This window comes from Tropicibacter naphthalenivorans (assembly GCF_900176475.1).
Taxonomy (GTDB): Bacteria; Pseudomonadota; Alphaproteobacteria; order Rhodobacterales; family Rhodobacteraceae; genus Tropicibacter; species Tropicibacter naphthalenivorans.
The window spans coordinates 111,152-224,644 of the sequence record NZ_FWXX01000002.1; the positions used below are offsets into that span (position 1 = coordinate 111,152).

Genomic DNA, 113,493 nt, shown 5'->3' on the forward strand with positions numbered 1-113,493 from the left:
TACTCGCCCTCTGGTGCAATCGAGGTGCGCGCGGCGGGGCATGCCTTTTTGGACATGCGCGCGCGGATTGAACGGCACATCGAACAGCGGACCATGATGCTGTCGGGGGTCAGCCACGATCTGCGCACGCCAATCACGCGGTTGCGGCTGGGGCTGTCGCTGCTGGATGACGAAGACCGCGAGCCCTTGGAAAAGGATGTCGAGGAAATGCAGCGGCTGATCGATGCTTTCCTTGATTTCGCGCGAGGAGAAGCCGAAACGGCTGTGGCCGAACCTACCGATCCCGTCGCCCTGGTCCAGGAGATCGTGGGCGATGCGCAGCGCGCGGGCCAAGCGGTCAAGCTGGGTGAGATCACCGGCCAGGCCACCGTAGGCCTGCGCCCGCGCGCCCTGCGCCGGGCCATCGAAAACCTGATCGGCAACGCGGTGCGCTATGGCAATCACGCGGTGGTGTCGGTGACGCTGACGGAACGGTCCTTGCGCATTCGGGTCGAGGATGACGGCCCCGGCATCCCCCCAGAGGATCGCGACAACGCGCTGCGGCCTTTCGTGCGGCTGGACCCGGCGCGCAATCAGGACCGGGGCTCTGGTGTTGGGCTGGGGCTGGCCATTGCCGCCGATATTGCGCGGGCGCATGGCGGCGTGCTGCGCCTTGGGAGCAGTGACAGCCTTGGTGGGCTGCGCGCCGATATCGTCATCGCGCTGTAAAGCTACACGATCCGTTAAAATTCAACTGATAGGTCATGGTTTCGCCCAAGTGTGACCCCGCTTTCGGTCGCGCATCGGGGCGAGTTTCGGGGCAAGGCTGCCGCCGTGCAGCACCCCAACCCAAGCAGGAGCTGACCCATGTCCCTTTCGACCTTTGCCGCCGCCACGATTGGCCTTGCCTCGCTGACCACCACCGACGCCGATACGCCCAAGGCCGAGATGCTGATGGCGCAGGCGGTGCCGTTTGTGTCCACCCAAAGCTACGTTGGCCCCAAGGGGGACTATATGACCACGCCGCAGGGCTGCACCTATCGCAAGACCAAGGCGCCGGGCTATCCCGCGCGCTGGATCCTGGTGCTGAACCCGCATCACATCGGCAAGCCGAACTCGCCGCGCAACTGCAAGGGGATGCTGTAACCGCGCCTCTACGGCGTCACGGCGGTCAGCCCATGTTGGCCGCCACCTCGTCCAGAAAGCGGCTCAGCTTGTGCCGGTCCAAAGGCTTGGGCAGGAATTCCACGCCCAAGGTCTTGCAGTCCTGACGCAGATTGGGCGAGCGATCCGCCGACACGATGGCGCAGGGCAGGGGGCCGAGAAACTCGGTGATGCTTTTGTATAGCGCGATCCCCGTCGGCCCGTCGCCCAGCTGGTAATCCAGCAACAAAGCGTCGGGGCTGATTTGCAGATCGTCCAGCAGCTCAAGCGCCGAAGGCGCGTCCTCGGCCTCGATCACCGACACATCCCAGCTTTCCAGCATGATCGACACGGCGCGCCGCAGTTGCGGGTCGTTTTCCACCAGCAGGGCGATCAAGCCCGCCTGCGCCAGCCCCACTGGGCGCGCCGCGCGCCGGCCCGGTTGCGCCTGACGCTCTGCCTGTCCGGCAATGGTGACGTTGACCATGAAACACGACCCCCGCCCCGGTTCGGACCACAGCCCCATGGGGTGCCCCAGACGGGCGCAGGCCCGTTCCACGATGGCCAGACCCAGACCCAGCCCCTCGTTCCGCGAGGCACGGGTGTCGAGCCGTTTAAATTCCTCGAAAATGGTGTTCTGATCCTCTTCGGCAATGCCCGGGCCGGTGTCCCAGACCTCAATCCGGGCAGAGCCGCCGTTGCGCCGCACCCCGACCAGCACCTTGCCGCGCTCGGTGTAGCGGATCGCATTGGCCAAGAGGTTCTGCACGATGCGCCGCAGGTAGGACGGATCGCTTTCGACCATCAGATCGCTGTCCACGTAGTGCAAGCTTAATCCCTTGCGCAGGGCCAGCACCTCCATCTCGTCCACCAGAGGCCGCAGGATTTCGCGCAACGCCACGGGGCGGATATCGAATTGCACCCCGTCACCGTCCAACTTGGAGATGTCCAGCAAAGCGTCGATGATCTGCTCGGCGCTGCTGAGCGCGCTTTCGGCCTTGTTCAGGACAGAGCGGTCGTTGGCATCGGCGCAGCGGTCCGCCAGCGACGAGACATAGAGTTTCGCCGCCGACAAGGGTTGCAACAGGTCGTGACTGGCAGCGGCGACAAAGCGCGATTTCGACGCATTGGCGCGCTCGGCGGCGTTCAGCGCGTCCTCTAATTCCAAGGTCCGTTCCATCACCCGCTGTTCAAGGATCTCGTTGAGTTCAAACAGCTTTTGCGCCGCCTCGCGTTCGGGCGTCACATCGGTGACCGAAATCACAAAGCCCCGGTCGGGCATCCCGCGGCCAAACACCTGTAGGATCGCGCGATCCCCGCGCTTGATCTCAAAGCTGATCGGCCCGCGATTGTCCGCCTTGGCGGCCCATTGGCGAAAGCCGTCGCGGTCGATGCCACGGGTAAAGACGATCTCTTCGTCCAAGTGATCCACAAGCCCGTTAAAGCTTGCGCCCAGTTGCAGCCGCCGCGCGGGTAGTTCCAGCAAAGACGCCATCTTGCGGTTCCAGCCCACAAGACGGCCATTTTCGTCAAAGATGCACACGCCTTGGTTCAGGTGGTCCAATGTCGCGCGGATCACGCGGGATTGCTTGTCCTTCAGCCGTTCGCGTTCGGCCCGTTCGAGACGGATCAGGTCGGTCACATCGGTCTGCAAAACCACCGTCCCGCCGTTCGCGGTGCGATGCTCGGACACTTGCAGCCAGCGCCCCTGCGCCAGTTGCACGTTGAACATCACGTGCCGGTCCACGTGGCGGCGAATGCGCTGCGCCGCCCAGCTTTCGGCGGTCACATCCGGCGGCAAGGCCAGATAGCGCGAGCGGCTGACCCGGTCGACATAGCCGGTAAAGGGCAGGCCGGGGCGCAGATCGCGCGTGGTGTCGCGAAAATCCCGGCAAAAGCGCGAGTTGCACATGACCAGCAGGTCGCTGGGATCAAACAGGGCAAAGCCTTCGGATACTGTCTCAATCGCATCGGCAAGGTTGCGGCGGGCCGCTTCGGTTTCCTGGTTGGCCTGCCCCAGCTGCGCGTTGGATTCGTGCAGCAAATCCAGCGTCCGCTCCAGCTCCAACGTCCGCTCGCGCACCCGCTTTTCCAGCAGCGCGGCGCGTTCGAATTGCGCATAGGCGGCGTTGGAATGCTCGGGTCCGTATTCGACCCGCTTCATCAGCGCATCGGCGATCTTTTGCAGTTTTTCGTTCTGGCGTTCGAGGCTGTCATTGGGGTTGATCAGCGACAAGGGCTCAGGCTCCGGCATCGGGGGGCGGCGGATAGATGGCCACACCGGTGAAGGTTTGGTTCACATGTAGGCTGCCGATTTGCTCGCCGTATGTCGAGAAGCCGACGACCTTATGGTTACGCAAAATTTCGGAAATCTCGCGGGTCTTTTGCAGTTGCCCGGCCTCGATCCGGCGCAGCAGGCAGTCACAGCCTAAAATATGGTCAGGCGTCACGTCGCGCGCCAAGGCGTCCAGCCCCTGATCCAGGTGGGCCGAGATGTCGGCGCTGTCGGCCAGCGACAGGACCATGCCTTCGTTGATGGCGGAAAAGAACACCAGATCGCCATTCTCGGACACCCGCTGGATGGCGCGCACGTGGTGCGTATCGCCAAGGCGCACAACCACCGGATAGGCGGCAAAGGTGAACGGGTCCAGCTGGTTGGGATCCTTGCCCAAAAGGCGCGCGTATTCCTGCGCGGCAGGTTCGGCGTTGATTTCATGCACGATGCGCGCGTCCGGGTCCGCCGAGGTCACCACCATGCGCGTCTCGGTAGGAATGAGGTTATCAAGGCTAAAGACCTTGACCGGGCAGCGCGAGCGCACCAGCGCCAAGAGCGCCGCATTGCGCCGCAGCGTCCCATTGTGCGACAGCCATGTGGAGTGGAACGCCGTGCCATCCCCCGAAGAGCCGCCGAACAGCGGCATCGGCCCAAGCCCAGAGGCAAGGACCCCGGCCAGATGCTCTTCGCGCAGCGACAGCCCGTCGACCATCACAAAGGCGAATTCCGAGTTCATGTCGGGCGCCGTGCGGTTCAGCATCATTCGGCGCTGGATCACCGTGTCGATCACATCCTGATCGTCCATCTGGTCCAGGTCGTCGATCACATAGGCCGAGACGGCGAAATAGGCGCGCGGAAAGGCGACGGCGATGATCTGCCCTTTTTCGTAGCCGTCGGTGCCCAGTTCCCCGGCGGTGGTGCAGGCAAAGACATCTGCGCCGCGAAACTGCATATGGGCCTCACGGGTGAGGTCTGCGAAATCCGCATCGGGCGAGGCAAACAAGCACACCATCGCAAAAGGACCATCCCCCAACTGCGCGCCCAGCTCTTTGGCCGGGTTCAGCGCTGTCAGCGGGACCTGAGCGGTGCGCAGCGCCGCCTGTCCGGTTTTTTCCTCCCGAGCGGAGCTGTTTGTCGCTCCGATCACTTTTGTTCTTTCCCGTCAGATTGGCCGCCGGGCCGCAGGATAGGCGTGCTATCCGTCGCTTGGCAAGACCTTGGTGAAGCGCGCTTCCTGGGCGACCAGAACCGCTTGGGTCCGGCTGTGCACCCCGAGTTTGCGCATGATGGCGGTGACATGGGCCTTGACCGTCGTCTCGGCGATCGACAGGTCATAGGCGATTTGCTTGTTCAGTTTGCCTTCGCAGATCAGGTGCAGGATGCGGGCCTGCTGGTTGGTCAGGCTGGCCAGACGCGCCAGCGCGTCGTCGGGGCTGTTGTCCTGCCCGCCGGTGGGGTCGATGTAGCCATCGGGGACAAAGCTTTGGCCCGCGCTGACCGCCTCGAAGGCGCGGCGGAACACAGAGCGCTGCGAATGCTTGGGGACAAAGCCATTGGCCCCGGCCTTGAGCGCGTGGGAAATCATCGAGTTGTCGGCCATGGAAGAGGCGATGATGATCTTGGCCTTGGGCGCGGCGTTGCGCAGGCGGACCAAGCCATCCAGCCCGTTCACATCCGGCAGGTTCAGGTCCAGCAGGATCAGGCCGATACTGGTGTCCGAAGACACCACATCCAGCGCCTTTTCCAGCGTGCCGGCGGTGCGGATTTCCTCGAAATCGGCAATGGATTGCAGGGTCAACGTCAGCGCGTCACAAAACAGCGGGTGGTCGTCCACCACAAGGGCCGCGCCAAAGGGCGCATCGGGCAGGGTTTTGGCTGCATCGGTCATCGGATTCCAACTTCACTAGGTTGGGGACCAACGTACAGGCGCTGGCGTCCGAGGTCTGTAGCCGAAAAGTCTTATCCCGGTAAGACAAGTGTTAACCAAACCTAAAGAAAAACGGACGGGAAAGCGCCCCGTCCGTTTCGTTCCTTAGAACCAGCTTTGCACCTCTCGGGCGCCGCTGGAGATGTCTTTGCCCACCCCTTCGATGGTGCCGCAGGCGGCGAGGGTCAGGGTTAGGGCGATCACGGCTGCTCGGATCATGTTGGCCTCTCTTATTTTTCTTCCCACCACCACACGTCGGGCTGCCAGTTGATCCAGTCGCCGTAGATCGGCAGCTGGTCGGGGTAGGTCAGTTCCTTGGCGTGGGCGATGCGGGACTGGTTGAATTGATAGAACGGAATCACGTAGCGCCCGGTGGTCAGGATGCGGTCCAGCGCCTTGGTGGCCGCGACAAAATCCTCGCGGCTTTCGGAATTGAGCAGCGTGTCGATCATCGCGTCCGCAGCGGGGGATTCGATCCCCATCCAGTTGCGCGTGCCCGGTTGGGTGGCGGCATTGCTGCCCCAATAGAGGTTCTGTTCGTTCCCCGGCGACAGCGAGACCCCGCGCCGATAATACGTCATGTCAAAGTCATAGCCGTTGGTGCGCTCTTTGTATTGCGCGGGGTCGATCACCGAAACGGTGGCCGCTATGCCCATGCGCTTGAGCGCCTCGACATACATCGAGGCGATGGTCTCTGCCTCGTTCTGGCCCTGCCGCAGCGCGATCTCAAAGGCAAAGGGCGTGCCGTTCGCATCGGCCATGACGCCGTCCTGCACGGTCCAGCCGGCCTCTTCCATCAGCGCCAGCGCGGCGCGCAGGTTCTTGCGGTTGCGTTCCGAGCCGTCCGAGACGGGCAGGGCATAGCCGTCCAGCGCGCCGGGCAGCAGGCTCTCGGCAAAGGGCTCCAGCAACTCGCGCACGCGCCCCTGCGCCGGTCCGTGATCCATCCCAAGGAAGGAGTTCGAGAAATAAGAGGTGATGCGCGGCTGTTCCGACCCGGTCATCGCCTCGTTGATGAACTCAAAGTTAAAGGCGTGCATCAACGCCTCGCGCACCCGCCAATCGGCGAACTGCGGCTTGCGGGTGTTCATCACAAAGCCGGTGATGCCGGTGGGGCGGCCATGGGGCACCTCGGATTTGACCACATCGCCATTCTGAATGGCGGGGAAATCATACTGGGTCTTCCATTTCTCGGCGTTGAACTCGCGGTGGGAATTCAGCACGCCGCCCTTGAAGGCTTCGAACAGCGCGGTGTCGTCGCCAAAGAACTCCAGCCGGATTTCATCCAGCACATGGGTGCCGCGCCGGAAGGGCACGTCCTTGCCCCAATAGTCCGGATTGCGTTTGAGCGAGACAAAGCGTCCCGCCTCGAAATCGTCGATCACATAAGGGGCGCTGGTGATGGGAATCACGTCGAGCCCCGAAGCGGTAAAGTCTTTGTCGGCCCATTGCGCCTTTTTCAGAATCGGGCGCATCCCGACCAGCAAAGCCAGCTCGCGGTCTTCGGTATTGAAGGTGAATTTAACAGAGCGTTCACCGGTCTGCTCCATCTTGTCGATCTTGGACCAGACGCCGTGATAGCGCGGGTGCCCCTGGGTGCCGAGCGTCTCGTAGGACCACATGACATCCTCGACCGTGACGGGGCTGCCATCCGAGAATCGCGCCTCGGGGCGCAGGGTGAATTCCACCCATTCGCGCTTCGGCCCGACATCAATCGATTCGGCCAGCAATCCGTAAAGAGAAAAGGGTTCGTCATAGTTACGACCCATCAAACTTTCGTAAGCCAGAAACCGCAGCTGCCACGGCGTCGAGCCCTTGAGGATATGCGGATTGAGGCTGTCAAAGCTGCCCACTTCGCCCGTCGCGATCACGCCGCCGGTGGGCGCATCGGGGTTGGCATAGGGCAGAGACACAAAATCCTGTGGTAGCTGGGGGTCGCCATACATAGCTATGCCATGTGACGATTCTGCCTGAGCGATTCCCGCCCCAAAAAGCACCGCCGCAGCGGTCGAGATTCGCAGTATTTTATGGAAAAAATTAACGGTCATATTGGCAACAGTCCCCGCTCGCCCTTGTTTTATTGGGGTTTAGAGTAGCGGTGCTTTTACGCCTTTTCAAACTTTTAGCTTGGACTCGGGCGGCAGATTGCTTATAACAAAGTCACTGCTCGATAGGTTTCTTGCCTGTATGAAACCTGCCTCAATGACTTAACCCCGGCTTCGGCCGGGGTTTTTTTCTGGCCAAAGCCGCCGGGGGCACGCGCCTTGAAGACGGGCGAAGCAGTCAGTAGCATGATCAAACATTAGTGACGCCGGGGGGCGCGCATGACTGTTTATTCCTTTACCGTTTCGGCCTATGCGGCCGAGGCCGTGACGTTAACCTTTGGCCCGGATTTGATCGAGGTTGGCCTGACTGGCGTGGGGTTCCAGCTCTCGGACGACGGCGCGCTGATCGGCGGCCAGATCGCGACCACCCGCTATGCGGTGCCTGTGACCATCAATAGCGCTTTGCAGCTTGTGACCTGCCACGAGGGCGCCTTGGCCACGCCGTTCAAGCTGAACCCTGTCCCCGAGCATTATGACGGCCCGAGCCCCATGCAAAGCGCCACGGGGCTGGCGTTCTATCAGTTTCACGCCGCCTTTGAACAAGCTTGGGCGGGCACGCTGCCGAGCGGGCTGGCGGTTGTGGGCACCGGGGCCGATGACATCACGGCGCGCGCGGTCGCCGATACCTTGGTGGTTGCGGGCGGGACGCGGGTGCTGGCGCGCGATGGCGATGACCGGGTGCTTGTGGCCGATCCCCTTGGCGCGCGGGTCTATGGTAATGGCGGCAACGATACCCTTGGCGGGGGCGCGGGCCGCGATACCTTGGCGGGAAACCGCGGCGACGACCTGATCGAAGGCCGCGCGGGCCGCGACTACCTCTTTGGCGGGACGGGCGACGATTGGGTCGACGGCGGGACGGGCGACGATTTTGTCTATGGGGGCACGGGGGCCGATACGCTGCTGGGCGGTGCGGGCAACGATCGCCTGCTGGGGCACAGCGACGGGGATACCCTGTCGGGCGGTGCCGGCAACGACACGGTGGCGGGGCTGACCGGCAACGACTTTCTCGAAGGGGGCGCGGGCGACGATGTGCTGCTGGGCGGCTTTGGCAACGATATGCTGATGGCGCAGACCGGGCGCGACGTGCTGTGCGGCGGGGCAGGCGCAGATGCCTTTGTGCTGCTGCTGCCCGCCGAAACGCCGAGCGCGGGCCATGCCACAGAGGTGACGGACACCGCTATCGTGATGGATTTCGATCTGGCCGAGGACATCCTGTGGCTCAGCCCCCATCAAAATGCCAGCTACACGGCGGCGGACGCCATGGCGCTGTTTCGCGCCCATGCCTATCAGGACGGCACGCAGGTCATCTATGACGACGGGATTTCGCAGGTTAAAATCCGCGATCTGGATCTGGACGATCTGACGATTGGGCATTTTACCCACGGCGAGGGCTATCACAGCTGGACCGATCCGGCCTAAGCTGTCGCGGCTTGGTTGCAAACTGGGCTTTCCTTTCCCGGGCAAACGATTACCTTTGCTGCAAAGCAGCATCGAAGGAGCGTTGACATGTCGCTGAAAGGAAAGACCGCCGTTGTGACCGGGTCCAATTCGGGAATTGGCCTGGGGATCGCGCATGAGCTGGCCAAGGCCGGGGCCTCGGTTGTGATCAACTCGTTTACCGACCGCGACGAAGACCATGCGCTGGCCAAGGAAATCGCCGACCAGCACGGCGTCGAGGTGCGTTATATCCAGGCGGATATGTCCAAGGCGGACGAGTGCCGGGCGCTGATCGAAAAGGCCGGGGCCTGCGATATCCTGGTGAACAACGCAGGCATTCAGCACGTGGCGCCCATCGACGAGTTCCCGGTTGAGAAATGGGACGCGATCATTGCGATCAATATGTCTTCGGCGTTTCACACCACCGCTGCGGCGCTGCCCTTGATGCGCAAGGCGGGCTGGGGGCGCGTGGTGAACATCGCATCGGCGCATGGGTTGACCGCCTCGCCGTTTAAATCGGCCTATGTGGCGGCCAAGCATGGCGTCGTGGGCATGACCAAGGTTGTGGCGCTGGAGACCGCCAAGGAGCCGATCACCGCCAACGCGATCTGCCCCGGTTATGTGAAAACGCCGCTGGTCGAGGCGCAGATCCCCGATACCGCAGAGAAATACGACATGACCGAAGAAGAGGTGATCGAGAAGGTCATCCTTGAGCGGCAGCCGTCCAAGGAGTTCGCCACCACCGAGCAGCTGGGCGGTGTTGCGGTGTTCCTGTGCTCGGACGCGGCGGCGCAGATCACCGGGACGACGATTTCCGTCGATGGCGGCTGGACCGCACTCTGAGGCTGTTGCCTGAAGGTAAGGCTGGGGGCGCTGCCCCCAGACCCCCGGGATATTTTCAAAGAGAAGAAGAGCAGGGTTTGGCATGGGTGAGATGCGGCGGATCAATTTGGCGCTGCAGGGTGGCGGCGCGCATGGGGCGTTTACCTGGGGCGTCCTGGACCGGCTTTTGGAAGAGGACGATCTGGAGATTGCCGCGATTTCGGGAACCTCTGCGGGGGCGTTGAACGGGGCGGCGTTAAAGGCGGGCATGGTGGCCGGCGGGCGCGAAGGGGCGCGCGAGCGGCTTGATTGGCTGTGGCGCAAGATTGGCGCGCTGGATGATCTGGCCTTGCCCGATTGGATGCACGCGTGGCTCCCTGATCCGGGGCTGGTCAGTCGCGGGGTCGAGTATTCCTTTCCTTACGTGATGGGCGAGGCGATGGGCCGGGTGCTGTCGCCTTATGCCTGGGGGCCGGTGTATCGCAACGCGCTGGAGCCGATCGTTGAGCAGTTGAATTTCGACGACATTTGCGCCGATGCCGGGCCGGAGTTCGTGGTCTGCGCCACGCAGGTGCGCAACGGCAAAATCCGGATTTTCCAAGGCGATCAGATCTGTACGCAGTCAATCCTTGCCTCGGCGTGCTTGCCCACGATGTTCCAAGCGATCGAGCTACAGGACCCGGAAACCGGCACGATGGAAGCGTTTTGGGACGGCGGGTATACCGGGAACCCGGCGTTGTTCCCGTTCTTTGAGCCGCATTTGCCGGACGATGTGGTGATCGTGAACATCAACCCGCTGCACCGCGAGAAGATCCCCACGACGCCGCCTGAAATCCAGAACCGGATCAACGAGATCAGCTTTAACGCCTCGCTCTTGCGCGAGCTGCGGGCGATCAGCTTTGTCCAGCGGTTGCTGGAGAGCGGCGCGCTGACGCCGGGCAGCATGAAGGGCGTGCGGGTGCATATGATCGCCGACGATGCCTTGATGAACGAGCTGTCGGTGGCCACCAAGGTGGTGCCGATCCCGTCGGTGATTGCCCAGCTCAAGGCGGCGGGGCAGCGCGCGGCCGGGGGCTTTCTCAAGCATCACAAGGACGATCTGGGCGTGCGCCAGACCGTCGATCTGCGGGAGATGTTCGAGTGAGTATACGGCGCGATCAGGACGCCTTGCGGAACTCTGCCTCGAGCGCCTCTTTGGCCTTTTCGCCGTTAGGGTAGACCAGACCGGCCGAGATCACCAGCTTGGCGGCGTCTTCGATGGTCATGTCCAGTTCGATCACGTCTTCCTTGGGGAAGAACAGCAAGAAGCCCGACGTCGGGTTCGGCGTGGTCGGCACAAAGACCGATACCATGTCGCCCATGGTCGGGGTCTTGGCCAGCACCTCGCCTTTGGTGTCGGTCGAGATAAAGGCCACGGCCCAGATGCCCCGGCGCGGATATTCCACCAGACACGCCTTTTCAAAGCTGCGCTCGGACTGGGCAAAGACGGTTTCCGCCAGCTGCTTGATGCCCGAATAGATCGAGCGCACCACCGGCGTGCGGTCCACGAGGTTTTCGGCAAAGCCGATCATTGACCGGCCAATCAGCCCCTTTGCGATCCAGCCGACGATCATGGTGAACAGCAAGAACACCACGACGCCCAAGCCGCGCACGTCGATTTCGACCCGGTCCTCGCCGGTCAGGCCCAGCACGCGGTTGAGCAGTTCCGTCGGGTGGTAGGACGACGGCACAAACGGCCAGACAAAGCCGTCGACCCAGCCGATCACCGTCCAAATCAACCAGACGGTCAGGCCCACCGGGGCGATGACGACGATGCCCGTCAGGAACGAGTTGCGCAGTCTGGTAAAAAGGCCGGGGCGCTTGGGCTCTGGTTCAAAAGGGCTGGTCATCGGTGGTCCGTGCAATGTTTCGATGAAAATTAGGCGTTCGGGCACGGCTCTACAATGGGTCGCGCGCGGTTGCGGCTTAATTCCCGCTTGTCGCGCGCAATTCGCGGGCAATTGCCGCAGCCAGACGGGCATTGTTCAGAACCAGCGCGATATTGGCCTCAAGCGAGCGGCCCTCGGTCAGCTCAAAGATCCGTTGCAGCAGGTAGGGCGTGACGCCCTTGCCGGTGATTCCGTGTTTGGCCGCATCGGCGGTGGCCTGCGCGATGATCGGCGCGAGGGTGTCGGCGGGGATTTCATGCTCTGGCGGGATCGGGTTGGCGACCAGCTGACCGCCGGGAATGCCCATGGCGGCGCGCATCTGGTGGGCGGCGGCGATCTGGGCGGCGCTGTCCATGCGCAAAGGCGCGCGCAGGCCCGCATCGCGCGACCAAAAGGCGGGCAGGGCGTCTTGGCCATAGGCGATGACCGGCACGCCGTTGGTTTCCAGAACCTCCAGGGTTTTCGGCAGATCGAGGATCGCCTTGGCCCCGGCGGCGACCACCGTCACGGCGGTTTGCGCTAGCTCGGACAGGTCCGCCGAGATGTCAAAGCTGTCCTCGGCGCCCTTGTGCACGCCGCCGATCCCGCCGGTGGCAAAGACTTCGATCCCCGCAAGGCGCGCGGCGATCATGGTGGCGGCAACGGTGGTCGCGCCGGTCTTGCCCTGCGCGATGCAGGCGGCCATGTCGGCGCGCGACAGCTTGGCCACGTTTTTCGCCTGCGCAAGGTTTTCCAGCTGCTCGTCTGTCAGGCCCGCGCAGAGCTGGCCATCGAGCACCGCCATGGTGGCCGGGACCGCGCCCGCCTCGCGCACGGTCTGTTCCACCAGTCGCGCGGTCTCGAGGTTCTGCGGATAGGGCATCCCGTGGGTGATGATGGTGGATTCCAGCGCCACGATGGGCGTGCCATTGGCCTTGGCTTCGGTCACGGCGGGCGAGAATTGGACGAGCGTCATATGGCGACTTCTCCGGATACATAGGCCGCCGCAGCGGCAAGAGCTTGGGTCAGGGCAGAGGGGCGATCGGCCCCGCGATGTTCGGCGGCGATATGCGCCGCCATAAAGCTGTCGCCCGCGCCGGTCACCCGCGTGACCAGCACCTTGGGCGGGGTTTCGGCGAGCACAGAGCCTTGGATCGCATCGGCGCAGCTGTCGCCGCCGTTGGTCACCAGCGCCCGCGCCGCGCCACGGTCCACCAGACCGGCGGCGGCCTCGGCGGCGCTGGCAAAGGTGGTCTGACACAGCAGGCCCGCCTCTTCGAGGTTGACGTACAGCGTGCCGCGGGTGGCGCGGATAAAGGGCAGCAGGCGGTCGGCCTTGCCCGGCGAGGCGGGGGCGATGCGCAAATCCGCCCGCGCAAAGCACGGCTCAACAGCGATCTGTTGCAGCAGCGCGGTGGTCAGGTTGCCATCCAGCGCGATGATCCCCGCAAAGGGTGCCGCGTCAGAGCCCAGCGTGCCATCCATCAGCGGCGTCAGGATCTTGTCGCCCGCCGCCTCGAGCGAATGGGCGTCAGCGATGGCCGCGATCAGGCCATTGGCCGCCTCGATGGCCATATAGATGTCGGTGGGCAGGTCCGCCGAGCGGTAAATATGATCGGTATTCAGGTGCCGCCGCTGGCATTCGCCGATCAGCTCATGGCCCTCGGGGTCTTGGCCCACGGCGGACAGCAGCGCCGGAAACAGGTCAAACCGCCCCAAGGTCATGGCAATGTTCATCGCCACGCCGCCTGGAATGCGGGTGATGCGGCCGGGCACATCGGCGCCGGGCTTCATATGGCTGGCGGTGCGGCCGATCACGTCCCACAGAACGGAGCCGATGCAAAGGATGTCTGGCGTGCTCATGGCGTCGGTTTTGGACCGCTTGGTCGACTTGTGCAAGCCAAGAGAGTCGCCCAAGCGGCGCGAATGCGTGGGCGTGCGGGCGATATGCGTGCAAACGTTAACAATTGGGCACTACATCTAGTGCCGCCTATATTAACACCTCTTAACGAAATACGGCCTAAAAAGCGGGCAAGCCCCTTGAGTGTGCGCTTTTCACCACAACATCTAGGGTTGAGCCAAGCGTTAACACCAGATGCGGCGGGGGCAGACAAATCCCCAGCCTCTTGTGGATAACTCCCCCTGATTTCTAAGGAAATCCAAGCCCTGTTGGCCCAAGGGCTGGTTAACCATCTGTGGGTGAATCGGGGGGCGCTACTGCGGCTTGTGGCGCGGGTTTGGGTCAACACAAAATATATGATGATCCGGTGAAAAAACCCGTTGACGAGTCCGGCCAATTTTAGCCAATTTATGCCTGCCGGTCGGGGTCGACACTAGATGTTGTGGCTCTACCGCATGGGGACAGACACTCAGGCAAGAGACGGACGGGGCAGCGCCCCACTGCGCAGGCTTTGCGCAGCCGCTGGGGGTGTGTCTTGCATGGCCTTCGGACAAAGGCGCGTTTCGGGGACTTTGAAGCTACGGGGCAGGACAATGAAAATCGAAAGACATTTCACCAAGGCAGGCAAGGACGCCTACGCAGGCGTCGAATTCGTCACCACCAGCTCGGAAATCCGCAACCCTGACGGGACCGTGGTTTTCAGCCTCGAGGCGCTCGAAGTGCCCAAGAAATGGAGCCAGGTCGCCTCGGACGTCATTGCGCAGAAATACTTCCGCAAGGCCGGTGTGCCCACGGAGCTGGTGAAAGTCCCCGAAGAGGACGTGCCGGAATTCCTGTGGCGCTCGGAAGCGGCCAACGACAAGACCCCGCGCACCGGCGAGACCAGCGCCAAGCAGGTGTTTGACCGTCTCGCAGGCGCTTGGGCGTACTGGGGCTGGAAGGGCGGCTATTTCTCGACCGAGGACGACGCCCGCGCCTATTACGACGAGATGCGCTATACGCTGGCGACGCAGATGGGCGCGCCGAACTCGCCCCAGTGGTTCAACACCGGCCTGCATTGGGCCTATGGCATCGACGGCCCGGCGCAGGGGCACTTTTACGTCGACTTCAAGACCGGCAAGCTGACCGCGTCCACGTCCAGCTATGAGCACCCGCAGCCGCACGCCTGTTTCATCCAGTCCGTGTCCGACGATCTGGTGAACGACGGCGGCATCATGGACCTGTGGGTTCGCGAGGCGCGTCTGTTCAAGTATGGCTCTGGCACCGGCACCAACTTTAGCTCGCTGCGCGCCGAGGGCGAAAGCTTGTCGGGCGGTGGCCGGTCCTCTGGTCTGATGGGTTTCCTGAAAATTGGCGACCGGGCGGCTGGCGCCATCAAGTCCGGGGGCACCACCCGCCGCGCCGCCAAGATGGTGATCTGCGACGCCGACCACCCGGATATCGAAGAGTTCATCAACTGGAAGGTCAAAGAAGAGCAAAAGGTCGCCAGCATCGTCGCAGGCTCGAAGATGCACGAAAAGATGCTGAACGGCATTTTCGACGCGATCCGCGCTTTTGATGGGTCCGAGGATGGTGCCTATGATCCCAAGGTGAACGAGGCGCTCAAGGGCGCGATCCGCGCCGCCAAGGGTGTGATGATCCCCGAGACCTACATCAAGCGCGTGCTGGATTACGCCAAGCAGGGCTATGCCAGCATCGAGTTCCCGACCTATGACACTGATTGGGACTCGGAAGCCTACGCAAGCGTCTCTGGACAGAACTCTAACAACTCGATCCGCGTCACCGATGCCTTCCTCAAGGCGGTCAAGGAAGACCAGCCGTGGGAGCTGATCCGCCGCACCGACGGCAAGGTCGCCAAGACCGTTTCCGCCAAGGAGCTGTGGGATCAGGTCGGTCACGCCGCATGGGCCTGCGCCGATCCCGGCATCCAGTTCCACGACACCGTCAACGCGTGGCACACGTGCCCCGAGGATGGCGAGATCCGCGGCTCCAACCCGTGCTCAGAGTATATGTTCCTTGACGACACCGCCTGCAACCTTGCGTCCATGAACCTGCTGACCTTCCTCAAGGCGGGCAAGTTCGACGCCGAGAGCTACATGCACGCCTGCCGACTGTGGACCCTGACGCTGGAAATCAGCGTGACCATGGCGCAGTTCCCGTCCAAGGAAATCGCCCAGCAGTCCTATGACTTCCGCACGCTGGGTCTGGGCTATGCCAACATCGGCGGCCTCTTGATGAACATGGGCTATGGCTATGACAGCGACGAGGGGCGCGCGCTGTGCGGGGCCTTGACCGCAATCATGACCGGTGTGGCCTATGCGACCTCGGCCGAGATGGCCGGTGAGCTGGGTGCCTTTGCCCGCTACGAAAAGAACGCCGAGCATATGCTGCGCGTCATCCGCAACCACCGCAACGCCGCTTATGGCGCGTCCACCGGCTACGAAAAGTTGGCGGTGACCCCGGTGCCGCTGGATCTGGGCAACTGCCCCGACGAGATGCTGGTGGATCTGGCGCAATCGACCTGGGACGAGGCCTTCCGTCTGGGCGAGCGTCACGGCTATCGCAACGCGCAGGTGTCGGTGATCGCGCCGACCGGGACCATCGGTCTGGTCATGGATTGCGACACCACCGGGATCGAGCCGGACTTTGCGCTGGTCAAGTTCAAGAAGCTCGCGGGCGGTGGCTATTTCAAGATCATCAACCGCTCGGTGCCGGCGGCGCTGGACAAGCTGGGCTACGGTAGCGCGCAGATCGAAGAGATCATCAGCTACGCCGTCGGTCACCAGACCCTTGGCAATGCGCCCGGCATCAACCACACCGCGCTGATCGGCCACGGCTTTGGCCCGACCCAGATCGAAAAGATCGAAAGCGCGCTGGCCACCGCCTTTGACATCCGGTTCGTGTTCAACCAGTGGACGCTGGGGGCCGAGTTCTGCACCGATGTCCTTGGTATTCCGCAGGCCAAGCTGAACGACCCGACCTTTGACCTGCTGCGCCACCTTGGCTTCAGCAAGGCCGACGTCGACGCCGCCAATGACCACGTTTGCGGAACCATGACGCTGGAAGGTGCGCCGCACCTCAAGGACGAGCACCTCGGCATCTTTGACTGCGCCAACCCCTGCGGCAAGAAGGGCAAGCGTTACCTGTCGGTCAACAGCCACATCACCATGATGGCCGCCGCGCAGTCGTTCATCTCTGGCGCGATTTCCAAGACCATCAACATGGCCAACGATGCCACCATCGAGGACTGCCAAAAGGCCTATGAGCTGTCCTGGTCGCTCGGGGTCAAGGCGAACGCGTTGTATCGCGATGGGTCCAAGCTGTCCCAGCCCTTGGCCGCCGCGCTGGTCGAGGATGACGACGAGGCCGCCGAGACGCTGGAAAGCGGTTCCCCGCAGGAAAAAGCCACCGTTCTGGCCGAAAAGATCGTCGAGAAGATCGTCATCAAAGAGGTCGAGCGCGCCATGGGCCGCACCAAGATGCCCGAGCGTCGCAAGGGCTATACCCAAAAGGCGATCGTCGGCGGGCACAAGGTCTACCTGCGCACCGGCGAGTACGAAGACGGCTCTCTGGGTGAGATCTTCATCGACATGCACAAGGAAGGCGCGGGCTTCCGCGCGATGATGAACAACTTTGCCATCGCCGTGTCCGTGGGCTTGCAGTACGGCGTGCCGCTGGAAGAGTTCGTTGACGCCTTTACCTTCACCAAGTTCGAACCGGCGGGCATGGTGCAGGGCAACGACAGCATCAAGAATGCGACCTCGATCCTCGATTACATCTTCCGCGAGTTGGCGGTGTCCTACCTCGACCGCACCGATCTGGCGCATGTCAAACCCTCGGGTGCGACCTTTGACGATCTGGGCCGCGGCGAAGAGGAAGGCGTGAGCAACGTCAAGGAACTGTCCGAAAGCGCCGCGTCCAAGTCGTTGGAAGTGCTCAAGCAGATCAGCTCAACCGGCTACCTGCGCAAGCGTCTGCCGCAGGAACTGGTGGTCTTGCAGGGCGGCATCGGCACCATGACCGGGACGGACCCGGTGGCGGTGATGGCCGATACGTCAGCGGTTGCAGCGACGTCCACTGTCGCCGTGGCTGCGGGGACCATGACCATGGACGAACGCACCAAGGCCAAGATGCAGGGCTACGAAGGCGAAGCCTGCGGCGATTGCGGCAACTACACGCTGGTGCGCAACGGCACCTGCATGAAGTGCAACACCTGCGGCGCGACCTCGGGCTGTAGCTAAGAATTACCCCGTGGGGGGGTGAGTTGACCCTTGGCCCAGCCCGTTTCAGGGCCGGGGGGAAGTGATGGGTGGGGGAGCTCTTGGCCCCTGTCCAGTTCTGGGGGCGGTGCGCTGCCCCTGAGCGCGGATAGGGCCGCAGGCAAAAACAAATCTCGGGCGGTTAATATATGAGCCTTATCAGCGAACCTATGGGTCCCCGTTTCGGGGGCCCTTTTTCTTTGCGGCCAAACGCCATTTTGTTCCCGATAAAATGGCAGCACCCCATCACATTAAAGTCAGCAATTTTCTTGAAACTCTAAGCGAAGGGTCGGGTTGGACAGACATAGCAAATGCAACTGCAACCAAAGGAAAATACGATGAACAAGTTTATCCTCGCCGCCGCTGTTTCTGGTCTTGCTCTGCCGGCGTTTGCCGACGCCCATTCCATGGATCCGATGGATGCCGACAAGGATGGCTATGTGACCTATGAAGAGGTCATCGTGACCGATCCCGCCTTTGTCCGCAGCGATTTTGACGCGCTGGACGTGGACAACAGCGGCCACTTGGACTCGGCCGAGATGATCCAAGCCCGCGAGAACGCGCTGTTCCCGCTGTCCGAGAACGAAGGCATCTAATGTCCGTTCCACAAATTCGTGACTGTTAACCAGTGACATTAGGCCAAGGGGGAAACCTCTTGGCCTTTTTCTGTGGTCAGATGGTCAGGTTCCCGGCACCACCGTCAGGCCGAACAAGCGCCACATCTGCATCCCGCCGCGATAGTAATAGATGTTTTCCGCCGGAAAGCCCGCCTCTATCATGCGGCGTGCGGCGGTGGGCGACTGTCCGCACCACGGCCCGTTGCAGAACAGAGCGACCTTTTTCAGCCCCTCAACCGCGCAATCAAACCCGTCAAAATCCACCTCGCAGCCCAGCACATCCAGACGGTCGGCGGCTTCGAGATAAGGGATCGACACTGCGCCGGGGATGGTGCCTTCGGCGAATTGGCTACGGATGCGCCCGTCGGCAACCACGACCTGCGGGTCTTGGAGCAAGTCCAGCAATTCCAGTTCGCCAATCGGGGTCACGCCGGGGGCCGGGATCATCGGCTGGATGCAAAAGCTGGGGCAGGGGCGCGAGGTCAAGGCCCAGTCGCCTTCAAGCCTGTGGGTGGTATCTTGATTGCGCGACACCTCGGCGCTGCCACCGCCGGGCAGCGGAACGGTGACGGACGCAATATCGCGGGTGATATTGACCGCATCCTGCGCCAGCGCCGGGACGGCGGACAGCATCAGGGCGGTGAAAACGACTTTGAACATGAGACTCCTCCTCCGGCGCGTTCTGCGCCTTGGCCCCAGTATAGCGCCGCAAATCGGTTAAGGAATAACTCAACTGCGGGCGATATACCGGTCACGCCGGTGATTGACGGTGATCATCACGTTCACCAGCGCCGCGCCGATCAGCGAATACAGCACCGTCCGCCAGTCGAACAAGAACAGCGCCAGCGCAAAGACGCACAGATCAAAGCTCAGCTGCACATTGCCCGCCTTGATCCCGCGCGTGTCTTGCAGCCACAGCGCGACGATCCCGACGCCGCCCAGCGTTGCGCCGTGCCGAAACAGGATCAGCAAGCCAACCCCGGCGCAGACACCAAAGCCCGCGGCGCTGATCAGCGGATGCGCTGGCGCGATGATCAGAACGCGCGGCAGGATCTCGGTAAAGGCGGACATCAGCGCAACGGCGGCAAAGGTCTTGAGCGTGAAACGCCAACCCATCTGCCGCACCGCCAGCACGTAAAACGGCAGGTTCAGCGTGAAAAACACCGCGCCAAAGGCGAGCCCGGTCGGGTAGGACACCACCAGCGACAGGCCCGCGATCTGCCCGGTGATCAGGTCCGACGCGCGCAGGAACTGCACCGAAAGCGCCATCAACATGCAGCCAAGGACCAACCCAAAGGCATCTTCCCACAGGGTGTGGCGTTCGGCGGGGGGTTCTGACAGCATCAACATAAGGTAGATGTGTCCGGTTTTTGTGGCGCTCGCAAGGGGGCAGTTGGGGCTTGGCGCGGGGAGGGTGCGGGGCTAGTCTGCGGGCATGACGGCTAAGGTGAAAATCTGTGCGCTGACAATGGTCTATCGGGATTATTGGGCGCTGTCGCGGTGGTATGCGCACCATGCCCGGTTCTTGGGCGCCGAGAACCTGTACGTGGTGGCGCATGGGGCCGATCCCAAGATTGCCCAGATTTGTCCCGGCGCGTCGGTGATCACGGTGCCGCGCGAGACGCTCGAAGGGTTCGACCGCGTGCGCGCCGAGATGCTCGATGGGTTCGCGGCGGGGCTGCACAAGGTTTATGACTGGGTGATCCGGCTGGATGCCGATGAGTTGCTCTGCGTGGACCCACTTGTGTTCCCCGATTTGCACGCGGCCTTTGCCGCGCAGGATGTGCCGGTTGTGACCGCGCTTGGCTTTGACGTGGCCGAGATGGCCGGGGATGCGCCGATCAAGGACGGGCCGGTTCTGGCGCAGCGCCGGCAGATCGCCTTTTCCGGCCATTACTCCAAGGCCGTGGCGGCGCGCCGGCCCATTCCCTTTCAGTTGCACGGCGTCCGGGTCGCGCTCAAACGCTTGGAAAGCTTTCCTTTTCACATGCCACGTGGGCTGTTTCTTGCGCATTTGAAATACGCAAACTTGGCTGCGGTAGAAGAGGGCAACCGCGTCCGGATGGACATCGCCTCGGGCGAGGGGACGGGCCTGCCCGGGTTGGGGTGGAAGCATGCCGATGAGGACGCGCTGAAATTCTACGAGACCTTTGGCGGCAAGAAGGTCTTTGACTGGGAACGGTCCGAACAACACGCCTATGACACCCTGTCGGTCAAACCGTCCCGCGTGGAACGGTTCAACCTTGTCAAAGCGCGCGCGCTGAAGCTGGTTCACCGGACGGAATTGCCCGCCCGGTTCGGGGACCAAGGTTAACCGGCCAGCGCTTTGTTGAGGTTCTCGTCGATCTTTTCGAGGAACCCCATGGTGGTTAGCCACCCCTGATCCGGGCCGACCAACAGCGCCAAGTCCTTGGTCATATGGCCCGATTCCACGGTTTCCACGATCACCCGTTCGAGCGTCTCGGCAAAAGCGCGCAGCGCGATGTTGTCGTCCAGCTTGGCGCGGTGTTTCAGCCCGCCGGTCCAGGCGTAGATCGACGCAATCGAGTTGGTCGAGGTCGACTCCCCCGCTTGGTGTTGGCGATAGTGGCGGGTGACGGTGCCATGGGCCGCCTCTGCCTCGACGATCTTGCCATCGGGGGTCATGAGCTGCGAGGCCATCATCCCAAGCGAGCCAAAGCCCTGCGCCACCGTGTCCGACTGCACATCGCCATCGTAGTTCTTGCAGGCCCAGACGAATTTCCCGTTCCATTTCAGGGCACAAGCAACCATGTCGTCGATCAGGCGGTGTTCATACCAGATTCCCGCCGCTTTGAATTTCTCTTCGAATTCCTGCTCGTAGACTTGCTGGAAGAGATCCTTGAAACGCCCATCATAGGCTTTGAGAATGGTGTTCTTGGTGGACAGATAGACCGGCCAGCCGATGTTCAGACCATAGTTAAAGGACGCGCGGGCAAAGTCGATGATCGACTCGTTCAGGTTGTACATGCCCATGAACACCCCGGCAGAAGGCGCGTCATAAACGATTTTCTCAATCTCAGTGCCGTCCTCGCCGACGAATTTCATCGTCAACTGGCCCTTGCCGGGAAAGGTGAAATCGGTGGCTTTGTATTGATCGCCAAAGGCATGGCGGCCAACGACAATCGGATTGGTCCAACCGGGCACAAGGCGCGGCACGTTCTTGCAGATGATGGGCTGGCGGAACACAACGCCGCCCAGAATGTTGCGAATTGTTCCGTTCGGGCTGCGCCACATCTTTTTCAGGCCAAACTCTTCGACGCGCGCCTCGTCGGGCGTAATTGTCGCGCATTTGACGGCCACGCCGACCTCTTTGGTCTTTTCGGCGGCGTCGATGGTGATCTGATCGTCGGTGCGGTCGCGTTCCTGAATGCTGAGATCATAGTACAGCAGGTCGATGTCCAAATAGGGTAAGATCAGCTTTTGCTTGATAAAATCCCACATGATGCGGGTCATTTCATCCCCGTCCATCTCCACCATGGGATTGTCGACTTTGATCTTGGTCATCGGCGCGGCCTCGTTACGTTTGCGGGTACTCTTGGGACTATCTAGCTAAAAAATCGTAAAATAAATAAGATGTATGCAATAGCATACCGAATATCTTCCTAAGATTTGTGACAGTGCCCAAATTTCGGTCGCCGCAAATTAGGGAACGATTAGGGAACGCCTGATATGCCAAGGATATGGAAAAGACTGCCCATCACATCGGCGCTGGGGTGTTGCTGGCCTTGACCCTGGGCCTTGCGATCACCATGAGCGTGATCATCCCGTTCGCCTCCGCTGCCCCGGCGCGGGCGGATGCGTTGGTTTTGGTGGTGGGGCCCCCTTGGAGCGGGGGTGCCGCGGCCTTGGTCGAGCGGACCGGGGGGCGGTTGGTTGGCCCTGTGCAAGCGCCATTTGCAGCGCTTGCACAGTTCGACGGAGTCTTGCCCGACGCGCAATTGCGCGCAATGGGCGCGTGGGCTGTAACCGACGGTCAGCGCATCGCGTTGATTTGCGGGATCGAAGGCATCCCTTAAGCGGGCAGGCGATCTTCGATCCGGTTCATCAGGCGCATCAGGGCCAGAGCGCCAAAGGTCAGCACCAAAACGCTGAGGGCGAGCGGCATGGGCGTGCCATCGAACATCAGCCCAATGGGCGCGGCCAGAACCACTGCCAGCACGGTCGAAATAGCCCCGGTGATCGACGCGGCCATGCCCGCGATATGACCCATGGGCTCCATCGCGATGGCGTTGAGATTGCCCAAGGTCAAACCGGCCTGAAAGAACAAGGACAGCTGCCAGAAAAGGAAAGCGACAAACAAGACGTTCAAAGGCAGGCCAATCGCCAGCAGGCTGACCATCACGGCGCTGATCGCCAATTGCGCGGTCAACATGACAGTGACCAGTTTGCGCATCCCAATCCGCACCACCAGGACAGAGTTGAGGTAGCTCGCCGACATGGCCAGCAAGGCAATCACCGCGAAATAGGTGGGAAAGCTATCCGCCTTGTCAAAGGTGACCTCGTAAATCGGCTGGATGCTGGAGATCGTGGCGAACAACGTGCCGAAGGCAAGGCCTTGGACAAAGATGCACAGGCGCACAACCGGGTGAAGGACAACTTCTTTCATCGCGGCCGTCATTGTGGCGACCCGAAACGGGCGACGGTTGTCGGCGGGCAGGGTCTCTGGCAGGCGCACCCAAAGCCACAGGGCAGACACCGCCGAAAAGAACATAAACGCGTAAAAGATCGTCTCCCAACCGGACAGGTTGATCAACAGCGCTCCGAGCGACGGCGCAATCGCCGGAACCAAGGTGAAGATCATCATCACAAAGGACATGATCCGCGCCATACCGCGTCCCGCATAAAGATCGCGCACGATGGCCAGCGCCACCACACGCGGGGCCGCCGCGCCCACGCCCTGGACAAACCGCGCGCCAAGCAGGGTTTCCAGATCGGGCGCCAGGGTCGCAAGATAGGCCGTGACGATATAGAGCGAGGCTCCGAACAAGACGATCGGCTTGCGCCCGACGGCATCGGACAGCGGCCCGGTAAACAACGTCCCAAGGCCCATCCCCAGCACAAAACTGGTCACCACCAGCTGCGCCTTGTTCGGATCATCCGGCGTGAACTGACCCGCCAACTCGGGCAAAGCGGGCAACATGGCGTCGATGGAAAAGGCGATAGAGGCAAAGAGCATCGCGATCATTGCGATGAATTCGCCCCGGGACGGTTGACTTGTCATAAGGATATCCTGAATTCGTTACGCCAAGGCGTAGCACCGCCCTGCCACAGGCGGAACCCCGCGCGCCTTGCGATTTGCGCTCAGCCGCTGTGCGTTTTTTGCGGAGGGTCGTCCTGGTTCGCGGGCTCTTCTTCCTCGGTGCCGAGGCGCGCGATCAGCCATTCCGTGTGCTCTTCGCGTTTGCGCATGGCAAAGACGCCGAACTGTTGGATGGCCACCGCAAAGACCCCAAGGCCAGCCAGGATGAACACCGTGGTGCCAATTTTGCCCAGCGCGGTCACGGGCACAAGGTTGCCATAGCCCACGGTGGACAGGGTCACGACGGTGAAAAAGTAGGAATCCAGCAGGCTCCAGCCTTCGACGAGGTGAAAGAACACCGTCCCGCTGGCAATGATCAGCACCAGCGTCACGAGCAAGGTGATGATCCGCAGCTTGTTCATCCCAGCGCGCCGCTGCGCAGCTCTTCGATGACCTTGCCCCACAGCTCGGGCGGCTGCGCCCCCGGCACCGCGTGTTGGCCCGCGACGATAAAGGTCGGGACCGAATTAACGCCCATCCCGCGCGCGGCGGCGTCACGCTCGACGATCTCGCGGCGATCTTCCTCGGTGGACAGCAGGCGCAGCACCATGCTGGCGTCCATGCCGTGACTGTCGGCCAAATCGGCGAGCACCTCGGCATCGCCAATATCGCGCCCTTCGACGAAATAGGCCCGGAACAGCGCGCTGACCACAGGGGTTTGCACGCCCTCAATGCCCGCCCAATGGATCAGGCGATGCGCATCGACCGTGTTCGGTGTCTTTGCGATCTTATCCAAGTGCAGCGTCAGCCCCGCTTTTTCCGCGTGCTCGACCACCGGCGCGTAGGCGTCCAGCGCGCCTTTTTGCCCGCCGAACTTATCCTCGAGGTAGGTGCGCCGATCCATCCCGCCTGCGGGCATCGCCGGGTTCAGCATGAACGGCAGCCAACGAATGGTAAACGGGTGGTCCGGGTTCGCCTCGAGCGCGCGGTCAAGGTAGCTCTTGCCGATATAGCACCACGGGCAAATCGGGTCGGAAAAGATATCGAGCTGGATCATCTGGGGCTCCTTTGAGCGTGGTCTAGCAAGGCGGCGCGGAAAAGGCGACCGGCTTTACAGCGGGTCTTGATCCTTGAGCCGCGCGCGCACGATCTTGTTGTTGGCATTGCGCGGCAGGGCGTCGATGCGCACAAACACACGCGGGGTCTTGTAGCGGGCAAGGCGGGTTTCGGCCTCGGCGCGCAGGGCGTCCTCGTCCAGAGGCGTGTCCGAGACATAGAAAGCCGCGATCAGCCGCACGTCCTGTTTGACCTCGATGTCTGTCACGGCCAGCTCGGTGACGCCGGGCAGACCGGCGAGGGCCGCTTCGACCTCCATCGGGGAAACGCGGTAGCCGCCCGCGTTCATCATATCGTCCGAGCGCCCCAGATAGCGGATTTGGTCGTCGTCATCCATGCTGCCTTGGTCGCCGGTCAGGAACCAGTCGCCGAGGAATTTCTCGGCGGTGGCCTCGGGCGCGCCGATATAGCCCAGCATCAGGCCGGGGTCTTGGCGGTGGATGGCGATGGTGCCTTCGGCCCCGCGCGGCACCGGCTGGCCGTCCGCATCGACAATCGCCAAGTGGCGACCGACCTGGGGCCGTCCCAAGGTGCCGGGGCTGGAGGGGCGCGCAGGCGCGTTCGAAATAAAGGTCGAGCATTCCGACATGCCATAGGCCTCGAAGATCTCGGTGCCGGTGGCGGTGCGCCACGCATCGCGAATGCCTTCGGACAGCTTTTCGCCGGCGGCCAAGCCATGGCGCAGGGCGGGCATCGGCAGGATCGGGGATTTCAGCACTTGGCGGTACACCCCCGGCGCGGCGGCAAACAGCGTCACGTCGTTTTGCTTCATCAGCAGGGGCAGTTGCGCGGCGTCGGTGCCATCGGCGGGGATCAGCGCGCTGGCCCCACGGGTCCAAGGGTCCATCAGCCCGGTCCCAAGGGTAAAGGTCCAGTTAAACGCGCCTGCGTGCAGCAAGCGGTCATCCGGCGTCATGGCGTACCAGCCGTCCATCATCATCTGCCGCGCCCAGATCGCGCGATGGGCGTGCCCCACGGCGCGCGGCGTGCCAGAGGTGCCAGAGGTGTAGATGATATAGGCCAGCCGGTCCGGATCGCCCATGGCAAAGTCGGCGGGCGGCAGGGCGTGCCACGCCTCATACGCGCTGGGGCCAAAGACGGGGATGTCCACTTCGGGGCAGGGCACATCCGGCGCGCGCAGGATCGCCTTGGGGGCGAGATGCGCCACCATCTTGGCGACTTCGCCTGCGGTCAGCTGCGAAGAGGTCGGCACTGGCACGATCCCGGCGGCAATCGCGCCGAGGTAAGCAATGGGGAAGTCCACCGTATTGCCCAGCCGCATCAGCACGATGTCCCCCGGCACCAGCCCCGCCTGCAACAGCCCCGTCGCCGTGCCGCGCACCGCCGCGATCAGGCGCGCATAGCTCCAGTCGTCAGAGGTGGTCGGCGTGATCACCGACAGGGCGATTTTCTCAGGGGTTGCAGCGCCTGCCGCCAACACATGAGCGGCCAGATTGAACGGAGCGGGGCAGGGCGCAAAGGCGCCTTTGTCGAATTCAGAAAGCATGACGCAGGGATTAGGCCCACCGCGTGACGCTTGCAAGGCATTCAGCCGCCGCTTATAGCGGTGGTCCATGAGCAAAGACCCCAAATCCCTGATCACCATCGCCCGCGAAAGCGGCGAGAACCACGTGGCCGAACCGCTGGACTTGGGTCAGCGGGTCAGAGACCTGCGCAAGGAACGCAACTGGACGCTGGAACAGGCCGCCAAACAGGCGGGGCTTGCGCGCTCGACGCTCTCGAAAATCGAGAACGGCCAGATGTCGCCCACCTATGACGCGCTCAAAAAGCTCGCCGTGGGGCTGGAGATTTCGGTGCCGCAGCTGTTCACCCAGCCGCAGCAGGAAAAGGTCAACGGGCGCATGGCCGTCACGCGTGTGGACGAGGGGCAAAGCCACGCCACCGCCACCTACGAACACGAGCTGCTCGCCGAGAGCCTTGTGCGCAAGAAGATGCTGCCGTATCGCGCCCGCGTGCGCGCCCGGTCCATGGATGAGTTCGACGGCTGGGTCCGTCACGATGGCGAAGAGTTCCTGTACGTGCTCACCGGTGTCGTGCGGCTTTATACCGAGTTCTACGAGCCCATCGAGATGAAGCGCGGCGACAGCGCCTATTACGACAGCACCATGGGGCACAACGTGGTGTCGGTCTCGCCCGAGGATGCGACGATCCTGTGGGTCACCTCTTTGGCCTGAGTGAGGGGCGCTTGACCTTTCATAGTTAACGGTTTCTTGTCGGCTGGACCGAAACAGGAGCCGACATGCCCGTAGTCTCTGCCGCGCTGGGCGGCACCGTTGCCGCACTGGCCACCACCGCCGGGGCGATCCCGACCCTTGGCGGCAAGAAAATGAGCCGCGCCACCTCTGACCTGATGCTGGGCTTTGCGGCGGGGGTGATGCTGTCGGCGGCCTATTTCTCATTGATCCTGCCGGGGATCGATCTGGCGCAGGAACAATACGGCTCTGTCTGGATCGCGGCGGCCATGGCGGCGGTTGGGGTCGCGCTGGGCGCGGGCTTTGTCGCATTTCTCAACGCGCGCATCCCGCATGAGCATTTCAGCAGCGGGCCCGAGGGCGGCGGCGATCAGGCCAGCCTCGCGCGCATCTGGCTGTTCGTCTTTGCCATCACCATCCACAACCTGCCCGAAGGCCTGTCGATCGGCGTCGCTTTCGGCGTTGACCAGTCCAAGGGTCTGTCGGTCATGACCGGCATTTCGCTGCAAGACATCCCCGAAGGCCTCGCCGTCGCCGTGGCGCTGACCGGCCTTGGCTATTCGCGGTGGAAGGCGCTGCTGGTCACAGGTCTGACTGGCGCGGTAGAGATCGTCGGCGCGGTCATCGGCGCCTTTGCGGTGACGATCAGCGCGGCTTTGCTGCCCTTGGGCCTGACCTTTGCCGCCGGGGCGATGCTGTTCATCATCAGCCACGAAATCGTGCCGGAAACGCACCGCAACGGCCACCAGAACCGCGCGACCTTGGGCTTTATGATCGGCTTGATCCTGATGATGTTCTTGGATGTGACGCTGGGCTAAGCCAAAAACGAAAAAGGCCCCATCCGCGCGGGAAGGGGCCTTTCGTTGTGTCTTTCGCGCGACTTACCGCTCGGGCAGCAGCCCCCGAGGGCTGAACCGCAGCACCAGCAGCAGCACGATCCCCATGGTCAGCAGGCGCATGTGCTGCACCGAGCCTTGGAGGTGATCCTTCAGCGCAGAGCCGTCCGCCATGCCCATGGTAATCACGTTCATCAGGGCTTGGCCCATCGGTTCCACCTGCACCCAGAGGAACCAGATCAGGAACCCGCCCAGCACCGCGCCAAGGTTGTTGCCCGACCCGCCGACGATCACCATCACCCAGATCAGGAACGTATAGCGTAGCGGCTGGTAGCTCGATGGAGTCAGCTGCCCGTCCAGCGTGGTCATCATCGCGCCCGCAATCCCGCAGATCGCAGAGCCAAGGATAAACACTTGGAGATGGCGGAAGGTCACGTCCTTGCCCATGGCGCGCGACGAGACCTCGTTGTCGCGGATCGCGCGCATCATCCGGCCCCAAGGCGAGTTCAGCGCCATCTGCGACAGCACCAAGAGCACGATCAGGACCGCGGTGAACAGCACCGAGTAGCCCAGCTTGACGTACAGGGTCGAGGCCGTCGTCGGGTCGAGGCCAAAGCCAGCCGCGCTTTCGACAAAGCCCGGATCGTTTTGCAGGTCGATCTCGTTCGGAACGGGACGGGGTAGGCCGATGACGTTCTTGACGCCGCGGGTCAGCCAGTCTTCGTTCTTGAGGATCGCGATAATGATCTCGGAAATGCCCAAGGTCGCAATCGCCAGATAGTCGGACCGCAGCCCCAAGGCCGTCTTGCCGATGATCCAGGCCGCGCCCGCCGCCAGCAAGCCGCCCACGGGCCAGGCCAGCAGCACCGGCAAGCCAAGACCGCCGAGATAGCCGCTGACCGCCGGGTTCACCGCCTCGATGGCATCGACGGCGGGGTCACGCACGCCGCGATAGATCACAAAGCCGACGATCAGGATTGCGATCATCAGCCAAGCATTGCGCGCACGCTTGTAGGCCATGACCGAGGCGACAACCGTCGCCGCGCCAATCACCAGCGCCGCATAGGCCCGCAGGCCGCCCGCCGCCCAAGCCTCGGGGACCGGGGCCACAGAGGTCAGCACCACCGCCAGACCGCCAAGCGCCACAAAGCCCATGACGCCCACGTTGAACAGCCCGGCGATGCCCCATTGCAGGTTCACCCCCAGCGCCATGACCGCGCTGACCAGACCCATATTCAGGATCAACAGCGCCGAGTTCCAGCTTTGCACAAGGCCGGTGCCGATGATCAGCACCGCAACCCCGGCAAACATCAAATAGGTTCGCATCGTCTGGCTCATACCGATTTCCCCTTGAACAGGCCGGTGGGTTTGAACAGCAGCACGATCACAAGGATCATAAAGCTGACGGCGAATTTGTAGTCAGTGGCCAGCAGCTGCACGAGACCGCCCGGTTCAAGCGATTCCGGCATCACGTAGCCCAGCACCTTTTTCCACGCGTAGGTGATGCCCACTTCGGAAAAGGCCACGACGAACCCGCCCGCGATGGCCCCCAGCGGCGAGCCAAGCCCGCCCACAATTGCGGCGGCAAAGATCGGCAGCAGCAGCTGGAAATAGGTGAAAGGTTTGTATGTCTTATCCAAACCGTACAGCGTCCCCGCCACCACGATCAGCGCCGAGACGATCAGCCACGTGACCCGCACCACATGTTCGGGGTTGATGCCCGACAGCAGCGCGAGGTCTTCGTTGTCGGAATAGGCGCGCATGGACTTGCCGGTTCGGGTGTTGTTCAGGAACCAGAACAGCAAAGCCACCACGATCACGGCGGTGATGACCGTCAGACCTTGGGTGGTTTTCAGCGTCAAACCTTCGTCGAGGCCGGTCATTTCCTTGAATTCCCGCGCGCGAATAATAAAGCGTTCACCATCGGCAAAGCGCTGTTCGTCCGCGCCAAGGATAAAACGCGTCACGCCGTTATAGATGAACATCACGCCAATCGAGACCATCACAAAGATGATCGGCTTGGCCTTTTGCGCGCGGTAAAAGCGGTAGACCACGCGGTCGGTGCCCAGCACCAGCAGCGCCGTCACCGCGATGCCAAAGGGGATCGCCAGCAGCGCCGTGGGCAGCGGCCCCAGCGAGATGCCCCAGCTTTGGAACAGCCACGTGAACAGGATCACCGACATCGTGCCAAAGGCCATGGTGTCGCCGTGGGCAAAGTTCGAGAACCGCAGGATCCCGTAGATCAGCGTCACACCCAAAGCCCCCAGCGCCAGCTGGCTGCCGTAGGTGATGCCGGGGATCAGCACGAAATTGGCGAGTGTCACCAATGCGTTGAGGAATTCCATCAGAATGCCCCCCATGTTGCCGCTTGTGCGGTCTTGTTGCGTTTCATGTCAGCCCACATATCAGCCCCCAAGGAAAGATTTGCGGACTTCTGGGTCAGCCAGCAGGTCTTTGCCCGTGCCGGAATAGGCGTTGGCGCCTTGGACCAGAACATAGCCTTTGTCGGCGATCTCCAGCGCTTGGCGGGCGTTCTGTTCGACCATCAGGATGGAAATCCCGGTGCGGGCGACCTCGATGATGCGGTCGAACAGTTCGTCCATGACGATGGGGCTGACGCCGGCGGTCGGCTCGTCGAGCATCAGAACCTTGGGCTGGGTCATCAGCGCGCGGCCCACGGCGACTTGCTGACGCTGACCGCCCGAAAGCTCGCCTGCGGGCTGGCGACGTTTGTCGCGCAGGATCGGGAAGAGGTCATAGACCTGCTCCATCGTCGGGCGGTAATCGTCGGTGCGGATAAACGCGCCCATCTCAAGGTTTTCCTCGACCGTCATCGAGGTAAAGATGTTGGACGTCTGCGGGACAAAGCCCATGCCCGCCACAACGCGATCTTGCGGGGTCAGGGCGGTGATGTCCTTGCCATCCAAGCGCACCGCGCCTTGGCGCACATCCAACATCCCAAAGACAGCCTTCATCGCGGTGGATTTGCCCGCGCCGTTGGGGCCGACGATCACGGCGATCTCGCCTTTGTCCACGGAAATGGTGCAGCCGTGCAGGATGTCTGGCCCTTTGCCGTAGCCGCCGGTCATATTGTCACCGATCAGGAACGGCCCGCCGCGGGCATCGGTCACCGGGCCGCTGGTGCGTGTGGTGTCCACGGTGCTTTCGCCGCCGCGCCGGGTGACAGAGGCGTCGTGGTTGCCGTGGTCGTCCTGATAGGGGTTGTCGCCGGTGCTCATCCCACCTGCTCCTTGTTCTTGAGGCCGGTGCCAAGGTACGCCTCGATCACCTGTTCGTTGGCCTTGATCTGGTCCAGCGTGCCTTCGGCAAGCTTTTTGCCCTCGGCCATGACGATCACCGGATCACAGATTTTCCCAATGAAATCCATGTCATGCTCGATCACGCAAAAGGTGTAGCCGCGTTCCTTGTTCAGCCGCACAATGGTGTCGGCGATGGTCATCAAAAGCGTGCGGTTCACGCCCGCGCCGACCTCATCCAGAAAGACGATCTTGGCGTCGACCATCATGGTGCGGCCCAGCTCCAGCAGCTTTTTCTGACCGCCGGAAATGGCGCCCGCCGGGTGGTCGGCCAGATGCGAAATGGTCAGGAAGTCCAGCACTTCGTCGGCTTTGGCGCGCAGGGCGCGTTCCTCTTCGGCGATGCGCTTGCGGCCAAACCACGTGTTCCACAGCTTTTCGCCCGACTGCCCGCCCGGAACCATCATCAGGTTCTCGCGGCAGGTCATGGAACTGAACTCATGCGCGATCTGAAACGTCCGCAACAGGCCCTTGTGGAACAGCTCGTGTGGCGGCAGTCCAGTGATGTCCTCGCCGTCCATATAGACCTTGCCCGAGGTGGGCGGCAGCGCGCCCGCGATCACGTTGAACAGCGTGGTCTTGCCCGCGCCGTTGGGGCCGACAAGCCCCGTGATCGAGCCTTTTGCGATTTCCAAAGAAGCGCCATCGACGGCGCGAAATCCGCCGAAATGGCGGTGTAGGTTGTCCACCCGGATCATGGGCATCATCCCCGCTGAGGCGCTTGAACTGCGCCCTCTAAGATATTGGAACAGCCCGAGGATTTCGCCTCGGGCTGCCATTACGCCTATACCTGCCGAATTACTTGAATTCGACGGTTTCGTACTTGGACCCTTCGACCGTGAAGTGACGGTAGGAGCCAGCCGCCTCGCCGGGGCCGATCAGTTCCACGCCGGTTGCGCCGACGTAGTCGATCTCGCCGCCGTTTGCGATGATTTCAAAGGCTTTGCCCAGCTCGCCCGGCAGGATCGGCTCGCCCGGGGCGTTGGCCACGTTCAGCACGTTGTCGGCCACAGCCTTGGAGGAGGCCTCGCCGCCCGCCATCATAGCCAGCGCGATCAGCGCCGCCGCGTCATAGGATTCGCGGGTGTACGAGCTGTCGGGGTTGATGCCCGCATCGGTGGCCAGCTTGTTGAAGATGTCGGTGCCTTCGCCTTCGGACCACGGAACGGTGCCAAAGGAGCCTTCCATGTCGGCGCCAAGGTCCGCCAGCAGCTGGTCGCCATACATGCCGTCGCCCATGACGTAGGTGTCAAACGCGCCGGTGTCGATGGACGCCTGGATGATGCCCTTGCCGCCCTGGTCGGTGTAGCCGAACACGGCCAGCACGTCGCCGCCCGCCGAAGCCAGCGCGCCGATTTCAGCCGAGTAGTCCGCCTTGCCGTCTTCGTGCGGCGCGGACAGGGTCACGGTGCCGCCGTTCGCGGTGAACGCCGCCTCAAAGCTGTCGGCCAGACCCTTGCCGTAGTCGTTGTTGGTGTAGGTCACGGCGACGTCGGTGATGCCTTTTTCGTTCAGGATTTCCGCCAGAACTTCGCCCTGACGCGCGTCAGAGGGCGCGGTGCGGAAGAACAGGCCGTTGTCTTCGGCTGCGGACAGCGCCGGCGAGGTCGCGGACGGCGAGATCATCGGAATACCGTTCGGCACAGCCACGTTGGACAGCACCGCGCCGGTCACGCCAGAGCAGTCCGCGCCCATGATCGCCACGACGCCATCGGTGGTGACCAGACGTTCGGCCGCTGCGGTCGCTGCGGCGGCGTCGATGCAGGTCGAGTCGCCGCGCACCGGGGTCAGAGTCACGCCGTCAAGGAAGGTGCCAGAGGCGTTTGCTTCGCTCAGGGCCAGCTCTGCGCCGTCGGCCATGATCGGGGTGATCGATTCCAGCGGGCCGGTAAAGCCGAGGATCACGCCAACCTTGGCTTCTTCGGCCAGAGCGGCGGTCGCGGTCAGCAGCGTGGCCGTCGAGGCCAGAAGCAGCTTTTTCATATTGGTAAACTCCCTGTGATTGAACCTTGGTTCTGGGCGAAAGCGTAGCATTCTTGACCAGAAAGAAAAGGCCAATCGGCGGGCAAAAACGTATGGTAAACGTCTTGTAAAAGGGCGGGCCGATACCGATTTCCGACTAAAGAGGTGACACTTGCGACATTCCATTTTCACGATAATCGCTCCGGTTGTGCTGGCTTTTCCGGCGGTTGCAGAAACCATCGAATCGAGCATTGGCCCGCTCGAGATCTCCGCCCAGGTCGAAGGGCTGCAAACCCCTTGGGCCTTTGACTTTCTGCCCGGTGGCGCGATCCTGATTACCGAGCGTGAGGGGCGTTTGTGGATCGCCGAGAATGGCCAGAAAACAGAAGTGTCCGGTCTGCCCAAGATCAAGGTGGACGGGCAGGGTGGCCTGCTGGACGTTATGGTGCCGCGCGATTTTGCCGAGACGCGCGAGGTGTTCTTTACCTATGCAAAAAGCCAATGGATTCGCGGCTCTGGGACCGCCGTGTACCGCGCAACGCTGTCCGAGGACGGCACGCGGCTGACCAATGGCGAGACGATTTTCGAGATCAAGCGCGGCACCGGCGGGGGCTATCACTTTGGCTCGCGGCTGGTCGAGGCGCGCGACGGCACGCTGTTCGTAACCATTGGCGACCGGGGCAACGGCGATCTGGCGCAGGATTTGTCGATGCACAATGGCTCGGTGGTGCGGATCACCCGCGATGGCGAGGCGCCCGGTGACAACCCCTTTGTGGGCGGTGACGGCTTGGCAGAGATTTACTCCTATGGGCACCGCAACCCGCAGGGCGCGGCGCTGGACCCAAGCGGGCAGCTGTGGGTGGCCGAACATGGCGCGCAGGGCGGCGATGAGGTCAACCGGATCGAAGCAGGCGTCAATTACGGCTGGCCGGTGATCTCTTACGGCGTGAATTACAACGGCACCAAGATCGGCGAAGGCACCGCCAAGGACGGCATGGCGCAGCCCGTGCACTATTGGGATCCGTCCATCGCGCCCTCTGGGATGGCGTTTTATGACGGCGACCTGCTGGGCGACTGGCGGGGGGATGCCTTTGTCGGGTCGCTGAAATTCGATTATATCTCAAGGCTTTCCGGCGATCCTTTGACTGAGGTCGAACAGATCAAGGGCGAGGCGACCGCCCGCGTGCGCGACGTGGCCCAAGGGCCGGACGGCGCGCTGTGGTTCCTGAGCGTGCTCAACGATGCGCTCTACCGGATCGCGCCGCAATAGACCTAGATCATGCCCGGCGTGATGCGATCCAGATCGGCCTGCCACTTGGGTGGCAAGTAGCCGGTCAGCGATTGCGCCAAGGCATAGCTGCTGACGCAACGGGCCACGGCGCGGGCGCGGGCCTCGGACGGCATGGGGCCATATTCCCCTTTGTTATCAACGTACTCAAAGGCGTTGTTCGCGCGATGCTCTAGCCGCATAAAATCGCAGATCTGCGCCACGCGCTCGGCGCGCTGGGGGCTGAACAGCTCTTCGGTATAGATCGTCAAAATCTCGGACGCATCAAAGACGCTGCGGGCATTGGCATAGGCAAAGGGCAGCGGATTGACGCCCTCGGCGCCGGGCCCGTCGGGGGGCGTTTCGTCCAGCAACTCATTGAAAAGCTGCAACTCTGTGGCCTCGGGGCGGTGCAGTTTCTTGCGGTGCGCCGCGCCCGACCACAGCCGGTCCGGCGGGTTGCGCATCAAAAGGATGATCCGCGCGTCGGGAAAGGTCTCTTTCATATCGGCAAAGGCGGCGGGCGGCATCGACGAATACCCCGGCGAGATGTCCATCACCGGCTGGCCGGGCTGGGACCAACGTTCCAGAAAGGCGCGAAACTCGGCCGAGCTGCGCAGGTGCGCGCGGTCCTGGCGGATCAGCTCCCACGGGCGCAGCGGTCCACCGCGCGCCTCGGCCTTGGCGCGCATCCGGTCCCAGATTTCCTGCGCTTTGTTCTGCAACTCAGGCTTGCACCCGGGGAAGTGCGTGTTGAACCAGTTTATCTCTTTGATCCAACCGTGGTGGGCGTTGGTGTTTTGTTTGAGGTATTGGTACAGCCACGTGGTGCCACTGCGCGGCAGGCCGATGCAGGCTGTGTAAGGTCCAATCGTCATGCTTTAAACGTAGCGCGCTGTCCGCTCGGGTCTTGTGATCTGCATCACCTAAATAGACAACTTAGAGGCGTACGTGCCGCGTTCGCGGTAGGGGGTCGTTTCATACTGCGCGCGATAGCATTTGGAAAAATGCGACGGCGAGGCAAATCCGCAGGCCAGCGCCACGTTGATCACGCTCATATCGGTCTGCATCAGCAGGTTGCGCGCCTTTTGCAGCCGCAACTCCATGTAATACCGCTTGGGCGAGCGTGACAGGTAGCGCCGGAACAGCCGCTCCAGCTGGCGGGTGGACATGCCCACCTCCTTGGCGAGGATCGCGGGCGAAATCGGCTCTTCGATGTTGGCTTCCATCATCTGGATGACCTGGCTCAGCTTGGGGTGACGCACGCCGATCCGGGTCGGCACGGACAGGCGCTGGGTGTCCTGATCGGTGCGGATCGAGCTGTAGATCTGCTGGTCGGCCACCGCGCTGGCCAGCTCTTCGCCGTGGTCATTGGCGATCACCTGCAAGAACAGGTCAATCGAAGAGGTGCCGCCCGCCGTCGTCATCCGGTTGCCGTCGATGGTGAACACCGATTTTGTCAGCAGAACATCCTCGAATTCCTCGGAAAAACTGTCCTGGTTTTCCCAGTGGATGGTGGCACGCTTTGCGTCGAGCAGACCGGCCTTGGCCATGGTATAGGCGGCGGTGCACAGCCCGCCCACCAACACGCCCTTGCGCGCCTCGCGGCGCAGCCACGAAATGATCCGCTTGGTCGAGGCGGCCTGCACGTCAGAGCCGCCACACAAAACGATCACGTCGTCACGGTGCAAATCGCCCAAGTCGCCGTCCAGCTGAAACACCGTTCCGGTCGAGCAACGCAGCGTCTCGCCGCCTTCGCCGATCACCATCCAATCGTACAGCTTTTTGTTCGACATCCGGTTCGCCAGACGCAGGCAATCAAGCGCCGCGGCAAAGGACAAAAGCGTAAAGTTTTCAAGCAATACAAAGACAAAGCGGCGCGGCTTGTTCGGCACGCTTTCAAGTTCGACAATCTGACGCTGTGACGGTGGTAGCATCGGGTGACACCTTTATTGGAATCTGCGCCCCCCTGACAGGGATTGAGTCACATGGTCAGAAGAGTCTGGCAGCGTCAAGGCATGTCGCAAAAAAGGTGTCTGGTAGCGCTGTCTTTGGTCGGTTATAGAGCAATCTGTTAAGCCTCGAACTCATGAGACAAACCGGAGAAGACAGATGACCGAGTGGCACAAATCGAACTGGCGCAACAAGCCGCGGGTTCAGATGCCCGATTATACGGATCAGGCAGCGCTGAACGCCGTCGAGGCCCAGCTGTCCAAGTATCCGCCGCTGGTCTTTGCCGGTGAAGCGCGCCGCCTCAAGGAGCAGCTGGCCGAAGCGGGCCGGGGCGAGGCGTTCATGCTTCAGGGCGGCGATTGCGCCGAGGCGTTCGACCAGTTCAGCGCCAATGCGATCCGCGACACCTTTAAGGTGATGTTGCAGATGGCGATGGTGCTGACCTTTGGCGCCAAGGTGCCGGTGGTCAAGGTGGGGCGCATGGCCGGCCAGTTCGCCAAGCCGCGCTCGGCCCCGACCGAGGTGATTGATGGTGTCGAGCTGCCCAGCTTCCGCGGTGACATCATCAACGATCTGGATTTCACGCCCGAAGCGCGCATTCCGAACCCGCAGAAGATGCTGCAAGCCTACACCCAGGCCGCCGCAACGCTGAACCTGCTGCGCGCGTTTTCCACCGGCGGGTACGCCGACGTGCACCAGGTGCACCAGTGGACGTTGGGCTTTACCGAGTCGGACAACGCCGCGAAGTACCGCGACATGGCGAACCGCATTCAGGATGCGCTGGACTTTATCAAGGCCGCAGGCGTGACCGGCGATCAGGCGCACACGCTGCAAACCGTTGAATTCTACACCAGCCATGAATCGCTGCTGCTGGAATACGAAGAGGCGCTGTGCCGTCAGGATTCGACCTCTGGCAAATGGCTGGCAGGCTCGGGTCACATGATCTGGATCGGCGACCGCACCCGTCAGCCCGACGGCGCGCATGTGGAATTTGCCCGCGGTGTGCTGAACCCGGTTGGCCTGAAATGTGGCCCGACCACCACCGCCGAAGACCTCAAGGTCTTGATGAACAAGCTGAACCCCGAAAACGAGGCGGGCAAGCTGACGCTGATCGCCCGTTTCGGCGCGGGCAAGGTTGGTGAAAACCTGCCGCGTTTGATCAAAGCCGTTCAGGAAGAGGGCGCCAACGTCACTTGGGTTTGCGATCCGATGCACGGCAATACGATCAAATCCGCGACCGGCTACAAGACGCGCCCCTTCGACAGCGTTCTGCGCGAAGTGCGCGAGTTCTTTGCGGTGCACGAAGCCGAAGGCACGATCCCCGGCGGTGTCCACTTTGAGATGACCGGCCTTGATGTGACCGAATGCACCGGCGGCGTGCGCGAAGTCACCGAAGAGGACCTGAGCGCCCGTTACCACACCGCCTGCGATCCGCGTCTGAACGCCTCGCAGTCTCTGGAGCTGGCCTTCCTCGTGGCCGAGGAGCTGACCGCGCGTCGCCAGAATGCGAGCCTTGCGGCCAACGGCTAAGCCCACCCCGAAACCCTAAAAAAGCGCCCCGTATCAATGCGATGCGGGGCGTTTTTCATGTGTTGGATAAGAAAAAGCCCGAGGGGGCAACTCCCTCGGGCGGTCCTCTGCCAGACTGGCGGATTGCGACCCTTTGGCGGGCCGTCTGTTTTGGTCGTCTTTAGTCGTTCGACACGACAAGGCGCAGGTGGCCCCGTTCCGGCGCGCTGGTCTTTTTCGGTTCGACCAGTTTGCCCAGCGTCTCGGATTCGAGTCGAATTTGAGAGATCGCCGACGGCTCATCCTCGATGATCTCGACCGGGCGACGGGAAATGATGCCCGAGGTCACGGCGGGCTGGATGTCCACCGTCTTGATCTTGAAGCGGCGCGGGGTGCGGCCAACGCGGCCATGGCTGACCAATGCGCCCAGCGCGCGGCTGACATCGCCGAAATCGGACCGCAGCGGCATGAGAATCATCGAGGCGCTCAGCTCGGGCTTGCCAAAACCGCCCTCGGCCTCGAGCTCGATCTTGATGATCGCGGGGTCGGCGAACAGGCGGGTGACGGCGGCGCCAAAGGCTTCGCGCTCATCGGGGGCGATCAGGCTCGACAGGGGCATCCCGGCGATCTGCATCCCCATCAGCTCGTTCAGATGGGTGCCGGCGACGCGCATCTTGGCCATGGACGGCGCGATGCGCTCCATCAAAAAGGCGTTTTCCAGCGCGCTTTCCATGCCGCGCGGGTCGATCTGGCTGCGCAGCGGCACTTCGGAACCGTCGCACAGGCCGTTCCAATAGGCCTCGACGATGCGCAGGGGTGCCATGCGCTTGGCCTTTTCACGTTCCGTCATCGAAACTACGTCCTGACCTTTTCCACCTTTGCCAAACATGGGTCCGCTCCTTTGTCTTGGCAGCGACTGGTATGGGCCCCCACGGCCACCCCGTCAGCTTAATCTTTGTTGCTGAGTTATTACTAGCAGACCTCTGTCCAGATTTCGCCCCAATTGTGACCCAAAGGTTAACGGATGCTTAGAAAACTTGCCTTATGCCGGTCATCCCGATACCCCGGAGCCCCAAGGGAGAGACAGCCATGCGCCAATCAATGACAGGGTTCGCCAGCCGACAAGGACAGGGCTTTGGCCTGCAATGGGTCTGGGAGCTGCGCGGGGTCAATGGCAAGGGGCTGGACCTGCGCCTGCGCCTGCCCGACTGGGTCGAAGGGCTAGAGGCGCAAGTGCGCGAAATCACGACGAAAAAGCTGGCTCGGGGGAATGTGCAAATCTCTCTCAAGCTGTCCTCTGCCGCCGCCGAAGGGGCGCTGCGGTTGGACGGTGCGCAGCTGTCATCGGTGCTGGACGCTATGGCCGAGATCGAAACCCAGGCGATGGATCGCGGGCTATCGCTTGCACCGTCCACCGCCGCCGATATCGTGGCCTTGCGCGGGGTGTTATCAAGTGACGCCCCAGAGGTCGATCAGGCCGCCCTAAAGAAGACACTTTTAGACGATTTTGGGGCAACCTTGAACGACTTCGCCGAAATGCGCGCCCGAGAGGGTGAGTCGTTAACCACGATCCTCAACCGGCAGCTGGCCGAGATCGCCGATCTGGTCGACCAGGCAGAAACCGCCGTGCGCGCACGCGAAGATCAGCAAGCCGAAAAGCTGAAAACCCAGCTGGGCCGGGTCATGGACAACACCGACGGCATGGACCCCGCGCGCATTGCGCAGGAGCTGGCCCTGATCGCGGTGAAATCCGACGTGACAGAGGAGCTCGACCGGCTGCGCGCCCATATGGATGCCGCACAAGAGCTGATGCAGGCCAAGGGCGCCGTGGGCCGCAAATTCGACTTTCTCATGCAGGAGTTTAACCGGGAGGCCAACACTTTGTGTTCCAAATCCGGCGATGCGCAGTTGACCCAAGTGGGCCTTGCGCTCAAGACCACCATCGACCAGATGCGTGAACAAGTTCAGAACGTGGAGTAAGACATGACCCGTCGCGGCCTTCTCATCATTCTTTCATCGCCCTCGGGGGCCGGGAAATCCACGCTGGCCAAGCGGTTGCGCAAGTGGGACCCGTCGATCAACTTTTCGGTCTCGGCGACCACCCGCGCGCCGCGCCCCGGCGAAGTGGACGGCGAGGATTACCACTTTATGGCTGAGGCCGATTTCAAAAAGGCGGTCAGCAACGGCGGGATGCTGGAACACGCCCATGTGTTCGGCAACTTTTACGGCTCGCCAAAGGGGCCGGTGCGCGATGCGATCATCGACGGCAAGGACGTGCTGTTCGACATCGACTGGCAGGGCGCGCAGCAGATGACCAACAGCGAACTGGCCTTGCACACGCTGTCGATTTTCCTGCTGCCGCCGTCGATTGCGGAACTCAAGCGCCGTCTCATCAGCCGCGGGCAGGATGGTGACGACGTGATCGACCGCCGGATGCAGAAAAGCTGGGACGAGATTTCGCACTGGGGGTCGTATGATTTTGTGCTGGTGAATGAGGATCTGGACAAGACCGAGGAACAGCTCAAATCCATCATCACCGCCGCGCGCCTGCGCCGGACGCAGCAGCCGACGCTGCTGGAACATGTGCGCGCGCTGCAATCTGAATTCGAGGAGACGGGACAATGACCATTTACGCTTTGGACGGCAAAGCCCCCACCGTGGCCGAGGACGCCTGGGTCGCGCCGGACGCCAATGTGATCGGCAACGTGGTGCTTGAAGGCAAATCCAGCGTCTGGTTCGGCAGCACCCTGCGCGGTGACAATGAGGAAATCCGTGTCGGCGCAGGGACCAACGTGCAGGAAAACACCGTTTGCCACACCGACCCCGGCTATCCGCTGACCATCGGCGCGGGCTGCACCATTGGTCATAAGGTCATGCTGCACGGCTGCACCATTGGCGAGAACACCTTGATCGGGATGGGCGCGACGATCCTTAATGGCGCCAAGATCGGCAAGAACTGCCTGATCGGCGCAGGGGCCTTGATCACCGAAGGCAAAGAGATCCCCGATGGTTCGCTGGTCATGGGCGCGCCGGGCAAGGTGGTACGCCAGCTGGATGAGGCGGCCATCGCCAAGCTGCAAAAATCCGCCACGCATTATCAGGACAACGCGGCGCGCTTTGCTGCGGGTCTGTCCGAAGTCTAATTTCTGACCTGATGGTCAAGAAAAAGCGGGGCGCGAGGGGCACACCTCTTGCGCCCCGTTTGCGCATCATTAGGGTGCGGCTGTCACGCAGGCGTCACATGCCGCGCGTATTGCCCTCTGAAAGAAAGGTCCCAGACAGATGAAGCCCACGATTCAACGGCCCGTGGCCCCGATTACCAGTGTGTCCTCTCCCGTTGTGTCGCCCATTCAACCGTCTGTGGTTTACGCCTCGGAAAGCCCCACCGCGCTGGATGGCCAGTACGAGGGCAAAACCACCGGCTACACCTACGCCCGTGAAGGGCACCCCAACGCCGATAGCCTCGCCCGGCGGATTGATGCTTTGGAAGGGATCGAGGGAGGCGTGGTCACCGGCTCTGGCATGTCCGCCGTGGCGGCGGTGCTGCTGGGCCTGACCAAGGCGGGCGATCACGTGGTTGGCGGCACGCAGCTGTACGGGCGGTCCCTGCGGATGATGGCCGAAGACCTGCCGCGCCTGGGCATCGACACCACCTTGGCCGATGTGACCGACGCCAGCGCCGTGGCCGCCGCGATCCGGCCCGAGACGCGGATGGTGCTGATCGAGGTGGTGTCCAACCCGACCTTGCGCATCGCCGATCTGGACGGGATCGCGCAGGTTTGCGCCGACAAGGGTGTGCTCTTGGCCGTCGACAACACCTTTACCACGCCACGCGGGCTGCGCCCGGTGGACCATGGCGCGGACATCGTGATCCAATCGGTGACCAAGCTGCTGGCGGGCCATTCCGACGCGACGCTCGGCTGGGTCGCGGCCAAGGACAAGGCTCTTAATGACCGCCTGCGCGTGTTCGCCGTGACCGCTGGCCTGACCGCCAGCCCCTTTGACTGCTATCTGGCGGAACGGGGTTTGGCGACGTTCGACCTGCGCTTTGACCGCACGCAGGAAACGGCGCAGCGTCTGGCAGACCATCTGGCGGCGCAGCCCGGCGTCATCAAGGTGCTGTACCCCACGCGCCCCGATCACCCCGAAGCCGCCCGCGCGCAATCACTGTTGCAGGGGCGCGGCTGCAATATGGTCAGCTTTGAAATCGAAGGCGGGCGCGCGGCGGCGGATGCCTTTGCCAAGGCCGCAAGCGGAATTGCTTTCGCGCCGACCTTGGGCGACGTGGGCACCACGCTGTCGCATCCCGCCAGCTCCAGCCACCGCGCGCTGACGCCCGAAGGCCGCGCCGCAATTGGCGTGTCCGAAGGCTTCTTCCGCGTGTCCGTGGGGCTCGAAGACGCCGACGCGCTGATCGCCTGTTTCGACGACGGCCTGCGCGCCGCGCGCGACATTTAAACGAAAGGATCGGGGATCATGGACGCAAATGTTGCAGACTTTGTGGACGCGATCCCCTTTCCGGCGCTGCTGATCCGGCGCGACGAGTATATCGAGACCGCCAATGACGGCGCGCGCGCGCTGCTGGGCAAGGGGATCGTGGGGCGGCATTTTATCACCGCGCTGCGCCAGCCCTTGCTGCTGGACGCGATCGAGACGACCCTGCGCGATGGCCAGCCGCGCCAGAGCACGTTCCTCAGCAACGACGGCCAGCAGGATGTGACCTATAAGGTCTCTGTCCGGCCGGTGCCGACCGATCGCCACCCCGCCGCGCTGGTCTGCTTCGAGGACGTCACCCATCTGGAGCAGGCCGAACACATGCGGCGCGACTTTGTCGCCAATGTCAGCCACGAGTTGCGCACGCCTCTGACCGCCATCATGGGCTTTATCGAAACGCTGCAAGGGCCGGCGCGCGGCGATCCCAAGGGGCAGGAACGTTTCTTGGGAATCATGCTCAAAGAGGCGCAGCGGATGAACCGTCTGGTGGGCGATTTGCTGCAACTCAGCCGGGTCGAGGCGAACGAGCGGATGCGCCCGACCGAATGGGTCGACCCGGTCGCCTTGATCAAATCCACCGTCGGCGGTCTGGCCCAGCTGGCCGAGGCGGCGCAGGTGAGCGTGACATGCACGCTGCCCGAGGATGCCTTTCAGATCAAAGGCGACGAGGATCAGCTGCGGCAGGTCTTGGTCAACCTGATCGAGAACGGGATCAAGTATTCGGGGCAGGGCGCGCAGGTATCCGTCACGCTGTTGGCGCCAAGCTATGAGGACCGCCTGCGCTGTCAGGCGATCACCATTCGGATTTGCGACACCGGGCCGGGGATCGAACAGCACCACCTGCCGCGCTTGACCGAACGCTTTTACCGGGTCGACAACCATCGGTCTCGGGAAAAAGGCGGCACCGGCCTTGGCCTTGCCATCGTCAAGCATATCATCAGCCGCCATCGCGGACGGTTGCAGATCACCAGCCAGTTGGGCAAGGGCACCTGCTTTGCGATGGTTCTGCCGGTGGGCTGACGACTCGGGGCACCGTTACAAAGACCGTCACAAACACCGTCACATTTCCCGCAAACGTCGCCCCAGGGGCGGCGTTTTTTCGTCTCGGTTGCAGCGAACAGAAAAAACGTGACGGCGCTTTAAGATTAATTACCTATTTAACACAAGCGCTTAGCGCAATGCCCCCAAGGTTTTTGCCGCAAACCGCCCGGTGTCATGAAACCGTTACATGCGTGTCACAAAAGCATTGCCCAAGGACCGTAGGTATCGCCCCAAGATCATCGCAGGGATGATCAAAGGTACGACACATCAGGAGCTCGTTATGACCTTCAAACTGACCGCATCCGCACTGGCCATTGCCGCTGTTTCCGCAACCTCTGCCGCAGCGCGCGACAACGTCCAGGTGGCCGGTTCCTCGACCGTTCTGCCGTATGCGTCCATCGTGGCCGAAGCCTTCGGTGAGAACACCGACTTCCCGACGCCGGTTGTTGAATCGGGCGGCTCCTCGGCGGGTCTCAAGCGCTTCTGCGAAGGCGTGGGCGAGAACACCATCGACGTGGCCAACGCTTCGCGCAAGATCAAAGACAAAGAGATCAAGGCCTGCGCCGAAAACGGCGTGACCGACATCATCGAAGTGCGCATCGGCTATGACGGCATCGTGTTTGCGTCCCAGCAGAACGGCCCGGCCTACACCGCCTTCACCCCGTCCGACATGTTCAACGCCCTGGCCCCCAAGGTTGTTGTGGACGGCGCGCTGGTCGACAACCCCTACACCCAGTGGTCCGAATTCAACGCCGACCTGCCGGCCGCTGACATCATGGCGTTCATCCCCGGCACCAAGCACGGCACCCGTGAAGTGTTCGAGGAAAAAGTGATCGCGGCAGGCTGTGAAGCCACCGGCGCCATGCAGGCGATGATCGACGGCGGCATGTCCCACGACGACGCCGAAGACGCCTGCCTCGCCGTGCGCACCGATGGCCGCGCCGTGGACATCGACGGCGATTACACCGAAACCCTCGCCCGCATCGAAGCCAACCCCAACGGCATCGGCGTGTTCGGTCTGGCGTTCTTTGAGAACAACCAGGACAAGCTGAAAGTGGCGACCATGGACGGCGTCATGCCCTCGACCGAGAGCATCGCAACCGGCGAATACCCCGTCTCGCGCCCGCTGTTCTTCTACGTCAAGAAGGCGCACATCGGCGTGGTTCCGGGCCTGAAGGAATACGCATCCTTCTTTGTGGCGGATGAACTGGCAGGTCCGGAAGGCCCGCTGGCAGCCTACGGCCTCGTGTCCGACCCCGAGCTGGCGAAAATCCAGGCTGTCGTTTCCGACGAAGTCACCATGGGCGGCGGCATGTAATCCTGCTAAGGATATGAAATAAGGGCAGGGGCGGCGGATCATCTGGCCGCCCCTGTTCCGTCGAAACCGACTTTTGTTTGAACTGCGGAGGACACATGTCCTTGATCTGGCTCTTGGGATTGGTCCTTGCCATCGCTGCCGTGGGCTATGCCCTTGGGCGGACGCGGGCCCTGTCCAGCACGAATGGCGACATTCGCAAACTGCACTCTTTGCCCAGCTACTATGGTGCAAACGTGGCGCTGAAATCGGCCATTCCGGCGTTGCTGGTGTTGGTGGTCTGGCTGGTGGCCCAGCCGTTGATCGTGTCCGGCGTGGTGTCCAGCGACATCCCCGACAGCGCCATCCCCGAAGGGTCGAGCCGCGGTCTGGTGATGTCCGAGGTCAAGCGCGTGGCCGCCGGTCTGGATGGCGCCGTAGCGGCCGGGACCATGTCCGCTTCTTATGCTGCCTCGGCGCAGGCGGATATGGACGACGTGACCAAACGGATGCGCGACGCCCAGCAGATCACCCCCGAAGCCTTGACGCCCGAGATCCTGACCGCAGGCCAGCGGTTCCGCGCCATGGTGGCGCAGGGCAAGTGGGCGATGACGGCGGTTGTCCTGGCGCTGGCGGTGGCCGGTGCCTTTTGGGGCCTGCGCGAGAGCCACGCCGAGTTCCGCGCCCGCAACACGGTGGAACGGGTCACCAAGGTCTTGCTGATTGCCGCCGCGTCGCTGGCGATCCTGACCACCGTTGGCATCGTTCTGTCGCTGGTGTTCAACACTTACGAATTCTTCACCATGTACCCGCCGCTGGAGTTCTTCTTTGGCACCACATGGGCGCCGAGCTTTTCGGGCCGGGGCGGCTCGTCCGAGCTGGGCATCGTGCCGCTGCTTTGGGGCACCTTTTATATCTCGATCGTGGCGCTGGCCGTGGCCGTGCCGATCGGGCTGTTCTCGGCGATCTACCTGTCGGAATACGCCGGCCCCAAGGTCCGGGCCATCGCCAAGCCGCTGCTCGAAGTGCTGGCGGGCATTCCGACCATCGTTTACGGCCTTTTCGCCCTGCTGACCGTCGGCCCGCTGCTGGTGTCGATCTTTGGCAAGGACGGCTTTGGCTGGATGCAAAGCGGCACCGCCGTGATGACCGCAGGCATCGTCATGGGCATCATGCTGATCCCGTTTGTGTCCTCGCTGTCTGACGACATCATCAACGCCGTCCCGCAGTCCTTGCGCGATGGCAGCTATGGGCTGGGCGCGACCAAGTCCGAAACCATCAAGCAAGTGGTTTTGCCTGCCGCCCTGCCGGGCATCGTCGGCGCGATCCTTCTGGCCGCCAGCCGCGCCATCGGTGAGACGATGATCGTGGTGCTGGGGGCGGGGGCGGCGGCGCGGCTGTCGCTCAACCCCTTTGAGGCGATGACCACCGTCACCGCCAAGATCGTGTCCCAGCTGACCGGCGACACCGACTTTTCCTCGCCCGAGATGCTGGTGGCCTTTGCCCTTGGCATGACCCTGTTCGTGGTCACCCTGGGCCTGAACATCTTTGCCCTCTACATCGTGCGCAAATACCGGGAGCAGTACGAATGACCGACGCGACCAACAATCCCCCGCGCCACAAGACGTCCCTGCACACGGTGGATGCGCGCACCAAACGCCGCAATGCCTCTGAGGCGCGGTTCAAGATGTACGGCATGACCGCGATCCTGATCGGTCTCGCCTTCCTCGCCATCCTCGCCGTGTCGATCATCCGCGCGGGCACGCCGGCGTTCACCCGCACCGTGTTCGACATGGAGCTGACCCTGACGCAGGCCGAGTTCGAGGCCGCCGAAAAGCAGCTGATGAAGACCAAGGCCTATCAGGCGGTGTTCATCGACCAGCTGTCCGCCAAGCTGACCGAGCAGAACGTTCAGGTCGCCTTTGACGGCAAGGCCATCGACCGCCTGCTGGGCAAGATCGGCGGCGACCTGCGCGCGCATTACCGCGCCAACCCCGGCGATCTGGGCAAGCCGGTGCAGTTCACCCTGCCGGCCTCGTCGCGCGTCGACGGCTACTTTAATGGCAAGGTCACGCGGGACACGCTGGTCGACTCGCGCTTTCTAGAGGTGTCGGATCTGGATCTGGTGGACGCGCTGCATGAGGCCGGGATCATCCACAGCGCCTTTAACTGGACGTTCATCACCGCCGCGGACTCTTCGGTGGACAACCCCGGCGGCGCGGGCATCGGTGCCTCTGTCGTGGGCTCGTTCTTTATGATGATCGTGGTGCTGGGGCTGTCGCTGCCCATCGGCGTCGCCGCGTCGATCTATCTCGAAGAGTTCGCGCCCAAGAACCGCTTTACCGACCTGATCGAGGTGAACATTGCCAACCTTGCCGCGGTGCCGTCCATCGTGTTCGGGATCCTGGGTCTGGCCGTGTTCATCCAGTTCATGCACCTGCCGAACTCTGCGCCGCTGGTGGGTGGCCTCGTGCTGACGCTGATGACGCTGCCGACGATCATCATCTCGACCCGCGCCGCGCTCAAGGCGGTGCCGCCCAGCATCCGCGACGCGGCCCTTGGGGTTGGCGCGTCGAAAATGCAGGCGGTGTTCCACCACGTGCTGCCGCTGGCCATGCCGGGTATCCTGACGGGCACCATCATCGGCCTTGCCCAAGCCCTTGGCGAAACCGCGCCGCTGCTGCTGATCGGGATGGTGGGCTTTGTCGCCCGCGAATATCCCGATGGCCTCGCCGAAGGGTTCCTGAACGCCAACTCGGCCATGCCCGCGCAGATCTATACGTGGGCCGCGCGCGCCGACAGCGCCTTTTACGACAAGGCGTGGGGCGGGATCATCATCTTGCTGATCTTCCTGCTGACCATGAACATCATCGCAATTCTTCTGCGCCGCCGCTTTGAGCGCCGCTGGTAACAGGATACAGTCATGTACGACGCACGACATACGGAGGCCCAGGTGGACCAGACCGAAACCAAGATCAGCGCAAAAGGCGTACAGGTCTATTACGGCGACACGCACGCCATCAAGGACGTGGACGTCGAGATCGCAGACAAGACCGTGACCGCCTTTATCGGCCCGTCGGGCTGTGGCAAGTCCACCTTTCTGCGCTGTCTGAACCGCATGAACGACACGATCGACATCTGCCGGGTGCAGGGTGACATCCTGATCGACGGCGAGGACATCTATGACCGCCGGGTCGACCCGGTGCAGCTGCGCGCCAAGGTGGGGATGGTGTTCCAAAAGCCCAACCCGTTCCCCAAGTCGATCTATGACAACATCGCCTACGGCCCGCGCATCCACGGTCTGGCCAAGAACAAGGCCGATCTGGACGTGATCGTCGAGAAATCCCTGCGGCGCGGAGCGATCTGGAACGAAGTCAAGGACCGCCTGCACGCGCCCGGCACCGGCCTTTCGGGTGGCCAGCAGCAGCGTCTGTGCATTGCCCGCGCCATCGCCACCGAACCCGAGGTTCTGCTGATGGACGAGCCGTGCTCGGCGTTGGACCCCATCGCAACCGCGCAAGTCGAGGAGCTGATCGACGAGCTGCGTCTGGATTACTCGGTTGTGATCGTCACGCACTCGATGCAGCAGGCCGCGCGCGTCAGCCAAAAGACCGCCTTCTTCCACCTTGGCAACCTTGTCGAATTTGACGACACCACCAAGATTTTCACCAACCCAGAGGATCCGCGCACGGAATCCTACATCACGGGGCGGATCGGCTAATGAGCGACCTTAAACAACATATCTCCAGCGCCTTTGATCGCGATCTGGAAAGCATTCAGGCCCAGATCATGAAGATGGGCGGCCTTGTCGAGGCGGCCATTCTGGACGCGGCCAAGTCCCTGGAAACCCGCGACACCGAGCTGGCCGAAAAGGTCCGCGCCGGGGACAAGGTGATCGACGCCCTCGAAGAGAGCCTGAATGACGAGGCTGCCCGCGTCATCGCCCTGCGTGCGCCCGCCGCCATGGACCTGCGCGTGGTGCTGTCGGTGATGCGCATGTCCGCCAACCTCGAACGGATCGGTGATCTGGCCAAGAACCTGGCCAAGCGCACCTCTGTCTTGGTGGAACTGCCGCAGATCGGCGGGACGGCCACCTCCCTGCGCCGCATGGCCCGCGACGTGGAACTGATGCTCAAGGACGCTCTGGATGCTTATATCCAGCGCGACGAAAAGCTGGCACTGGACGTGATCCAGCGCGATCTGGACATCGACCAGATGTACAACACGCTGTTCCGCGAGTTCCTGACCTTCATGCTGGAAGACCCGCGCAACATCACCACCTGTATGCACCTGCATTTCATCGCCAAGAACATCGAGCGTATGGGCGACCATGTGACCTCTATTTCCGAGCAGGTGGTGTTCCTCGTGACCGGCGAAAAGCCCGACGAGACCCGCACCAAGGCCGACCGGACCTCGATCGACCCGGCGCTGAGCACCGATTTTCCGGTGGATGAGGGCTAAGCCATGTCCGCAGATCAGCCTGTTGTCCTGTTGGTCGAAGATGAGCTCTCGCAGCGCGAGGTGCTGAGCTACAACCTCGAGGCCGAGGGGTTTCGCGTGGCGCAGGCCGAGAACGGCGAAGAGGCGTTGATCCTCATGCGCGAGGAAAACCCCGATCTGGTGGTTTTGGACTGGATGTTGCCGAATCTCTCGGGCATCGAGGTCTGCCGCCAGATCAAGACCCGGCCCGAGACGCGCAGCACGCCGATCATCATGCTGTCGGCGCGCTCGGAAGAGGTGGATCGGGTGCGCGGTTTGGAAACCGGGGCGGATGACTATGTGGTCAAGCCATACTCGGTGGTCGAGCTGATGGCCCGCGTTCGGGCGCAGCTGCGGCGCTCGCGGCCTTCGGCGGCGGGGCTTCAGCTGGAGTACGAAGACATCGTGCTGGATTCCGAGACGCACCGGGTTACTCGGGGCGGCAAGGAGCTCAAACTTGGCCCCACCGAGTTCCGCCTGCTGACCACCTTTATGGAAAAGCCGGGCCGGGTGTGGTCGCGCGAGCAGTTGCTCGACCGTGTCTGGGGGCGTGACATCTACGTCGACAGCCGCACGGTGGACGTGCACATCGGCCGCTTGCGCAAAGCTTTGGGCCAACACGGCGGCGCCGATCCGCTCCGCACCGTCCGCGGCGCAGGGTATGCACTGGGGTAAGAGCCCGTCCGCCTTCGGCGGCAAACCCTCTGGGAGAGGGTTCGGGGCTCTTACGGGCGGAGCCCCGGGGTTACCTGAACCGCCTACGGCGGCAGCCCTTCTGGGGGAAGGGTGAAGGCCGGTCCGCTTTGCGGCAAACCCTCCGGGGGAGGGTTTGAGGCCTTCACGGGCGGAGCCCCGGCGTTAATTTCGACCGTACCCATCCCCAAAATTCGTTTATGTCTTGAACCCCAACCATTTTGCGCCATCCTCTGGCCAGATGATCTAAAAAAGGGGCGAGGGATGATCCGCATTTTTTTCATGGCCATGGCATTTTGGCTGCAAGCGCTGACGGCCTCCGCCCACGAAGTGCAATCGGCCATCGCGGATTTTGTCACACAAAACGGTCAACTGCGCATGGAGCTGCGGGTGGGGATCGAACCCTTGATGGCGGGGGTGAACCTTGACGGGGTCATGGATACCAACGAGACCGCCGCTTCGGACGACATCGACGCGCTGCGCGCGCTGGAGCCTGCCGCGCTGCAAGAGCGCCTTGACGCCCGCTTGCCGGGGATCCTGTCCAAGATCACCGTAACCGCGAACGGCACGGCTTTGCCTCTCAGCGCCACCGACACGACCATTCCCCCGGTGGGCAACGTCGCCCTGCCGCGCGAAAGTCAGCTGTTCCTGACCGCCGATCTGCCGGATGGCGCGCAGACGCTGGAGATCACGTGGCCCGCCGAATACGGCAGCCTGATCCTGCGCCAGATGGGCGTCGAGGACGGCTATACCGGCTATCTCGCGGGCGAATCCTCGGGTCCGATTGCGATACAAGGCGGCGACGCGCTCAACGGCTGGCAGACCTTTGCCGCCTATATCCCGGTGGGATTTGAGCATATCCTGCCCATGGGGCTTGACCATATCCTGTTCGTTCTGGGCCTGTTTTTCCTGTCCACCCACCTGCGCCCGCTGCTGTGGCAGATCAGCGCCTTTACGCTGGCGCATACGGTGACGCTGGCGCTTGGGGCGCTTGGGTATGTCACCATCCCCGGCAGCATCGTCGAGCCGATTATCGCCGCCTCCATCGTCTATGTCGCCGTGGAAAACATCGTCTCGGACAAGCTGCATCGCTGGCGCCCCTTGGTGATCTTTGTCTTTGGGCTGCTGCACGGGCTTGGCTTTGCCTCTGTGCTGCAAGAGTTCGGCCTGCCGCAGGACCAGTTCGTCGCGGGGCTGATTGGCTTTAACGTCGGGGTCGAATTCGGCCAGCTGACGGTGATCGCCATTGCCTTCCTCTTGGTGGTCATGGCGCAGCGCGTGGACAAGGGGATCGTCGATGTGCGCACCGGCCAAGTGGTTTACGGCGTGCTGGCCCTGAGCTTTGTCGCCCTGGGGTGGCTGCTGAACGGGCCTGCGTTTACCGAAACCATGGGGGCAGGGGCGCCGGTGTTCCTTTTGCCGCTGGCGGCGTTGAGCGTTCTTTGCCTGCTTGCAGCGAGCAATGTGGACCGCCTGCACGCCTACCGCCGCTTTGTCGCGACCCCGGCCTCGCTGGCCATCGCCGCCGTTGGGGCCTATTGGTTCGTGGAACGGGTGTTTCTCTAGGCCAAGGGGCTTGACCTTGGTCGGAACACCGCCTAAAGGCAGCGTCACGAACCCGCAAGCGAGGTCGGGCCTTTGGGACAGACAGCCCCCAAACGTCCACCGGTTGGCACATTACGTGTCGCAGCCTCGCTGAGGATAAACCGGAAAAGGATAGATAGCATGGCTCTTCCCGAGTTCACCATGCGTCAGCTGCTGGAAGCTGGCGTTCACTTTGGTCACCAGACGCAGCGTTGGAACCCCCGCATGGGCGAGTTCATCTATGGCGCGCGCAACGGCATCCACATCATGGACCTGACGCAGACCGTTCCGATGCTGGACGCGGCTCTGAATGCGATCCGTGACTGCGTTGCCAAGGGCGGCCGCGTGCTGTTCGTCGGCACCAAGCGTCAGGCTGCTCAGCCGATCGCCGACGCTGCTGAGAAATGCGCGCAGTACTACATGAACCACCGCTGGCTCGGCGGCACCCTGACCAACTGGCAGACCGTGTCCCAGTCCATCCAGCGCCTGAAAACCATCGATGAGCAGATGGAAACCGGCGCCGAAGGCCTGACCAAGAAAGAGCGTCTGAACATGGAACGCGACCAGGCCAAGCTGCAGGCTTCGCTGGGCGGTATCCGTGAAATGGGCGGCGTGCCGGACATGCTGTTCGTCATCGACGTGAAAAAAGAAGCGCTGGCCGTGGCCGAAGCCAACAAGCTGGGCATCCCGGTTGTCGCCGTTGTCGACACCAACTGCTCGCCCGAAGGCATCGACTACATCATTCCGGGCAACGACGACGCGGCTCGCGCCATCGCGCTGTACACCGACCTGGTGTCGCGCGCGGCTCTGGACGGCATGACCGGCCAGATGGAAGCAGCCGGCGTTGACCTCGGCGCTCTGGAAGATGCCCCGGCGGAAGAGCTGCTCGAAGAAGCACAGGCTCAGTAAGCCACTCCGTCGCGCAAGCGACAGAGCAGGCACGTGTCGCACAGGCGACATGAAGCTGTGACAAAATCGGGTGGCTGATCGGGCCACCCGGACCCGTTTTAGATGATAGGAGAGCCAAGCTATGGCGATCACTGCTGCACAGGTTAAAGAACTGCGCGAAATCACCTCCGCAGGCATGATGGATGCCAAAAAAGCGCTGGTGGAAACCGATGGCGACATGGAAGCGGCCATCGACTGGCTGCGCACCAAGGGTCTGGCGAAAGCCGCCAAGAAATCCGGCCGTACCGCCGCAGAAGGCCTGGTGGCCGTTAAGGTTGACGGTGGCAAGGGCGTTGCTGTCGAGGTGAACTCGGAAACCGACTTTGTCGGCAAGAACGCCGAATTCCAAGGCATGGTTGCCAACATTGCGACCGCCGCTCTGACCGTGTCCGACGTCGAAGCGCTGAAAGCCGCTGAAATCGACGGCAAGACCGTTGCAGACACCATCACCGACAAGATCGCCACCATCGGCGAGAACATGTCCCTGCGCCGCATGGCATCCGTCGAAGGTGACGTCGTGGCGTCCTACGTGCACAACGCAGCCGCAGACGGCATGGGCCAGATCGGTGTTCTGGTTGCGCTGAAAGGCGGCGACGAGGCGTTCGGCAAGCAGGTTGCCATGCACATCGCAGCGGCCAATCCGCAGGCGCTGAACGAAGCCGAGCTTGACCCGGCTGTCGTCGAAAAGGAAAAGCAAGTTCAGATCGACATCGCGCGCGAGTCCGGCAAGCCCGAGGCCGTGATCGAAAAGATGATCGTTGGCCGCATGAAGAAGTTCCTGGCCGAAGTCACCCTGACCGGCCAGCAGTTCGTCATGAACACCGACCTGACCGTCGAGCAAGCCGCCAAGGAAGCCGGCGCCGAGATCGTCGGTTTCGTGCGTATGCAGGTTGGCGAAGGCATCGAGAAAGTCCAAGAGGACTTTGCTGCCGAGGTGGCCAAGGCCGCACAGGGCTAAGCTTTCAGGGCTATTCGCTATTCAGAATTGGAAAGGGCCGTCCTTTTGGGCGGCCTTTTTCGTTGCGCGCGACGTGTCTCGGACGGCCGGCAAAAAAGGGCAGGGCGCCCGCGATGGGGCGCCCGCACTGACTACATGGGGATAATCGGAAAAATTCGGGGTTCTTGAACGAGACATTGGGGATGAGCTCAAGAACCCCGAACAGGATGCCGAACGCCAGCGCCTCAATTGCGCCAACCGTCACAGCCCCGGTTTTCACCGGAGAAAACCACAGAGCCTGAAAATCGTCAGGGTGCAATCTCCTTCGCTCCTAGGCCAAAGCCTCCACTCACGGAACATGAGCAGAGTGCCAATTAACCCAGGGTAAAGGAAGTATGGTTTTCCCGACCTTACGTCAGTTCACGCGCGACTCGCGCGAAGAACATCGTGCAACCGGCTGGTATTACGACGGTTTTTCAGGTCAGGCTTCGATAATGTACATCTGGTTGTGAAACGCTGCCTTGGCCACGGCCTGCGCGGTCGTTTCCACGTTAAGGGTCTCTCGGGCAAGCCGCAGGTGCTTTTCAATCGTCGCTTGCGTCAGCCCCATGATCTGCGCGATGTCCTGCATCGTCTTGCCGTCACCAACCCATTCCAACGCCTCGCGCTGGCGCGGTGTCAGCGTCTGGTTTTGCAACGGAACGGGCAGGGTCAGGATCTTTAGGTGGGCGACATTGTTCATCAGGATGATGTCTTGGCCATGTTCCGCCCAAATCGCGTCGGCCTGATCCTGGTTCATATCGGCGCGCGTGGTCAGCGAAATCGCCCCCTTGGAGCGGCTGGAGACCGACCGAAAGCTGATCGTATAGCCCGCGTAGACCTTGTGGGTCAGGTTAAAGGCCACGACTTTGGCGGCTTTTTCATCCAGCGCGCCCTTTGAAATTCGCTCGGCCAGCGTGCGCCAGCTACAATGGCCTTCGTTTTCGAGCGCCCATTTCACCATCGGCGCATCGCGATACAGACCATCCTCGACGAAGCCTTTGCGGTAGGCGGGCGTGTGGTTGGTCAGAACAACGAAGTCGTTGGGATCGCCAAAGGACGTCGGCGTCATAAAGCGGGTGAAACCATAGATCAGCCGATCGAATCCATAAGATTCCATCTTGTCGCAGTGCATCGCCCAGAGCGTTTCTACGCTGTCCTGATTGGTCAAAGCGGTCAAATAGCTGCACACATCGCTGGTCACGAGACGGATCTCCGGTTGGGTTTTCGACCTCATGGTCAAAATGATTAACCCGTGTATAACATGACAGAAAGCGTGGGGCGACAAGGACTAAGCGCAAATGGATGGTTTTACCTGTCTGGTGTGATTGGTGATCCTATTTTTTTTACATAATACTGATTATACGACTATCTTGCGACGGGCGCGGTTCGCGAATGCTGTGGGACCGCTGGCAATTTGAAAGAAATTGTCGTGCCCTCCCCAACAACCGAGTCGCATTTGATCGTCCCCCCATGCCGTCCAACGATCTTGCGACAAGTCGCGAGACCCAAGCCTGTGCCCGCCTGTTGATTGGCACCAGGCGCGCGTTTGAACGGCTCAAAAATCTTTTTACGGAAATCTGGCGGCACACCGATGCCATTGTCGGCAACATCAAAGATGATGTGATGGTCCGCATCGCAGCGCACAGTGATGTGGATTTCCGGTGTGCGCTCACCGCTATACTTCATGGCGTTGGCGATGAGATTTTGCAAAACCTGCGTAATTTGCGGCGGCCGACAGTAAATCGGCGTATTCCCTAGATCGAATTGTCGAGTAATCACCGCGTTACGTTCTTTGATCTCCTGCTCAAGCAAGGTCATCGCCTTGTCCACCAACGCGTCTGCGGTGGTTTCATTCAATTCGACCTCGCGATCCAGTCGCACATGGTCACCGAGACTGCGGATCATTTCCTGCATCTGCGATGCGGTTTTGCGCAAAAGCCGTGCGCCATCAACGACGCCCTCATAGTTCTTGTCCTGAACATCCTCTTGGATCTGTTCGCACAGAAATGCTGTGGCACGGACCGGAGCATTCAAATCATGCACCAGGACCTCTGAGAACTGCGTCAAGTCTTCGATAAGTTCATCCAACCGCCACTGGGCCAAAGCCTGCGCCAGTCCGTTTTTCATCATGCGATTAACAGACTGCTGATTGATTGCACTTTTGGGGATGTAATCCGTTGCGCCAAATTTAATCGCGGTCTTGGCGATACCCTCATCGCCCTGCCCGGTCATAAAGAAAATGGCTGCCTGCGGCCATCGTTTTCGATAATCCTTCAAGTGCCCTAGACCGGTATCGCCGGGCAAAAGATAATCCAAAAAAATCGCATCCACGTGCGCCAAGTCTAACGCAAAACTCGCTTCAGTGCTGGATGCCTCGTGATTGATACAGGCAAACTCTGTCTTTCGTAGCAACCGTTTGATCAACTCACGGTCACCTTTGTCGTCATCGACAATCAAAACGGTCAGGTCTTGCATTATTCACCTTCCCATCAGGTTCAATCCAAGGCGTTTGGGAAATGGTAGGCTATCGAAATACGCTTAAAAAACTGGAAACGCCCCAGATCCTTCAAACGCGCGTACTGACGCCGGTCCCGGCTTTATGATGCTTTCAAACTCAAACCATGATCACTCTGAGGTCTGCGTTTGGGCCAAGAAATACGGAAAGTTGTGCCCCGAACGCCGTCCGAAATAAGGTCAATTGTGCCACCGATCACGTCAACATGCTTGCGTACCATCGCCAACCCCATTCCGCTGCTTTCAACTTCATCTCTAGGTTTAAGTGTATGAAAAATCTCGAAAACCTTTTCCTGAAACTGCACGGGGATACCGGGCCCATCATCTTGAATTGAAAACTCGAAGACGTCGCCACGGTCAATGACATCCACATTGATCTCACATTCATCATGATCATGATGTTTTATTGCATTGCTGATCAGATTCAGCAGAACAGTCTCGATCGGCATTTGGGGGATTTGCACGCCTTTGAAAGCATCCGATACATGAATTTTACACCCTGCGGGGACGTCAAGAAGTTGCATAATTCCTGACATCAGCTCGTCGCCCCTTATGTTCTGGGTGTCTATATCGCTTTTGCCAATCCGGGAATGCTCGAGCAAATCTTGGAGCATTTTATCCATGCGACTTGCACGACTCTTTAGTAAGTCCAGGATTTCCCGTGTTTCTTCGGTAAGATGCTCTTCCAAATCCTCTTCAAGCCATTTCGACGCGTTCTCTATCACTCTCAGTGGGGCGCGTAAATCATGGGAAGCCATATAGGCAAATTGATCAAGTTCTTCGTTCGATCTCTTCAGGGCTGAAATAAGCGTTTCGACCTTATTCTGAGCCTTTACGCGCTGCGAAACATCGCGGGCCAATCCAATGACGTGGTCCTTGCCCGCGTAGGTAACTTTATTCACTGATATCTCGAGGTAAACATGGCTGCCATCCTTTCGGACTCCGGTTATATTCCTTTGCTCTGACATTATCCGGCTCTGACCGTCGAAATTTCTAACATACCCTTGATGGTTTTCAGCGTCACTCTTGGGCATGAGCGTTTCAAGTTTCTTCCCAACGATCTCTTGAGCCTCATAACCAAAAATCTGGGAAGCGGCGGGATTGAACTCTTCAATGATGCCGTCTTGATCAATGACTACGATGGCATTGTCGACCGCTGAAAACATCGCCCGAACGCGCAGTGTTTCTGCCACCAAACTTTCTGACATTTCCTGAAAAGCCGCCGCAAGTTCCCCTACTTCGTCGCCTGAGGATATTTCAATTTCAATCGGAAGCCCTTGATCAGGCCGATCTATGATCCGTTGATGGAGCTTTTTCAGAGGGGCAAGGATGTTTTCGGCAAACCGCTGCGCCAGGAACCACGACAGGAAAAGCGAAAGCAGCAGGAAAACTCCGATCCAAAAAAAGCGAAGCCTTAGCTGTTCCGTAATGTATGCCCTGTCGATTGAAGAAATCGTTTGAATTGAAAATGGCCTGTTTTCACGCTCTTCCAACGCCAATATTGGCATGGCCAGTGCCTCTTCGCCTTGATCGATAGACACGAACTGATCGGAAAAACTCGCAGCCTCCATCTCGGGAAGGCGCTGCCATCGTTCCTCTGTATGAAGAACCACGCTGTCCGCTGCGGCATCTTCATCGATGAGGAAGTAATCCAAGTCGCTAGTCAAAGCGAGCAAGCGAACACCGTTTCTCATCGCTGGAACAGTCGAGCCGAGCAAAGACTTTACTTCGACATTGATGATCAAAACCGCATTGATTTGCCCTCCGGATGTCCGAATTAACCTGACCAGCCGAACCATTGCGGGACCTTCTATCTGTCCCAACTCTTGGTTTAACGAGATTTTGGAGTAATAGAATTCCTCACTGCCGGCTTGCGAAATTCGTTGTATGTAGTCGCGATGACCTTTGCTTTGTAGATCCGTACTGGCAACGGTTTGTATCTTACCGGCAGCTTGGTTGACTCGGACGACTTCTTGCCAATCGTTTTTTCGGGTCAAAAGACGCATCTGAGCATAATGCGGTCGTTGCACCATAAAACTGCTAAATACGGCTTCTAGCCGTGCTTTCGATGTTGGATGGACAGTCAACCGAGACGTGTCGTCCTTGGTCTCTATCTCGTTCAATATCTCTAGAACTTGAGGCAGAGTTCCCAAGATCCCGGCGTCTTTTTCCAAGGCGTCAAAGGCTTGTTGAATTCGAAACGCGTAATTCTGAGACGCCGCAGTGAGGTCTTGCCGTGCGGTTTCGTAGCCGCGCTCCCACGTTGACAAGAATATGTAGACCGAAATTGGCGCGATTGCAGACACGGCAACGCAAACCGCAAGCGCGACAAACTTGTTCCGAAGGCTTTGGCCAAGAATACTCACACGACCCACCGCTTTCTAAGTTAGCTATTTGTGGATGCGCTTGGTCGCTCGGCTTGCGCCGCGCGCTTATTCAATGTCTCGCTGATGTCGTCCAAAAACCCATAGATTTCGTGGCAGGATTTTTCCAACGCCGTGAGATTTTGGTTCGTTGAAGGCGCAAGAGAATGAGCTTGGCGCAAGCCGCGGATGTGGCGCAGCGTACCGGCCAGGGTCGTTCGCATTTCCGGGCCGCAGGTTTCCGCGATCTTGCGCGCGGACCGCTGAATTTCAGCCCGTGAGGAGTGGGATTGGCCGACCGCTGCGATCAAAACACGGCGCTCGAATGCCGAAAGGATCGATTTGCGAACGGTACTGACACTCAGCTCTTCCTTGGTGATGTAGTCGGCGCAGCCATTTCGCATCGCCTCGACTGCGATGTCATGGCGTTCCACACTGGTGACCATGATCGGCAACGCCTCGGACTGGTCTTCATGGGCAATCAGGATCTTCAACGCATCAAGACCCGTCTCCATGTCCAGAAAATAATCCAAGAAAACCAAGTCCATAGGCTTGCTATCCAAAGCGGCCCGAAACTCTGCCAAGTTGGATGCCTCAAAGGTCTTGAATTTCAGCCCCGCCTTTTCACTGAACTTTCTCAAGCGCAGGCGGTCAACTTCTTGATCGTCGAGAAACAGGATATTCAAAGGCTTGCGGGACTCTCGCCCCGAATTCAGAGCGACAACAAACTCTTTGGTTTCGTTGTCCATTTTCTTGGCAGAGCGCATTCTCGACCTCCTTTGACGCGTGAGTTGCATCCGGCCAAGCGCGACGCCCCGACATGTCATCACACCGAGAACGCCCACAACCTGCCCGTGGAATACAAAGACCTTAGCGGGCATCCTTTGCCCAAATCGCTAAGGAACTGTTAAATCCAAGGGGGTAGATAAAATTGCAGACACTCAAATAGATGCTGTTAACGCTATCTGTTCGAATTTCGGTCTAGCTTAAGCCCGGGCCAAGCGAACTGGAAGCGAACTGGAGGAAATATTCAACATATCACTTTGACGCGGCACAGACAGCCGCACCGCGCCAAATGCGCCAAACTCAGAAGAACGCCTGCAACCCGGTCTGAGCCCGCCCAAGGATCAACGCGTGAACATCATGTGTGCCCTCATAGGTGTTCACGGTCTCAAGGTTCAGCATGTGGCGGATCACCTGGAACTCGGCGGAAATGCCGTTGCCGCCGTGCATGTCGCGCGCCAGCCGCGCGATATCCAGCGCCTTGCCGCAGTTGTTCCGCTTGAGGATCGAGATCATCTCGGGCGCGGCCTTGGCCTCGTCCATCAACCGGCCAACGCGCAGACAGCCCTGAAGACCCAGCGAAATTTCGGTCTGCATATCCGCCAATTTCCGTTGAAACAGCTGGGTTTGCGCGATCGGACGGCCAAATTGCTTGCGGTCCAGCCCATATTGCCGCGCGCCGTGCCAACAGAATTCCGCAGCGCCCAGCACGCCCCAAGCGATGCCATACCGCGCGCGGTTCAGGCAGCCGAACGGCCCCTTGAGACCCTGAACATGCGGGAGCAGCGCCTCTTCGCCGACCTCGACCCCATCCATGACGATTTCGCCTGTTACACTGGCGCGCAGGGACAGCTTGTTGGCGATCTTTGGCGCGCTCAGCCCCTTGGCCCCTTTTTCCAACACAAAACCGCGGATCTTGCCGCCATGCGCGTCGGATTTCGCCCAAACAACAAAGACATCCGCGATGGGCGCATTGGAAATCCACATCTTGGAGCCGGTCAGACGATAGCCGCCGTCGATCTTTTCGGCGCGGGTTTTCATGCTGCCAGGATCAGAGCCCGCATCCGGTTCGGTCAGCCCAAAGCAGCCGATCCATGCGCCGCTGGCAAGTTTGGGCAGGTAGCGCATCCGCTGCTCTTCGGACCCATAGGCGTAGATCGGATACATCACCAGCGAGGACTGCACCGACATCATCGACCGATAGCCCGAATCCACGCGCTCGATCTCGCGCGCGACCAGACCGTAGGACACATAGCCCGCGCCCAGCCCGCCGTATTGTTCTGGGATCGTGGTGCCGAGCAGGCCCATTTCCCCCATGTCCGCAAAGACTTGCGGGTCGACGGTTTCCTCTTCAAAGGCCTCGATGACCTTGGGCGCCAGCTTTTCCGAGGCAAAGGTCCGCGCCGCATCGGACAGCATCCGCTCTTCTTCGGTCAGCTGGTCCGCCAGACGAAAGGCATCTTCCCAGTCGAAGGCGCCCAGATCCGGGGCGTCCTTGGCTTTGAGGCTGGGCTTGGTCGTGTCGGTCATCATCCGCTCCTACATGGGTTTGTGCGCAGTGTAGCTTGCACTTGGCGCAAGGAAAAACGACAATTGCGCATCCAAGCATGAGGAAATGTCATGGGTATTGCTCCCCTGCCCCCGATCACTGCCCTGCGCGCGCTTGAGGCGCTGGACCGTCTTGGCAGCGCGACCGCCGCCGGGGCCGAGCTGAACCTGACGCAAAGCGCGGTCTCTCGGCAGCTCAAAACGCTCGAAGACCACCTGGGCGCGCAGCTGTTTCTGCGTGATCGGCGGGCGTTGCGGCTGACCCCGCAGGCTGCGGCCTTTGCGCAAAGCGTGCGCGAGGGGCTGGACCTGATTGCGCAAGGGGCGATGGCGCTGCGGCTGGACCCAACCGGCGGTGCGCTGAGCCTTGCGATTCTGCCGACCTTTGGAATGCGCTGGCTGGTGCCGCGCCTGCCGGATTTCGCGCAGCGCCACCCGGATGTGACGGTCAATATGACCACGCGCCTGCGCCGCTTCGATTTCCACCAAGAAGGCTTTGACGCGGCGCTGCATTTCGGCACGCCAAGCTGGCCGGACACCCATAGCCTGCGCCTGATGACAGAGCAGGTGCGTCCGCTGGCAGCGCCCAGTCTGATCGGCGGCCCCCTGCCCTTGGCCGATTTGGCGACCCTGCCTTTGCTGCATATCCAGACCCGGCCAACCGCTTGGAAAGACTGGTTTACCCGCCAAAACGCCCCGCAGAGCGGCCTGGGCGGCACCAACTTTGACCAGTTCACAACGATCCTACAGGCCGCTTTGCACGGCCTTGGGGTGGCGCTGTTGCCGGACTACCTGACCGTGGCAGAGCGCGCCTCGGGTCAGTTGATCGCGGCCGCCGAGGCCGCGCCGGTCAGCCTTGGCGATTACTACCTCGTGTGGCCGTCGGATCGGCCGCCCTCGGCGGCGTTGCGCGTGTTCATCGACTGGCTGGCACAGCAGACCGACGACGACATGCTGCCGCGCTAAACGCCGCAAGACGACCGCAAAAACGTGGCAAGGATTTTAGGAAAAGTGGTCGGGGCGGCGAGATTCGAACTCACGACCCCCTGTACCCAAAACAGGTGCGCTACCAGACTGCGCCACACCCCGACCGTGAGGCAGGGTTTAGCCGCCCCTGCCCGCCTTGAAAAGAGGAAAAATCACTCTGCCGCGATGCGGCACGGCCAAGCCGCCTCGGTGATCGCCTGATGGTTCAGTTGATCGCCTTCGGAGATGCCCAAAAGCCGCGTCAACCCGCCGTTTACCTCCAGAACGTACTGCGCGGGTTCGGCGCTGGGGATCGAGGTCAGATCGCCGGGCACGGCGTTTTCATGCACATCGACCACGACGCCATGCTGATCAGCAAAGATCATGTCCAGCGGGATCAGGGTGTTTTTCATCCAAAAGGCCACGGGGCGCTGCGATGGATAGACGAACAGCATCCCCGTGCTCATGGGCATCTGCTCCACGAACATCAGACCTTGGTTGCGCTCTTCTGGCGTTTCGGCCACGGCGACGTTGAACCGCGCAAGACCAAAATCGCCGCGAATGAACAGCGTGTCGGCCTTGCACTCCGGGGCGTCCGGATCCGGCGGAGTGACGGCGGCGGCCTCTTGGCCGATGGGCGCCAAAGGGGTCAATTCCCCCGGCGTTTCCGATGCCGCGTCATCCCCTGCATGTGCCGCGGCGGCAGAGGGGTCCTCTGCCGTGGCCGGGATCTGGGAGTGGTCCCCTTGCGGGGCCAGATCGTCAGCCATGTCGTCCGTGGCACATCCTGCTCCGGCCCAAAGGCCGAAGACAATGCTTAGCGCTGCAATGCGGCTTCCCATGCGTTCACTTCCATCGCCATGCGTCCGCGCTTGCCGTCGACCACACGGATCGCGAGCGCTTCGCCCGGCTGAAGATCCGCGAGACCCGACCGGCGCAGGACCTCGATATGAATGAACACATCTTCGGATTTTCCAAAGACATTTGCAAACCCGAAACCCTTGGCCTTGTCGAACCATTTGACCCGCGCCGGTTCCAGCACCGCGTTGCTCAGGACTTCGGGATCAATTTCCTCGAAGTCGGCGAGCGGCACGGTGTCGTTGCCTTCGGGTGGTTCGATGGACAGGACCTGTGTGGCCTGCACACCGCGTTCGGTGCGTTGCACCTCGATTTCAATCAGTGCCCCATCGGCCACCGAAGATTGCCCGAAATTCCGCAGCACGTTGGCGTGCAACAAAATGTCCGGCCCCCCGGTATCGGCAACGACAAATCCGAACCCTTTGACCGGGTCGAACCACTTTACCTTACCTTCAACAACACTTGTCTCGTTTTCTAGCTGTCTCAACTTTGATTCCAATTGTACCGACATATCCCCACCCAAGTTTTGGATCATCCCCAAGCCAAAGCGCAAGACGCCAAAACACTGGTATTTTGTGTCAATTCACTTCACGTAACGTGAAATACCATGGAAAAACCTGTTATTTACGACAGCTATACCAATGAACTAGGGGTTTAGCCTGATGATCTCCCAAGGCTGATCGAGGGTTTCACGGCGCCATCTGAATCGGTCGTGCAGACGGAATGCCCCATCTGCCCAGAATTCTATTTCCAAAGGCTTAAGACGGTAGCCGCCCCAGAATGGCGGGCGCGCGGGGTTCGGGCCTTTTTGCGCGGTGATCTTGGCGACCTCGGCCATCAGATGTGCGCGCGAGGCCAAGGGCTTGGACTGGTCCGACGCCCAGGCCCCAAGGCGGCTTTTCAAGGACCGGGACGCATAATAGGCATCCGCCTGCGGCCCCTCTTCTTTTTCGATGATCCCGCGGGCGCGGACCTGACGGCGCAGCGATTTCCAGTGCATGACAAAGGCCGCCTTGCCTGCCTGATCGATCTCTGCCGCCTTGGCGCTGGTATAATTGGTATAGAATACGAATGCGGCGTCTTCGATTTCCTTGAGCAGGACCATGCGCGCATTGGGCAAGCCATCCGCGTCCACCGTCGACAGCGCAATGGCGTTGGGGTCGTTGATTTCGCTCTGCTCGGCCTCGGCCAGCCAGCTGCGGGCAATCACAAAGGGATCGTCCCCTGCGAAAATTCCGGTTCTATCGCTCATCCTCATGTCTCCCTTGGGGGTGATTTGCACGTATTTACGCCTGCGGTCGGGCAAATGACCAGATTGCGCCCTTGCGCCTGCGGCGGTTGATCGCCTAAACGATTTCGAAACACGATCTGGGGGACCATCCAAAGATGTCAAACCAATTGATGGCTGGGAAACGCGGCCTGATCATGGGCCTTGCCAATGACAAATCCATCGCATGGGGCATCGCCAAGGCCTGTGCCGACGCCGGTGCCGAGCTGGCCTTTTCCTATCAGGGCGAAGCGCTGAAAAAGCGGGTTGGCCCGCTGGCCGAGCAGCTGGGGTCCAGCATCGTTCTGCCCTGTGACGTGGCGGACGAGGCGTCGATCGACGCCATGTTCGACGGCCTAAAGGAGCACTGGGACACCCTCGATTTCATCGTGCACGCCATCGGCTTTTCCGACAAGAACGAGCTGCGCGGGCGCTATGTCGACACCTCCAAGGCGAACTTTGCCATGACCATGGACATCTCGGTGTTCAGCTTTACCTCGGTCATGCAGCGCGCCGAAAAGATGATGACGAGCGGTGGTTCTGCGCTGACGCTGACCTACTACGGCGCCGAGCGCATCATGCCCCATTACAACGTCATGGGTGTGGCCAAGGCCGCTTTGGAAGCCTCGGTGCGCTATCTCGCCGAAGACCTCGGCAAGGACGGCATCCGCGTCAACGCGATCAGCGCCGGCCCGATCAAGACGCTGGCCGCCAGCGGCATCGGCGATTTCCGCTATATTCTGAACTGGAACGCCTACAATTCGCCGCTGCGCCGGAATGTGACCATCGACGATGTGGGCAAGTCGGCGCTGTACCTGCTGTCCGACCTCGGCAGCGGTGTCACCGGTGAAACCCACCACGTGGACAGCGGCTATCACGTCGTCGGCATGAAGGCCGTGGACGCGCCGGATATGACCAAGGGCTAAACCGCCTTTGATCCAGAACATCAACGCCCCGGTCCGCAATGGCCGGGGCGTTTGCGTTCCGCGCCACTTGCCAGCCGCGCGCCGCTTGGCCTATAGCCATTCGCAAACCCGCATAGGAGCACCGCCATGGACAACCGCCTGCCGCACGAAAAAGGCTTTCACGTCAGCTGGGATCAACTTCACCGCGACGCGCGCGCGCTGGCGTGGCGTCTCCAAGGGCAAGGCCCCGAGGATGGCGCATGGCGCGCCGTGGTCGCCATCACCCGTGGCGGCATGGCCCCGGCGATGATCGTCGCGCGCGAGCTGGACATTCGCACCGTCGACACGATCAGCGTGAAATCCTACCACTCGGGCGGCGGCAAGGCCGACCAGCGGCGCGAGGCGCAGGTGCTCAAATCCCCGGACGCCGAGCTGATGGGCGACGGCACCGGCATCCTGATCATCGACGATCTGGTCGACAGCGGCAAAACGCTGGAACTGGTGCGCAAGCTCTACCCGAATGCGCAGATCGCCACCGTTTACGCCAAGCCCATGGGCCGACCGCAGGTCGACACCTTTATCACCGAGGTCAGCCAGGACACCTGGATCTTCTTCCCGTGGGATCTGGCGCTGCAATACGTCAAACCCTATCGCGGCGAGGACGACTAACCCCGCCTGCCCGGTTTGATGCAAAAAGCCCCCCGCGTCTGTTCTTGGCGCGGGGGGCTTTTCTTTGTCAGCGCGTTACAGCGCAGCTTTCAGCGTCTCGCGCCACGGGGTTGTGGGGCGGCCTAGCAGGTCAGACAAGGTCTTGTCGTCCGAGTAGAGCCCGCCCTTGGCCGCGCCCGCCTCGCTGTCCGCCAGCATGGCGGCGACCGCCTCGGGCAGGCCAAAGCCGGTCAGCGCGTCCTTGTAAGCCTCGGGTGTCATATCGGTGAAGCCCAAGGTCTTGCCCGACAGCTCGGACAGGGCAGCGGCGAATTCCGGCAGGCTATAGCTGTCATCCCCGGCCAGCTCGTAAACGGTGCCAGAGGTCGGCAGATCGCCCGTCAGCACAATGGCGGCGGCTTCGGCATAGTCAGCGCGGGCGGCGCTGGACACGCGGCCCTCACCGATCGTGCCGATCAGCCCGCCGCCCTTGACCGCGTCCTTGGCCCCCATGGTGTAATTCTCGGTGTACCAGCCATTGCGCAGCAGCGCGTAATCCAGCCCCGAGGCGGCCAGCGCGTCTTCGGTCGCCACATGTTCGCCCGGCAGGATTGTCAGCGGCGATCCCTTGGCATTCAGGATCGAGGTATAGGCGACAAAGCCCACGCCCGCCGCCCCCGCCGCATCAATGACGTTCTGGTGCTGCGCCGCGCGCTGGCCCACCTCGGAGGAGGACACCAGAAGCAGGCGCTCGATCCCTGCAAAGGCCGCTTTCAGCGCCTCGGGATCGGTATAGCTAGCGACGCGCACGTCCACGCCCTTGGCTTCCAGCGGCGCGGCAGCTTCGGGGCGGCGCACCAAGCCGGCAACCTCCGAGGCTGGCACACGGGCCAGCAAAGCGTCGATGGCAAGCGCGCCGAGTTGACCCGAAGCGCCGGTGACGAGGTATTTTGCAGACATGAGGTTCATCCTTTCTAAAAGTCTCGCATATGGTTCCAATACGAGGTATGGTCTCTTATGTAGACCACATCTAAGCGACAGGGATTTTCGCACAAGGAGGCACTTTTTCATGACAAGGGCACACGCAAGTAACCCCGCCCCCGACATCCTGACGCTGATGGCCGCCTATGAGGGCGCGCCGGATGATCCCGCCGTGTGCCCCATTCGCGACGTGCTGGACCGGGTGGCGCAGAAATGGACGCTGCTGCTCATGATCCAGCTCAGCACCGGGCCGAAACGCTTTAGCGCGCTGCAACGGCAGGTGGGCGACATCTCGAAACGGATGCTGACGCAAAGCCTGCGCGATCTGGAACGCGACGGGCTGGTGTCGCGCGAGGTGTTCCCGACGAAACCGCCGTCGGTGGAATATGCGCTGACCGATCTGGGGCGATCCTCGCTGGAGCCGATCGCCGTGCTGACGCAATGGGCCGACAACAACCATGACCGCATCCGGCAGGCCCGCGTGGCCTTTGACGGCTAAGGCTTTTCCTTGGCTGTGCAGGCTGTTAGCGTGATGCAGAGCCAACCGCAGGACAGCCCCCATGCCGCACAGCAGCCGCACCCAAGCGACCTTTCCGCCCCCGATCCCAGAGGCCAAGCGCTGGCTCGAAGGGGTAACCTTTCCGGCGGACCGGCCTTTGCTGAACCTGTCGCAAGCGGCCCCCATGGACCCGCCGCCGCCCGCCTTGCGCACCTTTATGGCCGAGGCGTTGGGGCAGACCGACACGCATCTTTATGGGCCGGTGCTGGGCCAATCGGGGCTGCGCGCGGCGTTGGCGCGGGATTGGTCGCAGCACTACGGCGCGCCCATCGCACCCGAGAACATCGCCATCACCGCGGGTTGCAACCAAGCCTTCGCCGCCACCATCGCCGCGCTCACGACCCAAGGCGACGAGGTCATTCTGCCGGTGCCATGGTACTTTAACCACAAGATGTGGCTGGATATGTCCGGCGTGCAAGCAGTTCCGCTTGCCACTGGCGCGGACCTGATCCCGGATGCAGACGCCGCCCGCGCGCTGATCACCCCGCGCACCCGCGCCATCGCGATCACCACCCCCAACAACCCCGGCGGCGTGGAATACCCCGCCGAGACCCTCTCTGCGCTGTTCGACCTGTGCCAAGAGACCGGCATCAAGCTGATCGTCGATGAGACCTACCGCGATTTCGACTCCCGCCTTGGCCCGCCGCATGACCTGCTGAGCCGTCTCGACGCGCATAACACCTTGGTGCAGCTCTATTCCTTTTCCAAGGCGTACCGACTGACCGGGCATCGCGTGGGCGCGATCCTTGCCGACCAAAGCCTCTTGCGCGAGATCGAAAAGTTCCAAGACACTGTCGCCATTTGCGCGCCGACCCTCGGCCAAAAAGCCGCGCAATTCGGCCTTGAAACCCTCGCGCAATGGCGCGCCGAACAGCGCGACGACATCCTGAACCGGCGCCAAGCCATCCTCGACCATTTCCCGCCGCTCGCCGCCAAGGGGTGGCAGCTGCTCGGCCTTGGGGCCTATTTCGCCTACGTGGAACACCCCTTTGCCGAAGGGGCCAGCAGCCTCGCGCCGAAACTGGTGCAAGAGGCGTCCATCCTGATCCTGCCCGCCACCATGTTTGTCCCCCAAGGCGACCCATCGGGCGAGCGGCAATTCCGCATCGCCTTTGCCAATGTGGACCGGCTGGGCATCAAAGAGATGTGTACCCGGCTGGCAAGGCTGGACTGGCCTCTTGCAGCCCCCCCGACGCCCGCGTAGACAGGGCCGAACGACGCCCAAGGGAGAAGAACATGGCACGCAAAGCGGGCAAGACCACAAGCACTCTGGTCTGGATTTTGATGGGGATGCTGATCCTTGGCCTTGGTGGCTTTGGCGCCACGAACTTCTCTGGGAATGTGCGGGCCATCGGCTCTGTTGGCGACACCGACATGCCGGTGACGGACTACGCGCGCAGCCTGCAAAACGAAATCCGTGCCCAAGAGGCGCAGATCGGCCAGCCGCTGACCTTTCAACAGGCGCAGCTGATCGGCCTGCCCGACCGCGTGCTGTCGCAGATGGTGGTGACCGCCGCCCTGGAAAACGAGGCCAAGACACTGGGCATTTCCATCGGCGACGAACGTCTGGCCGAGGAAATCCGCAACGTGCGCGCCTTTCAGGGGCCGGACGGCCAGTTCAGCCGCGAAACCTACGCCATGGCGCTGGACAACGCAGGGCTCAGCGAGTCCGAGTTCGAAGCCCAGCAGCGCAGCCAATCCGCCGCCACCATCCTGCAAGGCGCGGTTCTGGCGGGGGTGAAACTGCCCGACACCTATATCGACACGCTGATTGCATGGAACGGCGAACAGCGCGCCTTTAGCTGGGCGATGATTGGCCGCGACGCCATCAACACCGGCCTGCCCGTGCCCACCGACGCCGAGCTGCAAGAATGGTACGAGGCGAACATCGACGCCTTTACCACGCCGGAAACCAAGCAGATCACCTATGCGTGGCTCACGCCCGAAATGCTGGTGGACACGGTCGAGGTCGACGAGGCCAGCCTGCGCGATGCTTATGACGAGCGCTTTGAAGAGTTCAACCAGCCCGAGCGCCGCCTTGTCGAGCGTCTGGTATTCCTTGATGAGGCCGCAGCGCAGGCCGCCGCCGACCGCATCACCGCCGGTGAGATCACGTTTGAGGGTCTCGTGGCCGAGCGGGATCTGGATCTGGCCGACACCGACATGGGCGACGTGGCCCGCTCCGATCTGGGCGATGCCGCCGAGGCGGTCTTCAGCGCCGAGGTGGGCGATGTCGCCGGCCCCGCCCCCAGCGATCTGGGCCCGGCCCTGTTCCGCGTGAACGCCGTTTTGGCCGCTCAGGAAATCACCTTCGAAGAGGCAACCCCTGACCTGCGCGAAGTGCTGGCGCTGGACCGTGCGCGCCGCGTGATCGACACGCAGGCCACCGGCTTTGACGACGAACTGGCCGCCGGGGCCACGCTCGAAGAGCTGGCCCAGAGCACCGATCTGCAACTGGGCACCATCGGCTGGACCGGCGATAACGACGCCGACATCGCGGGCTTTGACGCCTTCCGTCAGGCCGCCGAGGCGCTGAGCGCTGACGACTATCCGGCGATTGCGCAACTGGGCGATGGCGGCGTGTTCGCGCTGCGTCTGGACGAAATCCAAGCCCCCGCGCCCATGCCCTTCGAGGACGTGCGCACACAGGTCGAACAAGGCTGGGAGCTGGACGCGCTGACCGATGCGCTGGTCGCCTCTGCCGAGGCATCGGTCGAGGCGCTGTCGAACGGGGCTTCTTTCGAGGACCAAGGGCTGGAAGCCGAGGAACAAGCGCCCCTGACCCGGACCGCCTATTCCGCCGCCCTGCCTGCTGGCCTGCTCAACAAGGTGTTCGAGCTGGAGCCCGGTGAGGCCGCCGCGATCCCCGGCAATGGCACCGCGATCATCGTCCGCCTCGATGAGATCGTCCCCGCCGATTCAGACGGCGACGCGGCCCAACAACTGGCGGCCCTGCTGCGCGACCAAGCCTCCAACGATGTGGCGAACGATCTGTTCCGTGCGCTGGCCACCGACATTCAAAACCGCGCTGGCGTGGTGATCGACCAACCGGCGATCAACGCCGTGCACGCCAACTTTCAGTAAAGCCCATATCGCCCATGTCAGAACTCACTCCTTCCTTTAGCGATTTCGAAGCGGCCTATTCGGCTGGCCAAAACCAGATCGTCTATACCCGCCTCGCCGCCGATCTGGACACGCCGGTGTCCCTGATGCTGAAACTCACAGGCGCGCATAAGGATGCCTTTATGCTTGAATCCGTGACCGGCGGCGAAGTGCGCGGGCGCTATTCGATCATCGGCATGAAGCCGGACCTGATCTGGAAATGCCTCGGCGAAAGCGCGCAGATCAACCGCAGCGCGCGGTTCGATCCCGACAGCTTTACGCCAGTGGCCGAAGACCCGCTGACCTCGCTGCGCGCGCTGTTGGCGGAATCGCGGATCGACCTGCCAGAGGATCTGCCGCAAGCGGCGGCGGGCCTGTTCGGCTACCTCGGCTACGACATGATCCGTCTGGTGGAACACCTGCCCGACGTGAACCCCGATCCGCTGGGCCTGCCCGACGCGATGATGATGCGCCCCTCGGTGGTGGCGGTGCTCGACGGGGCCAAGGGCGAAGTCACCGTGGTCTCGCCCGCTTGGGTGCAGGATGGGGTTTCGGCCCGCGCCGCCTATGCGCAGGCCGCCGAGCGCGTGATGGACGCGGTGCGCGATCTGGAACGGGCCATGCCGCAGGTCACGCGCGACCTTGGCGATGCGGCAGAGCTGGGCGAGCCGGTGTCGAACTTCACCCACGACGGCTACAAGGCCGCGGTGGAAAAGGCCAAGGACTACATCAAGGCGGGCGACATCTTTCAGGTGGTGCCGTCGCAGCGCTGGACCCAGCCCTTCCCGCTGCCGCCCTTTGCGCTGTATCGGTCGTTGCGCCGGACGAACCCGTCGCCGTTCATGTTCTACTTTAACTTTGGCGGCTTCCAGGTGATCGGCGCGTCGCCGGAAATCCTCGTGCGGGTGTTTGGGTCCGAAGTGACCATCCGCCCGATCGCAGGCACCCGCCCGCGCGGCGCCACCCCCGAAGAGGACAAAGCGCTGGAACTAGACCTGCTGGCCGACAAGAAAGAGCTGGCCGAGCACCTGATGCTGCTGGACCTAGGGCGCAACGACACGGGCAAGGTGTCCAAGATCGGCACCGTGCGCCCCACGGAACAGTTCATCATCGAGCGCTACAGCCACGTGATGCACATCGTCTCCAACGTGGTCGGCGAGCTGGCCGACGACCAAGACGCCCTGTCCGCGCTGTTGTCCGGCCTGCCCGCGGGCACCGTGTCCGGCGCGCCGAAAGTGCGCGCGATGGAAATCATCGACGAGCTGGAACCGGAAAAGCGCGGCGTCTACGGCGGCGGTGTCGGCTACTTCAGCGCGGGCGGCGATATGGACATGTGCATCGCCCTACGCACTGCAATCGTCAAAGATCAAAAGCTGTATATCCAAGCGGGCGGCGGCGTGGTCTACGACAGCGACCCCGAGGCGGAATATATGGAAACCGTCCACAAATCCAACGCCATCCGGCGCGCAGCCGCCGACGCTGCGCGCTTCACAGGCGGCGGAAATAGCTGATAGCTTGCTGGTTTGGGGGCGCTGCCCCCCTGCCCGTTGGGCATTCCCCCCGGGATATTTATAAAGAGAAGAAGTCCAAACCGGAGTGCCCGTGTCTTCTTCTCTTTTCAAATATCCCGGGGTGAGGCCGTAGGCCGAGGGGCAGCGCCCCTTTTAAGCGGCCGCCGTTTCGCGGATCCGTTCGATCATCGCGCGCAATCCGTTGGAGCGTTGCGCCGAAAGGTGATCGTTCAGCCCAAGGCGTTCGAGTTCGGCGCGGGCGTCTACCTTGGCCACGTCGCCTAGGGGTAAGCCATCGTAGAGGCGGTGCAGCAGAGCGATCAGGCCTTTGACAATCAGTGCATCGCTGTCGCCTTGGAAATGGAACACGCCATCCTCGGGCGCGATATGCAGCCAGACCTGGCTCGCGCAGCCTTCGACCTTGGTGGCCGGCACCTTGAGCGCATCGTCCATCGTGCCCATGTCCTTGCCCATCTCGATCACCATGCGGTAGCGGTCTTCCCAATCTTCGAGGAATTCGAAATCCTCGACCACCTCTTCAAATGCTGCCTGCGCCATGTCGGTCTCCCTTTTGACATGGCAGGTAAGCGGCCTTGGGCAAAAGGTCCAGCCCTTGACGCTTTTCAAAGCGCTCCAGATGCGTTAACCCGTTATTCACCGGGCAAAAGGGCAGTTCCCACATGAAAAAAGCGCTTAGTGTTCTTGTCGTCTCTTCGGTGGTTTTGACCAGCTGCGGGGCCATTCGCGACTCTGCGATGAATCCGTTCAACTGGTTTGGACGCAGCACCTCGGAGGCGGTTGCGACTGGCGCAGAGGTCAACCCTTTGATCCCCGCCCGCCGGTCCAGCGTCTTTCGCAGCAACCAACCCGAGACCTATCAGGGCTGGGCCGTGGGCGAAGTGACCGAACTATTGGTGGAACGCCGTCCCGGTGGCGCTGTGATCCGTGCGACGGCGGTGGCCGATCGTCAGGGCGCCTTTGAGGTGCGTCTGGTCAAGAATGACGAAGAGAGCGACGCCGATACGCTGACCTATGATTTCCGCGCCATCCAGCAGCCCGGCAACGTGGGCACCGCCCTGTCGCGCCAAGTCACCGCGGCAGTCTGGCTGACGGACAACGAGCTGCGCGGCATTCGCACGATCCGCGTCAAGGCAGCCCGCAACGTGCGCACGGCCCGCCGCTAAATCCCGCCAGAGCCTGAAAAACCAAACGCCCCCAACCGGGGGCGTTTTGCGTTTCTCACAGGTCGATCACCGCGACGCTCTTGCCGTTGGCCGAGAGCGCGATCTTGCCTTCGCACAGGCGCAAGGCGTCCTCGCCAAAGACCTCGCGCCGCCAGCCGCGCAAGGCAGGCACGTCCCGTTCCCCGGCGGCAATCGCATCAAGGTCAGAGGCAGGCGCGATCAGCTTGGACGCAACGCCCGACTTCTCGGTCTTGGCTTTCAGCAGCACGCGTAGCAGGTCGGCCAACGCCGGGTTGATCTGAAGGCGGTCCTTGTCGTTCACCACCTGCGGCAGGTTTTCCTTGGGGCAGTCCACGCCCGCTTTGACCGCCGCCAGAATGCCATCGGCAATGGCGCCCTTGCGGGCTTCGCGCAGCAGCAGGCGCGACCGGCCGAGGTCTTGCATATTGGCGGGCTTGGTCGAGGCCAGTTCCACCAGCGCGTCGTCCTTGAACACGCGGTTGCGCGGCTGGTTGCGGTCCTGGGCATAGCTTTCGCGAAAGCGCGCCAACTCGCGCACGATGGCCAGGAACCGAGGGCTGTTCGACCGCGTCTTGACCCGCTTCCACGCGTCTTCGGGGCGCGTGATATAGGTCTCGGGGTCGGTCAGGACGGCGATTTCTTCGCCCACCCAACGCTCGCGCCCGGTTTCCTGCAACTTGCGGTTCAGGAACTCGTAGATCTGGCGCAGATGCGTCACGTCGGCAAGGGCGTAGGTTTTCTGCGCGTCGGTCAGCGGACGGCGCGACCAATCGGTAAAGCGGCTGGATTTGTCGAGCTGCTGCTTGGCAATACGCTTGACCAGCGTTTCATAGCCGACCTGCTCGCCAAAGCCGCAGACCATCGCCGCGACCTGCGTGTCGAACAGCGGCGTCGGGATGCAGCGGTGGTCGATGTAGAAAATCTCAAGGTCCTGACGCGCGGCGTGGAACACCTTGACCGTGCGCTCATCGCGGAACAATTCCAGCAAAGGCTCCAGCGACAGGCCATCCACCAGCGGATCGACCAGCACGGCGTCGTCGGTGTCGGTCCCCGGCAGCGCGATCTGGATCAGGCACAGCTTGGAATAATAGGTCCGTTCCCGCAGAAATTCGGTGTCCACGGTGACATAGGGTTGACCCTTTGCGCGGTCGCAAAAGGCGGCCAATTCTTCGGTGGTGGTAATGGTCTGCATTCGCAGCCTTTTCTTGTTCGTTAACGTGTTTTGCCGCTGTGGTCGGGCCGCTCAGAGGCATCATAACCCTAAGCGTGTGGAAATGAAAACACCGGCTCAGAGATGAACCGGCGTCTTGTCTCCGGCTGCAAAGCGGCGCAGCACCATTGGGTAAAGTCTGTGTTCTTGTTTCAGCACCCGCGCCGCCAAGGTGTCGGCATCGTCCCCGGCCTCGATCGGCACGCGGGCCTGCCCAAGGATCGGTCCGTCGTCCAGCTCGGCGGTGACCTCGTGGACGGTGCAGCCTGCCTCGCGGTCGCCCGCGTCCAGCGCGCGCTGATGGGTGTGGAGCCCCTTGTATTTCGGCAGCAAAGACGGGTGGATGTTCAGCATCCGGCCCTCGTAGGCGCGGATGAAGGACGGCGTCAGGATGCGCATAAAGCCCGCCAGGCACAGGATGTCCGGCTGGGCCGCGTCAATGTGTTCACGCAAAGCCGCCTCGAACGCCTCGCGATCCCCCTTATAGGCCTTGTGGTCCACGGCAGCGGTGGCCACGCCCATGTCCGCCGCCTTGGCCAAACCGCCCGCGTCCAGCTGGTTGGACGCGACCAGCACGGGCCGCGCGGGATGATCGCCGGTCATATCCTCGACCAACTTGACCATGTTGGACCCGCCGCCCGAGATCAGGATCGCGACGCGCTTCACCTCAGAGCGCCCCGGTGTAGGCAACGCCTTGGGTAGCCGTGACCGTGCCCAGACGCGCCACACGCTCGCCCGCCGCACTCAGCACCTTGGTCAGGGCGTCGGCCTCTTCGGCGTCCACCACGACGATCATGCCAATGCCGCAGTTGAAGGTCTTGAGCATCTCGCGCTCTTCGATCTGGCCGACCTCCTGCATCCATTTGAAGACGCCCGGCAGCTCCCACGCGTTCAGGTCGATCTCGGCGCCCATGCCTTCGGGCAGGACACGCGGCAGGTTCTCGGTCAGGCCGCCGCCGGTGATATGCGCCAGCGCGTGCACACCGCCCGCGCGGATCGCTTCGAGGCAGGATTTCACGTAGAGCCGAGTCGGCGTCAGCAGCGCCGCTCCCAGGGTGCCCTCGGCCCAGGGGCAGTCCGCATCCCAGCCGAGGCCGGAGACTTCGACCAGCTTGCGCACGAGGCTGTAGCCGTTGGAATGCACCCCGTCCGAGCCGAGGCCCAGCAGAACGTCGCCTTCTGCCACGCCTTCGGGCAGGGCCGTGCCACGCTCCATCGCGCCGACGGCAAAGCCCGCGAGGTCGAAATCACCCGCCGGATACATGCCCGGCATTTCCGCCGTCTCGCCGCCGATCAGCGCGCAGCCAGAGCGTACGCAGCCTTCTGCGATGCCTTCGATGACGCGGGCGGCGGTGTCGGTGTCCAGCTTGCCGGTCGCGAAATAGTCGAGGAAAAACAAAGGCTCCGCGCCCTGGCACACCAGATCGTTGACGCACATGGCGACCAGGTCGATGCCCACGCCGTCCACGTGGCCGGTGTCGATGGCGATGCGCAGCTTGGTACCCACGCCGTCGGTTGCGCCCACGAGGATCGGGTCGTCATAGCCCGCGCCCTTGAGATCGAACAGCGCGCCAAAGCCGCCAAGGCCGGACGCCACGCCGCTGCGGTTGGTGCGCTTGGCCGCCGGTTTGATCCGCTCGACGAGCGCGTTGCCCGCGTCGATATCCACACCCGCCTGCGCGTAAGTAAGGCCTTTTGTCGTGTCGCTCATTCCCGGTCTCCGTGCATGGGGCCGGTCCCGCCCGGCTTTGCGCACGCGCTTACCGCAAAGCATGGCGCGCTGCAACGGCAGGCTTGACCCTATGGGCGCGGGCGGGCCAACCGGGCGGAACAAAAAGAAGGTGACGTGGGGCGTGACAGAGTGGAGCGGTTGGACGGTTTTGGGCGGTCTCGGCGGTGGCGCGGGGCTGGTGACGCTTGCGCTATACATGCTGCACCGGAGCCAAGACCGCCGCGAGGCGCGCCTGCGCGCCAAGATCATTGACCCAAGCCCAGACCAGCGCGGCGCGGTGATTGCCCGCTATGGCACCAGCGGCGACAGCGCCTATTACCCCGCCTTGAAGGCACTGCTGGATTGGGCGGATGGGTTTTATGGCTTTAGGGGCGAAGCGTTCGCGCGGTGCTTAACGCTGGCCTACGTCTATCCGGTCCTTTTTGCCTTCATCGGCTGGGCGCTGTTCAATACATGGTCCGTCCAAGGGCTGGAGCTTTTTTCCGACACGCCAGACCACGCGGCGCGTCTGGGCAAGGTTGCAATCCTGCTCGCCAGAGTGATCGCCGTGACTTTGTTTTTAAGGTGGTGGGTACCAGAAACCAATCCAATCCGCGACAGGCTGCGAATTTGCGTTCACAAGCTTACCCAAGTGGCCGGCCTTCATGCGAAGGCGGCCACTTGGGTGGTTGAGATTCTTGACACCGTTGTCGTTGCCGTTGTCGTTGTCGTTGCCGTTGTCGTTGCCCATGTCGTTGCCGTTGTCGTTGCCGTTGTCGTTGCCGGTGTCTTTGCCGGTGTCGTTGTCGTTGCCGGTGTCGTTGCCGGTGTCGAAAATGCCGAAGCCGCAGCGCTCCTCCTCTTCTTCTTCCACCTCCTTCCTTTCGCCAACGCCTTCGCCGATTGGCTGTCCCTCGGCCTCACCCGCCTGCTACTCCGAGACCTCCACAACCGTCACGCCAAAGACAAAACCGCCGGATGGGGCAGCTTGCTGATCCATCTGCTGGTCGATGTGATCGCCGCGTTGGTCTGTCTGGGGCTGCTTTTGGCCGCCATGATCGGACTGCTCGAAGGCTGGGCCATGCTCTCGCCCGAGACCCTGCCGCTCGACTGGCGCGACTACTGGGAAACCGCGCAAGACCACCCCGAACAGGCCACCGCGCTGTGGCTGCTGTGTGTGACCACGCTGCTGCCGACCTTTGGGCATTTGCTGTTCGTGCTGACCTTTAGCCTGACGCGCAATTCCTCAAAGACGCAAAAGGCCGTGGACAAGCTGCGCGACATGGACACCGCCCCCAGCGACGCTCAAGTCAACGCGGTCATCGACCTGCTGGCGGCGGGCAAGCGACGCGCCATCGCCGTCGCCGTGCTGCTGTCGCTGCTGACCGTCGTCTTCCTGACGCTGCTGATGAAAGTCGTCCACCCCGTCGCGCTGTTGGTGGTGGTCACAGCGATCCTGCTGTCGCTGGTCGTTGCGACGGTCGTTAGCTACGTCAGCGCGACTTGACGCCGCCCCCGCAGCGCCTTACGAAAACCGCACGGTGGGCCTGTAGCTCAATTGGTTAGAGCAGGGCGCTCATAACGCCTTGGTTGCGGGTTCAAGTCCTGCCGGGCCTACCAACCCCCTGCCCTTGTTCACAGGATAAAATCCTCGGCGGTCAGCGTGTACTGCCCGTGCAGCAGGATTTCGAAATCCGCGCGCCCGGTGCCGTTCGTGTCGATCTGGATCACGGTGAAGGCGCCGCTCTGGACATAGCGCAGCTCTCCGGCGGTGCCGCTGAGGCGATCAGTGCCGATGAAGTCCAACGGCACAGGCGCGACGTCCAGTCGGATCAGGTCGAGCCCTTGCTCAAAGTCGCGGATCCGGTCGCGGTTGCGGCCAAGCACCGGCTGGGTGAGATCGTCGAACAGGAACACATCCGCCTCCCCGTCCCCGAGACCGTCCGCGTTGCCACCCACCAGCACGTTGCCGAGCCCGAGGAAAGTATGACCGTAGCTAAGCCCGTTGCCGTTCAGCACATCGCGCCCCTCACCGCCGATCAAGATGTCGCGCCCGCCGCCGCCCAGTAGGGTGTCGTCGCCGCTTGCGCCCATCAGGCGGTCCTTTGAGCCGTGCCCCTCCAGCAGGTCGTCGCCTGTACCGCCATGCAGAGTGTCCTGGGACATGCCGCCGATCAGCGTGTCGTTGCCGCCTAGACCAAAAGCCATGTCCCGGCCATGCCCCGTGTCCAGACGGTTGTCCGCCGCAGAGCCGATCAGGTGGTCGCTGTGCATATCCGCCACCAGATGTTCGATGCCCTCAAGAACATCGATCCCGCCTGCCCCCGTGTTTTGCGCGCCCTTGATCCCAAGGCGCACGGTCACACCGCCGTTAAAGCCAAGGTACACCGCGGTGTCCTGTCCCTCTCCCCCCACAAGCGTGTCATTGCCGTACCCGCCGTCCAGCGTGTCATCCCCCGTGCCGCCATCGAGACTGTCGTTGCCAAAACCCGCGTCCAGCGTATCATCCCCAGCGCCGCCAATCAGGCGATCGGCCCCGCCCAAGCCTTCGAGCAGGTCGTCATCGGTGCCGCCGTCCAGCGTATCGCGCCCGCTGCCACCGATCAGCGTGTCATTCCCCGCACGGCCAAAGGCCCGGTCCGCGCCGTTGCCGGTTTCCAGTCGGTTCGCCTTGGCCGAGCCAAAGAGCTGGTCATTGTAGGCGCCGCCGACGAGATGTTCGATCCCGGTCAGGATGTCGGTGCCCGCAGCGCCCAGATCCTGCGCGCGCGTGGTGGCAAGGCTGACCCGGATACCGCCGCCGAACCCGTTGTAATAGGCGGTGTCCTGCCCCGCGCCGCCGATCAAGGTGTCATCGCCATGACCGCCGGTCAGATGGTCGTCGCCCGCGCCGCCATTCAGACTGTCGTTACTCAAGCCCCCGTCCAGCGTGTCATCCCCCAGACCGCCCGTCAGACTGTCGTTGCCGCCTTCGCCGGAAAAGGTAAAAGCCTCATCCGTGAACCACACCTGAAAGGTGTCCCCGAAATTTGTGCCTCTGGCCCCCTCGAATTGTTGAAAACTATGATACTCCAACGTTTCAAGCGGCTGCCGCAAAGGGCCGACGTACAAGTCCCAAAAGTTGTAATTACGATTCCCATATTGCTTGGTCGCGTTGACCTCAATTGCCGTTGAGAGCTCGGAAAAGTCGATTATGTCATGACCCTCGCCACCATAAACTCTGGCATCGCTATCGAGCGTTCGGATTTTCACATGATCATCGCCGCCTTCAAGAGAAATGTACTGTGACCCGTCGTCCATTTGCACGGTGTCGTCACCTTCCCCGGTTTGAAGGTATAACAAAAGCTCCATGCCCTGGGCTCCGGTCATATCGACAAAAACACCCGGTACGACGGGCTTCGTTTCCTCCCCCCAAACATATTCACCATTTACAAATTTTAATGCGTCTAGGTTGGAGTATTCTACGGTTCTTTTGCCTGTCACAATCTCTTGGTCAGCGAAATTGAACGACACGGTTTCATCATCTGAATGTAGCGTCAGATAGATATAGACGGGACTCTCTTCAGAGGCTCCCAGCACCGTGTCATTTCCGCTATCGGCCGAAATAATAACGTTGATATGACTGTCACTCTCATTGCGAATAAGGTTGTTTCCCTCTTCAAGGGTAACATGTGCATTCATTAAACCAGGTTTTAGAATGACGACATCGTCGCCCGGCCCCGGGGAAATCGCAAAGTAATGTTCGTGGCTGCCATTGGCCACGATCGTGTCGTCGCCCTCGTACCCGAAAACCTCATAGAAAAACTCGTCGAGATCCAACCCGTCGTCTGGCAGGATTTCGATCTTTTCACCGGTTGCCGTTCCTTGAATAACTGCCATAGCGCGCGTCCCTTCTGAGAGTTGACGTTGATGCGCGCCGTCACCTTGGCCTTCTGGCCGTGCACTCGTTAACGCGCCCGAGACCGGGGTGGTCACGGGCGGCAATCTGGCCGAAGTTGGTAAACACCGAGTTGACGGAGAAAGGCCCCACCCTCGTCAAAGGATGAAATCGTCCTCGGTCAGGATGTAATTGCCGTCGAGGCGGATCTCGAAGTCGGCTGAGGCATCCCCGTCCAGATCCAGTTGCACGATGGTAAAGTTGCCCGATTGGAAATGGCGCAACTCGCCCTCTTTGGCGTCGAAGGGGTCGGTATGGATGTAAACCACCTCGCCAAAGTCCTGCAGTACGATCTTGTCCAGACCCTGTTCGAAATCGCGGATGATGTCGCGTTCCAGTGGCGTGCTGACGCTGGGATCGTCAAAGACGAAGAAGTCCTCTTCACCGTCACCGGGATAGGTCGAGCCGGTGACCGTGCCCCCCACGAGGATATCCGCGCCCTTGCCGCCGTACAGCACATCGCTGCCTGACCCGCCGCGCAGGGTGTCATTGCCGCTGCCGCCATACAGGTCATCATTCTGAGCACCGCCGTCGAGGTAGTCGCGCCCACCCGCACCGGTCAGCAGGTCCTGCCCATTCCCCCCTTGCAGGGTGTCCGCGCCCGTCCCGCCGATCAGGGTGTCATTGCCCCCAAGGCCATAAGCCCGGTCCACGCCGTTGCCGGTGGTGATGCGGTTGTCGCCGGTCGAGCCGGTCAGCGTGTCGTTGTAGCTGCCGCCCACGAGGTGCTCGATATTGCTCAGCTCATCGGTGCCCGCAGCGCCTGTGTTCTGCGCGCCGCTGACCGCGAGGCTGACGGTGATGCCGCCGCCGAAGCCGTCGTAATAGGCGGTATCGCTGCCGTCACCACCATCGAGCGTGTCATTGCCGTAGCCTCCGGTCAGGTGGTCATCGCCATCCCCGCCGGACAGGCTGTCGTGCGAATGCCCCCCGTCCAGCGTGTCATTGCCGCCGCCTCCGGTCAGCGTGTCGTTGCCCGCCGCGCCGTCAAAGGCGAAACTATCGGTCGTTCCTGTGGCGAGCATCTCGTCGCCAAACGCCGTGCCTATGTAGGACTCGATCCCTGTGGGATGGATCGCCAGCCCACCAGCGTAGACGTGGCCGCCAAAGGCATGGACCTCTGCCGCGCTGCTCAGCGCACCAAGGTCGATGGTGTCATTGCCCCCTTGGCCGTCAATGATCCCGACAAGACGTTCCATCACCACCAGATCGTCGCCTTCGTTCAGGACTACATGGATATCGTCCCCGCCGACCCGCACGGTATCGTCACCATTGCCCGTGTTCAGCAGCATCTTGTAGGTGGATCTTTGGTAGCCGGTGGCATCGACATAGACTCCCGGCACTTCACCCCAGAAATTGTGAAAACTCAGGTTGCTCACCTCTTCCATGAGGATCACACGGTCCGAGGTGGTGATCTCCATTCTGCCGAGGTCGACGGCGACTTCCTTGTCATCGGCCCCAAGTCTGACGCCAACACTGATCCTGTCGACTGTGTTGCCGATGATGGTGTCATTGCCGTCGTTTGGCGAAAGCGTCGTCGAGCCAACCCCGGTGCCTTCTTCGAAAATCACCAGGTCGTCGCCCTTGGCGGGCACGATCCAATCCCACAGCCCATCGGCTTCCTGCACCACGATGGTGTCGTCCCCGTCCCAACCAACAATGGTGTCGGACTCGTCGATATCCGTCAAAAAGTCGCCGCCGGCGGTGCCATCAATGCGTGCCATGTCTCATCCCCTTACCTGATGCAAAGCGCGCCAGCCGCCGTGCGGCGGACGCGTGAACCAATGCAGCGAGGCTGGGGCCAAGGCCGTTCCCGATCAAGGCAGGCATTCCTGACCCGACGGGACGCGGCCAAGCGGTCAGAGGATAAAACTGTCCTCGGTCAGGGCATAAAGCCCGTCAAGGCGGATTTCAAAGTCCGCCCGGGCGTCGCCATCCATATCCACCTGAACGATGGTGTAATTGCCAGTCTGGGCATATCGCAGCTCGCCCGCTTTGCCATCGAACAGGTCGGTCCCGACAAAGGTCAACGCCCCGAGGTCGGCCAGCACGATCATGTCCAGCCCCTGCTCAAAATCGCGGATGATGTCGCGGGCAGCGCCTGTGCCGCTGGTGCTGGGGTCTTCGAACACAAAGAAATCCACCTCGCCATCGCCGGGATAGGTGGTGCCCACCGCCGTGCCGCCAATCAGGATGTCGCGGCCTTTGCCACCGGACAGCACATCACTGCCGGTGCCGCCGCGCAGGGTGTCGTTGCCGCTGCCGCCATCCAGCTCGTCCGCGCCCGCGCCGCCGTCCAGAAAATCGCGCGCGTCATACCCCTGAAGAAGGTCCACGCCGTTGCCCCCTTGAAGCGTGTCGGCGCCCGCGCCGCCCACCAGCGTGTCATCTCCACCAAGCCCAAAGGCCCGGTCCGACCCGTTGCCAGTGAACAGGCGGTTGTCTTGCGTTGTGCCGGTCAGGCGGTCGTTGTAATCGCCGCCGATCAGATGCTCGATATTGCTCAGATCGTCGGTGCCCGCAGCGCCCGTGTATTGCCCGCCGCTGGTGTTCAGATTGACCGTGATGCCACCGCCAAAGCCGCTGTAGACGGCGGTATCCTCGCCCGCGCCGCCGTCGAGCGTGTCGTTGCCGTAGCCGCCTTCCAGCCGGTCATCGCCGTCGCCCCCGGACAGGCTGTCGTGCGAATGCCCGCCGTCCAGCGTGTCGTTGCCAAGGCCGCCCGTCAGCGTGTCATTGCCCGCCAATCCCAGAAAGGTCACGTCGATGTCGACGTTCGTCACCGACAGCGTGTCGCCGCGCGTGCTGCCTCGAAAGATCTCGACGTTATAAAGGACGTTGGTCAGGCCGTTCAGATCGGCGTACTGCACATGGAACATGTCAAACGTGACCGCACCGCCCATCAGGCTGAAGTCCACCGTGTCGACCCCATCGCCGCCATTGAAGTTGCCCCCAAAGGTGTTCGTGTAGATGTAATCGTCACCGTCGCCGAGCGTCAGGTAGACAAACTGTTCGCCTGCGTAAAAGGTATCATCGCCACCACCGAGGTTCATCGACAGGTTGGTCGCGGCGGTGCTCTGGGTCCCTCGCATGTCGACGGTGACATCGCTCCATTGAAATCCGGCCCTCCACACAAAGAAGTTGTCGATATTTCCGAAGGAGACGTCGCGCTCGGCCGATTTGATCTGTCCCGACGCCATAAGGATCGTCACCTCAGGCTCGCCGTCCGAGGTGAAAACAGAGAGGTGTGTCCGATCCGTGGCTGACCCGATGATGGTATCATCACCGCCCCCAGCGGTCACAGTCACCAAGCCCATCCCCGTGTCATCCATGAACTGGATTAAGTCATCGCCTTCGCCGCCCAGCACGGAATCGGGCAGGCTGTCCTTTGCTTCGACGATGATGGTATCATCGCCTTCCAGACCTCGGATGGTGTCCCCGCTGTCCAGATCAAGCAAGTAATCGCCGCTTGCGGTACCGGTAATCTCGACCATGTCTATCCCCTGAGTGCCAATGCAAAGCGCGCCCGGACCTGACGGCCGGACGCTTTCAAATCTGCGGACACGGTGGGGAAAGCCCCCCCCTGCGTCAAGGCTGGCAAACCGGGCTGGAATGGTTAACGTGGCGTTAACGGCTCAAGCCATGCGCCAGGCGCACATTTAGAAATCGAAATTCGCCGCCGTCAGGACGTGCAACCCGTCCAGACGGATTTCGAAGTCCGCGTCGTGATCGCCGTTAATGTCCAGCCATACAAGGGTATGGTCCGTCATCAGCTTGGAGAAGACATCTCCGGCCGCGCCGGAAAAACCGCTTGTCCCGCCCACAAAGCTCACAGCCCCAATCCCGTTGAGAAAGATCACGTCGTGGGCCACTTCGAAATCCCGGATGATGTCGTGCGTTGATCCGACCCGGCTGTCCCTCAGGGATTGGAACTCGAACACATCCGCCTGGCCGTCGCCCGCAAAGACACGACCGCTGACGGTTCCTCCGATCAGGATGTCCTGGCCGCCCCCACCAACCAGCGTGTCGCTGCCAGTGCCACCTCTCAGGGTATCCGCGCCGCCCAATCCCCAGAGCATGTCGGCCGCCGCGCCGCCGTCCAAAAGATCGCGGCCACCGAGCGCAAAAAGCCGGTCCTGCCCATCACCGCCGTACAGCGTATCGCTATGGCGCCCGCCCAGCAAAGTGTCGGCCCCGCCCAGTCCAAACAGCGCGTTGTTCCCATCGAACCCCCTGAGCATATTGTCCCCGGTCGACCCGATCAGGCGGTCGCCATACACGTCGCTGCCGTCGATGTTTTCGATGTCGATCAACGTATCCCACCCGGCGGCGCCGGTGAACTGCGCCCCGGTTTCGGACAGGTTCACCGTTATCCGTCCGGCCGCGTCTTCGTAGGTGGCGCGATCAAGACCGTCGCCGCCGAGCATCGTATCGTCGCCTGCGCCGCCGCTCAGGACATCGTCGCCTTTGCCCGCCTGCAAAAGATCGTCACCCACACCGCCGTACAAACCGTCATCGCCATAGCTGCCTTCGAGGCTGTCATCGCCCGTACCGCCATCCAGCGTGACATCTTGAGTGGTGTCGGACGCGGTCATCAGATCGTCGAAGCCGGTGCCGTGGACCGTCTCGAACCCTTGCGCCTGAAACATCTGTCCGTCCGACGTGCCTTTGCCGGTGGTCACATCCAGCGCGATGCTGCTGCGGAGTTGGCTGAAATCAACGATGTCATCGCCATCCCCGCCCGCCACGGTGCCCGCAGCCTCGTCAAAAATCGCAAGATCATCGCCCTCGCGCAGGTTGGCGAACAGATCCGCGCTGCCCATCACAACGGTGTCGGCCCCTTCGCCGGTAAAGACCGAAAGCAGCCCCCGGTCTTGCGCAAAGCCCCGGCCATCCACGTAAATCCCCAAAACCGGCAGGGACATGTCTTCGAAACGCAAGGTGGACAGACCCTCGAAGGCGATGGTCCGGATATCTGTGGACACCTCCATCCGGGCAAGATCGACCGTCACGCTTTTGTCAAACGACGCCAACCACATCTCGACGGACACATCATCGACCTCATTGCCGATAATGGTGTCGTTGCCCCCTGATATGGCCAATCTTATTTCGGCAGCGCCCGTGCCCTCTTCGACAATCACCAGATCATCGCCGGCGCCCAGAGTGATCGTGTCCAGCAATCTGTCATTGGCGGCAAGGACGACGGTGTCATTTCCATCCAGGTCCGCGATTTGATCCGTATCGGCGGTGTCGTAGATCACATCATTGCCGGAGGTTCCATAAATCAGCGCCATTGCAGGTCCCCATGTCAATCAACCCGGCGCCTGTTCGGCCAAGCCAAAACCATTATCAAAACATGCCAAGAGCCTGCGCTTTCGAAATGCGGGAAACAAGGCAGGGATACCTGACCCTGGGGAGGTGCCTCAAGCCGTGCGCCAGGCGCTCGCCTGCCGTTCCCAGCGCTGCACGATCAGGTACTCGATCAGCAGCATCACGGCGGTAAAGCTGAGGGCGTAGGCCAGCACCGTGGCCGTGTCGAACAGCTGGAAATACAGGTGGATCTGAAAGCCAACACCGTTGCCGCGGCCCAGGAACTCGACCACCAGAACGATCTTCCAGATCACCGCAAGGCCGTTGCGGGTGCTGGCGGCCACAAAGGGACCAAGCTGCGGCCAGATCACGTGCCGCAGCCGCGCCCACAAGCCCATCCGGTAGACCTGCGCCATGTCCGCGACTCCCTTGTCCAGCGCGCGCACGCCTTCGCGGATGGTGACCGTGACCATGGCGGTCTTGTTCAGCGCCACGGCGGTGATGGCGGCAACCTCATTGAGGCCAATCCACAGGTAGCACAGCACAATGATCACCAACGCGGGCAGGTTCAGCATCACCGTCACCCAAGGGTCGGCCCAGGTGTTCAGCCGCGGCGACAGCCCCAGCACCAGCCCCAGCGCACAGCCGATCCCCATGGCCAGGGCAAAGGCCCAGACCACGCGCCACAGCGTCCAGCCCATGTGGAACCACAGCTTGCCGCTGGCCGCCTCACGGGCGATCACCCCGGCCACCTCGACCGGGCCAGGCAAGACGGACGCATCCGCAGACAGCCACGCCGCCAGCGTCCAAAACGCCAGCAGCCCCAGCAGCGAAAGCGCCGTCACCGCGCGCGAAGGCTTGCCTGCCATCATCCCCGTCTCCTCCTTGCCACAGATCACCCCAGCACGCACCCGCAGGCAAGCCCCCTTGCCCCCCACCAAGGTCGCATTCCCCGAATGCGGCGCGCTGATAATGTGCGCCCATGGGAGAACGTTTTCTGATCGCTGCGATGCTCTGGCTTGCCAGTGCCGCAGGCCTTTGGGCCGAGACCATCACCGAAGAGGAGATGGCCGCGCGCATCTTTGCGCCCATGTCCCTGGGCGAGCGGATCTCCGAAAATGGCGTCTATGAGCTGCTCAATTCGGGCGACGCCCACGCAGGCTATGTCTTTCAGACCGAACCCATGGCACCCCTGCCCGGCTTTTCCGGCGCGCCGATCAACATGCTTGTGGTGCTCGACCTCGAAGGGCGTTTCCTGGACGTCCAACTGGTGGACCATAACGAGCCGATCTTTGTCTCGGGGCTGGGCCAAGCGCCCTTTCACGCCTTTATGGAGCAATACCGGGGCCATTCGATCAGCGCGCCCATGGTGGTCGGCACGCCCTACGGCGGCGGCGCTGACGGGTCGGGGCTGGTGTACCTCGATGGCGTGACCAAGGCGACGGCCAGCGTGCGCATCGCCCACGAGTCGATCCTAGCCGCCGCGCTGCAAGTTGCGCGTGAAAAGATGGGCGGCGTGGCAAGCGGCCCGCCCGCCTTTCCGAACCTTGAGGTGGACGAAGACCTGACCTTTGACGATCTCATCGACCAAGGCCTGCTGACCCGCCTGACCGTCACCAACGCCGAGGTGAACGCGAAATTCGCCGGCACCACGTGGGAAGACGACGACCCGGAGGCGACCGATTACCCGTCCGAGACCTACCTCGACCTGTGGGTGGCGGACCTTGGCCCGCGCAGCATCGCCCGCGCCTTGCTGAGTCCAGACAGCCTTGCCGAGCTGGATCACTTCATGTCGATCTCGACCTTTGACGAGCCGATCCTCGTGGTGGAAACCGCGCGCCATGGCCTCGTCAGCCCCGATTTCGTGCGCAATACCGCGCCCGACTGGGTGGGCGTTGAACAGAACGGCTTTCCGGTGGCGGTGCGCGATGCGGACCTGATCTTTGACCTTGCGGACGGGGTGCCGGAGGCGTGGTACGACGGCACCGCGATGATCCTGCGCACCGACCGGCGTCTGGGCTTTGACCCGGCCTCGCCGTGGGACATCCACATCAAAGCCATCCGCGAACACGGCATGTTCCAGCCCGAGGTCGGCTCGGTCACCCTGACCGCCACCGTTGGCACCGATGAGCGGTTTTACACCCGCCCCGGCGTGGTTGAACGCCTCTCGCCCTTCGAGGAAGCCATTCGCAACCGCCAATCGGACCTGATCGTGCTGGCGGTCTTCCTTGGCCTGCTGGTGCCCACGCTGCTCTTCGCGCAAAGCCGCCTCGCCGGATTGCGCTCTTACACCCCCGTGCGGCTGAGCATCCTTGCGGTGGTCATAGGGTTCATCGGCTGGTGGGGCCAGGGGCAGCTGTCCATCGTCACCCCGCTGGCGACGCTGCAAACCGCGCTAACCACCAACGCCTATGCGTTTTTGCTTTATGACCCGTTTTCGCTGCTGATCTGGGCGGTGGTGATCCTCGGGTTCGTCCTCTGGGGGCGCGGGCTGTTCTGCGGCTGGCTCTGCCCCTTTGGCGCGCTCCAAGAGTTCGCCCACCACCTTGGCCGCCTGCTGCGCCTGCCGCGCATCGAACCGTCGCGCCTGTGGGACCAACGGCTGAAAAAACTCAAATACGTGGCGCTGGTCGGCCTGATCGCGGTGACCGTGATCCGCCCCGAGCACATGGACAAAGCCGCCGAGATCGAGCCCTTCAAAACCGCCATCACCACTTTCTTTATTCGCGAATGGTACTACGTCGCCTACGCGGCCTTTTGGTTGATCCTCGCCACCGTCACGTTCAAAGGCTTTTGCCGCTACGTCTGCCCCCTTGGCGCGCTGATGGCCATCGGTGGGGCTTTGCGCCTGCGCCGCTGGATTCCCCGCCGTGTCGAGTGCGGCTCGCCCTGCCAGCTTTGTGCGGTCAAATGCAACTACGGCGCCATCCGCAAGACCGGTGACATCCAATACGACGAATGTTTCCAGTGCCTTGACTGTGTGACGATCCACGATGACGACACCCAATGCGTGCCGCTGGTGCTGAAAAACCGGGCCGCCACGCGCGCCGCGCGCCGCACGGGCCATCCCAACGAGGGGACCGCCACATGAACCGCCGCCGCTTCCTGACGCTTTCCGCCGCCTTCGCCTGCGCGCCGCATGTGGCGCAGGCCAGCACATGGACGGGCCGCGCCCTCGGGGCCGAGGTCAGCGTCACCCTGTCCGGCCCGCGCGAGGCCACGGCACAGGCGCTGGCCGACATCCCCAAGGCGCTGGGCCACTTTGAGACCCTCTTCAGCCTCTACCGCGACGGCTCTGACCTCACGCGCCTCAACGCCACGGGCCAGATCACCCCTGCGCCCGAGATGACCGCCCTGCTGGAGGCCGCGCGCGAGGCCCACGCCCTGACAAACGGCCTCTTCGACCCCACGGTCCAACCGCTCTGGCAAGCGCTCGCCACCGGCGCAGACCCGGCACCCGCGCGCAAGCTTATCGGCTTGCACCGTGTCACCAGCGACGCAAACAGCATCCACCTCGCTCCCGGCCAGCAACTGACCTTCAACGGCATCGCGCAGGGCTTTGTCACGGACGCGATCAAGGCCCATCTCACATCCGCAGGCTTCACCAAGGCGCTGATCAACATCGGCGAATACGCAGCCCTCGGCGGCCCCTACCGCCTTGGCCTGTCCGATCCGACCCACGGCCACATGGGCCACACCACGCTGACAAACCAAGCCATCGCCACCTCCAGCCCCGGGGCCCTGCGCCTTGGCAGCGAAACCCACATCCTCGGGCCAGCGGGCCAAACGCCGCTGTGGGCCACCGTCAGCCTTCAAGGCCCCAGCGCCACGCTGGCCGACGCCCTCTCGACCGCCGCCGTCTTTATGACCGCAAACCAACTGGCACAGCTCAAAACCAAAGCACGCCTCAGCCGCGTCACAGTGATCGACGCCGAGGGCAAGCTCACCACGCTCTAAGCTTCTTCTCTTTATAAATATCCAAAAAATAACCCCCGGCCAAAAACCGGGGGTCATCTTTATGGAACGGGTCCTAAACCTTAGCCGTTGGCTTCGGTCACCGCCCGCTTGGTCAGAACCGCCACCAGATGCGCGCGGTAGTCGCCCGAGCCGTGCAGATCAGAGATCATGCCGTCGCCCGACACCGACAGACCGTCCAAAGCGGACGCGTCAAAGTTGCCGTTCAGCGCGACTTCAGCTTCGGTCCAGCGGAACACGCCGTCTTCGGAGGCGCCGGTAACCGCCACGCGGACACCGTCTGCGCCCTTGGTGACAAACACGCCAACCAGCGAGAAGCGCGATGCGGGCTGCTCGAACTTGATGTAGGCGGCCTTTTCCGGGATCGGCATCTTGACGGCGGTGATGATCTCACCTTCTTCCAAGGCGGTGGTGAACATGCCCTGGAAATAGTCGTCAGCGGCGATCTCGCGGGTGTTGGTCACGATGGTCGCGCCGGTGCCGAGGGCCGCCGACGGATAGCACGCCGACGGGTCGTTGTTGGCCAGCGAGCCGCCGATGGTGCCGCGGCTGCGGACCGCCGGGTCACCGATATTGCCCGCCAGTTTCGCCAGCGCCGGGAAGTCCGACGCCGCCGCTGCGGCCACATCCGCATGGCAGGTGCCGCCACCAATGTTCAGCACACCGCCGTCATTGCACACGCCTTTGATCTCTTCGATCGCGGACAGGCTGACCAGCACGGACGGAGACGCCAGACGCTGTTTCAGCGTGGGGATCAGGGTCTGACCGCCACCCAGCGCCTGTGCCTCTTCTTTCGAAAGGGCTGCGACGGCATCGGCGACAGTGGTCGGACGCTCAAAGTCAAAAGAATACATTCTCGTTTCCTCCTCGGCCCTCTCCCGCCTTGTCCGGCGGTCTCGGGCCAAAAATATCCTCAGGGTGATCCGGGGAGCCAGCACAGGCCCCCCGAACGGTCTGATTTAGCCTTGCATCGCCTGCCAGACGCGCGACGGGGACATGGGCATGTCGATGTGTGCCACATCGTAGCCGCCGCCGTTCAGCGCATCGAGAACCGCGTTCACCAGGGCGGGCGGGGAACCGATGGCCCCGGCCTCGCCGCAGCCCTTGACCCCAAGCGGGTTGTGGGTGCACGGCGTCACGTTCGAGTGGTCGACCTTGTAGAAAGGCACGTCCGAGGCGCGCGGCATCGCGTAATCCATGTAGGATGCGCTCAGCAGCTGGCCGTTCTCGTCGTAGGCGCAGTTTTCCAGCATCGCCTGACCGATACCCTGGGCCAGACCACCGTGGACCTGACCTTCGACGATCATCGGGTTCACAACGTTGCCAAAGTCATCGGCGGCGGCGAACTGGATGATCTCGATCTTGCCGGTCTCCGGGTCGACTTCGAGCTCACAGGCATAGGCGCCCGAGGGGTAGGTGAAGTTGGCCGGGTCGTAGAACGCGGTCTCTTCGAGGCCCGGTTCGATGTCTTCGAGCGGGTAGTTGTGGGGCACATAGGCCGCCAGCGTCACGTCGCCCCAAGCCACGGATTTGTCCGTGCCTGCCACCGAGAACTGACCATCTTTCAGCTCGATGTCGCCTTCGGAGGCTTCGAGCAGGTGGGCCGCGATCTTCTTGGCCTTGTTGATGATCTTCTCGGTTGCGCGCACCATCGCCGAGCCGCAAACCGCCAGCGAACGCGAGCCGTAGGTGCCCATGCCGAAGGGGATCTTGGAGGTGTCACCGTGGACGATGTCCACCATGCTCTCGTCGATGCCGAGCATTTCCGCGACAACCTGCGGGAACACGGTCTCGTGGCCCTGGCCGTGCGAATGTGCACCCACCATCACCGAGATCGAGCCGGTGGCGTTCACACGCACCGTCGCCGCGTCGTACAGACCGGCGCGTGCGCCCAGCTGCCCCACAAGGTTCGACGGCGCGATGCCGCAAGCCTCAATGTAGCAGTTCACGCCCAGACCGCGCAGCTTGCCGCGCGCGGCAGCCTCTTTGCGGCGCTCTTCGAAACCAGCGCGATCCACCATCTTTTCGAGGGTGTCCATGGTCGCGTTGTAATCACCGGTGTCGTACTCCACCGCAACCGGGGTCGCGTAGGGGAACTGGGTGATGAAGTTCTGGCGACGCAGGGCAACCGGGTCAACGCCCAGCTCACGCGCGGCCTTGTCCACCAGACGCTCGAGCGAGAAGGTCGCCTCGGGGCGGCCCGCGCCACGGTAGGCGTCAACCGGAACGGTGTTGGTGAAGACAGCCTTGACGTTCACCTGAACCGCCGGGGTCTTGTAGTTGCCGGCCATCAGCGTGCCGTGCAGCCAGGTCGGCGTACAGGACGCAAAGGTCGACAGATACGCGCCCATGTTGGCGTGGGTGTCGGTGCGCAGCGCGGTAAAGTTGTTATCCGCGTCCAGCGCCAGCTGGATGGTGGTGACGTGGTCACGGCCATGTGCGTCCGACATGAAGGCTTCGGAGCGGGTCGAGGTCCACTTGACCGGGCGGTTCAGCTGACGCGACGCAAAGGTCACAAAGGCTTCTTCCGCATAGTGGAAGATCTTGGTGCCAAAGCCGCCGCCGACGTCCGGTGCCACAACGCGCAGCTTGTGCTCGGGGATGCCCAGAACAAATGCACCCATCAGCAGACGGATCACGTGCGGGTTCTGCGAGGTGGTGTAGAGCGTCGACTCGTCGTTGGCACGGGCATAGTCACCCACGGCAACGCGCGGCTCCATCGGGTTCGCGACCAGACGGTTGTTGCGCAGCTCCAGCGTGGTGACGTGGGCGGCTTCGGCGAATGCCTTGTCGACGGTCTCGGTGTCGGTGCCGAACTGCCAGTCGTAGCACAGGTTGTCGCCCAGATCGTCGTGGACCAGCGGTGCGCCCGCTTGCAGCGCGGCTTTCATGTCAACGGCTGCGGGCAGTTCGTCGATGTCCAGCTCGATCGCTTCGGCGGCGTTGCGCGCTTCTTCAAGGCTTTCGGCCACGATGGCGGCAATGGGGTCACCGACGTGACGGACCTTGCCCTGTGCCAGAACCGGGTGGGCCGGCTCTTTCATCGGGTTGCCGTCCTTGTCGGTGACCTGCCAGCCGCAGGGCAGACCGCCCACGCCTTCAAAGTCAGCACCGGTAAAGATGCGCACCACGCCCGGCATCTCGGATGCGGCGGCGGTGTCGATCTTGTTGATGGTGCCATGCGCCACGTCAGAGCGCAGGAAGTGCACATAGGTCTGGCCGTGCACGTTGATGTCGTCGGTGTACTGACCGGCGCCGGTCAAAAAGCGTACGTCCTCGCGACGCTTCGGGCTTGCGCCAATGCCATTGTCTTTCGGCATTTCAAGTCCTCCCTAGGGGGTGCGGAACAAAGTCCGCCCTAAAATCTGTTGCTCTGGGCGGGTCGTGCCGCCCTGAAAGAAATCGGATTATTCGGCGGCGATGCCGGATACATCCTGACCGCTGGCTGCCATGATCGCCTTGACGATGTTGTGGTAGCCGGTGCAGCGGCAGATGTTGCCTTCGAGGTGGTGACGCACTTCGGCTTCGGTGGGCTTGGGGTTGTCCTTGAGCAAGGACGCCGCCGCCATCACCATGCCGGGGGTGCAGAACCCGCACTGCAGGCCGTGGTGGTCCTGGAACGCCTGCTGAATGGCGTTGAGCGTGCCGTCGGGGGCCGCCTGACCTTCGATGGTGGACACCTCTGCGCCGTCGGCTTCACCGGCGAACATGGTGCAGGCTTTGACCTGCTTGCCGTTCACATGGATGGTGCAAGCGCCGCACTGCGAGGTGTCGCAACCCACGTGGGTGCCGGTCAGACGCAGCTCTTCGCGGAGAAACTCCACCATGAGCGTGTTGCCCTTGACCGACTTGGTGACGGTTTTGCCGTTCACCTTCATCGTTACTTCTGCCATCTCAATCCTCCCTGGAATGATCTAAATGCGTGATCCGGTCTTAGCCGGTAATCTTTTTGAACCAGCCCTTTTTCGGGGCTTCTTCGGCGGTCTCGCCTTCTTCGGACGGGCCTTCGACCGCCTCCTGGAAGTTGGCAAAGAACTGGTCCGCCATCTTTTTCGCGAAACCGTCGATGATGCGGCTGCCCAGCTGGGCCAGCTTGCCGCCGACCTTGGCTTCGACTTCGTAGGTCAGCAGGGTGCCTTCTTCGACGGCCTCCAGCTTGACGTTCGCGCCGCCCTTGGCAAAGCCTGCCGCGCCGCCCTTGCCTTCGCCGGACAGCGTGACCGAATTCGGCGCGTCCACGTCGGACAGTTGCACCGCGCCCTTGAAGGTCGCCTTCACCGGGCCAACCTTTTGCACGACGGTCGCTTCAAAGCCTTCTTCGGCGCTGCCGGACATCTCGGTGCAGCCGGGAACGCACTGCTTGAGGATCTCGGGGTTCAAGATCGCCGCAAACACCACGTCCTGCGGAGCCTTGATCGTGCGGGAATCGCTCATTTGCATAGGTTTAGTCCTCTCGTTCTTCTTGCAGCCTAGGCGCGTCTTGCCCCAGGGGCATATTAGACCAATGGCTTAGTTCACCATTGTGGCGGATTGTGAGTCAGACCGAAGTCCGCGAAAATCTGGGCGATGCGGCCATCCGACAGGCCCGCCGAAATGGCGTCGCCAATGTCATAGTAAAGGCCGCGATAGGCGAAATGCGACGCCATCCCCAGCGGCCATTTCGACTTGGCAAGGCCCGCCAGCGGCGGCTCGTGGATGCCCACGCCCTCACCAGCGAAGTATTCCAGCTGCGCCAGCGGACCCATGGCGGCCATGGTTTCCCCTGCGTTGAGGGCCTCCATCGCCTCTTTCATGGACGGATAACGGCGCACGCCCGCGGCGGTCTGCCCACCGGCAAAGCCCGTCAGGTAGAAATCCGAGATCGAATCGTTCTCGACCGCGACGGTGTCAAAGCGGAAATAGGCCGGAACGGGCTTGTCCTCGGGGTATTCGCTTTCGCGGTAGGCAATGGCGATGCGCTCCTCTTGGTATTGGCCGGGATAGACCACCTGTTCGGTGCGGCATTTAAAGCTGCTGTCATAGGGGATGCGCATCATCACGTTGGACACGGCGCCGCCAACGACGGGCCCCTTCCAGATGTTGTTGCGCAGATCGGCCTCTAGGTTTTCGCCCGCCGCCACCAGCTTGAACTGCGCGTCGACGCCGATGAATTCGGCCACCAGCTTGGCGATCTCGACGTCGATGCCTTTGATCTGGCCGCCCTCCTCAAAGGAATACGGCGGATAGTCGTCATACAGGGCAAAGGTCATATACCCCCGCTCGCGGATCTGGTCGATGTCCTGCCCGACAATGTCACGGCCCGCGTTCTGCGGCTTGGGCTGGGGGACATAATCCGCGCAAGGGTCGGCGGCAAAGGCCGGTACAGCACAGGCAAAGCTCAGGGCCGCGACGGGGAGGAGCGTCCGCGCCCCCCGCAGTTTCACCCGAAAGTAATTCACCATACCGTTCATGCCAAAGCGCCTCCCCCCGCTGGTTTTCGGCTTAGTGTGCAGCCGAAAGACCGATGGTCAATGCCTCGGCGGCTTTGACATAGCCCTCATGGGTGCCATCGAGCAGTTTTGCAGCACGCGATGCCGCCGAATCCGCCACCGGCGCGCCGGATACGGTCTCAATCCCCGCCGCGATTTCGGCCAGACGGGCCTGAAGCGCATCCGCGTCGTGCCCTGCCGCATCCTCCGAGGCGGCCTTCAGCTCATCGCGGATCGCGGCCAGCTCACCCGCAACCTCGGCCATGGAATCGTCGTCCGGGCGGGTCTCGATGTAGGTGCGGATCGCCCAGGCGGCCTCTTGGCCCAACAGCTCGCCGAACGCGGGCATCTTGGTGATGCCGTTCTGGGTGTAGCCATAGCGGAAGCGCTCGACATACCACTCATCGCCGTATTCCTCGGCCTCGAGGAAGCGCAGATCAGGGGCCAGACCGCCCGAGATCACCTCCAGCCCGTGGCAGCGCGCGCAGTTCTGGTTGTAGCCCGAAGAGCCGATTTCCACCGCCCGCGCCCAGGTTTCCTCGCCCACTTCCTCGGCGCGATAGGGGTTCTCGGTCAGCCATTCCTCGCCCACGGCGGGCAGGCCAGCGGTGTCCACCGCCTGCGGGGCCACATCACCATGCGCAAAAACCAGCGCGGGAACGGCACACAACACGGTCGTCAGCATAAGCTTTTTCATTTTGGGTCTCCTCCCAAGTTTGGGTGTCCTATTCGTCGCCCTCCTCTCTAAGACATGGCGCAGGCGCGCTCTATTGGACTTTCGTGGGGACGGTTTGTCGCAATTGCAGACCATGGTCGTATTGAGCCTGCGCGCCCAACCAATACCGTGCCCGAGGGGAGGAACATTATGCGTGAATTTTTTTTACCTGTTGTGGTTGCCGGGATGATTGCGGCATCGCCACTGGCGGCACAGGACATCTCGGTGGTCTATCTGCGGCAGGATGTGCCGCCGCCCCCGACCCTGTCCAACCTTGACCCGATCCCGGGGGATCTGGGGCAGCGCGGCGCGGAACTGGCGCTGCAAGACAACGCCACCACCGGCAAATTCATGGGCCAAAACTGGGCCTTAGAGATCGTCACGGTCCCCGAGGGGGGCGATTACCTCGCCGCCATGCAGGACGCGCTGGCCAAGACCGACCTCATGCTGCTGGATGCCCCCGCCGAGCAGCTGACCGCCGCCGCTGACCTTGCGCCCAACGCCCTGCTGTTCAACGTCGCCAATGCCGACAACGCCCTGCGCGACGACGCCTGCCGGGCGAACCTGCTGCACACCCTGCCCTCGCGCGCCATGAAGGCCGACGCGCTCATGCAGTTCTTTGTCAAACGCCGCTGGACCGACATCGCCATGATCACCGGCGAAGCGCCCGGCGATGTCGCCTTTGCCGATGCCCTTGACCGCTCCGCCACGAAATTCGGCCTGAAAATCGGCAAACGCAAAACCTGGGCCTTTGACGCCGACATGCGCCGCAACGCCGCCCAAGAGGTGCCGCTGTTCACCCAAGATCTGGGCGACTACGACGTGCTGCTGGTCGCCGATGAGGCCAACGACTTCGCCCGCTACATCCCCTATAACACGTGGCACCCCCGCCCCGTCGCCGGCGCCGAAGGGCTCACCGCCCACGCCTGGGACCGCGTCGTGGAACAATGGGGCGCAGCCCAGCTCCAGTCGCGCTTCCACGACCTGACAGGCCGCGACATGCAAGACGTGGACTACGCCGCTTGGGCCGCCATCCGCACGCTTGGCGAGGCGGTCACCCGCACCAAATCCGCCGACACGGCCACCTTGCGCAGCTACATCCTCGGGCCCGACTTCGAACTGGCCGGTTTCAAGGGCCGCCCGCAGACCTTCCGCACATGGAACGGCCAGCTGCGCCAACCCATGCCGCTGACCTCACGCGCCGCCCTGGTGGCCCAAGCCCCCCTCGACGGCTTCCTCCACCAGCGGAGCGAACTGGACACCCTGGGGCTGGACAAACCCGAAAGCGCCTGCTCCGCCTTCGACTAAGCCCTTCTTCTCTTTACAAATATCCCGGGGAGCACGAGGGGCAGCGCCCCTCGCACCCGCCCTCTCCACAAGGACAAACCGATGAAACTGACCACCGCCCTCGCCACGCTCTTGCTCATGACCCCCGCATATGCGGACGAAATCTGGGTCACCAATGAAAAAGACGACACCATCAGCGTCATCGACGTAGACACCCTCGAAGTCATCAAAACCTACCCCACCGGCGAGCGCCCGCGCGGCATCACCTTCAGCCACGATTTCTCGCGCGTTTATATCTGTGCGTCGGACAGCGACGCGGTGCAGGTCATGGACCCGGCCACCGGCGAAATCCTGCACGACCTGCCGTCCGGCGAAGACCCCGAGCAGTTCGTCCTGCACCCCGATGACCGCCACCTCTATATTGCCAACGAAGACGACGCGATCACCACCGTGGTCGACACCCAGACCCGCACCGTTGTCGCCCAGATCGACGTCGGCATCGAACCCGAAGGCATGGCCGTCTCGCCCGATGGCAAGATCGCCATCACCACTTCGGAAACCACCAATATGGCCCATTGGATCGACACCGAAACGCAGCAAATCTTTGCCAACTCGCTGGTGGATTCGCGCCCGCGCCACGCCGAATTCGTCAAGGACGGGACCGAGCTCTGGGTCTCCTCCGAGATCGGCGGCACCCTGTCCGTCTTCGACCGTGACACCCAAGCGGAAAAGGCAAAGATCGAATTCAAACTGCCCAACATCCACCCCGACCGCATCCAGCCCGTTGGGTTCGAACTGTCCGCCGGCGATGAATTCGCCTTTGTCGCGCTTGGCCCCGCCAACCATGTGGCGGTCGTGAATGCCGCCACCTACGAAGTCGAAGATTACATCCTCGTGGGCCGCCGTGTCTGGCATATGGCGTTCAATGCCGACAAAACCCAGCTGTTCACCACCAATGGCGTCTCTGGCGACGTAACAGTGATCGATGTCGCCAGCCGCAAGGCGATTAAATCCATCAAGGTCGGCCGGTTCCCCTGGGGCGCGGCCCTGCGCCCCACCAACTAAACAAGGGCGCCGCTTTGCGCCCCATCAATTGATATAGGGCGCAGCTCTACGCCAAAGCCAAGAAACCCGGGGCCGAATTTCGCCCCGGAGCCACGGCGACTTTGCCGACCCAATCCATAAGAAAACGACACCAAGGGAGTAAACTATGTCTTTGTTTTCGATGAAATCCGTCCTGATCGCCGCTTTGGCCGTCGCCCTGCCCATGGGCGCCATGGCCGACGATGACGACGATGATGATGACGGCTTTGGCATGGCGGGCGTCCTGTCCGCCAGCAACAAAGAAGACCTGCCCCCGGTCATCCTGTCCGCCGGGATGCCGCTGGCCGACGCCCCGTGGGAGCTGAAATCCGGCACCTATTACGAATTCGAAATCCAAGGCGACGGCAGCCAGGAACTGGCGCTGGTCGGCCCCGAGTTCTTCCGCGCGATCTGGATCGACGAGATCGTCGTCGAGGGTCTCGAAATCCGACCCCTCGGCCTTGACAGCGTCGAGTTCGACGAAGCGGGCGAGATGGAAATCGGCTTTCTCGCGATCAAGCCCGGCAGCTATTACATCAAGGTCCCCGGCTCCACCGGAGAGACGCAACGGCTTGAGATCACAATCAAATAAGCCATACTGCGCGCCACAAGAGCGCACGGAGCCGGACATGAGCCTCAAGGTCAGTGACCTATCGTTTTCCTACGGGCCCAAACGGGCCTTGGACGCTGTAACGTTCGAGGCCCGGTCCGGCAAATTTACCGCGCTTTTGGGACCCAACGGCGCGGGCAAATCCACGCTGTTCGGCCTGCTGACGCGGCTGTTCACCTCGCCCCAAGGGGTGATCGAGGTCGCAGGCCAAGACCTGCGAAGCGCCCCGCGCGCGGCTCTTGCGCAGATGGGCATCGTCTTTCAGCAGCAGACGCTGGATCTGGACCTGACCGTGCGCCAGAACCTGACCTATTTCGCCGCCCTGCACGGCCTTTCGGGGCGCGATGCCCGCACCCGCATCGACGCCGCGCTCGACCGGCTGTCGATGCTGGAGCGCGCCCACGAAAAGGCCCGCGCCCTCAACGGCGGTCACCGTCGCCGGGCCGAGATCGCCCGCGCGTTGATCCACCAGCCCAAGGTCCTGCTGCTGGACGAGCCGACCGTGGGCCTTGACGCCGCCGCGCGCGCGGCGATCACAACCCACGTGCATGACCTGACCCAAGATCACGCCCTGACCGTCCTATGGGCCACCCATCTGACCGACGAAGTCCTGCCCGATGACGACGTCGTCCTGCTGCACCAAGGCCGCATCCGCGCCACCGGCCCGGCCCAGGACCTGTGTGGCACGCAAACCCTTAAGGATTGGTTCCTAAGTCAGACACAGGCGCCCGCATGACCCGCTATTTACCTGCATTTCGCGCCATAACCACCCGAGAAGCCTTGCGTTTTCTCCATCAGCGGGAACGGTTCCTTGCCGCTCTCGTGCGCCCTTTGGTCTGGCTTTTGGTCTTTGCCGCGGGCTTTCGTGCCGCCCTTGGCCTGTCGATCACGCCGCCCTATCAGACCTATATCACCTACGAGACCTACATCGTTCCCGGTTTGTGCGGAATGATATTACTTTTCAATGGGATGCAGTCCTCTCTTAGTCTGGTTTACGACCGCGAGATGGGCTCTATGCGGCTTTTGCTGACAGCGCCCCTGCCCCGATGGTTCCTTTTGTTTTCAAAGCTTTGCGCGGCGACCTTCATCGGGGTTCTGCAATGCTACACCTTCCTCGCCGTGGCGTGGGCCTTTGACATTACGCTGCCGCCTTTGGGGTACCTGACGGCGCTGCCCGCGCTGATCCTTGCGGGGTTGATGCTGGGCGCTTTGGGCCTTGCTCTGTCGTCCTTTATCAAGCAGCTCGAGAATTTCGCCGGGGTGATGAACTTTGTGATCTTCCCAATGTTCTTTCTCAGCTCCGCGCTCTATCCGCTTTGGAAGATGGCAGAATCTTCGGAACTGCTGCACGACATCTGCGCTGCGAACCCCTTTACCCATGCGGTCGAGCTGATCCGTTTCGCGCTCTATGTGGACATTGCGCCATGGCCGTTGCTGTGGACGGTGCTGGCGACGCTTGTGTTCATGGCGCTGGCGATCTGGGGCTATGATCCGGCGCGCGGATTGGTGCGGCGCAAGGGCTGATCTACGACCATAGCGGGCATGAAATCGGCCAAAAGCTGTGCTAGGATCCCCCAAGGAGGATTCACAATGAAGACATTTACCCTCGCGATTGCAATGGCTTGCGCGCCGGTCTTAACGCAGGCCGACGAGTTGGGCACGCTGAACCCAGAAGAGCTGACCTGGGGCTCGATCCTTGAAAAAGCCGAGCGCGGCGAGACCAGCATGACCACCTGCGCGTCGGGCTATATGCTGACGAAATCGGGAAAGCATGACGAGGCGCGCCGGTTGTTCCTGCGCTGCGCCGAGGCCGGGTACACGGGTACCATGACCTGGATGTCTTATATGGAAAACAATGGCTTCGGGGGTGAATATAACCCGGATGCCTCCGCCGAATGGGACCGCCGCGCCGCCGAACTGGGTGATCCGGTGGGCAAGTTCAACCACGGTCTGAACCTGATGCGCGGGCATGGCATTGGGCAGGATCAGGACCTTGGCCGCCGGATGGTCGATGAAGCCGCCGAAGCGGGGCTCGAGATCGCGCAACGGCTGCAAGGGGCAGATTACGATCTGGACGAGGTCACGCCGGACGCGGACAACTGGCGCTACGCCCCGCTGTTCTAAACGTTACGGCGCGTCCAACGTCGCGGGCGCGCCGCTCAGCCGTAGGGTGCGGGTCGCCAGACGCTCTGCCTCGGACATCACGTGGGTGACCAGCAGCGTGGTCACCGTGCGGCGGGCGCGCAGGGCTTCGAACAGGGTCATCATCTCGTCCGCCAGCTTGGTGTCGAGCGAGACAAACGGCTCGTCCATCAGCAGCAGCTCGGGGTCTCCGGCAAAGGCACGGGCCAGCGCCATACGCCGCTGCTGGCCAAGGCTGAGCTGGCGGGGAAAGTCATCGCCGCGCCCGCCAAGACCAACCTCGGTCAGGGCGTCTTCGGCGGCATCCGCGGAGATGCGCAGGGGCAAGGTCAGGTTGTCGCGCAAGGACCGCCACGGCAGCAGCGTCGGTTCCTGAAACACCATGCCAAGGCGATCGGGCCGCTCGACCGTGCCGCGATGGGGCTGCAACCCCGCAAGGATGCGCAGCAGCGTGGTTTTTCCCACCCCCGACGGGCCGGTCAACGCCACCGTTTCGCCCGCGCGCAGGTCAAACCCCACAGGCCCAAGAACCGGACGCCCCGCAAAGGTGACGCCCGGCAGGTCGAGCCGCGCCACCACCGGCAGCGCAGCGTCTGTGGTATGAACCAACCTCAGTCCCACTCAGGAACCGGGCTGGACGAACAGGCCGTCGGGCAGTTCGGTCGCGGTGCCCACAAGGTCCGCCCCGCCGAGATCCGCCATCAGCTTGAGCATCTTGGCGGCGGCGTCCTCATCCACCGGGCCGGGCGCGGGAATGCCAGCGCGGAAGCCCGCCTTGAGCGCGTCGAACTGCGCGTCGGTCTTGGCCTTCATGCGCGGGCGCAGGCGATCCCATTCGGCCTCGTCGCTGGCCAGCAGGTCCTTGGCATCGCGCGAGGCGGCGGCGAGCCCCTGCACCAGCTCGGGGTGCTGTTCCAGCAGCTCGCCCTTGAACACATAGCCCAGCAGCGGCGTCTGCGGGTCCAGCCCCAGCGCGGTCGCGGCCTGTTCCACGGTGACCAGCGGTTTCATCCCGCCCGCCTCCATCTTGGCCAGGAAGTGCCAAAAGTTGATGGCGCCATCCAGCTCGCCCTGAAGGCCGGTTTTAAAGATCAGCGGCGGCGCGCCAAAGACCTGTTCCGTCTCGGCGGCCAGATCCATGCCGTGCTCTTGTTCGGCATAGGCGCGCAGGATCAGCCAGCTTTTGTCCAGCGGACCGCCCGCGATGCCGATCTTGCCGCCCTTGAGGTCGGCCAGCGATTGCGCATCCGAGTCGCCCGGCACCATCACGGCACCCACGGCGCGGCTGTAGGGCACAAAGACAAAGTCATGCCCGGCGGCGCGCTGGCGCGCGACCCAGAGCCAATCCGAGACGATCACATCCGCCTCACCGCCCTGAAAGGCGACCTGCGCCGCGGACCCGCCAGCGACGCCCTGAACTTGCAGATCAAAGCCGTGCTTGCCGTCGAAATCATTGTGCTGGATCACGTCCAGTTCCCAGTTGACGGTGCCGTATTCCAGCACGGCGGCGCGCAGCACCGGGGTTTCCGCAAGCGCTGCGACCGACGTGGCAACCAGCGCCACCGTGGCGGCGCGAAGTGTCGAAATGAAAGACATGAATTCCTCCCGTTTCATGTTCCCCTAGAAGGTATCACCGGGAAATCGCACCACTATACGACCATTGGACTAGGCAATCGGCGCGATCCGTTGACACAGATCAATCCTGCGCGCGTGGGCGGGGCGTAGCCTTGGCCCAGATCCAACCAAAAGGAGAGAGCCCATGCGCACTCTGATCCCCCTCGCCGCCCTTATCCTTGCCGCTGCTCCGGCGGTGGCGGACACCTTTGAAAAGGTCAAGATCGACGCGGGCGCGTCCCTGTTTGACACCGATTGCCGCCGCTGCCATGCCACCGACGCCACGGACCCGTCCTATGGCCCGCCGCTGGAGAACGTGCTGTACCGCGCTGCCGGAAGCATCGAGGATTACGACTATTCCATCGCGCTCGAGGCATCGGGCATTGTCTGGACCCCCGCCGCCCTGCGCGCCTGGATGGAGGACAACGACGGCTTTATGCCCGGCACCAAGATGCGCCACGTCGGGATCAAGGACCGCACGGTTCAGGATTTCATCCTCGCGTATCTCACGTCGATTTCGACCCGCGATAACACGGCCATCGACCAGTAAACCCGCATCCCGCACAGGCCCCGGCGCGCGCGTCGGGGCTACGCCCTTGAGGGCAGCCATGCGTCCCCGGCCCGTGCTGCACTGCGGCATTCCCCTGCGGCAGGGCGCATCAACTTAAATGTTATATTTCATAAGCTTAGGGTGAAATCCGCTCGAATCATCGGCGCGTTTCGAATCACCCACCCCCTGTCAACGCCCTTGAGGTAGTACGACCTATGGCCCGTACCGCCGCCTTTCCCCCTGAGTATAGTTACCACAGGACCCCCGATTGCCATGAGACGTGGAATCGACCGGAGCCTTGTTCAAGGGAGGAGACACATGAACAAATTTGTCGCCGCCGTTGCCCTCAGCCTGATTGCCGCCACCGGCGCACAGGCCCAGGTCACGGAAGAAATGATCGCCAACGACGCCACGATCACCGATCAGGTCGTGACCAACGGCATGGGCCGTCACCTTCAGCGCTACTCGCCGCTGGAGACCCTCAACAAAGACAACGTCAAGAACCTTGTCCCCGCATGGGCGTTCAGCCTTGGCGGTGAAAAGCAGCGCGGTCAGGAAACCCAGCCGCTGGTCTATGATGGCATCATGTACATCACCGGCTCGTACTCGCGCCTGTACGCCATCGACGTCGAGACCGGCAAAGAGCTGTGGCAGTACGACGCCCGCCTGCCCGAAGGCATCCTGCCCTGCTGTGACGTGATCAACCGCGGCGCGGCGCTGGCCGGCGACAAGGTGATCTTTGGCACGCTGGACGCGCGCATCGTGGCGCTGGACGCCAAGACCGGTGACGTGGTGTGGCGCGACAAGATCGCGGACTACAAGGCTGGTTACTCCTACACCGCGGCCCCGCTGGTTGTGGGTGATCTGGTTGTGACCGGCAACTCTGGCGGTGAATTCGGCATCGTCGGCGCGGTTCAGGCGCGCGACGTGAACACCGGTGATCTGGTCTGGGAACGCCCCATGATCGAAGGTCACATGGGGATGCTGAACGGCGAAGAATCCACCATGACCGGCACGCTGAACGCGACCTGGCCGGGCGACATGTGGAAGACCGGCGGCGGCGCAACCTGGCTGGGCGGCTCTTATGACGCGCGCACCGACACGCTGATCTTTGGCGCGGGCAACCCTGCTCCGTGGAACTCGTGGCTGCGTGACGCGGGCCAGAAGAACGACGGCACCGGTGACAACCTGTACGCCGCATCGCGCGTGGGCATCGACCCGGCGACCGGCGAGATCAAGTGGCACTTCCAGACCACGCCGCGCGAAGGCTGGGACTATGACGGTGTGAACGAAGTGGTCGCCTATAACGACCGCGACGGCAACCAGCGTCTGGCAACGGCTGACCGCAACGGCTTCTTCTATGTTCTGGACGCGGCAGACGGCGGCTATGTCGGCTCTGTTCCCTTCGTCAAGGATATCTCTTGGGCGTCGGGCATCGACGAGAACGGCCGTCCGATCTTTAACGAAGAGAACCGTCCTGGGAACCCGGCGGACGCCGCTGACGGCAAGAAGGGTGAAGTGATCTTTGCATCGCCGTCCTTCCTGGGTGGTAAGAACTGGATGCCGATGGCCTTCTCGCAGAAGACCGGCAACTTCTACGTGCCGTCCAACGAGTGGGGCATGGACATCTGGAACGAGCCTGTGACCTACAAGAAGGGCGCGGCGTACCTTGGCTCCGGCTTTACCATCAAGCCGAACTACGAAGACCATATCGGTAGCCTCAAGGCGGTTGACCCCGACACGCTGGAAGTGAAGTGGGAAGTCAAGAACGACGCTCCGCTGTGGGGCGGCGTGATGACCACCGGCGGCGGTCTGGTGTTCTACGGCACCCCCGAGGGTGAGTTCATCGCACTGGATGACGAGACCGGCGAGAAGCTGTGGTCGTTCCAGACCGGTTCGGGCATCGTTGGCCAGCCGATCACCTGGGAGCAGAACGGCGAGCAGTATGTTTCGGTCGTGTCTGGCTGGGGCGGCGCGGTTCCGCTCTGGGGTGGTGAAGTGGCCAAGAAGGTCAACTACCTGAACCAGGGTGGTCTGGTGTGGACGTTCCGTCTGCCGAAAGAGATGGCCTCTGCCAACTGATCTTTTGATCTGATTGCGAATTGGGAAACGCCCGGGGTTTGGACCTCGGGCGTTTTCTTTTGGTCTGGCGGGGGTTGTGGGCGCTGGCCCCGTCACACCGAAGGTGGGCCATTTTGATGTGGAGGGGGGCGCTGCCCCCCAATGCCCTTCAGGCATTCCCCCCCGGGATATTTTGAAAGAGAAGAAGCGGCAGGGGTTTTGGCCTTTAGCGAGCTTTGAAAAGGCCGCCGAGGATGCCACGGACAATGCGGCGGCCGGTGGTGCCGGTGAGTTCCTTGACCACCATGTCCCCCATCTTTTCGCCGAAGGATTTTTCGCGTCGCACCGGGCGCGAGGTCGAGCGCGTGACGCGGCTGCCAGAGTAGCGGCGGGCCGATTGGTATTCGCGCTGGGAGGTTTCCATCTCTTCTTCCTGTGCTTCGGCTTCGGCGGCGGCCTTGGCGGCGGCTTCGGCGCGGGCGGTCAGGATTTCATGGGCCGAGTGGCGATCCACCGGCGTGGTGTATTTGCTGCCAAGGTCAGAGAGCTCGATGGTTTCCGCGCGCTCGAGCTTGGTGATCGGCCCCAGCTGAGAGCTGGGCGGGCGGATCAGGGTGCGTTCGACAATGCCCGGCACGCCTTTTTTCTGCAGCATCGAGGTGACCGCCTCGCCGACGCCAACCTCGCGGATGGCGGTTTCCGTGTCGAAGGCAGGGTTTTCGCGGTAGGTCTCGGCGGCCATGCGCAGCGCCTTTTTATCGCGGGCGGTGAAGGCGCGCAGGGCGTGTTGGACGCGGTTGCCGAGCTGGCCAAGGATGTCCTCGGGGATGTCGTCGGGGCTTTGGGTGATGAAATAAACGCCGACGCCCTTGGACCGGATCAGGCGGGCGACCTGTTCGACCTTGTCCACCAACGCCTTTGGGGCGCCATCAAACAGCAGATGCGCCTCGTCAAAGAAAAAGACCAGCTTGGGCTTGTCGGGGTCGCCCACCTCGGGGAGGTCTTCGAAGAGTTCGGAGAGCAGCCACAGCAGGAACGTCGAATAAAGGCGCGGCGATTGCATCAGCTGGTCGGCGGCAAGCACATTTACTTGCCCGCGTCCATCCTGGCCGACGCGCATCAAATCACGCAGGTCCAGCGCCGGTTCGCCAAAGAAACTGGTGCCGCCCTGGTTTTCCAGCACGAGCAGCCGGCGCTGGATCGCGCCTATGGAGGAGGTCGAGATATTGCCGTAGCGCAGTTGCAGATCGCCGCGGTTCTCGCCGATCCAGACCAGCATGGCGCGCAAATCATCGAGGTCGAGCAGGGCCAGACCTTCTTCGTCGGCGACGCGGAAGGCGATGTTGAGGATGCCCTCTTGGGCTTCGGACAGCTCCAGCAGACGCGAGAGCAGCAGCGGGCCCATCTCGGCGATGGTGGTGCGGACCGGGTGGCCTTGCTGGCCGAAAAGATCCCAGAAGGTGACCGGAAAGGCGTCATAGGCAAAGTCGTCAAAGCCGATCGTCGCGTTGCGCTCCATGAAGGGCGCGTGCAGCTTGCCGGTTTCGGACCCGGCGACGGCGAGGCCGGACAGGTCCCCTTTGACGTCGGCCATAAAGACCGGAACCCCGGCAGCGGAAAACCCTTCGGCGAGGATTTGTAGCGTCACCGTCTTGCCCGTGCCGGTGGCCCCGGCGATCAGCCCGTGGCGGTTGGCATATTTGAGCGACAGGAACTGCTTTTCGCCGTAGTCCTTGCCGCCGCCGCCTACGAAAATGCCGTTAGTCATTAAAACTCTCCTTAACCGTTGGCAGCGAACATACATCCTTAACCAATTGGTGCCAGAGTGTTTCGAGTTCGGGGCGACATGTCCTCTCCTGCCCTGGACTGACTTCCTCCCTGTCAGACTGGCCGCGCCTTCGGGCGCGGCTTTTTTTCATGGCGTTTGGGGATTTTCAGGGAAGGGAAATAAATTGCGAAAAAGCCTGTTGACCCCGGTCAAAGACTTTCGTAGCGTCCCCTCAATGACAAAGTCGGCCAGTCCGACAGGGAGTGAAATGAAAAGGGGCCGTCCGGCCCCTTTTCTTTTGTTTCCAAAGGTTAAGCATGATCCGGCGGCATTCCGCGCGCGCCCCGAAGGTCATGTATTTCCTGCCTGACACCGCCCCTGAGGCGTGTTAATCGACTGTTCAGCAATTATACGGATTTCAGAGGACCTCCATGAAACAACCGCTTCTTTCGCTCGCTCTTGTTGCAGCGCTGGCTGCTGGCCCCGCTCTGGCGCAGGATGCGACCCCGGCCCCCGAATCCGACGCGCCCGCCCCGGCGGCGAACACCAACATTGGCGGCGCTCTGGATCTGGGCGAAGACGCAAATGCCGCACCGGCCGGCGCTCCGCAGGCACCGCGCACCTACGTCAAAGAGAAATTCGGCGACTGGAATCTGCAATGTCTGGAAGTGGCGGACGCCGATGACGTCTGCCAGATGTACCAGCTGCTGAAGGACGCGACCGGCAACCCGGTGGCCGAGGCGAGCATCTTCAAGTTGGCGAACGGCGGTCAGGCCGTGGCGGGCGGCACCTTTGTTGTGCCGCTGGAAACGCTGCTGTCGCAAAAGCTGACCATCACCGTCGATGGCGGGGCTGCGCGCCGCTATGACTACAGCTTCTGTGCGCCGGTGGGCTGCTACGCGCGCGTTGGCTTTGTCGCCGAGGACATCGCCCGCTTCAAGGCCGGGGCCAAGGCCAAGGTGACCATCGTGCCGGCGCTGGCCCCCGATCAAAAGGTCGAGGTCGAAATGTCGCTGACCGGCTTTACTGCCGCGTATGATCAGGCGTCCTCGCTGAACCAGTAATCGGTTCGCCCGGACAAAGAAAAAGGCGCGCGGCCCGTATGGATCGCGCGCCTTTTTTGTGTGCAGCGGTTTAGTGCGCCTCGGCCTTACCGCCGAACAGCGCGCCATAGATCGGGGCGATGATCTTGGTCGCGATGGGGATCAGGATCAGCCCGACGATAAAGCCCAGCACAAAGTCCATCGCGGCAACCGCCGCCCAGTTGGCAAAGCCTTCGCCGCCGGTCCAGCCTTTGGCGAGATCCTTGATGGTGTCTTCGGGCATGTGCCAGCCCATCTGGTGCAGGCTATGCACGATGATCGAGCCGCCCACCCAAAGCATCGCCGCCGTGCCAACGACGGTCAGCGCCTTGAGGAACCACGGCATGAACTTGACGATGCCCTGCCCCAGCGCGCGCGTAGCGCCCAGCTTGCCGCGCAGGCTCATCCACAGGCCCAGATCGTCCATTTTAACGATGATCGCCACAACGCCGTAGACCATGATCGTGATCAGGATCCCCACCAGCGCCAGCACCACCGCCTTGAACACAAAGGAGGCGTCGGCGTCGATGGTCGACAGGCTCAGCACCATGATCTCGGCCGAGAGGATAAAGTCGGTCTTGATCGCGCCCTTGACCTTTTGTTCCTCGAGGTGGGCGGGATCGCCAATGTCGTGGCTGCCATCCGGGCCGCCAGAGTGGTCGTCATGGGGCATCAGCACATGCACGATCTTTTCCGCGCCCTCAAAGCACAGGTAAGACCCGCCAAGGATCAACAAGGGCGGGATCATCCACGGCGCAAAGACCGACAACAGCAGCGCGATGGGCAGCAGGAACACCAGCTTGTTCACAAAAGACCCGCGCGCGATCCGCCAGATGATCGGCAATTCGCGCGAGGCGTCAAAGCCGGTCACGTATTTCGGGGTCACCGCCGCATCGTCGATCAACACGCCCGCCGCCTTGGTGCTGGCCTTGGCGGCCGCTGCGGATACATCGTCCACCGACGCCGCCGCCACCTTGGCGATGCCCGCCACGTCATCGAGTAGTGCCAAAAGGCCGCTCATTCCGGATACTCCTATACTGTTGCGCATACCCTAATGCGCCCACGCCCAAGCGCAAGCGGGACAAATTCGCTGATTCTTCCCCTGCCCGCCTCGTTAACCATTTCTGGGCAACCTCTTAACCAACGTTACCGCAAACGCACAGTCATCGTTAGCGATACCACGCATGATAGCGCTGCTGGTAGCGATAGGTTTACCGCTAACATACTGACAAAAAACGCCTTTTAGGCTATGCAGGTGCAGCATACCGCCCTATATCACCCCCTAACAAATAGTTTAGGAGACCGCCCCATGACCGTCACTGTCGGGATCAACGGATTTGGCCGCATTGGCCGCTCCACCCTTGCCCATATCGCCGAAAGCGCGCGCAACGACGTACAGGTCGTCAAGATCAACGCCCCCGGCCCGATCGAGACCCACGCCCACCTGCTGCGCTATGACAGCGTTCATGGCCGCTTTCCCGGCAATGTCACCGTCAAGGGCCAGTCCATGGACCTGGGCCGTGGCCCGATTGACGTGATGTCGTCCTATGACATGAACGAGCTCGACTGGGGCGGCTGCGACGTTGTGCTGGAATGCACCGGCAACTTCAACGACGGCGACAAGGCGAACACCCACATGGCGCGCGGCGCGAAATCGGTGCTGATCTCGGCCCCCGCCAAGAACGTGCAAAAGACCATCGTCTACGGCGTGAACCACCGCGACCTTGAAAAGGGCGATGTGATGATCTCGAACGGGTCGTGCACCACCAACTGCCTCGCGCCGCTGGCCAAGGTGCTGGACGAGGCGATCGGCATCGACTCTGGCATCATGACCACGATCCACAGCTACACCGGTGACCAGCCGACGCTGGACCGCCGCCACAAAGACCTCTACCGCGCCCGCGCCGCTGCCATGGCGATGATCCCGACCTCGACCGGCGCGGCCAAGGCTCTGGGCGAAGTGCTCCCGAACCTCAAGGGCAAGCTTGACGGCACCTCGATGCGCGTGCCCACGCCGAACGTCTCGGCCGTGGACCTGACCTTTGTCGCGAAAAAGGACGTCACCGTCGCCGACGTGAACGAAGTGGTCGCCGAAGCCGCCGCGGGCCGCATGGGCATGGTGCTGTCCTACGACCCCGAGCCCAAGGTCTCGATCGACTTCAACCACACCACGCATTCGTCGATCTTTGCCCCCGACCAGACCAAGGTCACTGGCACCCGTCTGGTGCGCGTGCTGGCATGGTACGACAACGAATGGGGCTTCTCGGCGCGGATGGCCGATGTGGCCGGCGCCATGGGCCGCCTGCTGCACTAAGCCCTTACGGTTTCAAACGAAACGCCGCTGCGCCCCATGGCTCGGCGGCGTTTTTGTATTCTACAGCAGCGCGTCCCACAGCAGCTTGACGGCAATCCCGCCCAGCAGCGCAAGGATCACCCGGTCAAAGGTCTGCGGCGCGATGCGACGCGCCAACCACGCCCCGAGCGGCATCGCCCCCACCAAGGGCACTAGCGCCGCCGCACTGCCAATCCCCCGCTCCACCGTCAACAACCCGTACCACGCCATGGACGGGATCTGCACCACGGTCATGCTGAGGAAAAACAAAGAGATCACCGCAACGAACACCGCCCGCTCCAGCCGCATCGCGTTCAAAAAGGTGATCGACACGGGCGCGCTGACCCCGGTTGCGCCCTGCAAAATCCCGGCCACGACCCCGGCGGGCAAGGCCAGCTTGCGCCCCAGCGCCATGCCCAAGCCCCAGTCAGGCCGCAACAGCCGGAACCCGATATAGGCCAGCACCACCGCCGCCACCATCATCAGCAATAAGCGCGGCGCCACATGCGCAAGCATCACCGTCCCAAGCAAAGCGCCCACAAAGCCCCCCCCGGCAAAGGCCCAAGCCATCGCCCCCGCAGGCAAATGCGCCCGAAACTTCCAACTCTGGATCAGGTTGGTGGCAAAGTTCGGCAGCACCATCACCGCCACCGCCGTCGGCACATCGTAATAGATCGCAATGACCGGCACCGCAATCACCGGCGCGCCCGCCCCCGTGGCCCCCTTGAGGATTCCGCCCAGCACCAAGGCCAAGCTGACCCAAACCAAACCGACCCACGCGCCATCCACCAACACTTCCATCAACCGCCCCCTGCTGCGCCGCGCAGACAACAGCGAAAAGGGCGCGGAAACAACCCCACGCCCCGGAATTCTACCCTGTCTTCTTCTCTTTACAAATATCCCGGGGAGCGCGAGGGGCTGGCCCCTCGCATCCTCACCTATCCACAGGCCCTAACCTAAAGATAGTCCGCCCGCTGCAAGCCATACTTGGCCATCTTCTCGTTCAGCGTCCGGCGCGGCAGGCACAGCTCGTCCATCACCGCCGCGATCGACCCCTTGTGCCGCCGCATGGTGTTGTCGATCAGCATCCGTTCAAACGCTTCGACGTATTCCTTCAAAGGCTTGCCTTCGGTGGTCATCACCGGCTGCATCTGGTCGTGATCGCTCATCAGCAGCGACGCAATGGTCCCCTGCCCGCGCCGCGATTGCAGCACCGCGCGCTCGGCGAGGTTGATCAACTGCCGCACGTTGCCGGGCCAAGGCGCTTGCAACAGTTGCGCCGCCTCTTGGGCCGAGACCTTCGGCGCGTCACAGCCGTATTCCTCGGAAAACTGCTCGGATAGGCGGGTGAACAGCGTCAGGATGTCTTCGCCACGCGCGCGCAAGGGCGGCACCACGATCTTCAACGCCGCAAGGCGATAATAGAGGTCGGGCCGCATGGTGCTCTCGCAGGTGCGCCCTTCATCCTGAAGGTTGCAGATCGCCACGATGCGCGTCTCGGGCGGGTTGCCCTGATCGTTGATCGCCGACAACAGCCGCGCCTGCGCCGCATCGGACAGCACCTCGATGTCTTCCAGAACCAAGGTGCCGCCGCGCGCTTCTTCGACCGCCGGAAGGCGCGTATCCTCGGGCTGCATCGGGCCAAACAGGCGGCGCATCAGCGCGTCTTCGTCCATGGCGCCGCAGGAAATCAGCACAAACTTTTTGCCCGCCCGCGCGCCAACCGCGTGCATGGCGTGCGCCACCAGCGTCTTGCCGGTGCCTGTTTCGCCTTCGATTAAGACATGCCCGTCGGCCTGCCCAAGGTCTAAAATATCCTCGCGCAAACGCTCCATCGCCGGGGAAGAGCCGATCAGCTTTTCCATGATCTGACCGCCCTCACCCAACTCGCGGCGCAGCGCACGGGTGTCCAGCGTCAGCCGCCGCGCATTCGTCGCCTTTTTCGCCAGCTCGGACATGCGGTCGGGGTTGAAGGGCTTTTCAAGGAAATCAAACGCGCCAATGCGCATCGCCTCGACCGCAATCGGCACATCGCCGTGGCCGGTGATCATGATCACCGGCAAGGAACTGTCCGCGCCCATCAGCTTTTTCAACAGCTGAATCCCGTCCATCCCCGGCATCTTGATGTCGGAAATCACGATCCCCGGATAGTCGGCGCTGAGCGTGCCCAATGCCTCTTCGGCGCTGGCGAATGTCTCGGTGTCATAGCCCGACAGCGCCAGCCACTGGCTGATCGACTGCCGCATATCCTGCTCGTCATCCACAATCGCGATTTTCATTGCATTCGCCATGGGCTTCGTTACTCCGCCGCTTCGGTCTTTTCGTTAAGGACGGGCAGCTGCATCTCAAAGACAGCCCCGCCGTGTTCACCATTGCGGGCGGTCAGCCGCCCGCCCAGATCGCTGACGATCCCCGAGGAAATCGCCAAGCCCAAGCCCACCCCGTCGCCGGGTTGCTTGGTGGTATAAAAAGGCTCAAACAGCGCATCGAGGTCAGAAATGCCGTGACCGTTGTCGCGCACGCTGAGCGTCGCCGTCTCGCCCGCCGCAAGGATGATTTCCACCTGCGGGTCATCCTCTGACTTGGTGGCATCCAGCGCATTTCTCAAGAGGTTGACCAAGACCTGTTCGATGCGCATCCGGTCGCCCATCACCCGAACCGGCTCATCCGGCAAGATCTTGCTGATCTTGATACGGCGCGATTTCAGCTGCGGCTCCATCATCGACAGCGATGAGGCCAGCGCCTCGGCCATGTCGACCGGGCTGAACTGTTCCTGCCCCTTGCGGGCGTAGGATTTCAGCTGGCGGGTGATCGCGCCCATGCGTTCGATCAGATCGTCGATGCGGTGAAAGGCAGACAGCGCCTCGTCCGGCCGGTTGCGCCGCAGCAGCAGGCGCGCGCCCGCAAGGTAGGTCTTCATCGCCGCCAGCGGTTGGTTCAGCTCGTGGCTGACCGCCGCCGACATCTCGCCCAAGGCGGCCAGTTTCGAGCTTTGCGCAAGGCTTTGCTCTGCCACGGCAAGGTTTTCCTGCACCCGCTCGCGTTCGGCAATCTCGCGCTGAAGCCGCGCGTTCAACGCCCGAAGTTCAGCCGATTCCCGTTGGAACAGCGCCATGCGCAGCGCGGTTTTGCGGCTGAGCGTGTAGAACGCAAGCGCCGCGAGGATCGCGAACCCCATGATTTCCAAGGCCAAAGCCGCGTTCACCCGCTCGCGCACGCTGGCATAGGTGGTAAAGGTCGTCAGGGTCCAGCCGCGGAAGGGAATGCGCCCGTCGATGCGCATCACCGCCTCGCCTTTGAGGTAGGCGTCAGCGTCTTGCGCGGTCCAGTCGGCGGTGGCGCGGATCGCCCGTTCGATGGCGCCGTCCGCCGGTTGCCGTTCCAGCGCGCTGACGATGGTCAGCCCCCGCCAGCGTGGTTCGGTCGCAAGGATGATGGTGCCTTCGCTGTCGGTGACCATGACCGCGTCGGAAATCCCCGCCCAGGCGCGTTCGAATTTGGCCAGATCGACCTCGACCATGATGACGCCGACGGTCTCACCGGCGCTTTCCATGCGGCGCGAATAGGTAAAGCTGTAGCCGCCCGCCTCGCGCTGGATCGTGGTAAAGACCGTGGTGTTCGAGCGCAGCGCATCGACGAAATACGGCCCGTTGCGGTGGTTTTCACCCAGGCGGCTGCGGTCGGTGGCGGCCACGGTGCGCCCATCGCTGTCCAGCAGCATCAAGGAGGCCGCGCCGATTTCATCGACAAAAGAAATCAGTCGCTGCGAGCTTTGCGCATAATCCGCCGAGTTGAGCGCGCCGATCAAGGCCGGGTCGCGCGCCAGCAGTTGCGGCACAATGGCGTTGCGGCGCAGCTCGGACACCAAGTTGCCCGAGTAGAGCGCGAGACGCAGTTCGGCCCGGTTGCGGGTGGTTTCGGTAAAGCGGTCGGTCAGCAGCCGGTTCGTGACCCACGCGGTGGCAATCGCCGCGACCAGCAGCACCACCAACGCCAAGCGCACCCGCCCCGAAAGGGGCGCGCTGCGGCGATAGACAAGGGGTTTGGTCGAACGTGCCATGGCGCGCAGGATAGGCCCCACGCGCCCGGTTCTCAAGTCAGGCCGAGGCGAG

Annotated in this window: 104 protein-coding genes and 2 tRNA genes (2 of these 106 only partly in view); 49 read left to right on the plus strand and 57 right to left on the minus strand. The window is 62.3% G+C overall.

Annotation, left to right across the window (positions count from 1 at the left end; all coding sequences use genetic code 11):
- A protein-coding gene (locus B9A11_RS04900; protein WP_058246998.1) for an ATP-binding protein crosses the window boundary here: on the plus strand, positions 1–708 show its 3' portion. It extends 582 nt beyond the left edge of the window; 708 of the gene's 1,290 nt are visible here — the last part of the coding sequence; its start codon lies off the left edge, out of view; its stop codon occupies positions 706–708.
- Between the two features lie 138 nt (positions 709–846).
- Complete coding sequence (locus tag B9A11_RS04905; protein ID WP_058246997.1) at positions 847–1,125, plus strand: hypothetical protein; 279 nt, start codon at positions 847–849, stop codon at positions 1,123–1,125.
- Between the two features lie 25 nt (positions 1,126–1,150).
- On the opposite strand, the gene B9A11_RS04910 is transcribed toward B9A11_RS04905, so the two are convergent.
- The 5 genes from B9A11_RS04910 to B9A11_RS04930 form a co-directional block, all read right to left on the minus strand.
- Positions 1,151–3,358 carry a PAS-domain containing protein gene (locus tag B9A11_RS04910; RefSeq protein WP_058247140.1) on the minus strand — a complete coding sequence of 736 codons (2,208 nt, stop codon included), beginning with the start codon at positions 3,356–3,358 and terminating at the stop codon, positions 1,151–1,153.
- A 4-nt stretch (positions 3,359–3,362) separates the two neighbouring features.
- A complete protein-coding gene (locus tag B9A11_RS04915) occupies positions 3,363–4,541 on the minus strand; it encodes an FIST N-terminal domain-containing protein (RefSeq protein WP_370736528.1) in 1,179 nt (392 codons plus the stop codon).
- 51 nt (positions 4,542–4,592) lie between these two features.
- Positions 4,593–5,285, minus strand: coding sequence for a response regulator (locus B9A11_RS04920; protein ID WP_058246995.1), 693 nt, complete (start codon positions 5,283–5,285; stop codon positions 4,593–4,595).
- A 144-nt stretch (positions 5,286–5,429) separates the two neighbouring features.
- Positions 5,430–5,543 carry a hypothetical protein gene (locus B9A11_RS04925; protein WP_058246994.1) on the minus strand — a complete coding sequence of 38 codons (114 nt, stop codon included), beginning with the start codon at positions 5,541–5,543 and terminating at the stop codon, positions 5,430–5,432.
- An 11-nt stretch (positions 5,544–5,554) separates the two neighbouring features.
- Entirely contained in the window at positions 5,555–7,270 is a 1,716-nt protein-coding gene (locus tag B9A11_RS04930; RefSeq protein WP_143595802.1) for an extracellular solute-binding protein, read from the minus strand.
- 378 nt (positions 7,271–7,648) lie between these two features.
- On the opposite strand from B9A11_RS04930, the gene B9A11_RS04935 reads away from it, so the two are divergent.
- The 3 genes from B9A11_RS04935 to B9A11_RS04945 all read left to right on the plus strand — a co-directional run bounded on the left by B9A11_RS04935 (position 7,649) and on the right by B9A11_RS04945 (position 10,832).
- Positions 7,649–8,848: a calcium-binding protein gene (locus B9A11_RS04935; protein WP_058246992.1), complete on the plus strand. Its 1,200-nt coding sequence runs from the start codon at positions 7,649–7,651 to the stop codon at positions 8,846–8,848.
- 87 nt (positions 8,849–8,935) lie between these two features.
- On the plus strand, positions 8,936–9,709 hold the full coding sequence (locus B9A11_RS04940) for a 3-hydroxybutyrate dehydrogenase (RefSeq protein WP_058246991.1): 774 nt from the start codon (positions 8,936–8,938) through the stop codon (positions 9,707–9,709).
- 91 nt (positions 9,710–9,800) lie between these two features.
- Positions 9,801–10,832: a patatin-like phospholipase family protein gene (locus tag B9A11_RS04945; protein ID WP_058247139.1), complete on the plus strand. Its 1,032-nt coding sequence runs from the start codon at positions 9,801–9,803 to the stop codon at positions 10,830–10,832.
- A 13-nt stretch (positions 10,833–10,845) separates the two neighbouring features.
- On the opposite strand, the gene B9A11_RS04950 is transcribed toward B9A11_RS04945, so the two are convergent.
- The 3 genes from B9A11_RS04950 to B9A11_RS04960 all read right to left on the minus strand — a co-directional run bounded on the left by B9A11_RS04950 (position 10,846) and on the right by B9A11_RS04960 (position 13,458).
- Positions 10,846–11,577 (minus strand): DUF502 domain-containing protein, encoded by a 732-nt coding sequence (locus B9A11_RS04950; protein WP_058246990.1) that lies wholly within the window; start codon positions 11,575–11,577, stop codon positions 10,846–10,848.
- A 76-nt stretch (positions 11,578–11,653) separates the two neighbouring features.
- Positions 11,654–12,571 carry a pseudouridine-5'-phosphate glycosidase gene (locus B9A11_RS04955; RefSeq protein ID WP_058246989.1) on the minus strand — a complete coding sequence of 306 codons (918 nt, stop codon included), beginning with the start codon at positions 12,569–12,571 and terminating at the stop codon, positions 11,654–11,656.
- On the minus strand, positions 12,568–13,458 hold the full coding sequence (locus tag B9A11_RS04960) for a PfkB family carbohydrate kinase (protein ID WP_058247138.1): 891 nt from the start codon (positions 13,456–13,458) through the stop codon (positions 12,568–12,570). Before B9A11_RS04960 ends, B9A11_RS04955 begins: the two co-directional genes overlap by 4 nt.
- Before the next feature lie 630 nt (positions 13,459–14,088).
- Between B9A11_RS04960 and B9A11_RS04965 the strand changes: the two genes are divergently transcribed.
- Positions 14,089–17,736, plus strand: a complete 3,648-nt coding sequence (locus B9A11_RS04965; protein ID WP_058246988.1) for a vitamin B12-dependent ribonucleotide reductase — start codon at positions 14,089–14,091, stop codon at positions 17,734–17,736.
- Between the two features lie 356 nt (positions 17,737–18,092).
- On the plus strand, positions 18,093–18,350 hold the full coding sequence (locus B9A11_RS04970; protein WP_058246987.1) for a hypothetical protein: 258 nt from the start codon (positions 18,093–18,095) through the stop codon (positions 18,348–18,350).
- An 84-nt stretch (positions 18,351–18,434) separates the two neighbouring features.
- On the opposite strand, the gene B9A11_RS04975 is transcribed toward B9A11_RS04970, so the two are convergent.
- Positions 18,435–19,031, minus strand: coding sequence for a rhodanese-like domain-containing protein (locus B9A11_RS04975; protein WP_058246986.1), 597 nt, complete (start codon positions 19,029–19,031; stop codon positions 18,435–18,437).
- Between the two features lie 69 nt (positions 19,032–19,100).
- A complete protein-coding gene (locus tag B9A11_RS04980) occupies positions 19,101–19,721 on the minus strand; it encodes a YitT family protein (protein WP_058246985.1) in 621 nt (206 codons plus the stop codon).
- Between the two features lie 97 nt (positions 19,722–19,818).
- Between B9A11_RS04980 and B9A11_RS04985 the strand changes: the two genes are divergently transcribed.
- Entirely contained in the window at positions 19,819–20,685 is an 867-nt protein-coding gene (locus B9A11_RS04985) for a glycosyltransferase family 2 protein (protein WP_234988734.1), read from the plus strand.
- Here B9A11_RS04985 and B9A11_RS04990 read toward each other — a convergent pair.
- A complete protein-coding gene (locus B9A11_RS04990) occupies positions 20,682–21,896 on the minus strand; it encodes an NADP-dependent isocitrate dehydrogenase (protein WP_058246983.1) in 1,215 nt (404 codons plus the stop codon). The genes B9A11_RS04985 and B9A11_RS04990 overlap by 4 nt on opposite strands.
- 176 nt (positions 21,897–22,072) lie before the next feature.
- Here B9A11_RS04990 and B9A11_RS04995 point away from each other — a divergent pair, with 176 nt between their 5' ends.
- A complete protein-coding gene (locus B9A11_RS04995) occupies positions 22,073–22,408 on the plus strand; it encodes a hypothetical protein (RefSeq protein WP_058246982.1) in 336 nt (111 codons plus the stop codon).
- Here B9A11_RS04995 and B9A11_RS05000 read toward each other — a convergent pair.
- From B9A11_RS05000 to B9A11_RS05015, 4 genes are all read right to left on the minus strand, one after another.
- Positions 22,405–23,613 carry a multidrug effflux MFS transporter gene (locus B9A11_RS05000; protein ID WP_083499799.1) on the minus strand — a complete coding sequence of 403 codons (1,209 nt, stop codon included), beginning with the start codon at positions 23,611–23,613 and terminating at the stop codon, positions 22,405–22,407. The two genes, B9A11_RS04995 and B9A11_RS05000, sit on opposite strands and share 4 nt — an antisense overlap.
- 80 nt (positions 23,614–23,693) lie before the next feature.
- Positions 23,694–24,053: a potassium channel family protein gene (locus B9A11_RS05005; protein WP_058246980.1), complete on the minus strand. Its 360-nt coding sequence runs from the start codon at positions 24,051–24,053 to the stop codon at positions 23,694–23,696.
- The gene (locus B9A11_RS05010; protein ID WP_058246979.1) at positions 24,050–24,688 is read right to left on the minus strand and encodes a DsbA family oxidoreductase; all 639 of its coding nucleotides are present in this window, start codon (positions 24,686–24,688) and stop codon (positions 24,050–24,052) included. The genes B9A11_RS05005 and B9A11_RS05010 overlap by 4 nt, the downstream gene beginning before the upstream one ends.
- 54 nt (positions 24,689–24,742) lie before the next feature.
- Complete coding sequence (locus B9A11_RS05015) at positions 24,743–26,254, minus strand: class I adenylate-forming enzyme family protein (RefSeq protein ID WP_058246978.1); 1,512 nt, start codon at positions 26,252–26,254, stop codon at positions 24,743–24,745.
- 67 nt (positions 26,255–26,321) lie between these two features.
- Between B9A11_RS05015 and B9A11_RS05020 the strand changes: the two genes are divergently transcribed.
- Both B9A11_RS05020 and B9A11_RS05025 read left to right on the plus strand, forming a co-directional pair.
- The gene (locus tag B9A11_RS05020) at positions 26,322–26,942 is read left to right on the plus strand and encodes a helix-turn-helix domain-containing protein (protein ID WP_058246977.1); all 621 of its coding nucleotides are present in this window, start codon (positions 26,322–26,324) and stop codon (positions 26,940–26,942) included.
- 65 nt (positions 26,943–27,007) lie between these two features.
- Positions 27,008–27,778 (plus strand): ZIP family metal transporter, encoded by a 771-nt coding sequence (locus tag B9A11_RS05025; RefSeq protein WP_058246976.1) that lies wholly within the window; start codon positions 27,008–27,010, stop codon positions 27,776–27,778.
- Between the two features lie 63 nt (positions 27,779–27,841).
- On the opposite strand, the gene B9A11_RS05030 is transcribed toward B9A11_RS05025, so the two are convergent.
- The 5 genes from B9A11_RS05030 to B9A11_RS05050 form a co-directional block, all read right to left on the minus strand.
- Positions 27,842–29,134, minus strand: coding sequence for a branched-chain amino acid ABC transporter permease (locus B9A11_RS05030; protein ID WP_058246975.1), 1,293 nt, complete (start codon positions 29,132–29,134; stop codon positions 27,842–27,844).
- A complete protein-coding gene (locus B9A11_RS05035) occupies positions 29,131–30,141 on the minus strand; it encodes a branched-chain amino acid ABC transporter permease (protein WP_058247137.1) in 1,011 nt (336 codons plus the stop codon). Before B9A11_RS05035 ends, B9A11_RS05030 begins: the two co-directional genes overlap by 4 nt.
- Before the next feature lie 60 nt (positions 30,142–30,201).
- The gene (locus B9A11_RS05040) at positions 30,202–31,035 is read right to left on the minus strand and encodes an ABC transporter ATP-binding protein (RefSeq protein WP_083499798.1); all 834 of its coding nucleotides are present in this window, start codon (positions 31,033–31,035) and stop codon (positions 30,202–30,204) included.
- The gene (locus B9A11_RS05045; protein WP_058247135.1) at positions 31,032–31,811 is read right to left on the minus strand and encodes an ABC transporter ATP-binding protein; all 780 of its coding nucleotides are present in this window, start codon (positions 31,809–31,811) and stop codon (positions 31,032–31,034) included. Before B9A11_RS05045 ends, B9A11_RS05040 begins: the two co-directional genes overlap by 4 nt.
- Before the next feature lie 100 nt (positions 31,812–31,911).
- Entirely contained in the window at positions 31,912–33,096 is a 1,185-nt protein-coding gene (locus B9A11_RS05050) for an ABC transporter substrate-binding protein (RefSeq protein WP_058246974.1), read from the minus strand.
- A gap of 151 nt (positions 33,097–33,247) precedes the next feature.
- Here B9A11_RS05050 and B9A11_RS05055 point away from each other — a divergent pair, with 151 nt between their 5' ends.
- Positions 33,248–34,345, plus strand: a complete 1,098-nt coding sequence (locus B9A11_RS05055; RefSeq protein WP_058246973.1) for a PQQ-dependent sugar dehydrogenase — start codon at positions 33,248–33,250, stop codon at positions 34,343–34,345.
- A gap of 2 nt (positions 34,346–34,347) precedes the next feature.
- Here the strand turns inward: B9A11_RS05055 and B9A11_RS05060 are convergent, their stop codons facing one another.
- Both B9A11_RS05060 and B9A11_RS05065 read right to left on the minus strand, forming a co-directional pair.
- Positions 34,348–35,220 (minus strand): sulfotransferase, encoded by an 873-nt coding sequence (locus B9A11_RS05060; protein WP_058246972.1) that lies wholly within the window; start codon positions 35,218–35,220, stop codon positions 34,348–34,350.
- Between the two features lie 48 nt (positions 35,221–35,268).
- On the minus strand, positions 35,269–36,279 hold the full coding sequence (locus B9A11_RS05065) for a GlxA family transcriptional regulator (RefSeq protein ID WP_058246971.1): 1,011 nt from the start codon (positions 36,277–36,279) through the stop codon (positions 35,269–35,271).
- Positions 36,280–36,454: 175 nt separating this feature from the next.
- On the opposite strand from B9A11_RS05065, the gene B9A11_RS05070 reads away from it, so the two are divergent.
- Positions 36,455–37,825 (plus strand): class II 3-deoxy-7-phosphoheptulonate synthase, encoded by a 1,371-nt coding sequence (locus B9A11_RS05070; RefSeq protein ID WP_058246970.1) that lies wholly within the window; start codon positions 36,455–36,457, stop codon positions 37,823–37,825.
- Between the two features lie 160 nt (positions 37,826–37,985).
- Here B9A11_RS05070 and B9A11_RS05075 read toward each other — a convergent pair whose 3' ends face one another.
- A complete protein-coding gene (locus B9A11_RS05075) occupies positions 37,986–38,693 on the minus strand; it encodes a PAS domain-containing protein (protein WP_058246969.1) in 708 nt (235 codons plus the stop codon).
- 200 nt (positions 38,694–38,893) lie between these two features.
- On the opposite strand from B9A11_RS05075, the gene B9A11_RS05080 reads away from it, so the two are divergent.
- From B9A11_RS05080 to tsf, 14 genes are all read left to right on the plus strand, one after another.
- Positions 38,894–39,784: a YicC/YloC family endoribonuclease gene (locus B9A11_RS05080; RefSeq protein WP_083499797.1), complete on the plus strand. Its 891-nt coding sequence runs from the start codon at positions 38,894–38,896 to the stop codon at positions 39,782–39,784.
- A gap of 3 nt (positions 39,785–39,787) precedes the next feature.
- Positions 39,788–40,429: a guanylate kinase gene (gene gmk, locus B9A11_RS05085; protein ID WP_058246967.1), complete on the plus strand. Its 642-nt coding sequence runs from the start codon at positions 39,788–39,790 to the stop codon at positions 40,427–40,429.
- Positions 40,426–40,947, plus strand: a complete 522-nt coding sequence (locus B9A11_RS05090) for a gamma carbonic anhydrase family protein (protein ID WP_058246966.1) — start codon at positions 40,426–40,428, stop codon at positions 40,945–40,947. The genes gmk and B9A11_RS05090 overlap by 4 nt, the downstream gene beginning before the upstream one ends.
- A gap of 139 nt (positions 40,948–41,086) precedes the next feature.
- Positions 41,087–42,262, plus strand: a complete 1,176-nt coding sequence (locus B9A11_RS05095) for a trans-sulfuration enzyme family protein (protein WP_058246965.1) — start codon at positions 41,087–41,089, stop codon at positions 42,260–42,262.
- Between the two features lie 18 nt (positions 42,263–42,280).
- Positions 42,281–43,318, plus strand: a complete 1,038-nt coding sequence (locus B9A11_RS05100; RefSeq protein WP_186009183.1) for a sensor histidine kinase — start codon at positions 42,281–42,283, stop codon at positions 43,316–43,318.
- A 301-nt stretch (positions 43,319–43,619) separates the two neighbouring features.
- Positions 43,620–44,657 carry a substrate-binding domain-containing protein gene (locus B9A11_RS05105; RefSeq protein ID WP_186009182.1) on the plus strand — a complete coding sequence of 346 codons (1,038 nt, stop codon included), beginning with the start codon at positions 43,620–43,622 and terminating at the stop codon, positions 44,655–44,657.
- Positions 44,658–44,752: 95 nt separating this feature from the next.
- The gene (gene pstC / locus B9A11_RS05110; RefSeq protein ID WP_058246962.1) at positions 44,753–46,225 is read left to right on the plus strand and encodes a phosphate ABC transporter permease subunit PstC; all 1,473 of its coding nucleotides are present in this window, start codon (positions 44,753–44,755) and stop codon (positions 46,223–46,225) included.
- Entirely contained in the window at positions 46,222–47,544 is a 1,323-nt protein-coding gene (pstA, locus tag B9A11_RS05115; RefSeq protein WP_058246961.1) for a phosphate ABC transporter permease PstA, read from the plus strand. The genes pstC and pstA overlap by 4 nt, the downstream gene beginning before the upstream one ends.
- Positions 47,545–47,556: 12 nt before the next feature.
- Positions 47,557–48,354 carry a phosphate ABC transporter ATP-binding protein PstB gene (gene pstB, locus B9A11_RS05120; protein ID WP_058246960.1) on the plus strand — a complete coding sequence of 266 codons (798 nt, stop codon included), beginning with the start codon at positions 47,557–47,559 and terminating at the stop codon, positions 48,352–48,354.
- Positions 48,354–49,094 (plus strand): phosphate signaling complex protein PhoU, encoded by a 741-nt coding sequence (phoU, locus tag B9A11_RS05125; RefSeq protein WP_058246959.1) that lies wholly within the window; start codon positions 48,354–48,356, stop codon positions 49,092–49,094. Before pstB ends, phoU begins: the two co-directional genes overlap by 1 nt.
- Before the next feature lie 3 nt (positions 49,095–49,097).
- Entirely contained in the window at positions 49,098–49,787 is a 690-nt protein-coding gene (gene phoB / locus B9A11_RS05130) for a phosphate regulon transcriptional regulator PhoB (RefSeq protein ID WP_058246958.1), read from the plus strand.
- Between the two features lie 282 nt (positions 49,788–50,069).
- Positions 50,070–51,371, plus strand: coding sequence for a HupE/UreJ family protein (locus B9A11_RS05135; RefSeq protein ID WP_058246957.1), 1,302 nt, complete (start codon positions 50,070–50,072; stop codon positions 51,369–51,371).
- Positions 51,372–51,530: 159 nt separating this feature from the next.
- Complete coding sequence (rpsB, locus tag B9A11_RS05140) at positions 51,531–52,298, plus strand: 30S ribosomal protein S2 (RefSeq protein WP_058246956.1); 768 nt, start codon at positions 51,531–51,533, stop codon at positions 52,296–52,298.
- Between the two features lie 121 nt (positions 52,299–52,419).
- Complete coding sequence (gene tsf, locus B9A11_RS05145; protein ID WP_058246955.1) at positions 52,420–53,295, plus strand: translation elongation factor Ts; 876 nt, start codon at positions 52,420–52,422, stop codon at positions 53,293–53,295.
- A 10-nt stretch (positions 53,296–53,305) separates the two neighbouring features.
- Here tsf and B9A11_RS21070 read toward each other — a convergent pair whose 3' ends face one another.
- The 6 genes from B9A11_RS21070 to B9A11_RS05170 form a co-directional block, all read right to left on the minus strand.
- Complete coding sequence (locus B9A11_RS21070; RefSeq protein WP_143595804.1) at positions 53,306–53,593, minus strand: hypothetical protein; 288 nt, start codon at positions 53,591–53,593, stop codon at positions 53,306–53,308.
- Positions 53,594–53,755: 162 nt separating this feature from the next.
- Positions 53,756–54,517 carry a helix-turn-helix transcriptional regulator gene (locus B9A11_RS05150; protein WP_234988735.1) on the minus strand — a complete coding sequence of 254 codons (762 nt, stop codon included), beginning with the start codon at positions 54,515–54,517 and terminating at the stop codon, positions 53,756–53,758.
- Between the two features lie 164 nt (positions 54,518–54,681).
- Positions 54,682–55,791: a sensor histidine kinase gene (locus B9A11_RS05155; protein ID WP_058246953.1), complete on the minus strand. Its 1,110-nt coding sequence runs from the start codon at positions 55,789–55,791 to the stop codon at positions 54,682–54,684.
- Between the two features lie 122 nt (positions 55,792–55,913).
- Positions 55,914–58,196, minus strand: coding sequence for a sensor histidine kinase (locus tag B9A11_RS05160; RefSeq protein WP_058246952.1), 2,283 nt, complete (start codon positions 58,194–58,196; stop codon positions 55,914–55,916).
- A gap of 20 nt (positions 58,197–58,216) precedes the next feature.
- The gene (locus B9A11_RS05165) at positions 58,217–58,960 is read right to left on the minus strand and encodes a response regulator (protein ID WP_058246951.1); all 744 of its coding nucleotides are present in this window, start codon (positions 58,958–58,960) and stop codon (positions 58,217–58,219) included.
- 319 nt (positions 58,961–59,279) lie between these two features.
- Positions 59,280–60,509, minus strand: a complete 1,230-nt coding sequence (locus B9A11_RS05170) for an acyl-CoA dehydrogenase (RefSeq protein ID WP_370736526.1) — start codon at positions 60,507–60,509, stop codon at positions 59,280–59,282.
- An 87-nt stretch (positions 60,510–60,596) separates the two neighbouring features.
- Between B9A11_RS05170 and B9A11_RS05175 the strand changes: the two genes are divergently transcribed.
- Positions 60,597–61,490, plus strand: a complete 894-nt coding sequence (locus tag B9A11_RS05175; protein WP_058246950.1) for a LysR substrate-binding domain-containing protein — start codon at positions 60,597–60,599, stop codon at positions 61,488–61,490.
- A 46-nt stretch (positions 61,491–61,536) separates the two neighbouring features.
- Here B9A11_RS05175 and B9A11_RS05180 read toward each other — a convergent pair.
- The 4 genes from B9A11_RS05180 to pdxH form a co-directional block, all read right to left on the minus strand.
- A tRNA-Pro gene (locus B9A11_RS05180) sits at positions 61,537–61,613 on the minus strand.
- 50 nt (positions 61,614–61,663) lie between these two features.
- Complete coding sequence (locus B9A11_RS05185) at positions 61,664–62,260, minus strand: DUF192 domain-containing protein (RefSeq protein WP_083499795.1); 597 nt, start codon at positions 62,258–62,260, stop codon at positions 61,664–61,666.
- Positions 62,261–62,307: 47 nt separating this feature from the next.
- Complete coding sequence (locus B9A11_RS05190) at positions 62,308–62,859, minus strand: cold-shock protein (protein WP_058247132.1); 552 nt, start codon at positions 62,857–62,859, stop codon at positions 62,308–62,310.
- A 135-nt stretch (positions 62,860–62,994) separates the two neighbouring features.
- Positions 62,995–63,600: a pyridoxamine 5'-phosphate oxidase gene (gene pdxH / locus B9A11_RS05195; protein WP_058246949.1), complete on the minus strand. Its 606-nt coding sequence runs from the start codon at positions 63,598–63,600 to the stop codon at positions 62,995–62,997.
- 134 nt (positions 63,601–63,734) lie between these two features.
- Here pdxH and fabI point away from each other — a divergent pair, with 134 nt between their 5' ends.
- Both fabI and gpt read left to right on the plus strand, forming a co-directional pair.
- Positions 63,735–64,541: an enoyl-ACP reductase FabI gene (fabI, locus tag B9A11_RS05200; protein ID WP_058246948.1), complete on the plus strand. Its 807-nt coding sequence runs from the start codon at positions 63,735–63,737 to the stop codon at positions 64,539–64,541.
- Positions 64,542–64,667: 126 nt separating this feature from the next.
- Positions 64,668–65,189: a xanthine phosphoribosyltransferase gene (gene gpt / locus B9A11_RS05205; protein ID WP_058246947.1), complete on the plus strand. Its 522-nt coding sequence runs from the start codon at positions 64,668–64,670 to the stop codon at positions 65,187–65,189.
- A 75-nt stretch (positions 65,190–65,264) separates the two neighbouring features.
- On the opposite strand, the gene B9A11_RS05210 is transcribed toward gpt, so the two are convergent.
- Positions 65,265–66,128: an NAD(P)H-binding protein gene (locus B9A11_RS05210; RefSeq protein ID WP_143595805.1), complete on the minus strand. Its 864-nt coding sequence runs from the start codon at positions 66,126–66,128 to the stop codon at positions 65,265–65,267.
- 109 nt (positions 66,129–66,237) lie between these two features.
- On the opposite strand from B9A11_RS05210, the gene B9A11_RS05215 reads away from it, so the two are divergent.
- The 4 genes from B9A11_RS05215 (at position 66,238) to trpE (ending at position 71,321) form a co-directional block, all read left to right on the plus strand.
- The gene (locus B9A11_RS05215) at positions 66,238–66,648 is read left to right on the plus strand and encodes a winged helix-turn-helix transcriptional regulator (RefSeq protein ID WP_058246945.1); all 411 of its coding nucleotides are present in this window, start codon (positions 66,238–66,240) and stop codon (positions 66,646–66,648) included.
- A gap of 61 nt (positions 66,649–66,709) precedes the next feature.
- Positions 66,710–67,912, plus strand: a complete 1,203-nt coding sequence (locus tag B9A11_RS05220) for an aminotransferase (RefSeq protein WP_058246944.1) — start codon at positions 66,710–66,712, stop codon at positions 67,910–67,912.
- Between the two features lie 32 nt (positions 67,913–67,944).
- On the plus strand, positions 67,945–69,792 hold the full coding sequence (locus tag B9A11_RS05225) for a peptidylprolyl isomerase (RefSeq protein WP_058246943.1): 1,848 nt from the start codon (positions 67,945–67,947) through the stop codon (positions 69,790–69,792).
- Positions 69,793–69,806: 14 nt separating this feature from the next.
- Entirely contained in the window at positions 69,807–71,321 is a 1,515-nt protein-coding gene (trpE, locus tag B9A11_RS05230) for an anthranilate synthase component I (protein WP_058246942.1), read from the plus strand.
- A 153-nt stretch (positions 71,322–71,474) separates the two neighbouring features.
- On the opposite strand, the gene B9A11_RS05235 is transcribed toward trpE, so the two are convergent.
- Positions 71,475–71,879 carry a SufE family protein gene (locus B9A11_RS05235; RefSeq protein ID WP_058246941.1) on the minus strand — a complete coding sequence of 135 codons (405 nt, stop codon included), beginning with the start codon at positions 71,877–71,879 and terminating at the stop codon, positions 71,475–71,477.
- A 122-nt stretch (positions 71,880–72,001) separates the two neighbouring features.
- Here B9A11_RS05235 and B9A11_RS05240 point away from each other — a divergent pair, with 122 nt between their 5' ends.
- Positions 72,002–72,505, plus strand: a complete 504-nt coding sequence (locus B9A11_RS05240) for a hypothetical protein (RefSeq protein WP_058246940.1) — start codon at positions 72,002–72,004, stop codon at positions 72,503–72,505.
- Between the two features lie 55 nt (positions 72,506–72,560).
- Here B9A11_RS05240 and rnd read toward each other — a convergent pair whose 3' ends face one another.
- The 3 genes from rnd to purM form a co-directional block, all read right to left on the minus strand.
- On the minus strand, positions 72,561–73,718 hold the full coding sequence (gene rnd / locus B9A11_RS05245; protein ID WP_058246939.1) for a ribonuclease D: 1,158 nt from the start codon (positions 73,716–73,718) through the stop codon (positions 72,561–72,563).
- A 96-nt stretch (positions 73,719–73,814) separates the two neighbouring features.
- Positions 73,815–74,402, minus strand: a complete 588-nt coding sequence (gene purN, locus B9A11_RS05250; protein WP_058246938.1) for a phosphoribosylglycinamide formyltransferase — start codon at positions 74,400–74,402, stop codon at positions 73,815–73,817.
- A 1-nt stretch (position 74,403) separates the two neighbouring features.
- Positions 74,404–75,447, minus strand: coding sequence for a phosphoribosylformylglycinamidine cyclo-ligase (purM, locus tag B9A11_RS05255; protein WP_058246937.1), 1,044 nt, complete (start codon positions 75,445–75,447; stop codon positions 74,404–74,406).
- A gap of 142 nt (positions 75,448–75,589) precedes the next feature.
- On the opposite strand from purM, the gene B9A11_RS05260 reads away from it, so the two are divergent.
- Both B9A11_RS05260 and B9A11_RS05265 read left to right on the plus strand, forming a co-directional pair.
- The gene (locus B9A11_RS05260; protein WP_143595806.1) at positions 75,590–76,954 is read left to right on the plus strand and encodes a hypothetical protein; all 1,365 of its coding nucleotides are present in this window, start codon (positions 75,590–75,592) and stop codon (positions 76,952–76,954) included.
- A gap of 36 nt (positions 76,955–76,990) precedes the next feature.
- Positions 76,991–77,067, plus strand: a tRNA-Ile gene (locus tag B9A11_RS05265).
- A 15-nt stretch (positions 77,068–77,082) separates the two neighbouring features.
- Here B9A11_RS05265 and B9A11_RS21355 read toward each other — a convergent pair.
- The 5 genes from B9A11_RS21355 to B9A11_RS05290 form a co-directional block, all read right to left on the minus strand.
- On the minus strand, positions 77,083–78,456 hold the full coding sequence (locus B9A11_RS21355) for a calcium-binding protein (protein ID WP_159452474.1): 1,374 nt from the start codon (positions 78,454–78,456) through the stop codon (positions 77,083–77,085).
- 1,026 nt (positions 78,457–79,482) lie between these two features.
- A complete protein-coding gene (locus B9A11_RS22405) occupies positions 79,483–81,108 on the minus strand; it encodes a calcium-binding protein (protein WP_058246934.1) in 1,626 nt (541 codons plus the stop codon).
- Between the two features lie 135 nt (positions 81,109–81,243).
- Complete coding sequence (locus tag B9A11_RS05280; RefSeq protein ID WP_058246933.1) at positions 81,244–82,878, minus strand: calcium-binding protein; 1,635 nt, start codon at positions 82,876–82,878, stop codon at positions 81,244–81,246.
- Positions 82,879–83,043: 165 nt separating this feature from the next.
- Positions 83,044–84,678 (minus strand): calcium-binding protein, encoded by a 1,635-nt coding sequence (locus B9A11_RS22550; protein ID WP_058246932.1) that lies wholly within the window; start codon positions 84,676–84,678, stop codon positions 83,044–83,046.
- Between the two features lie 129 nt (positions 84,679–84,807).
- On the minus strand, positions 84,808–85,563 hold the full coding sequence (locus B9A11_RS05290; protein WP_200807280.1) for an ABC transporter permease: 756 nt from the start codon (positions 85,561–85,563) through the stop codon (positions 84,808–84,810).
- A 113-nt stretch (positions 85,564–85,676) separates the two neighbouring features.
- Here B9A11_RS05290 and B9A11_RS05295 point away from each other — a divergent pair, with 113 nt between their 5' ends.
- Both B9A11_RS05295 and B9A11_RS05300 read left to right on the plus strand, forming a co-directional pair.
- The gene (locus B9A11_RS05295) at positions 85,677–87,785 is read left to right on the plus strand and encodes a 4Fe-4S binding protein (RefSeq protein ID WP_058246930.1); all 2,109 of its coding nucleotides are present in this window, start codon (positions 85,677–85,679) and stop codon (positions 87,783–87,785) included.
- Positions 87,782–88,651 carry an FAD:protein FMN transferase gene (locus tag B9A11_RS05300; RefSeq protein ID WP_058246929.1) on the plus strand — a complete coding sequence of 290 codons (870 nt, stop codon included), beginning with the start codon at positions 87,782–87,784 and terminating at the stop codon, positions 88,649–88,651. The genes B9A11_RS05295 and B9A11_RS05300 overlap by 4 nt, the downstream gene beginning before the upstream one ends.
- Before the next feature lie 80 nt (positions 88,652–88,731).
- On the opposite strand, the gene B9A11_RS05305 is transcribed toward B9A11_RS05300, so the two are convergent.
- From B9A11_RS05305 to pedF, 6 genes are all read right to left on the minus strand, one after another.
- Positions 88,732–89,523 (minus strand): FAD binding domain-containing protein, encoded by a 792-nt coding sequence (locus tag B9A11_RS05305; RefSeq protein ID WP_058246928.1) that lies wholly within the window; start codon positions 89,521–89,523, stop codon positions 88,732–88,734.
- A gap of 105 nt (positions 89,524–89,628) precedes the next feature.
- Positions 89,629–91,989, minus strand: coding sequence for a xanthine dehydrogenase family protein molybdopterin-binding subunit (locus B9A11_RS05310; protein ID WP_058246927.1), 2,361 nt, complete (start codon positions 91,987–91,989; stop codon positions 89,629–89,631).
- 87 nt (positions 91,990–92,076) lie between these two features.
- Positions 92,077–92,562, minus strand: a complete 486-nt coding sequence (locus B9A11_RS05315) for a (2Fe-2S)-binding protein (RefSeq protein WP_058246926.1) — start codon at positions 92,560–92,562, stop codon at positions 92,077–92,079.
- Between the two features lie 40 nt (positions 92,563–92,602).
- Positions 92,603–93,109 carry a CoxG family protein gene (locus tag B9A11_RS05320; RefSeq protein WP_058246925.1) on the minus strand — a complete coding sequence of 169 codons (507 nt, stop codon included), beginning with the start codon at positions 93,107–93,109 and terminating at the stop codon, positions 92,603–92,605.
- Between the two features lie 74 nt (positions 93,110–93,183).
- Positions 93,184–94,119: a transporter substrate-binding domain-containing protein gene (locus tag B9A11_RS05325; protein WP_234988736.1), complete on the minus strand. Its 936-nt coding sequence runs from the start codon at positions 94,117–94,119 to the stop codon at positions 93,184–93,186.
- Positions 94,120–94,150: 31 nt separating this feature from the next.
- Entirely contained in the window at positions 94,151–94,834 is a 684-nt protein-coding gene (pedF, locus tag B9A11_RS05330) for a cytochrome c-550 PedF (protein ID WP_058246924.1), read from the minus strand.
- A 168-nt stretch (positions 94,835–95,002) separates the two neighbouring features.
- Here pedF and B9A11_RS05335 point away from each other — a divergent pair, with 168 nt between their 5' ends.
- The 6 genes from B9A11_RS05335 (at position 95,003) to B9A11_RS05360 (ending at position 99,956) form a co-directional block, all read left to right on the plus strand.
- Positions 95,003–96,160 carry an ABC transporter substrate-binding protein gene (locus B9A11_RS05335; protein ID WP_058246923.1) on the plus strand — a complete coding sequence of 386 codons (1,158 nt, stop codon included), beginning with the start codon at positions 95,003–95,005 and terminating at the stop codon, positions 96,158–96,160.
- 81 nt (positions 96,161–96,241) lie between these two features.
- Complete coding sequence (locus B9A11_RS05340; protein WP_058246922.1) at positions 96,242–97,204, plus strand: YVTN family beta-propeller repeat protein; 963 nt, start codon at positions 96,242–96,244, stop codon at positions 97,202–97,204.
- A 145-nt stretch (positions 97,205–97,349) separates the two neighbouring features.
- A complete protein-coding gene (locus B9A11_RS05345; RefSeq protein ID WP_234988737.1) occupies positions 97,350–97,814 on the plus strand; it encodes a hypothetical protein in 465 nt (154 codons plus the stop codon).
- Positions 97,815–97,851: 37 nt separating this feature from the next.
- Positions 97,852–98,568 carry an ABC transporter ATP-binding protein gene (locus B9A11_RS05350; RefSeq protein WP_058246921.1) on the plus strand — a complete coding sequence of 239 codons (717 nt, stop codon included), beginning with the start codon at positions 97,852–97,854 and terminating at the stop codon, positions 98,566–98,568.
- Positions 98,565–99,356, plus strand: coding sequence for an ABC transporter permease (locus B9A11_RS05355; RefSeq protein WP_058246920.1), 792 nt, complete (start codon positions 98,565–98,567; stop codon positions 99,354–99,356). Before B9A11_RS05350 ends, B9A11_RS05355 begins: the two co-directional genes overlap by 4 nt.
- A gap of 66 nt (positions 99,357–99,422) precedes the next feature.
- Entirely contained in the window at positions 99,423–99,956 is a 534-nt protein-coding gene (locus B9A11_RS05360) for a tetratricopeptide repeat protein (protein ID WP_058246919.1), read from the plus strand.
- Positions 99,957–99,959: 3 nt separating this feature from the next.
- Here the strand turns inward: B9A11_RS05360 and B9A11_RS05365 are convergent, their stop codons facing one another.
- Entirely contained in the window at positions 99,960–100,583 is a 624-nt protein-coding gene (locus B9A11_RS05365) for an ABC transporter ATP-binding protein (protein WP_234988740.1), read from the minus strand.
- 12 nt (positions 100,584–100,595) lie between these two features.
- The gene (locus B9A11_RS05370; protein WP_058246918.1) at positions 100,596–101,570 is read right to left on the minus strand and encodes an ABC transporter substrate-binding protein; all 975 of its coding nucleotides are present in this window, start codon (positions 101,568–101,570) and stop codon (positions 100,596–100,598) included.
- 163 nt (positions 101,571–101,733) lie between these two features.
- Between B9A11_RS05370 and B9A11_RS05375 the strand changes: the two genes are divergently transcribed.
- Both B9A11_RS05375 and B9A11_RS05380 read left to right on the plus strand, forming a co-directional pair.
- Entirely contained in the window at positions 101,734–102,138 is a 405-nt protein-coding gene (locus B9A11_RS05375) for a c-type cytochrome (protein ID WP_058246917.1), read from the plus strand.
- Positions 102,139–102,456: 318 nt separating this feature from the next.
- Positions 102,457–104,220: a PQQ-dependent methanol/ethanol family dehydrogenase gene (locus B9A11_RS05380; protein ID WP_058246916.1), complete on the plus strand. Its 1,764-nt coding sequence runs from the start codon at positions 102,457–102,459 to the stop codon at positions 104,218–104,220.
- Positions 104,221–104,425: 205 nt separating this feature from the next.
- Here the strand turns inward: B9A11_RS05380 and B9A11_RS05385 are convergent, their stop codons facing one another.
- Complete coding sequence (locus tag B9A11_RS05385) at positions 104,426–105,967, minus strand: helicase HerA-like domain-containing protein (protein ID WP_058246915.1); 1,542 nt, start codon at positions 105,965–105,967, stop codon at positions 104,426–104,428.
- Positions 105,968–106,398: 431 nt separating this feature from the next.
- Here B9A11_RS05385 and B9A11_RS05390 point away from each other — a divergent pair, with 431 nt between their 5' ends.
- Positions 106,399–107,031 (plus strand): invasion associated locus B family protein, encoded by a 633-nt coding sequence (locus tag B9A11_RS05390; protein WP_058246914.1) that lies wholly within the window; start codon positions 106,399–106,401, stop codon positions 107,029–107,031.
- A gap of 70 nt (positions 107,032–107,101) precedes the next feature.
- Here B9A11_RS05390 and B9A11_RS05395 read toward each other — a convergent pair whose 3' ends face one another.
- Positions 107,102–108,070: a DUF808 domain-containing protein gene (locus B9A11_RS05395; protein ID WP_058246913.1), complete on the minus strand. Its 969-nt coding sequence runs from the start codon at positions 108,068–108,070 to the stop codon at positions 107,102–107,104.
- A 288-nt stretch (positions 108,071–108,358) separates the two neighbouring features.
- On the opposite strand from B9A11_RS05395, the gene gap reads away from it, so the two are divergent.
- Positions 108,359–109,363 carry a type I glyceraldehyde-3-phosphate dehydrogenase gene (gene gap / locus B9A11_RS05400; RefSeq protein ID WP_058246912.1) on the plus strand — a complete coding sequence of 335 codons (1,005 nt, stop codon included), beginning with the start codon at positions 108,359–108,361 and terminating at the stop codon, positions 109,361–109,363.
- A 60-nt stretch (positions 109,364–109,423) separates the two neighbouring features.
- Here the strand turns inward: gap and B9A11_RS05405 are convergent, their stop codons facing one another.
- From B9A11_RS05405 to purQ, 4 genes are all read right to left on the minus strand, one after another.
- Positions 109,424–110,182 carry a sulfite exporter TauE/SafE family protein gene (locus B9A11_RS05405; RefSeq protein WP_058246911.1) on the minus strand — a complete coding sequence of 253 codons (759 nt, stop codon included), beginning with the start codon at positions 110,180–110,182 and terminating at the stop codon, positions 109,424–109,426.
- Between the two features lie 155 nt (positions 110,183–110,337).
- On the minus strand, positions 110,338–111,672 hold the full coding sequence (locus tag B9A11_RS05410) for a sigma-54-dependent transcriptional regulator (protein ID WP_058246910.1): 1,335 nt from the start codon (positions 111,670–111,672) through the stop codon (positions 110,338–110,340).
- Positions 111,673–111,680: 8 nt separating this feature from the next.
- A complete protein-coding gene (locus B9A11_RS05415; protein WP_058246909.1) occupies positions 111,681–113,441 on the minus strand; it encodes a sensor histidine kinase in 1,761 nt (586 codons plus the stop codon).
- A 37-nt stretch (positions 113,442–113,478) separates the two neighbouring features.
- Positions 113,479–113,493, minus strand: the 3' portion of a protein-coding gene (gene purQ, locus B9A11_RS05420) for a phosphoribosylformylglycinamidine synthase subunit PurQ (RefSeq protein WP_058246908.1). 654 nt of this gene lie beyond the right edge of the window; 15 of the gene's 669 nt are visible here — the last part of the coding sequence; its start codon lies beyond the right edge, outside the window; it ends in the stop codon at positions 113,479–113,481.

Excerpts from the sequence above, each read along its gene's own strand:
- B9A11_RS05335 (WP_058246923.1), top strand. The coding sequence starts at position 95,003 with ATGCGTGAATTTTTTTTACCTGTTGTGGTTGCCGGGATGATTGCGGCA.
- B9A11_RS04905 (WP_058246997.1), top strand. The coding sequence starts at position 847 with ATGTCCCTTTCGACCTTTGCCGCCGCCACGATTGGCCTTGCCTCGCTG.
- B9A11_RS05380 (WP_058246916.1), top strand. The coding sequence starts at position 102,457 with ATGAACAAATTTGTCGCCGCCGTTGCCCTCAGCCTGATTGCCGCCACC.
- B9A11_RS05220 (WP_058246944.1), top strand. The coding sequence starts at position 66,710 with ATGCCGCACAGCAGCCGCACCCAAGCGACCTTTCCGCCCCCGATCCCA.
- B9A11_RS05325 (WP_234988736.1), bottom strand. The coding sequence starts at position 94,119 with ATGAACGGTATGGTGAATTACTTTCGGGTGAAACTGCGGGGGGCGCGG.
- B9A11_RS04965 (WP_058246988.1), top strand. The coding sequence starts at position 14,089 with ATGAAAATCGAAAGACATTTCACCAAGGCAGGCAAGGACGCCTACGCA.
- B9A11_RS05000 (WP_083499799.1), bottom strand. The coding sequence starts at position 23,613 with ATGACAAGTCAACCGTCCCGGGGCGAATTCATCGCAATGATCGCGATG.
- pstB (WP_058246960.1), top strand. The coding sequence starts at position 47,557 with ATGTACGACGCACGACATACGGAGGCCCAGGTGGACCAGACCGAAACC.
- B9A11_RS04980 (WP_058246985.1), bottom strand. The coding sequence starts at position 19,721 with ATGTTGATGCTGTCAGAACCCCCCGCCGAACGCCACACCCTGTGGGAA.
- pdxH (WP_058246949.1), bottom strand. The coding sequence starts at position 63,600 with ATGAGCGATAGAACCGGAATTTTCGCAGGGGACGATCCCTTTGTGATT.
- B9A11_RS05065 (WP_058246971.1), bottom strand. The coding sequence starts at position 36,279 with ATGCTACCACCGTCACAGCGTCAGATTGTCGAACTTGAAAGCGTGCCG.
- B9A11_RS05040 (WP_083499798.1), bottom strand. The coding sequence starts at position 31,035 with ATGAGCACCGGCGACAACCCCTATCAGGACGACCACGGCAACCACGAC.
- B9A11_RS05360 (WP_058246919.1), top strand. The coding sequence starts at position 99,423 with ATGAAGACATTTACCCTCGCGATTGCAATGGCTTGCGCGCCGGTCTTA.
- fabI (WP_058246948.1), top strand. The coding sequence starts at position 63,735 with ATGTCAAACCAATTGATGGCTGGGAAACGCGGCCTGATCATGGGCCTT.
- B9A11_RS05350 (WP_058246921.1), top strand. The coding sequence starts at position 97,852 with ATGAGCCTCAAGGTCAGTGACCTATCGTTTTCCTACGGGCCCAAACGG.
- B9A11_RS05025 (WP_058246976.1), top strand. The coding sequence starts at position 27,008 with ATGCCCGTAGTCTCTGCCGCGCTGGGCGGCACCGTTGCCGCACTGGCC.
- B9A11_RS05305 (WP_058246928.1), bottom strand. The coding sequence starts at position 89,523 with ATGTATTCTTTTGACTTTGAGCGTCCGACCACTGTCGCCGATGCCGTC.
- B9A11_RS05095 (WP_058246965.1), top strand. The coding sequence starts at position 41,087 with ATGAAGCCCACGATTCAACGGCCCGTGGCCCCGATTACCAGTGTGTCC.
- B9A11_RS05135 (WP_058246957.1), top strand. The coding sequence starts at position 50,070 with ATGATCCGCATTTTTTTCATGGCCATGGCATTTTGGCTGCAAGCGCTG.
- B9A11_RS05170 (WP_370736526.1), bottom strand. The coding sequence starts at position 60,509 with ATGATGACCGACACGACCAAGCCCAGCCTCAAAGCCAAGGACGCCCCG.
- B9A11_RS04935 (WP_058246992.1), top strand. The coding sequence starts at position 7,649 with ATGACTGTTTATTCCTTTACCGTTTCGGCCTATGCGGCCGAGGCCGTG.
- B9A11_RS05320 (WP_058246925.1), bottom strand. The coding sequence starts at position 93,109 with ATGCAAATGAGCGATTCCCGCACGATCAAGGCTCCGCAGGACGTGGTG.
- B9A11_RS05020 (WP_058246977.1), top strand. The coding sequence starts at position 26,322 with ATGAGCAAAGACCCCAAATCCCTGATCACCATCGCCCGCGAAAGCGGC.
- B9A11_RS05165 (WP_058246951.1), bottom strand. The coding sequence starts at position 58,960 with ATGCGCTCTGCCAAGAAAATGGACAACGAAACCAAAGAGTTTGTTGTC.
- B9A11_RS22550 (WP_058246932.1), bottom strand. The coding sequence starts at position 84,678 with ATGGCGCTGATTTATGGAACCTCCGGCAATGATGTGATCTACGACACC.
- B9A11_RS05100 (WP_186009183.1), top strand. The coding sequence starts at position 42,281 with ATGGACGCAAATGTTGCAGACTTTGTGGACGCGATCCCCTTTCCGGCG.
- rpsB (WP_058246956.1), top strand. The coding sequence starts at position 51,531 with ATGGCTCTTCCCGAGTTCACCATGCGTCAGCTGCTGGAAGCTGGCGTT.
- B9A11_RS04990 (WP_058246983.1), bottom strand. The coding sequence starts at position 21,896 with ATGACCAAGATCAAAGTCGACAATCCCATGGTGGAGATGGACGGGGAT.
- rnd (WP_058246939.1), bottom strand. The coding sequence starts at position 73,718 with ATGCAGACCATTACCACCACCGAAGAATTGGCCGCCTTTTGCGACCGC.
- B9A11_RS05080 (WP_083499797.1), top strand. The coding sequence starts at position 38,894 with ATGCGCCAATCAATGACAGGGTTCGCCAGCCGACAAGGACAGGGCTTT.
- B9A11_RS04955 (WP_058246989.1), bottom strand. The coding sequence starts at position 12,571 with ATGACGCTCGTCCAATTCTCGCCCGCCGTGACCGAAGCCAAGGCCAAT.
- B9A11_RS05310 (WP_058246927.1), bottom strand. The coding sequence starts at position 91,989 with ATGCCGAAAGACAATGGCATTGGCGCAAGCCCGAAGCGTCGCGAGGAC.
- B9A11_RS05005 (WP_058246980.1), bottom strand. The coding sequence starts at position 24,053 with ATGAACAAGCTGCGGATCATCACCTTGCTCGTGACGCTGGTGCTGATC.
- B9A11_RS05030 (WP_058246975.1), bottom strand. The coding sequence starts at position 29,134 with ATGAGCCAGACGATGCGAACCTATTTGATGTTTGCCGGGGTTGCGGTG.
- pedF (WP_058246924.1), bottom strand. The coding sequence starts at position 94,834 with ATGAAAAAGCTTATGCTGACGACCGTGTTGTGTGCCGTTCCCGCGCTG.
- B9A11_RS05045 (WP_058247135.1), bottom strand. The coding sequence starts at position 31,811 with ATGATCCGGGTGGACAACCTACACCGCCATTTCGGCGGATTTCGCGCC.
- B9A11_RS05050 (WP_058246974.1), bottom strand. The coding sequence starts at position 33,096 with ATGAAAAAGCTGCTTCTGGCCTCGACGGCCACGCTGCTGACCGCGACC.
- purM (WP_058246937.1), bottom strand. The coding sequence starts at position 75,447 with ATGAGCGACACGACAAAAGGCCTTACTTACGCGCAGGCGGGTGTGGAT.
- B9A11_RS05225 (WP_058246943.1), top strand. The coding sequence starts at position 67,945 with ATGGCACGCAAAGCGGGCAAGACCACAAGCACTCTGGTCTGGATTTTG.
- B9A11_RS05345 (WP_234988737.1), top strand. The coding sequence starts at position 97,350 with ATGTCTTTGTTTTCGATGAAATCCGTCCTGATCGCCGCTTTGGCCGTC.
- B9A11_RS05295 (WP_058246930.1), top strand. The coding sequence starts at position 85,677 with ATGGGAGAACGTTTTCTGATCGCTGCGATGCTCTGGCTTGCCAGTGCC.
- B9A11_RS05070 (WP_058246970.1), top strand. The coding sequence starts at position 36,455 with ATGACCGAGTGGCACAAATCGAACTGGCGCAACAAGCCGCGGGTTCAG.
- trpE (WP_058246942.1), top strand. The coding sequence starts at position 69,807 with ATGTCAGAACTCACTCCTTCCTTTAGCGATTTCGAAGCGGCCTATTCG.
- B9A11_RS05010 (WP_058246979.1), bottom strand. The coding sequence starts at position 24,688 with ATGATCCAGCTCGATATCTTTTCCGACCCGATTTGCCCGTGGTGCTAT.
- phoB (WP_058246958.1), top strand. The coding sequence starts at position 49,098 with ATGTCCGCAGATCAGCCTGTTGTCCTGTTGGTCGAAGATGAGCTCTCG.
- B9A11_RS04930 (WP_143595802.1), bottom strand. The coding sequence starts at position 7,270 with ATGTATGGCGACCCCCAGCTACCACAGGATTTTGTGTCTCTGCCCTAT.
- B9A11_RS05315 (WP_058246926.1), bottom strand. The coding sequence starts at position 92,562 with ATGGCAGAAGTAACGATGAAGGTGAACGGCAAAACCGTCACCAAGTCG.
- B9A11_RS04960 (WP_058247138.1), bottom strand. The coding sequence starts at position 13,458 with ATGAGCACGCCAGACATCCTTTGCATCGGCTCCGTTCTGTGGGACGTG.
- B9A11_RS05240 (WP_058246940.1), top strand. The coding sequence starts at position 72,002 with ATGAAAAAAGCGCTTAGTGTTCTTGTCGTCTCTTCGGTGGTTTTGACC.
- B9A11_RS04970 (WP_058246987.1), top strand. The coding sequence starts at position 18,093 with ATGAACAAGTTTATCCTCGCCGCCGCTGTTTCTGGTCTTGCTCTGCCG.
- B9A11_RS04920 (WP_058246995.1), bottom strand. The coding sequence starts at position 5,285 with ATGACCGATGCAGCCAAAACCCTGCCCGATGCGCCCTTTGGCGCGGCC.
- B9A11_RS05405 (WP_058246911.1), bottom strand. The coding sequence starts at position 110,182 with ATGGAAGTGTTGGTGGATGGCGCGTGGGTCGGTTTGGTTTGGGTCAGC.
- B9A11_RS04940 (WP_058246991.1), top strand. The coding sequence starts at position 8,936 with ATGTCGCTGAAAGGAAAGACCGCCGTTGTGACCGGGTCCAATTCGGGA.
- B9A11_RS05235 (WP_058246941.1), bottom strand. The coding sequence starts at position 71,879 with ATGGCGCAGGCAGCATTTGAAGAGGTGGTCGAGGATTTCGAATTCCTC.
- B9A11_RS05215 (WP_058246945.1), top strand. The coding sequence starts at position 66,238 with ATGACAAGGGCACACGCAAGTAACCCCGCCCCCGACATCCTGACGCTG.
- tsf (WP_058246955.1), top strand. The coding sequence starts at position 52,420 with ATGGCGATCACTGCTGCACAGGTTAAAGAACTGCGCGAAATCACCTCC.
- B9A11_RS05090 (WP_058246966.1), top strand. The coding sequence starts at position 40,426 with ATGACCATTTACGCTTTGGACGGCAAAGCCCCCACCGTGGCCGAGGAC.
- pstC (WP_058246962.1), top strand. The coding sequence starts at position 44,753 with ATGTCCTTGATCTGGCTCTTGGGATTGGTCCTTGCCATCGCTGCCGTG.
- pstA (WP_058246961.1), top strand. The coding sequence starts at position 46,222 with ATGACCGACGCGACCAACAATCCCCCGCGCCACAAGACGTCCCTGCAC.
- B9A11_RS05390 (WP_058246914.1), top strand. The coding sequence starts at position 106,399 with ATGAAACAACCGCTTCTTTCGCTCGCTCTTGTTGCAGCGCTGGCTGCT.
- B9A11_RS04975 (WP_058246986.1), bottom strand. The coding sequence starts at position 19,031 with ATGTTCAAAGTCGTTTTCACCGCCCTGATGCTGTCCGCCGTCCCGGCG.
- B9A11_RS05155 (WP_058246953.1), bottom strand. The coding sequence starts at position 55,791 with ATGCAAGACCTGACCGTTTTGATTGTCGATGACGACAAAGGTGACCGT.
- B9A11_RS04945 (WP_058247139.1), top strand. The coding sequence starts at position 9,801 with ATGCGGCGGATCAATTTGGCGCTGCAGGGTGGCGGCGCGCATGGGGCG.
- B9A11_RS05300 (WP_058246929.1), top strand. The coding sequence starts at position 87,782 with ATGAACCGCCGCCGCTTCCTGACGCTTTCCGCCGCCTTCGCCTGCGCG.
- B9A11_RS05340 (WP_058246922.1), top strand. The coding sequence starts at position 96,242 with ATGAAACTGACCACCGCCCTCGCCACGCTCTTGCTCATGACCCCCGCA.
- B9A11_RS05280 (WP_058246933.1), bottom strand. The coding sequence starts at position 82,878 with ATGGTCGAGATTACCGGTACCGCAAGCGGCGATTACTTGCTTGATCTG.
- B9A11_RS04995 (WP_058246982.1), top strand. The coding sequence starts at position 22,073 with ATGGAAAAGACTGCCCATCACATCGGCGCTGGGGTGTTGCTGGCCTTG.
- B9A11_RS04925 (WP_058246994.1), bottom strand. The coding sequence starts at position 5,543 with ATGATCCGAGCAGCCGTGATCGCCCTAACCCTGACCCTCGCCGCCTGC.
- B9A11_RS05210 (WP_143595805.1), bottom strand. The coding sequence starts at position 66,128 with ATGTCTGCAAAATACCTCGTCACCGGCGCTTCGGGTCAACTCGGCGCG.
- gmk (WP_058246967.1), top strand. The coding sequence starts at position 39,788 with ATGACCCGTCGCGGCCTTCTCATCATTCTTTCATCGCCCTCGGGGGCC.
- B9A11_RS05410 (WP_058246910.1), bottom strand. The coding sequence starts at position 111,672 with ATGGCGAATGCAATGAAAATCGCGATTGTGGATGACGAGCAGGATATG.
- B9A11_RS05355 (WP_058246920.1), top strand. The coding sequence starts at position 98,565 with ATGACCCGCTATTTACCTGCATTTCGCGCCATAACCACCCGAGAAGCC.
- B9A11_RS05395 (WP_058246913.1), bottom strand. The coding sequence starts at position 108,070 with ATGAGCGGCCTTTTGGCACTACTCGATGACGTGGCGGGCATCGCCAAG.
- B9A11_RS05290 (WP_200807280.1), bottom strand. The coding sequence starts at position 85,563 with ATGGCAGGCAAGCCTTCGCGCGCGGTGACGGCGCTTTCGCTGCTGGGG.
- B9A11_RS05370 (WP_058246918.1), bottom strand. The coding sequence starts at position 101,570 with ATGTCTTTCATTTCGACACTTCGCGCCGCCACGGTGGCGCTGGTTGCC.
- phoU (WP_058246959.1), top strand. The coding sequence starts at position 48,354 with ATGAGCGACCTTAAACAACATATCTCCAGCGCCTTTGATCGCGATCTG.
- B9A11_RS05415 (WP_058246909.1), bottom strand. The coding sequence starts at position 113,441 with ATGGCACGTTCGACCAAACCCCTTGTCTATCGCCGCAGCGCGCCCCTT.
- B9A11_RS05075 (WP_058246969.1), bottom strand. The coding sequence starts at position 38,693 with ATGTTTGGCAAAGGTGGAAAAGGTCAGGACGTAGTTTCGATGACGGAA.
- B9A11_RS05060 (WP_058246972.1), bottom strand. The coding sequence starts at position 35,220 with ATGACGATTGGACCTTACACAGCCTGCATCGGCCTGCCGCGCAGTGGC.
- B9A11_RS22405 (WP_058246934.1), bottom strand. The coding sequence starts at position 81,108 with ATGGCACGCATTGATGGCACCGCCGGCGGCGACTTTTTGACGGATATC.
- gap (WP_058246912.1), top strand. The coding sequence starts at position 108,359 with ATGACCGTCACTGTCGGGATCAACGGATTTGGCCGCATTGGCCGCTCC.
- B9A11_RS05185 (WP_083499795.1), bottom strand. The coding sequence starts at position 62,260 with ATGGCTGACGATCTGGCCCCGCAAGGGGACCACTCCCAGATCCCGGCC.
- B9A11_RS04950 (WP_058246990.1), bottom strand. The coding sequence starts at position 11,577 with ATGACCAGCCCTTTTGAACCAGAGCCCAAGCGCCCCGGCCTTTTTACC.
- B9A11_RS05175 (WP_058246950.1), top strand. The coding sequence starts at position 60,597 with ATGGGTATTGCTCCCCTGCCCCCGATCACTGCCCTGCGCGCGCTTGAG.
- B9A11_RS05375 (WP_058246917.1), top strand. The coding sequence starts at position 101,734 with ATGCGCACTCTGATCCCCCTCGCCGCCCTTATCCTTGCCGCTGCTCCG.
- B9A11_RS05385 (WP_058246915.1), bottom strand. The coding sequence starts at position 105,967 with ATGACTAACGGCATTTTCGTAGGCGGCGGCGGCAAGGACTACGGCGAA.
- B9A11_RS05015 (WP_058246978.1), bottom strand. The coding sequence starts at position 26,254 with ATGCTTTCTGAATTCGACAAAGGCGCCTTTGCGCCCTGCCCCGCTCCG.
- B9A11_RS05035 (WP_058247137.1), bottom strand. The coding sequence starts at position 30,141 with ATGGAATTCCTCAACGCATTGGTGACACTCGCCAATTTCGTGCTGATC.
- gpt (WP_058246947.1), top strand. The coding sequence starts at position 64,668 with ATGGACAACCGCCTGCCGCACGAAAAAGGCTTTCACGTCAGCTGGGAT.
- B9A11_RS05190 (WP_058247132.1), bottom strand. The coding sequence starts at position 62,859 with ATGTCGGTACAATTGGAATCAAAGTTGAGACAGCTAGAAAACGAGACA.
- B9A11_RS05105 (WP_186009182.1), top strand. The coding sequence starts at position 43,620 with ATGACCTTCAAACTGACCGCATCCGCACTGGCCATTGCCGCTGTTTCC.